The sequence below is a fragment of the Methylobacter tundripaludum SV96 genome, assembly GCF_000190755.2.
Taxonomy (GTDB): Bacteria; Pseudomonadota; Gammaproteobacteria; order Methylococcales; family Methylomonadaceae; genus Methylobacter_A; species Methylobacter_A tundripaludum.
Genome location: NZ_JH109152.1, coordinates 2,728,919 through 2,843,071, shown reverse-complemented (window position 1 = coordinate 2,843,071; position 114,153 = coordinate 2,728,919). Strand labels below are relative to the sequence as shown.

The following is a 114,153-nucleotide window of genomic DNA, read 5'->3' as shown; positions in this document are numbered from 1 at the left end:
CGCGCCAGCCGTAAATGGACTGATCATCATCACCTACGACAAAGATATTGTCCTTGCCCTCGGTCAGCAGCCGCAACCAGGCATATTGTATGGTATTGGTGTCCTGAAACTCATCGACATGAACCTGCCTGAAACGCTGCTGATAAAAATCCAGCACATCGGGGTTGTCGCGTAGCAATTCATGCGCCCGCAGCAGCAACTCGGCAAAATCCACCAAGCCGGAGCGGTCGCACAGCTGTTCATAAGCTTTATATATGATCAGCATTTGACGCTGGTAAGGATCGCCGGTCTCCATCATATGCCGCGCCCTGATGCCCTCGTCTTTTTGCGCATTGATATACCATTGCACTTGGCGCGGCGGCCATTTATCCGCGTCAAGATTAAGCGTAGCCAGCAGGCGTTTGATAAGCCTCAACTGGTCGCCTGAATCCATTACCTGAAAGGTTTCCGGCAATTTGGCCTGTTTGGCATGCCGTCTTAACAGCCGGTGCGCCACGCCGTGAAAAGTGCCTATCCACATGGATTGCGCGGACATATTGAGCAATTCCTCAATCCTGCCGCGCATTTCCTTGGCCGCTTTATTGGTAAACGTTACCGCCAGAATGCTGTGCGCCGACACGCCCAGCACCTGAATCTGCCAGGCGATGCGATGCACTAATACGCGAGTCTTGCCGCTGCCGGCGCCGGCCAAAACCAGCATGGCTTGGGAAGGCGCGGTAACTGCCTGACGTTGGGCATCATTGAGGGGATCTATTATTGAAGTGACATCCATTATTTTTTTCGCTTGCACATTTTTCGGAGCTGTGTATATTGCATGGGTTCGATAATGACAGACCGAACCGTTGCTTTGCTAAAGATAATAATAACTACACACAGAGGATTTTAAGATGAATTTTGATTTTAAACGTATGCTTAAATTTGAACACAATGTTGGCGAGAAGGAAAAGAAATACCGTCTATATGCGGGATCGGCACTTCTGGTTATTTCTCTTTTCGTCCCTGGCGGTGAGGTTCTTTTATTATTGGTGGGTCTGGTTCTTGTTGCAACAGGTTATTCAGGTTGGTGCCCGGTTTATTCAGGACTCAATAAAAACACCTGTGGAACAGCTGAAAGCGGCTCCACAGAAAACGATTCTACAGAAAGCTAAGTCATAAAGGCACAAGACAAAAACCGAAATTTAGTCTTGTGCCTTTTGCCTTGAATCTTTCGCTTTCCTACTCTTCTTTACTAAACTCGCCTTCCAACACATTATTTTCAGCCGCTTTTGCCTGCTGAAAATGCGCCCCGGCCTGAACAAGATAATGTTCAATCACATATTGGGCGATTTTCCTGCGCAACTGCGGAATTAAGCAGGCAAAGCCGATTATATCCGTAATAAATCCCGGCGTTAGCAATAATGCCCCCCCTACCAGAATAATAGGGCCTTCCACCATCTCATAAGCGGGAATCTCGCCTTGCGCCAAACTCTCCTGAAATCGCTGAAACGTTGCAAAACCTTGCTGTCTCAATAGCCAAGCGCCCAGCACTGCGGTAAACACCACCAGCAAAATGGTCGGGAATGCACCAATAATTCCACCTACCTGCAACAGCAAATAAATTTCTGCAAAAGGGATAATCAGGACGACCAGAAATAGCGTTTGAAAAGTTTTCATCTAAAGTACCCGTGTTGTAATCATCGTCGTTACAATATAAGGGCAATTCCGGTTAATTTCTAGGATAATATCCGACGCCCCAGCTTTTATGACCTGTAACATGCCTGCCAACCATCAAATAATCTTCTGCACTTGCCCTGATAAAGACACGGCTGAAAAAATAGCCCGACTGCTGGTCGCAAATAACGAGGCCGCCTGTGTAAACATTTTACCCGGCATGACCTCTATTTATACATGGAAGGAACAAATTGAATCCGCCCAGGAACATCTATTGCTGATCAAGGCGCATAAAGATCACTATCAGGCTATTGAAACGACCCTGCGCAACCATCATCCTTACGAACTGCCTGAAATAATTGCCGTCACCATTGAGCGCGGCTTACCCGAATACCTGAATTGGATAGATTCATGCCACTCTTTAAAATAATTGTTCTCTGTTTCCTGTCGCTTGTCAGCCAATCGACCTTTGCGCTGGGCGCTGACGAAATCCTGCCGCCCGACCAGGCCTTCAAGGTTTCGGCCAAAGCGATTGCCGCCGACCGGATTGAAATCTCCTGGGACATCGCCGAAGGTTATTATCTTTACCGCAATAAAATGCGTTTTGAATCAAAAACTGGGCAAATCCGGTTAGGCGAGCCTGCATTTCCGTCCGGGCAAACCCATCAGGATGAAAACTTCGGCGATGTGGTTATTTACCGCAATACCCTGAACGTTCCGGTTGCCTTAACCGTCGAAAACGGCGCATCGTCCCTGCAGCTGTTAGTGCAATATCAGGGCTGTGCCGACCGGGGCATTTGCTATCCGCCTCAGAAAACCACTTTCGATCTCAAGCTGCCCGCACCTTCTGCCAAAATCGATCCGGTCAAGCAACTGCTAAAAGGCGCTCAAAGCTTAAAACTTAACTTGTTTGAAGATGACCTGCTACAGCCGGATCAGGCTTTCGAGTTTTTTGCATCAGTCAAAGACGATCACACCGTGCATGTTAACTGGCGCATTGCCAACGGCTATTACCTGTACCGGGAAAAGGTCCAATTTGAGCTGATTAACGCTGACGGCGTAAAGCTTGGAACGTACGATATTCCCAGAGGTGCGCCTAAACAGGATGAAGCCTTCGGCCAGGTTGAAACCTTCCACGACGAACTCGACTTTGACCTGCCGCTTATCCGTTCCAACCAAGCGGCACAAACCATTACCCTGCTGGCAAAATATCAGGGTTGTGCCGACCGCGGCGTTTGCTATCCGCCGATGAGCAAAAAAATCGACCTGGCCCTGCCGATCGCCCAGCAACCGGCTGCGCCGGAACTTTCCGAACAGGATCAAATCGTACAATCCTTGCACAAGGACAGCTTACCGATAACCTTGCTCAGTTTTTTCGGCTTCGGCTTGTTGTTATCGCTGACCCCGTGCATTTTTCCGATGATTCCGATTTTATCGGGCATTATCGTCGGCCACGGCAACCGGATTACCACCGGCCGGGCCTTTTCACTGTCCTTAAGTTATGTGATTGCCTCGGCGCTGACCTACACGGTGTTCGGCATACTCGCCGCGTTATTCGGCAGCAACCTGCAAACCGCTTTTCAGCAACCCTGGATCATCGGCCTGTTCAGCGCCGTTTTTGTCGCGCTGTCCCTGTCGATGTTCGGCTTTTACCATCTGGAACTGCCCAAATCATTACAAGTCAAACTGCATAATTCCAGTGAAATACACCGTGACGGCTCGCTCTGGGGCGCCGCTATCATGGGTTCGCTATCCTCGCTGATCGTCGGCCCCTGCGTTGCCGCGCCATTGGCGGGTGCGCTGATTTATATCGGCCAAACCGGCGACGCAGTGTTGGGCGGCAGCGCCTTATTTGCCTTGGGTTTAGGCATGGGCGTACCGTTGCTGTTGCTGGGCGCGTCCGCCGGAAAACTGCTGCCCAAAGCCGGAGACTGGCTTAATTCCACCAAAGCGGTATTCGGCGTCATCATGCTGGCGGTCGCAGTGTGGATGCTCAGCCGGATTTTGCCGGGCAACGTGATCATGATGCTGTGGGCGATGCTGCTGATATTTCCGGCCATTTACCTCAGCGCCGTCGATCCGCTGCCCGAAAACAGTTCCGGCTGGCGCAAGCTGTGGAAAGGCTTAGGCTTGATGATGCTGGCTTACGGCCTGTTGTTGCTAATCGGCTTTAGCCTGGGCAACAGCAATCCGTTAAAGCCGCTGCAAGGACTCGGCGTGAGTAATGCGCAAGCCGCGGAACCGGGTATTGTTTTTGAACGAGTCGCGTCAATAGCGGCGCTGGAAGCCCGGATTAAGCAGGCCAATGCCAACCATCAACCGGTTATGCTGGATTTTTACGCCGATTGGTGCATCTCATGCAAGGAAATGGAAACTTATACTTTTGCCGACTCGCGCGTTAAACAGGCGCTCAAAGGCTATACATTGCTGCAAATTGATGTCACCAATAATTCGGATGACGATAAGGCGCTGTTAACGAAGTTCAACCTGATCGGGCCACCGGCCATCTTGTTTTTCGGTTTGGACCACCAGGAAAAAACCGCCTACCGGGTCATCGGCTACCAGGATGCCGAAACCTTTATTAAATCACTGCAACGTACCTCATTATGAAAAAAACAGCCCTGATTATTATTGCCGCGATTATTGCCCTGAGTCTTGGCGTAACCGCCCGGCATCTTTTTTCATCCGCTGAAAAAACCACTCCTAGCGCCTTACCCGCGTTCAACCTGCCCGATCTGTCCGGCCAGCAGCGCAACATTGCCGAATGGCAGGGCAAGGTATTGGTGATCAATTTCTGGGCGACATGGTGCCCGCCCTGTCTTAAAGAAATTCCCGGTTTTGTCGCCTTGCAGGAACAATATGCCGACCAAGGCGTACAGTTTATCGGCATCGCTTTGGAGGATAAGGAACCGGTCGCCAAGTACGCCGCCGAAAATAAAATCAATTATCCGATTTTATTGGGCGGCGATAATGGTGTCACCCTGGCTCATCAACTGGGCAACAGCGTTGATGCGGTTCCCTATACCCTCATTGTTGACCGGCAAGGGCAAATCATAAGTCGACATCCGGGGGAGTTTTCCAAAGAGCAAATACTGGAAATTATTACGCCGTTGCTGAACTAATATCACTGGTTTAAATCAAGCCAAGTGGAGTAACCCATGCTTTCCCACCCGACTGCCGCGCTAACGCATAAATAACTTTCAAAATCAGCAGATTTGTGCGTAACAACTCCAAACAGCCTGAATTCTGTCGCTAACTTTTGCTAAAAACAGAATATCTGGACAAAACCCCATAAATTGGGCAAAATTAACAGATAATAATGCTTTTTAACCCCTAAACTGACTGCAAAAATTGATGGCTACAATTACCGTTTTAAATGGGCCGAATTTAAACCTGTTAGGTATTCGGGAACCCGGTCTTTACGGAAATCAAACCCTCGGCGACATTAAGCATACTCTTGAACAAAAGACTGCCGAACTGGGTCATCAGTTTAACTTCCATCAAAGCAACGCAGAACACGAAATTGTAGAACTGATCCATGAGGCTTACCAAGCCCACGTTGATTTCATCATTATTAATCCGGCAGCCTTCACTCATACCAGCGTCGCCATTCGCGACGCGCTGCTGGCAACCAAGATCCCATTTATAGAGGTTCATTTATCAAACGTCCACGCACGTGAACCTTTTAGAAAACATTCCTATTTCTCGGATATTGCCATAGGCGTTATCTGCGGATTAGGCGCAACAGGGTACGAACTGGCCTTACTGGCCGCTCATCAGATATTAGCCGAGAGACATTAAAATTATGGATATTAGAAAAATAAAAAAACTCATCGAGATTATCGAAGAATCCGACATCGCCGAACTGGAAATCAAAGAAGGCGAAGAATCCATTCGCATCAGCCGTTATTCCGCCGCTCCCGCTGCTGTCGCCTATGCGCCCGCACCGGTTGCCGCAGCCCCTGCCGTAGCCGCTTCTGCAGCGGTGCCTGCCGAAGAAAAGATTACCGGACATGTGGTCAAGTCGCCGATGGTCGGTACCTTTTATCGCTCCGCTTCGCCCGGCACCAAGGTTTTCGCCGAAGTAGGCCAATCCGTTCAAGTCGGCGATACCTTGTGCATCATTGAGGCAATGAAAATCCTCAATCAGATCGAGTCGGATAAAAGCGGAACCATCACCAAAATTCTGGTTGAAAACGCCGAACCTGTCGAATATGGCCAGCCATTATTCATCATTGAATAACACAAGGAACGGGGAACTCATGTTCGATAAAATCGTTATCGCCAATCGCGGCGAAATAGCTCTGCGCATTTTACGCGCCTGCCGGGAACTGGGTGTCAAGGTTGTTGCCGTGCATTCCGAAGCGGATCGGGATCTAAAACACGTACGTCTCGCCGATGAATCCGTTTGCATCGGCCCTGCGTCATCCGCTGACAGCTACTTGAATATTCCGGCCATTATCAGCGCCGCCGAAGTGACCGACGCGGAAGCCATTCATCCCGGTTACGGCTTTTTGTCTGAAAATGCCGATTTCTCTGAAAAGGTAAAACAAAGCGGCTTTGTTTTTATCGGCCCGAATGCCGAAACCATCCGCATGATGGGCGACAAGATTTCCGCCAAGAAAGCCATGCTGGAAGCGGGAATTCCCTGCGTTCCCGGCAACAATGACCCCTTGTCGGATGACAATAAAAAGAACCTTAAGTTGGCTCATGAAATCGGCTATCCGGTCATCATCAAGGCCGCCGGCGGCGGCGGCGGCAGAGGCATGCGTACGGTGCATACCGAAGCGGCCTTATTAAACGCCATCGCGATGACCAAAGCCGAAGCGGGAACTGCGTTCGGCAATCCCACGGTGTACATGGAAAAGTTTCTGGAAGATCCCCGGCACATCGAGTTCCAGGTCATGGCCGATTCGCATGGCAACGCGATACATTTAGGCGAACGCGACTGCTCCATGCAACGCCGCCATCAAAAAGTGGTTGAAGAAGCCCCGGCGCCGGGCATCACCGAAGCACAACGCAAAGCCATCGGCGAGCGTTGCGCCAAAGCCTGTGTCGACATCGGCTATCTGGGCGCAGGCACTTTCGAGTTTTTGTATGAAAAAGGCGAGTTCTATTTCATTGAAATGAACACCCGCGTTCAAGTCGAGCATCCCGTTACCGAAATGGTGACCGGTTTTGACATCGTCAAGGAACAACTGCGCATTGCTGCGGGCCAACGACTGTCCATTACCCAGGACCAGGTAAAAATTCAGGGCCATGCCATCGAATGCCGGTTAAATGCCGAAGATCCCAGAACCTTCATGCCCTGCCCCGGCACCATAGACCAGTTCCATATGCCCGGCGGCCCCGGCATCCGTTGCGAGACTCATATCTACAACGGCTATAAAGTGCCGCCTTATTACGATTCGATGATCGGCAAACTGATTGCCCACGGCGAAGACCGCAAGAGCGCCATTGCCCGGATGAACACCGCGTTAAGCGAAATCATCATCGACGGGATTAAAACCAATATCCCGCTACAGCACGACATCATGAATGACAGTGCGTTTGCAGTCGGCGGGCAAAACATCCATTACCTGGAAAAAAAGCTGGGGATTTATTAAAAATTCACCACGAAGGCACGAAGATTTTAAGTTTATAGGTTGAGCTATCGGTAATTGCTCCATGCAGTCGCGTAAAGCACGCTGTGCGTACCCTACGCAATTCTAAAACTTCGCGTCCTTCGTGCCTTCGTGGTGAATAACTAACCCACTATCCGCCCCTACACATACATTTCCAAATCATGGCCTGGCACCAAATTACCGTTATCACCAATGAAGACATCGCGCCCCGGCTTGCCGACTTTTTCGACAATCTCGGCGCTGTGTCCGTTACTTATATGGACGCTGAGGACGAACCGGTTTACGAACCGGCTATCGGCGAAACCAAAATATGGAGCAACACCGAAGTCATTGCGCTTTATGAACTGGATGCCGAACCCGAACTGATCAAGACGCTGGTTTACGCCCAGTTTAAAGCAGAGCAATTGCGCAACTGGAAATATGAAGAAGTTGCCGACCAGGAATGGGAACGCGCCTGGATGGAATATTATAAGCCGATGAAGTTTGCCGAGAAGCTCTGGGTTTGCCCGACCGATCAGGAACAGTATGAGGCAGGCACGGTTTGCCTGACCCTCGATCCGGGTCTTGCTTTCGGCACCGGCACGCATCCGACCACCGCTTTATGCCTGGAATGGCTGGCGAGCCATGACTTAACCGGCAAAACCGTCATCGATTACGGCTGCGGTTCCGGAATACTGGCTGTTGCGGCGATATTGCTAGATGCCAAGGAAGCTCACGCGGTGGATATTGATCCGCAAGCAATCACCGCAACGCAAAGCAATGCGCTAAAAAACCAGGTGCAAGATAAAATAGCTTGCTATCTGCCCGAGCAATTTACGCCGTTTCAGGCGGACATCGTGCTGGCCAACATACTGGCAAAGCCCTTAATCGACATGGCGGAACAGATTTGCAATCTGGTCGCCCCCGGCGGCCAACTGGTTTTGTCCGGCATTTTGCATGAACAGGCCGAGTCGGTGATGAACGCTTATCAGCAATACATAGCGTTCAACGCGCCGGTGCAACAGGAAGACTGGATCAGGCTTGACGGCATCAAGCGCTAATCAGCCCCGCTTACCCTGGGACCGAGAAATCGTACCCGGTAGTACTTATTGGGGCGCAGGACTGATTAGCGCTGTACTGCTGCTGGCCGGGCAAATAGTGTATTTTGAAGGCACGGCGCTCAGCCGGAACCCGACCTTTCGGCCCGGACTGGAAAAAATATGTCGACAACTGAATTGCCAACTGCCCGCCTATAAAAATCCGGGCGAGTTCGCAGTATTGCAGGGCTCATGGTCCGCTTTACCGGATCATAGCCGGTTATTCAGAGCGGTGATCCGCAACCGGGCCGCTTTTGCGCAGCCTTACCCGAACCTGGATCTGGCCTTGCTCGACTACGCTGAAAATCCGTTCGCCCGACGCGTTTTTCGAGCGCAAGACTATTTGCTCAAAACCCAGGCTGCAACGTCAGTCATGTCCCCTGATGCGACTGCCGCAATCAGCCTGAACATCGCCGCACCAAAAACCAATGTCGGCGGTTATACTTTTAAACTCATTGATTAATATGGCTCATCCGGAAATTTATTTAAAAAAGAACGAAGACAAACGTCTGCGCAAAGGCCATCTCTGGGTTTTCAGCAACGAGGTCGACACCAAGCGCTCGCCGCTTGAGCAGTTCAGCGCCGGCGACCTGGTTCAGGTAAAAAGCGACGACGGCAAGGTGCTGGGCACCGCCTACATCAATCCTCAAGCCCTGATCTGCGCGAGACTTCTGTCCAGAAAACCCAACTTGAAATGCGGTGCCAACTTCTTCAAAGAACGATTGACTACCGCACTGGCTTTGCGCGAAAAACTGTTCGACAAACCTTTCTACCGCCTGGTTTTCGGTGAAAGCGACGGCTTGCCCGGACTGGTCGTCGACCGTTTCGGCCCGGTGTTGTCGGTGCAAATAACCACCGCCGGGATAGAACAGCGCAAGGAATCGCTATTTGCCGCGCTGATTGAATTGCTGAGTCCCGAAGCCATTATCCTGAAAAACGATAACAGCCAGCGGCAACAGGAAGGTTTAAGCCTGGAATCCGAGCTGGCTTACGGCAAGCTCCCCGAGCCGCTGATCATTGAAGAAAATGGCGCGCAATTTAAAATCGACATTCTGGGCGGACAAAAAACCGGCTGGTTTTACGATCACCGCAGCAGCCGCGCGCAATTGGCGGGCATTGCCAAAAACCAGCGGGTGCTCGATTTGTTTTCCTATACCGGAGCCTGGGGCATTCCTGCCGCGTTGGCCGGAGCCTTGGAGGTCACCTGCGTAGATGCCTCGGAAAGCGCGCTGGCATTGGCAGCGGATAATGCCGCGCTAAACGGGGTTCAGGATAAAATGCACTTTGTGCGTAGCGATGTATTTGAGTTCCTGAAGCAGGCTCGTTTGGAAAACCAGCTCTATGACATTATCGTACTGGATCCGCCCGCTTTAATTAAACGCAAAAAAGATTTCAAACAAGGCTACGAAGCTTATCGACGCCTGAATCACCTGGCCCTGCAAGTGCTGTCCAAAAACGGCATACTGGTCTCGGCATCCTGCTCTCACCACCTGAGCCGTGAAAACCTGCATGAGATTTTACGCTCGTCAGGACGACACATAGATCGTCATCTGGTGTTTTTTGCCGGAGGCGGACAGGGACCCGATCACCCCATCGACCCGGCAGCGCCCGAGACCGAATATTTGAAAACTTTTTTTTGTTCTGTCTCTTCAAGCTTGTAAAATGTAAGGGCAATTTATGGTCAATGCAAAAGATAAGGAACCCTGCGTACTCTGCGGTCAACCGGTAGAAATCACCGGATTTTCCCTGACCACCAGTGACGGCCTGCAAAAGTTTTGCTGTGCCGGGTGTCTGAGCATTTATCAGTTACTTAATGAGGATAATACCAAACCGACTATAACCCCCCTACTAACAACAAAAAAATGAGGATATAAAAATAATGAAAGCTTGTGAGTCCTGTTCCGGTCGCGTTGAAATCGGCAAAAACCATCAGAAAATCCCGGTATTGCAAAGAGCCATTGGCATGGTCCTGGTCTACATGCCCATCTTTACCCTTCCCTTTGTGTTTGCCAGCGCCTATATGACTTACTGGCACTTGCTGATGATGGGCGCCAAAAACCTCAAGACCTACTCGGATTTCCTGCCTGACCGGGCCAGCCATCGTTATACCTTAAAAAACCAAATTACCATGGACGCCTCATTCAAGGCCAGCACCTCCCAGTCAAAACTGTTCTGGATACTGAACTGCACCTGGTACTGCCCGTGCAGTGTCGCCCTGTTCGAATGGCATGCCTATATGGTCAAGATTGTTGAGAACTGGTGGTGCCCGTTCGCCCATGATAAAAAAGAAGGCTATAACAACGCCAAAATCGATAAGTCTTTCTGGCATATCTATGCGGAAGACGCTGCTAAACTGGAACCGGAAGACCGCGACAATCCGATTTGGAACGAGGACGGAGATAAGTGAGTTAGACGAAGGGCTAAAGGCGAAAGGCGAAAAAAACCTCCCTTGTGCCTTTAGCCCTTCGCCCTTAGCCTTCCCCATGCACATCGGCCCTTACCAACTTAAAAACAACCTGATTCTTGCGCCTATGGCCGGTATCAGCGACCGTCCGTTCAGGGAATTGTGCAAGCAATTCGGCGCAGGCTTGGCCGTGTCCGAAATGGTGGCATCCAATCCGGCGTTACGTCAGCATAAAAGAACGCTGTTAAAAGCCGATCATGACGGTGAAACCGGCATACGTTCCGTACAGATTCTGGGCACCAACCCGCAACTTATGGCTGACGCGGCAAAACTTAATGCCCAACGAGGCGCCCAGATTATCGACATTAACATGGGCTGTCCGGCAAAAAAGGTGTGTTCGGTTGCCGCAGGCTCCGCGCTATTACGAGATGAAGCGCTGGTAAAACGAATACTCGATGCGGTCGTCAATGCCGTCGATATTCCGGTCACGTTAAAAATCCGTACCGGCTGGGATTTACACAGCCGCAATGCCGTTGAAATAGCCCGCATAGCCGAAAATGCGGGCATTGCCGCGTTGACGATTCACGGGCGAACCCGTGCCTGCAAATTTGAAGGCCGAGCCGAACATGAAACCCTTAAAAAAGTGAAACGAGCTATCAGTATTCCGGTTATCGCCAATGGCGATATTGATTCTCCCGAACAGGCCCGATTTGTGCTTGAGTCAACCGGTGCGGATGCCATTATGATCGGTCGGGCCGCTCAAGGAAATCCATGGTTATTTAGTCAAATAAGTCACTTTATCAACCATGGCAAACACCTTGAAAAACCAACAGTTACGGACATACACAACACAATATCAAGCCATTTGGACAAACTATATAGCTTCTACGGCAATGCGAGCGGTGTTAGAATAGCGCGCAAACATATAGCCTGGTATTTTAAGCATCTTGAGTCCGTAGCCCAGGATGCCCAAAGCAACATCAACCGGGCGCAATGTCCATCCCAACAAATAGCGCTGATTAATTCGGCATTTAATCTTTTAACCTCCGACAGTGCTGCATAATATGAACGCATCCCAAAAAAGTGCCGAAATCATCAACATAGACAGCAAAAAAATCGCAACCATTCCCTTATCCGCACATGTTAAACAGACCGTGGAGCAATATTTCCTGCATCTGAACGGTCATGATGCGGTGGGTTTACATGCGATGGTCATCGGCGAAGTTGAAAAGCCTTTATTGCAGGCAACGCTGGAACATTCAGGCTACAACCAAACCAAAGCGGCCAAAGCATTGGGCTTGAGTCGCAGCACCTTGCGCAAAAAACTGGAATTCTACGGCCTGTCCTAATACCCAAACAAGGCTGGTTTTACCCCCTCTTTCATTCTGAGATCTACATGAACAAAAAAGTAACTCGCGCGTTGGTCAGCGTATCCGACAAATCCGGTATCGTGGATTTTTGTCGGGAACTCAATCAATTAGGCATCGAAATCCTGTCCACCGGCGGCACCGCCAAGACATTGGCTGAGCATAACATTCCGGCAACTGAAGTTTCCGATTACACCGGTTTCCCGGAAATGATGGACGGCCGGGTTAAAACCTTGCACCCCAAAGTCCACGGCGGCATTTTGGCGCGTCGAGGCATCGATGACGCGGTGATGGCCGCAAACGGCATTAAGCCGATCGATATGGTAGTGGTCAACCTGTACCCCTTCGAACAGACTATCGCCAATCCGGACTGCGACTTGGACACGGCCATTGAAAACATCGACATCGGCGGCCCGACCATGATCCGCGCCGCCGCCAAGAATCATGCCGATGTCGCCGTCATCGTCGATCCGGCCGATTACGCATCGGTTATTGCCGAGCTGAAAAACAACAGCAGCCTTTCGCAGCAAACTCGCTTCAATCTGGCGCTGAAAAGCTTCGAACACACGGCCCGTTATGACACTGCGATTTCGGCCTACCTGGGCAACATTCACCGCGCCTGTTCCCGACAGGCTAGCGGCATACACACCATCCCTGGCGATAACGGAGTCCAGTTTCCCGACACGCTGAATTTGCAGTTTTACCATAACCAGACCATGCGTTACGGCGAAAACCCGCATCAAAACGCGGCGTTTTACCGGGAAAAAACACCGGCCGCCGGCACGATTGCCGCCGCCAAGCAATTGCAAGGCAAGGAACTCTCCTACAACAATATTGCCGATGCCGATGCCGCGCTGGAATGCGTTAAATCATTCGGCGACCAGCCCACCTGCGTTATCGTCAAACATGCCAACCCCTGCGGCGTAGCCCAGGCAGACAGCCTGCTTGACGCTTACGACAAAGCTTATGCCACCGACCCGACCTCGGCATTCGGCGGCATTATCGCGTTTAACCGCGAACTGGACGAACAAACCGCCGCTGAAATCGCCAAGCGTCAATTTGTCGAAGTCATTATTGCGCCGTCCATCAGCGCAGCCGCGCAAACCGTTTTGGCGGCAAAACAAAATGTGCGCGTGCTGGAATGCGGCACCTGGAACAGCGATAACCAAGCGTCACTTGATTTCAAGCGCGTTGCAGGCGGCTTGTTGGTTCAAGACAAGGATCTTGGTGAAATCAGTGCATCCGACCTCAAAATAGTCAGCAAACGCGCCCCGACCGAACAGGAACTGGCCGATTTGCTATTTGCCTGGAAAGTCGCCAAATTCGTCAAATCCAATGCGATTGTGTACTGCAAAAATGGCCAGACTATCGGCGTAGGCGCGGGACAAATGAGCCGGGTTTATTCAGCCAGAATCGCCGGTATCAAAGCCTCCGATGCGGGCTTGGATGTTCCGGGTTCCGCGATGGCTTCCGACGCCTTTTTCCCGTTCCGGGACGGCATCGATTCCGCCGCCGAAGCGGGCATCACCGCCGTCATCCAGCCCGGCGGCTCGATGCGCGATAATGAAGTCATTGCCGCAGCCGATGAGCATAATATCGCCATGGTCTTTACCGGCATGCGTCATTTCAGACACTAATATTTTAAAAGCATTAACCACGAAGACACGAAGAGCACGAAGTTTTACCCTTTTTTTCTTCGTGTCCTTCGTGTCTTCGTGGTGAATTAATCAATCTACTTACGCTTTATTGATTAAATATACGAACTTTCTGTTTCAATCAATTGTTATGGGTGACCGCCCGGTCGTTCTTGCAACTAACGAGTATCATTATGAAAATCCTCATCGTCGGCAGCGGCGGCCGTGAACACGCCCTCGCCTGGAAAGCCAAGCAATCAGCCAAAGTCGAAAAAGTGTTTGTCGCGCCCGGCAATGCCGGTACTGCGTTGGAACCGTCGGTTGAAAACATCGCCATTGCCGTCGACGATATTGCCGCGCTGTTGGCATTCGCCCAACAACAAGCGATCGACCTGACTATCATCGGCCCCGAAGTGCCTTTGGTTCTGGGCATCGTTGATCGTTTCCAGGAAGCGGGTCTCAAATGCTTCGGTCCTACCGCAAAAGCCGCGCAACTGGAAGGCTCGAAAACTTTTTGCAAAGACTTCATGATCCGCCACAACATCCCGACGGCGAAATACCAGTCCTTCACCGACAAGCAGCAAGCCATCGATTACATAAAGCAGCAAGGCGCGCCGATCGTGGTCAAGGCCGACGGTTTGGCAGCAGGCAAAGGCGTGATCGTCGCCCAGACCGAACAGGAAGCGATAGCAGCTGTTGAGGACATGTTATCCGGCAATGTGTTCGGCGAAGCGGGCAACCGGGTCGTCGTCGAAGAATTCCTGACCGGCGAGGAAGCCAGCTTTATCGTCATAGCCGACGGCAAACACGCCTTGCCAATGGCGACCTCGCAGGATCATAAAGCCCGCGACAATGGCGATCAAGGCCCCAATACCGGCGGCATGGGCGCTTACTCCCCTGCTCCCGTCGTCACCCCGGAAATACACGACAAGGTCATGCGCGATGTGATCGAACCGACCTTAAAAGGCATGGCGGAAGACGGTTTGCCGTATACCGGTTTTCTGTACGCCGGTTTGATGATTAGTGCCGACGGTTCCGTTAAAGTGCTGGAATACAACTGCCGCTTCGGCGACCCTGAAACGCAGCCGATCATGATGCGCTTGAAAAGCGATCTGGTAGAACTTTGCGAAGCCGCGCTGGCTGGAAATCTCGATAATACCACTAGCGACTGGGACGAACGCGCCGCATTAGGCGTGGTTCTGGCCGCGGGCGGTTATCCTGACGCCTATCAAAGCGGCGCGGTCATTTCCGGCTTGCCTGCCGAGGAACACGAAGACAGCAAAGTGTTTCATGCGGCCACCAAACAAGTCGGCAACGATCTGGTTACAACAGGCGGACGGGTATTATGCGCTTGCGCCTTGGGTCATGATATTAAGGAAGCTCAAAGCAAAGCCTATAAGTTAGCTAACGGCATCCACTGGGATAATGTTTATTACCGGACTGATATTGGTTTTAAGGCTATAAAATCCTCGTAGGGTACGCTGTGCGTACCCTACTTGACTCGCATGGGAGTCCATCAATGCCCGCAAACGACAGTGTTCAATTTTTCTTAAGATTAGTTAAAGAGAAACATCAGCGCCTTATTGAAACATCGGAACCATTACTTAAAGCATTAGCTAGTGAAGACCCAGACAATAAAATGGCTTGTGCAACAGCTATGCTTGGGGCAGCAAAAGATCTACAGGTGCTTTGTTCCTCCAACGATGTACCCTCATGGCTAATGCAAGTAATCAAATTCGTAACGGCCTACACAGCGGGGCAATGGTCAGCATATGATCTATTAAAGAATTTCATCTCGATTAAAACTTCTTTAGAGAATTATCAATGGGTCTTCGATGTAAACCCCGAGACTGCATTCGATTTCGACTTAATTTTTGAGCATTTCAAAAAGGAGAGCCGATTACCTGAATTATTTGATTTGATAATTCAGATTCTTGAGGAAATCAAATTAAGTGGAGAAATCGATAGCGTTATTATGCTTCGATCACTTGAAAAAGTAATCGCCACTATCAAAAAAAGCAAGGATGGATCGTACTTCTCAGTCAACAGCGCATGGGAATTCCTTCTGAATTTCTTAAAGAACTACATGTGGGGAGAGCTTTTTAATATCCCTGTGCTTGGAACCGCTCTAGAGGCATTGGAGAAGACCATAAACGAAACAAACGAGGAAATGTTCAAGTTACACCAACTGGTTCAGGAAGAAATGAGCAAAACTGTTGAAAACGAGATAAAGGTCTTAAAAGATAAGTCCAAATTCCCGTTTATTGCCTATGATAAGAGTGGCCATTTACTGGAAAATCCAGCTAGCCCTCGGCTGCCCAATGCCACAGCGTAGCTATAGCTCTGTAGGCCGCAATAAGCCTGTTTGAGCGGCAGCGAAAACAGGTGTTTCCGGCACCACCTCACGAATCTGCCGGAAACGCCACCTCGCGCTACGCTTGGGTGGTCTTATTCCGGCCTACATAACTGCACACCACCGGGGAGAACAAAAAGCGTTCCACTTACCGGACATAAGCAATTTGCAACACCACGTTTCGGGTGTCGTTGCTCCAGGTGAGCTCATGGATGTCAAACTCGTTTGCGCGCTGCCCGCTATCGCCGTCCTCTAATTTAATACCCAGTTTGCTGAGCTTAAAATGGGTTTTATCAATACTCAACAGCTTGTCAGGGGCTTCGATATAGCCAAGCAATGCGTCCAGATAAACATCCGGGTTGGCCAGACTCTTGACTTTCGACTCGTAAGATTCATCGCTCGTATTGAACGGCTGATGAGTTGCCATGCGAGACACCATCTCCCGTTTGACAAGCTCCACTACGCAACCGAACAAATACTCTTTTAGCGCGGAGCTTAGCTCTGCACCGCCGGAGCAAGGCGCGTGGATTTTGTGCAAAGAAAAATTGACCGCTTGTTGGGGTACTTCGCGAATGAGCATTTCTCCGTGCATGTCCATGCCCAGCATTCGCTTTTCACTCTTGACGGCAGTTAACAGCGCATACAGCACCGGGGCTTGATTTTTACTCTGGGAACGTAAATAGACCTTCGCGTCGGGATCGGTTGCAAATAGCTTCTCGATGTCTTTGCTATTGACGAACAGGGCGTTGACAAGTGGATCCGACTCAAATGCATCCCTATTCAAGTCGACGGGGGGCGGAATCTGATCCGCGACTTGGAGCACATGTCTATGCAACGCCCGCACATGTTCGCTTAGCTTATCGGAGTAGCCCTGTACGGCTCGCATCTTGGTGTTTGATGCATCGACGAAACTTTCGACAATCTGCCTGTCTTCATTCGCCTGTAGTTCAGCGTCGTGAATATGGCTACCCAGATTACTGACAAGCTGATGCAGGTGCTGTAATTGGTCGTCGAAAAATGCTCTAAGAATAGAGGCTTCGTGCGATCGTCTATCGTCGTTCATGACCGGCTTTTCCCGTATGGGTTTGAGGTGGAGTGGTTTAATAGCATATTTGCCGGTTCCGCATGAGCCGATGGCGCTGTTTGATCACGACTGCATGGAGCAGTTGCCAAGGCCGCCCTAATTGTCCGAAAGGTCAAATTGATCCGTGGCGTTTTCAATTTTTTGGTTTTCGGCACCGAATGCATCCAGTGATGTTGCAAGGTTCCGGCCATCACCAGCAAATCGCCGTGACCTAAAACAATATCCAGTTTTTCTTTGGTTTCTTTATGATGCAGCCTGAATAAGCGCTCATCGCCCAAGCTCAATGACGCAATCACCGGATTTGGCCCCAGTTCTTTTTCATCATCGGCGTGGCAGCCCATAGAGTCGTTACCGTCCCGGTACAAATTGGCTAATACGCTGTTAAAGGTGCATTGGCATTGCCGCTCCACTTTCTTCCTGATGGCCTGTAACACCGGAGTCCACGGCAGCGGCTGATGGTTAACGCCCGAATAGCGATACCAGGCATCGGGATCGCCGTACCAGCACATCAAACGGAGCACTTTTACCCATCTGCCGTAGATAAAAATGGCCTCTTCCTGCCAAGCCAAATCGGCTTGCAGCTGTGCAAACAGCCGGTCGGACTCCGGCAAGCTGTAAAACTGTTTGATTAAGTAAAGCTCGCCGTCAAAGGGGACTAGGTTGGGCGTCAACATGCTTTTTTAACTCCCTCACCCTGCCCTCTCCCACTGGCATAGGTATCTACATAAGTACCGGCCCCTTCTCCCTTGAGGGAGAAGGTTGGGATGACGACTTGCATGGATGCAGGAGGTAGAGCAATGCAGGAGCAATTGCCGAGGGGATATAAATGGTTGTTTTTAATCTCCTCACCCCAACCCTCTCCAGCAGGAGAGGGAGCCAAGCTGCTTTGTAACTCATTGTATTTATAATGCAAAAAAAGTTGTGTAGATAGCTATACCCACTAGAGAGGGATGTTGGGCTTTCGCGCTGCATAGTTACAATTTTTCTTCGTGCTCTTCGTGTCTTCGTGGTTTTATGCCTTATGCAGCAAAAAACCGTTTCATCACCCTGATCATGTAATCGTGATCCAGCACCCCGGCGCTTTCCCTGAGGCTGTGCATCGCCCACATCGGGTTGCCGACATCGATTGAGCGGATGCCCAGTTTTGCGGAGGTAATCGGTCCGATGGTGCTGCCGCAGGGCAGATCGCAGCGATGCGAATAGGTCTGGTACGGCACTCCGGCCTGTTCGCACCAGTCTACAAACATCGCCGCCGAGACGCTTTCCGAGCTGTAGTTGTGATTGGCGTTGACTTTGATCACCGGGCCTTTGTTGACGATGACTTTATGGCCGGGGTCGTAAGCATTGGGAAAATTAGGCTGATAGGCATGCGCCATGTCCGCGCTGATCATGAAGCTTTTCGCCAGCGCCCTGGCATAATCCTCGCCGTCGGTGGCGGTCGCCAAAGCGATGCGCCCAAGCACGTCGGGCAGAAAACTGCCGTCAGCGCCTTTGTTGCTTTGACTGCCGATTTCTTCATGGTCGAACAACGCGCACACTCGCGTGGCATCCATGCCGTCGGCATTCAACAAAGCCTGTAATGCGGCATGACACGAAGCCAAATTATCCAGCTGGCTGTCCGCATAAAACTCGCTTTCCGCTCCCCAAAAAGCGCCTTTCTGCGTGTCGTACACGGCCAAATCCCAGGACAAAATACGCTCAGCGGCTATGCCTGATTGCTGTTGCAGCAACGCGGAAAAATAGGCAGGCGGCAGTTGTTCTTCAGTTGAAGTCGCCAGGATCAACGGCAATTCGGTCTGCTTTTGCAGTTTCAGGCCTTCTTCGTTAACCGCCCTGTTCATGTGTATTGCCAGATTAGGCAAACGCAGCAGCGGCTGATCGAATTTGACCGGCATGCTGGCGATCTGATCCTGATCGTTTTTATAAGCGATTCTTCCTGCAAGGCTCAAATCCCTGTCGGTAAAGGTCGCCAGTATCGGGCCTCCGTAAACCTCGACACCCAGCCTTACCAAACCGTCCGCGCCGCTGGCCGCATTCGGCTTGATTCTCAAGCCGGGAGAATCGGTATGTGCGCCGATAATTTTAAACCCGGTTTCAGCCAGCGGTTTTTGCCCCTGTACAAACAGGACGATAGACGAATCGTCGCGCACCACGTAATAACGCCCGCCCGGCTGCAATGTCCACTTGGCGGTTTCGTCGAGACGTTGCCACGGCGGTGTTTGTGTCGCAAGCTGAGCTTCAATGGTTTTTACGACATGCCAGGGACTGGGACTGGCATCGATAAAATCCAGTAAGTTTTGGACCAGCTCCTTACCACTCATGATCTTTCTTTCAAATCTAATGCCGCTGAATTAATGCAATAGCGCAGTCCTGTCGGTTGCGGGCCGTCCTCGAAAACATGGCCTAAATGCGCATCGCAGGACTTGCAGGTCACTTCAACCCTGCGCATGCCGTGACTGACGTCAGCATGTTCCGCCACGCTCTGTTCAGACAACACATCCCAAAAACTCGGCCAGCCGGAGCCTGAATCGTACTTGGTCGCCGAATCGAACAACGGATTGCCGCAGCAAATGCAATGATAAATGCCGTCCTTTTTACAGTCGGCGTATTTGCCGGTAAAAGGCGGCTCGGTGGCTTTCAAACGGCAAATGTTAAATTGCTCGGGGGTTAATTTCTGTTGCCATTGTTCATCTTTGTCTGTCATATTTTCACTCCATAACAACCGTTTATAATGCTTGGTATTGTACGCGTTCAAAGCCGCATAGCCAAAAGACTGCACGTCGAAATCGATATGAAAAAAAACATCGATTAGTTATGATTTTTGCCTATGATACAATGCAATAGTTAAGAAATTTAATAAGTGATCAACTATGACAGAACAAATGACTAGCGGGATCGAATTAATGTTTACCGGGATGGGCATCGTATTCCTGTTCTTGATCATGCTGGTAATCGCTATAAACATCATGTCTGCACTGGTGCAACGCTATTTCCCGGACATACCGGCATCAAAAACGGTTCCCGGCATTACCGCCGACATTGATAAAAGCGTTGTTGCCGCAATAACTGCCGCCGTACACCAGTACCGCAAGAAGCATAACTAACGACACCCAATTAATGACCGCTGGGTCAATGACTAAAAATTTACAAAGGTTTCAGGAGAAACAACAAGCATGGCCACCGTTAAAAAGCAGCCCTTAGGTATCACCGAAGTCGTTCTGCGTGATGCTCATCAATCCATTTTGGCAACCCGGTTGCGCATCGAAGACATGCTGCCGATTTGCGAAAAGCTCGACAAGATCGGTTATTGGTCTATTGAGTCCTGGGGCGGCGCGACCTTTGATGCCTGTATCCGCTATCTGGGCGAAGATCCCTGGGAAAGACTGCGCCTGTTGAAAGCCGCCATGCCTAACACGCCCCAGCAAATGCTGTTTCGCGGCCAGAACATCCTGGGCTACCGGCATTATGCCGATGACGTAGTGGATAAGTTTGTCGAGCGTTGCGCGATCAACGGTATCGATGTGTTCCGCGTCTTTGATGCGATGAACGACATGCGCAACATCGAGCACGCCATCAAAGCCGTACTCCGCACCGATGCGCATGCGCAAGGCACCATCTCCTACACCACCAGCCCCGTACACACCATGGATTTATGGGTGGATCTCGGCAAACAGATTGAAGATATGGGCGCGCATTCCATTTGCATCAAAGACATGGCCGGATTGCTCAAGCCTTACGATGCCTTTGAACTGGTCAAACGCCTGAAAAAAAGCACCAAAATCCCGATTCATCTGCATTGCCATGCAACCACCGGTTTGAGTGTCGGCACGCTGATCAAGGCCGCCGAAGCCGGCGTGGACAATGTCGACACCGCGATTTCATCGCTGAGCATGACTTACGGGCACAGTCCCACCGAAACCATCGTCGCCAGCCTGGAAGGCACTGAGCGCGATACCAAACTGGATCTGGTTGAACTGGAACACATCGCCACCTATTTCAGGGACATACGCAAAAAATATGCGCAATACGAAGGCAGCTTAAAAGGCGTCGATAGCCGCATCCTGATTTCCCAAGTGCCGGGCGGCATGCTGACCAATATGGAAAGCCAGCTGAAAGAACAAGGCGCCGCCGACAAGTTCGATGAAGTCATGCTGGAAATCCCCCGTGTCCGCGAAGACTTGGGTTTTATTCCGCTGGTCACGCCGACCTCACAAATCGTCGGCACCCAAGCCGTGATCAACGTGATGACCGGCGAGCGCTACAAAAACATCACTAAAGAAACCGCCGGTGTTTTAAAAGGCGAATACGGCGCAACGCCCGCGCCGGTCAACAAAGCCCTGCAAGACAAAGTGCTGAACGGCACACCAGCGATTACCTGTCGCCCGGCCGATCTGATCGCGCCGGAAATGGACAAGCTGATTGCCGAAGTACGGGAAAAAGCCCAAGCCGAAGGCGTGACGCTCGCCGCCAACATCGAAGAAGATGCTTTGATCAACGGTTTGTTTGCGCAAGTCGGCTGGAAGTTTCTGGCTAACCGGGGCAACCCGGCCGCCTTTGAAGCGGCCCCCGATGCGCAAGCCTTTGCCGCCAACAACACAGCTCAGGCAAAATCGGTCACTGCCGACAGCGCACCCATCCAGCCGCAAACGGAAACCTATACCGTCAACGTCGATGGCAGAAATTTCAGCGTCATCGTCGGCGCCAACAACGCCGCCTTGACGATTCAGCCCGCCGCCAGCATAACCCATGCCGCGCTAATCGCCAGCAGCGGTGCCGTGGTTGAATCGCCAATGGCCGGTAATATTCTGAAAGTTCTTGTCGATGTAGGCAGCATCGTTGCCGAAGGCGATGTCGTAGTCGTCATGGAAGCCATGAAAATGGAGACCGAAGTACGTTCCAAAACGGCCGGTATTGTCAGTACTATCAATATCAAAGAAGGAAGCGCCGTTGCCGGTGGCGATGTGTTGATTTTTTTATAATCGAGATAAAAAGCGATAAACCATCGAAAAAATCTTCTTGAACGTACCCTGCTTTATTCATTCAGCATTGGACTAGCTCATCGCTTTTTTCGTGTTCTTTGTGCGCTAAGTGGTTTAAAAAATTTAAAATAGAAGGGTCATCCCATGGAAAATCTCATTTCACTCTGGCACAGCACCGGTATTTACAACTTTACCGGTGGTCAGGCCTTTATGATGCTGGTCGGCTTTTTGCTGCTGTTCCTGGCTATCAAAAAAGGCTTCGAACCCTTGCTGTTATTGCCGATAGGCTTTGGCGCCATCCTCAGCAATATCCCGGTTGCCGGTATCGCCGAGGAAGGCGGTATTTTGTACTACCTGTATTACGGCATTAAAACCGGCCTGTTTCCGTTGCTGATATTTATGGGCGTAGGCGCAATGACCGATTTCGGTCCGATGTTGGCTAACCCTAAAACATTGCTGCTGGGCGCTGCGGCGCAGTTCGGTATTTTTGCCTCACTGCTGGGAGCGCTGGCGCTCAACGCCATACCGGGACTGGAGTTTACTTTAAAAGATGCCGCCGCAATCGGCATTATCGGCGGTGCCGACGGCCCGACCGCTATTTATGTGGCCTCAAAACTGTCGCCCGACTTGTTGGGTGCCATTGCGGTTGCGGCTTACTCCTACATGGCTCTGGTACCGCTGATACAGCCGCCGATCATGCGCGCCTTAACCACCGAAGATGAACGCAAAATCGAAATGCAACAGCTGCGCGTCGTGGGCAAGACCGAAAAAATCGTCTTCCCGTTAATGCTGCTGGTTATTTGCACCTTGTTGTTACCGTCAGCCGCGCCCTTAATCGGCATGTTCGCATTGGGTAATCTGATGAACGCCTGCGGCGTGGTCGAACGCTTGAGTCAAACCGCACAAAACGAACTGATCAACATCGTCACTATTTTCCTGGGTTTAGCGGTAGGTTCAAAGCTCAGCGCCGAAGCCTTTTTGCAGGTCAAAACGCTGGGTATCCTGGCTTTGGGGGCGATTGCCTTCAGCATCGGCACGGCGGCCGGCGTGATCATGGCGAAAATCATGAATAAATTCAGCAGTACCCCGATTAACCCCCTGATCGGCGCAGCCGGTGTTTCCGCAGTACCGATGGCGGCACGAGTAGTTAACAAACTCGGATTGGAGAGCAACCCGCATAACTTCCTGCTGATGCATGCCATGGGGCCTAATGTTGCCGGGGTGATTGGATCTGCGGTAGCGGCGGGAGTTTTATTGAGTTTGGTTAAATAATCTTGCCAATAGAGACAGGCGACCAACCCCGGTCGCCTCGTCGTTGTTAAATGCCTGAAAGACTGACTTGACCTAAGCCGCTTCCATCTTCCGCTTTCCATCCCAAAAGGATGATTTTTTTACGGCATCGACTGCATGCTCAAAACCCTGTTCTGCTCCGGATTTTAGCTGGTCAATCAATCGTTTCATTAATGCGCCTGCATTGACGCCAAGCTCCTTTCGAATAACGGGCAACGCTCCTATTTTCTGCATAGCGGGATCCGCCAACCACACTTGAAAAATCACCCGACTCTGCGTCGGTAGCGCCTGCGCAACTTCAACAACCTTGTCGTAGCACAGTTTGCCTGGATAGATGATTTTTTGCTCGACCAGATCCTGACCGTTTTTTACATTGTTGTCGATCAATCCAACCACTTCATTGACCGCTAGCCTGCCCGGCTCGACAAGCCATTTTTCAAAATACCTTATCGCTTGATCAGGGCATTGATGGACTCTATTTGAAGTCGTTTGAATATTTTCGTGAATCAGCATTTTTTTCTTGCTGATGAGGTCCTTGGCTTCACAGACAATGTCCTGAATGACCTCAATCTGCTGTTGAATTTGCGCTAAAGCAGGGTTGATTATTTTTTCGTCAATTCCGTTTTTGATTTGATCCCTGCATTGATGAATTGTAAATACCGTTTTTTTCAACAACGATTGTTGAGCGTATATCAATTTCGATTCTAATTCATGAATCTTTAAATCGCGCTCCGTTAAAGATTTTTTCAGCAGAACAATAGTTTTCTTATTTGTTTTCAGCTGCTCGGAAAGCTTAGCCACCTCCGCTTCCAGCTGAGTTAATTTAGCCAGCTTGCCTGTTTTGGTGCTGTTATCAGATTTCATACCCGTCCCCCTCTTATGTAATTGTTTATTATTATTTTTTGCCGATAAAGGCAGGATCATTCATAACAAACAAGGGGCTTAAAGTCAATAAAATCAATCGAAAATGCTTAAGGCGACTTTTTCTGCAGAGGCGTTTTTTACATCCGCCGTCATCGCATAACACAGCGGGACGAACCGAAACAACGCCCGCAGGTTATTGCGTTCCCGCCTCTATCTTTTGACGCTGTTGCTCCGCAGCATCCTGAACCTGTTGCTCAACCTGCTTGGCTTGCTCCAAAGTTTCCAGCTGAGTTTTTAACAGCCCTGTTTCGGCGGCTTTAACCTGCTTATCGTCTTTATCGCAACCGGAGATTGAAACCAGCACCAGGATCGCCGCCACGCTAATTAATAATTTCATCTATATTTCCATTCTGCGGTTCAAATTCAGGGCAATTGACTCATTTCCGAGACCTTACCGTAATCAACGCCAACGCTGATGATAAAACTGCTGGCCTCTTCGATATTCATGGCTGATTTAATTATCTTCGATTTATCGACAATCACCGTATAACCGGAAGTCGGGTTAGGCGATGTAGGGATAAACAACACGTATTTATCTTCGTGCCGGTTCGTAACATAAGCGGTCATCCACATGTTATCTTTTGGATACTCGACATAAACCACTTCCTTAGCGATAGTCCGGTCATGGGATGAAAACATATTGATCACTTTTTTAAGCACCCGGTAAAGCGTATTGATCAATGGGATTCGCTCAATAACATGATCAAACGCGCCAATAACCCAGGAACGGCCTTCCTGGACTAATTTTCGACCGATGTAGACCAGGATAAAAAAACTGACCGCGAAAACCAGAATCGTATAGAGATAATTATCCGCATAGCCGTAAACCATTTGAAACAAATCGGAAACCCGGTCTTTTACAAAAATCATGATTTGTAAAATAACCACAATGGGAATCACCGCAAGAACACCGATCAGGAAATAATTCAACAGCCTTTTAATTAACTCTTTCATTTTTCTCTCCAGTTTTATAAGGATTTCGCTATTAACAGGATGCCGGACGCAAACAAAAACATTGCAAAAATCTTGCTGTATTTTTCATTATCGATCCCGTTATAAAGCATTTCTTCAGTCAATAAAAACATCACCACAGCAACCTGAATAAAGCTGATCTTGTCTGCAAATGACACCGTAAACTCACTGCCGATAAACAACAACGTTGCCAACTGACATAAGGCAACCGTCGCATAGCTGGCCGCAGCGGTCACTCGTGTTTTGTTTTTGGGATAGTGCTTGCTGTAAATTATCACGGTCAACATCGAACCGCCCAAGTTGCTCATCCCATGAACCAGGCCCATTGCCATCAGGTAAATTCTTTCATACTTGACGACGGATTGTAGTGCCCTATCAATAACCGTTGAAAAGTTTTTTAACGCGACAAAAATCAGTAACGGGCCAATGACCAGGCTGATATTGATTTTGACCGTAGTGACCACCACTAAAAACAGCACCACCAATGGAATGCTGTAAATCAGTACATTTTTATAAAACCCGGTATCAACATCTTCATAATGCCTTAGAAATTGTAAAGCGCTTATGGCAATGGAAACCGGCAGCAACACACCCAGTGCATCGACAAAATCATAACCGAGCAAAAGCAACAGGGGCGTGCCAAATAACAACACGCCTACCCCAAAAATAGACTGAATAACGGATGTTGCAACAACTGTAAGTAAAATATCGACCGGCATTATGTTCCTCTTAGATTGATGTTATTCCAGCCCGTCATTATACCCGAGGCCGAAACTAAGCGAATTGATGATTCCCGATTTCCGTTAGGGCAAAGCATCACCCTTTCTCCTTTTACCGCATTAGCGTTTGCCTGATTTGCCGTGCTCGCGCTTTTCAAGAAACCGTAAAATGGCAAAAGTAAGCCAGCCGACAACCACCAATCCAATGGTAAAAATACTGTAAGAGACGGGCCAGGCAATTCCTTGCGTCATCATTGAGAATTCGGACATACCGCCAATACCGGCCAATACATTGAGCGGCATAAACACAACGCTAACGACGGTCAATCGCTTGACGACCTTATTCTGGTTGATATTGATGAAACCCACGGAAGCATCCATCAGAAAGTTGATCTTGTCGAAAAGAAATGCCGTGTGGCCGTCCAGCGATTCAATATCGCGCAGGATCTGTTGGGAATCCTCCAGTTGGTTTTTTGCAAGAATCTTGCTGCGCATCAGAAACGAAACCGCGCGACGCGTATCCATCACGTTCCTGCGGATCCGGCCATTCAGATCCTCTTCATTGGCAATATTAATCAATATCTTAGCGGCGTCCTCATCGCTAATCTGCTTACTAAGCACCTGATTGCCAACCACTTCCAAAGCAAGATAAACCTCCTCCAGTGCGTCAGCCGAATACTCGGCATTGGCGGCGTAAAGATCCAGCAACATGTCCCTTGAGTCGGAAACATAATTGGGTTGGCTAAGCGCGCGTAAACGCTGAAGCCGGAAGATCGGCAACTCTTCTTTACGAATCGAGAACAAAATATCCCGATACAGGATAAAAGCGACGGCGACGTTGCGTGACACGTCATCCTTGTCCAGCAGGAAATCCGAATGCAAGTGAATTTCACCGTTTTCTTCCACATAAAACCGGGCGCTTGATTCCAGGTCGCTCAATTTATCCGGGTCAGGAATCTCTATGCCGAAAATATCGCCAACCCATATTCGATCCTCAAACGTCGGCGCAACCAGATCTATCCAGATAGGCTTGGCCTCAAGCAAATCCTGGGGCGTATTAATCGAAATCTCGTGCAGGCGGCCTTCGTGCAAATTAAACGCTTTGACTCTGGATTTTTCAGTCTTGTAGTCTTGTTTGCCCAGAATTTGCAGCACGGAAATCGGAGCTTCCAGCAAAATGGGTTGCTTATGGTCATCATCCAGATGTTCCCAGATCAGCAATTGATCTTCCGGCGGCAATTCTTCCAGAATATGGGCGATTTCCGAAGGCGGCAAATGATTAAGTATCTGCTGCAATTGCGCCATGTTCTCTTTGCGAACCAGCGCTTCCACCAAGCCATGATGCGGCATGTCCTGTTTATGCACCAAGTCTGCGATAAGCTTGTGCTTTTGCAAAAGATCAAGCACAGCTTGATGGCTATTGTAATATTTGGCGGCTGGTTCTTTTTGCATGTCAGAATAATGGCTTAGCGCAGTAGGTGGGCTGACGATAAGAATCAGGGCAATTGAAATCAAGGTAATTCTATCAAAGCGCTGTGATTTGTCGCGGTTTTTATGCCCGGTAATACAAGCCCCTGCAAATTACGCCTTACCGCGTTTCTTTATGCGTTTTACAAAGACTCCGCCAGCCGGATAAGTTCAGTCGTTTGTTGTCGTATTTGCTCGGGCACCTGCTGATCCAATTGCTTTAACCAACGCTCCGGAATCTGTCCAACGCCGTATTTTGCGCCTGCCAGCATACCGACCAACGCGCCGGTGGTATCGGCATCGCCGCCCTGGTTAATGGTGGCAATCAGGCAGGCTTCAAAACTGTCCGTGCTGAAAAAATAATGCAAAACCGTCTGCACGGTATCGACAATATAGCCCGAGGCTTTGCCCGGATAAGGGCTGTAAGCGAATTCGCCATGTTGACCGATCAACCGTTCGGCTTCCTGTTTGCAAGCGTCCGTATCCAGCCCGTTAATCAAATGGTTGACGATCCGTCCCAGCGTTAAGGTGGCCGCATTGGACAACGGGTGGTTATGGGTAATATGACTTTGTTGCAAACTCCATTCGCTGAAACAGTCCGGCCGGTTTAAGGTCGCCAGCACAACCGGCAGGTTGCGCATGCATGCGCCGTTTCCCGCATCGCCATCGCGAGGCAAACCGTATAGTTCGCCGCTATCCCGATAGCGCATGATGCCGCGCCGGCAGGTATCGCCTATATCCGGCGGACCGCTTTCCAGCCAGACGACAAAATTATCGGCGACGGCCTGAATGTTCCAGCCCTGGTGATCGATAATGGCCTGTCCTAGTGCAAGCGACATTTGCGTGTCGTCGGTGACTTGGCCCACTTCCAGGCCCAGCCAACCGCCACCGATAATATCCCGATGCACGCCGTAGCGTTTCTGGATTTGTTTCGGCGACATAAACTCGACCGTCGCCCCGAGCGCATCGCCGCAGGCAAAGCCCAAATAGGCTCCCAACGCCCTGTTCAATAGTTGCTCTGTCGACATCTTTCTCCCCCTTAACGCTGCACTTTGACCCGATAATCGCCGCCAATCACCAAGTATTCTGCTTCGCCGTGCAAGGCATGATGCGGCAACAGTTCATTAAAAAAAATCAGTTTAACCATCGGCACTTCAACTTCCAGAATATACGCACCGAATTCGCTGGCAATGCTACGGCGGTCGGTAAAGGAAACAATATTATTGAATCGCACGATTTTATGGGTTTTATCCTCATCCAGAACCAGCCAATCATCGTCCAGTGAATTGACGCCGCGATAAAGGGTTTTATGCGTCGCCGCCGGAAACTGAAAACGTTCGATAACCCACTGGCAATATTCGTAAAGAAGATCCAGCTGCATGTAAATGCAGTTGTTGTGATAACGACTGTTCATCTTTTCTTCGATATACATGATCCAGTCCTTGCTGATGAAACTGGCTATCTGCTGTTTATGATAAGTAGGAAACAGCCCGAAGCGGCTTTCGACCCAGCCTTTAAAAACCGCGCCCTGGGCATTGTTCGAATCCAGCCCCCAATCCTGGATTAACCTGAGGTAACTGTTACGGTAACGTCTCCTTCCCGAATGATCGTTGCATAATCGTTGTTCCGTTTCAAAGCCGAAAACAATACACATATAGTCTTGAAATATCCGGCCGCAGTCATCGCGTGTCGGCTGCCTGAGCAATTGCTCAAACAAGCCTGAAGCCGATTCGCGGGTGCCTGCAATATGCAAGGGTTTGGGATTTTCGTTAAAGGCATGGCTGGCCATGCAAGCCGTCGCCAAACCGATTAAGTTGGTGCTGTGACCATGTTGGGAAATATCGGGCATTGGTTGATCAGGAAAGTCTTCAGGCAATGAGTGAATAAAACAATCTTTACATTAAATTGTCCGTTTAGCCAGAGACTGCGTGCCGACATATCCCGAATCGATTTAATACCCACCACCAACAATAACAACACTACTCCGCCCCCCGCCCTGCTTTTCAACTACCACCTTGGCACCAATCCGTTCAACCAAAATAGGCACATGCGAGATAACGCCGACTTTTCTGCCCAAGGCTTGCAGGGTGTCCAGGCTGGCGATGGCTATGTCCAGCGTTTCCGGGTCCAGGCTGCCGAAGCCTTCGTCGATAAACAGCGATTCAACCTGGGTTTTGTTGGATGACAAGGACGCCAAACCCAAGGCCAACGCCAGCGACACCAGAAAGCTTTCGCCGCCGGACAGGCTGTGTACGCTGCGCACGTCGTCGGCCATGTCGCGGTCTATAATTTGCAGCTCCAGATCGCTGCCCGGTACGCGCTGCAGGGCATAGCGTTTGGCGAAGTCTTCAAGATGCTGATTGCTGTGCGCCAGCAATGCTTCCAAAGTCAGGCTTTGGGCGAAAGTACGAAACTTTGCGCCGTTTCTCGAACCGATGGTGTCATTAAGGCTTTCCCATTGCACCCAACGGTCTTGTTGGCTGTCCAGCTCTGCTTTCAAGGCACGCCCGGCTGCAATTTTTTTATCGTCTTCCCGCAGCAGTATGACCTGCTCTTCTTTTTGGGTATGGGTGGCCTGTCTTTGCTGCTGTAATTCGGCCGACAGTTTATGGGCGTCTTCTTCGGGTATTTCGACAGGATGGCTTTGTTGTTTCAAACAATCGTCGGCTTTAACTTTTAACAAGGCCGCAGACTCTTGCAGGCCTCGCTCCAGAGTCGCCATTTGGGTTTTCCATATGGCCAGCCAGTGCTCGTCTTTTTCCAGCAACCGGCTTAACTGCTCAAGATCGATAGCTTGCTTTTCCAGCGACTGGTTCAGCGCGCTTAGGGCTTTTTCCAGGTTGTCGTAGCGTCTGCCGGTCTCGGTTTGCCAATGCTGCTGATTCTGTTTATGGGTCGCCAGCGCCGTTTCCGCCTGACTGACGGTATGACCGGCCTGCTGGTGAGCAGTTCTTGCAGTCTGTACGTTTTGGTTAACGGTTTGCTCATAACTGTCGGCGGTAACCCTTGGCAACACCGCGTCGCGTTCGACTGACAGTTTTTGCTGTTCTTCGGTTTGTGTCTTCAACTCTGCCTGTTTAAGCCGGTGTTGTTGCTGACATTGTTTCAGTGCCTGCTCGGCGAGCTTTTCATCATGGTTGATTTTTTCCAAGGCTTTGGCAGCGGTTTCAATCTGCTGTTCGGTACCCTGGAATTGCTGCGCTTTTACGGCGCAATCTTGCCTGAATGCTGCGGTGGAATCCTGCAAACGAGATGGCCAGTTTTCCAACTGCCGGAACGGTGTCGCCAACAAATCGACAATCGCTTGCAGTTGTTGTTCCTGCTCCTGAATTCCGGCTGTGACATATTCTAGGTCGGCTTTATTTTTGGCGTACTGCTTATCCATCGTGGCGTATTCTGCAGACAGTTTTTCCTTATTCCGCTGATTCGCATCGAATAAATCCTGTGCCGCTTTAAGCTGTCTTTGTAATTCGAGAGCCGCTTTTTCCTGTTGCTTGGTTAGCTCCAACGCAGAATTGATTTGCTCGTTTTGAATTTTAAGTGCAGGCAAAAGCTGAATATCGGTGATGGAAAAATCAGGCGACTGCCAAGGATGGTGGAAGTGTCGCAATCGGTCGGGAACCGATGCGACCTTATTGTGCATAGCTAATACGGCCCAATCATTGCCGCATTGAGCCAGCTTGGTCTGCGCCTCGGCCAGCTTTTCGGCCAGCGCTGTTTTTTGCTCTTGCCCTTGGCTGATGCTTTTGGTCAATTCGACGATAGCTTTAATCAGTGTTTCATTCAGATTTTCCAGCTCCCCGACTCGAGCTGACTGCGCTACCGCATGTTCATTGCCTATGCAGACCTGATCTTTCCAGGGATGCTCAAGCGCTCCGCAAACCGGACAGGGCTGATCCTTCTGCAACAAGGAACGGAACTGTTCGGCGTTTTTATGCGTTGTCGCCTGTATCAGATCCAAGGCTTTTTTTGCCTCGCTCAGAGCAACACTATTAGTCATCTGTTGCTGGTTTAATGTTTGCAGTTGTAACGCGCCTTCATTAATCGTCTGCTCGGTAGCTTCCAGTTTGGTCGCATCCTGCTTGATAGCCTGTTGCAGCTCCTGTGCATTATTCGCCAGACTCAGTGCTTGGGCGACCTGTCCGCGCTTGATTTCAAGTTCATCTTTTATTTGATGCAGGTCTTCGAGAGATTGCTTACTGTCCTGTGTTTTCAGTTGCGCCAGCGCCTGTTGATGCAGTTCCAGTTTTTTGTGACTATCCTCAATCGCAAGCTTTAGCTCTGCCAGACTGCGCTCATCCTTGGCCACCGCCAGCCTTAACTGCTCCGCTTTAAGTGCGTCATCTGTTTTCCGGGCGTTCAAGGTTTGATAGCGTTCCAGCTCGGCATCCCATCGGCTCCATTCGGCAGCAACAGGCTTAATTGCCTGATTTTGTTCCAGCCAGAGATTAAGCTGTTGCAGTGCGGCAGTTTGTTCGGCCTGCCTCCTCAATAAGGTTTGATATTCTTTTTCGGCACCGTCCAACGCTTGAAGCAATTGATTTTCTTCTACGGACAACGTGCCGACAGCTTTCCGGATAACATCGATACGGGTATCCAAGGCCCGCACTTTAATTAATACCGGTTGCGCCTGCTGTTGTTGCTGTTCGGCTTCGGCTAATGCACCTGCCAGAGTGCTAAGCTGTTTCTTTGCCGTTTGCAGTTTTATATCAGCGGCGACTTGCTGATCGACGCTGTCTTTGAGTTTTTGTTGGGCATCAAGGTGCTCGGCATTTGCCGTTTGGTACTGAGCTAACAGAGGCCTTAAAGGCTGCGCGGCTTCGACTTTTTGCATGAGTTGCCGCTCGACTTCTGCCGCATCCCATGCCTGTTGACTACCTGCAAAATTGTCACGGGCAACTCGCTCGGCTTCTTGCAGTTTTTTCAGTTCGGCATACCAATCGATGATTTTTTGGTTGCTTGCGATTTGTTGATCCAGATCGGCCAACTGGCTGGTGAATTGATCCCGTTGCTGTTCCAGCAGTTGCCGGGCTTCTTCATCCAGCGGGATTTGATCCTGCATTCGGCTTGTAATCAGGTTTAGCGCGTCTTTTTCCTGCCTGGCCCGATCGAATGCGGCGATGGACAGTTCGGAATAAAGTTCGGTGCCGGTGATGCGCTCCAGCAAACTGGAACGCTCGTCTTTTTTGGCTTTTAAAAACGCGGCAAAATCGCCCTGAGCCAATAACACCGAACGACGGAACTGGTCGAAATTAAGATCGATCAGTTCGCAGATCTTCTCCAGCGTGTTTTTCTTGCCCTGACCGATGCGCTGGCCGTCGTCAATTTTACTTAACGTGATTTCTTGCGCCTGCAAGCGCCCGTCCGCTTTGCCTCTAGCTTTGCTGACTTCCCAGCGCGCGCGGTAGTGGTGCTTGTCCTTGCCGATAAAATCCACTTCGGCGTAAGCGTTGCTGGTGCCCCGGCGTAATATCGAGCGCACGTCAGTACTGACCACGCGCAGGTTTTCATCCTCGTCTTTATGGCCTACCGCAAAACCGTGACCGTCCGGCAGGCGCGGGATTTTGTCATAAAGCGCCAAACACAAGGCGTCCAGGATCGTGCTTTTACCGGCGCCGGTTTGTCCGGTAATAGCGAATAATCCGGCTTGCTCCAGTGGCCCCGAATTCAGCAAAATCTCAAACGGTTCGGCCAAGCTTGCCAGGTTTTTTCCGCGTATCGCTAGAATGCGCATTATTCTGTTCCTTGCAGGCTTTCAACCAATTCGTTAAATAGCGCATTCATGGCTTCGGGCGCGTCCTTGTCATATTTGTTTTGATAGCAGCGCTGGAAAACATCCAGCGGTTGCAATTCCTCCAGGCGTTCTTCGATTTTTAAATCGGCCAGACTTTTTTCGCTGCCGCTGTAAGCGGTGGATATTTTCAATAAGCGCACCGGCAGTTTGGCGATCACTTCTTCAATCTGCTGCCGCAATCCGGGCTCCGGCTTTTCCAGCCTGATACGCAATTCAAGCAGAGGTCTTTGTGCTATCGGCAGATCGTCGAGAGTCAGTTTTTCCAACTGCCCGATCACATCCGACAACACGGCAAAATCTTTGCCGTTGGGAATCCTTAATAATTGGACACTGCGGGGGATTTTAACGGCGACGATTTCAACCGGCTGACCGGCCTTCACATCGACCTGAACAACCTGATGCGAATAATCGGTTTCATCAAACGACAGCGGAATCGGCGAACCGCTGTAGCGAATGCGCTCATTCGAACCGACTTTTTGCGCCAGATGTAAATGGCCTAATGCCACGTAAGCAATATCGTCGGGAAATAATTCGACGGGTAGTGCATGCTGGTTGCCGCCCAGTATTTTGCGCTCGCTTAATTCGGACACTGCGCCGTTGACCATATAACAATGCCCGGTCAGGATCAGGCTTTCGGCATTACTCGCCTTTTGTTGCAGCTGCGCAAACAACTCGGCATACAACGTTTTCATACCGGAGATTAACGGATCGGTGTCTTGCTCGCTTCCGGGTAAATCGGCATTGCGTAAAAACGGCATGGCGCCGCACCAGGCTTTAACCTCGCCCGCCGCATTGGTCAGCGGCACCAATAAGCGATCCCAATCGATATTGCCCTGAGCGTCGCGCGACAAGCCGCCGACCACGGTAACGCCCAGCGCATTGAGTATCGGCGATGGAGCATCCAGCCGTGACGCAGAATCGTGGTTGCCGCCGATTAAAATAATATTCAAATTCGGCAGCCGGGTTCTGGCTTTGACCAGAAAGTCATAAAGCTGAGATTGCGCGGCGGAGGATGGATTTGCCGAATCGAAAATATCACCGGCAACAATCAACGCATCGGCCTGTTTGGTTTGCAATTCATCCAACAACCAGTCCAGAAACTGCTGATGTTCCAGTTGCCTTGATACGCCATGCAGATGATGCCCAAGATGCCAGTCTGCGGTGTGAAATATTCTTAACATTGGTTGCCTGTTTTAAAGGGTTTAATGGTAAGCAATATAACAAAGAAAAGCTGTCTGTAGCGGATCAATCTTTTTAACCGGCAAGATTGCTCCAATGTTCGGGAAGCCTTATCGTGAGAAACCTTGACGATGGCCGGTTATTTAAGCTGCAAAGCAAGCGTTGAACTCCGGCATCAATGTTTTTTGGAGTACAAAACTTGCGTTGTCCGTTCAGACCCAAATCTACAATGCCAGGATATATTTCTTATGCTGGAGCAGATCAAGCTTATGAATAACGGGAAATATTGGATTAACAGCGAAAAGGCAATGGCATTATTGTCTGAGAAGTAACATATAACCATATAGCCTCGAATAAAGCATGTTGTCGGGTAGCTATGAAGATCGGACTGCTATTTATGCCGGACATTTTTCTCTTCGATATGTCGGGTTACGCTACGCTAACCCGACCTACGACTACGACCGATCTTTGATCTTTAGGAAAGCCCCAAAACATCCTGCATGTCATACAAACCACTGTCCTTATCAGCCAACCAAACCGCCGCCCTGACCGCTCCATTGGCAAAGGTCATGCGGCTGGTGGCTTTGTGGGTGATTTCCACGCGCTCGCCGTCATCGGCAAACATGACGGTGTGCTCGCCGACAATATCCCCGGCTCTAATGGTTGAAAAACCGATGGTTTTTCTGTCCCGCTCGCCGGTATTGCCTTCCCTGCCGTAAATCGCGCAGTCTTTTAAATCCCGGCCTAAGGCATCGGCTATCACTTCGCCCATGCGCAATGCGGTGCCGGACGGCGCATCGACTTTATGCCGGTGATGGGCTTCGATCACTTCAATATCGGTGTAATCGCCCATGACTTTGGCGGTCATCTCCAGCAATTTAAGCGACAGGTTGACGCCGACGCTCATGTTGGGCGCCATCACGATCGCTACGTCTTTAGCCGCCTCAGAAATAAGGGCTTTTTGCGCATCGCTGTAACCGGTGGTGCCGATGACCAGCTTTTTTCCGGCCTGCCGACAGGTCTCGATAAAGGCCATTGAGGCATCGGGGCGGGTAAAATCGATCAATACGTCGAATTGATCGACAACGGACGCCAAGTCATCGACGACTTTAACGCCGACCACGCTGATACCGGCCAATTCACCCGCGTCGCGGCCTATGGCGAGACTTTCGGGACGGGAGACGGCAACGGCCAATTCGGCCTTTTTATCCAGCGCCGCCGCTTTAATCAAGCAAAGGCCCATGCGGCCGGACGCACCTACTACAGCAATACGCATCATGACTTATCCTGTTAGTTTATCGAAAAAGCTTTTTACGCCGTCAGTCCATGAAGACTCTTGCGGACTGTGGTGTTTACCGCCGCCGGATAGGGATTCGCTGAGCTGCTCAACCAAGGCTTTTTGTTCTTTGGTCAGATGCACGGGTGTTTCAACCTGCACTTTACACAGTAAATCGCCAACCGGACCGCCTCTGACCGGCTTGACGCCTTTTCCGCGCAGCCTGAATAATTTTCCGGTTTGCGTTTCGGCAGGGATTTTCAACAGCACTTTGCCATTCAAGGTCGGCACTTCCAACTCGCCGCCCAAACAGGCGGTAGGAAAACTGATCGGCACTTCGCAATATAAATTCGCGCCGTCGCGGGTAAAAATCTGATGATCTTTTACCTGAACCTGAACGTAAAGATCGCCTGCCGGGCCGCCGAACTCTCCGGCTTCGCCTTCTCCGGCCAGACGTATGCGATCGCCGGTATCGACACCCGCCGGGATTTTTGCCGACAGAGTTTTATTTTCCTGGACTCGCCCCTGACCGTAACACGCGCCGCAAGGGTCTTTGATCTGTTTGCCCGTACCGCGGCAGGTTGGACAGGTTTGTTGAACCGAAAAGAATCCCTGTTGCATCCTGACTTGGCCGTGACCGTGACACGTTGAACAGATAACGGGACTTGAACCTTTTTTGGCGCCGGAACCGCTACACTCGCCGCAGGCGACCAGCACCGGCACGCGGATTTTGGCATCGGTGCCGAATACGGCTTCTTCAAGCGTTAATTCCAGGTTGTAACGCAGGTCCGAGCCGCGCTGAACGTTGCTTCGCTGTTGTTGTCTTCCTCCGCCAAAAATATCGCCGAAAATATCGCTGAAACTTTCAGCTCCGCCGAAACCGCTGGAACGTCCGCCGCCCATCGAAGGATCAATTCCGGCATGGCCGAACTGGTCATAAGCGGAACGCTTTTTAGGATCTGATAACACTTCGTAAGCTTCTTTAATCTGCTTAAACTTGGCCTCAGCTTCCACCGGATTGTCTTTATTCCTATCCGGATGATGCTTCATCGCCTTGCTGCGATAGCTTTTCTTAATTTCTGCATCACTGGCGTTTCTGTCTACACCGAGAAGCTTGTAAAAATCTTCTTTTGCCATGGTTCAATAGTCTATTGTTGGATTTTGGTGATTATCATCTGATTTTGTCCGAGATACTCGTAAAGAGGATAAGAGACAGGTTACTAAACCGCAAAAAGAACACGAAGGGACACGAAGTTTTTTTCTTCGCGAGCTTCGTGTTCTTCGTGGTTTTATGCCTTAAGTTAATGCATAGGGGGTAAGCTACCCCCGACCTACATTTTACTTCTTATCGTCATCTTTAACTTCTTCAAACTCGGCATCGACAACACCGTCATCCGCCGCAGCATGATGCTCTGAAGAAGCATGAGCGCCGGACGCTTCACCTTCAGACGCCGATTTTTGTGCATAAACGCGTTCGGCCAGCTTACCGGACAACTCGGTTAAGTCATTCGTTTTGGCTTCAATTTCCGCTTTATCATCACCTTTAACTGCGGCTTTCAGTGCCTCAATCGCATGCTCAATGCTGGTTTTTTCATCAGCGCCGACTTGATCACCCAATTCTTTCAGTGATTTTTCAGTCGCGTGAATCATGCCGTCCGCATGGTTGCGAGCGTGAACCAATTCTGTCAGTTTACGGTCCTCATCAGCATGTGCTTCGGCATCTTTAATCATGCGTTCAACTTCATCATCCGATAAACCGCTGGAGGCTTTGATAACAATCGATTGTTTTTTGCCGGTCGCCTTGTCTTTGGCCGACACGTTCAAAATACCGTTGGCATCAATGTCGAATGCAACTTCAATTTGCGGAATGCCGCGCGGTGCTGGCGGAATATCGGCCAGATCAAAACGTCCCAGCGATTTATTCGCCGCCGCTTTTTCGCGCTCACCTTGCAATACATGAACTGTCACTGCCGTTTGATTGTCGTCCGCGGTAGAGAACACTTGCGATGCATTGGTCGGGATCGTGGTGTTTTTCTCGATCAGCTTGGTCATGATACCGCCCATTGTCTCGATACCCAGCGATAACGGGATAACATCCAGCAACAACACGTCTTTAACGTCGCCCGCCAAAACACCCGCCTGGATCGCCGCGCCTAAAGCGACCGCTTCGTCAGGGTTAACGTCTTTACGCGGTTCTTTGCCGAAAATGGCTTTTACCATTTCCTGTACTTTCGGCATACGGGTTTGACCGCCTACCAAAATCACGTCATTAATATCCGATGCCTTTAACTTCGCGTCTTTCAGCGCCATTTCGCAAGGGCCTTTAGTGCGGTTAATCAGCTCTTCAACCAGCGATTCCAGTTTGGCGCGGGTCAATTTAACGTTTAAATGCTTGGGACCTGAGGCATCTGCGGTAATGTAAGGCAGATTCACGTCGGTTTGCTGGCTTGAAGACAATTCGATCTTGGCTTTTTCCGCCGCTTCTTTCAAACGCTGCAAGGCCAACGGATCGTTATGAACGTCAACGCCGCTTTCCTTTTTGAATTCTGAGGCCAAAAATTCAATGATTCTTGAGTCGAAATCTTCGCCGCCCAGGAAGGTATCGCCGTTGGTCGATAACACTTCGAACTGATGCTCGCCTTCTATTTCGGCAATTTCAATAATGGAAATATCGAAGGTACCGCCACCCAGGTCATAGACTGCAATTTTGGTGTCGCCTTTAGGCTTATCCATGCCGAAAGCCAATGCTGACGCCGTCGGCTCATTGATAATACGTTTAACTTCAAGTCCGGCAATACGACCGGCGTCTTTGGTCGCTTGGCGTTGCGAGTCGTTAAAATAAGCCGGTACGGTAATGACCGCTTCGGTGACTTCTTCGCCTAAATAGGCTTCGGCGTCTTTTTTCAACTTCATCAAAATACGTGCTGAAATTTCGGGAGCCGCCATTTTTTTGCCATGAACTTCAACCCAGGCATCGCCGTTTTCAGCTTCGACGATTTTATAAGGCACCATTTTGATGTCTTTTTGTACGACATCGTCTTTAAAACGGCGACCGATCAAACGTTTGATCGCAAATACGGTATTTTTTGGGTTAGTAACGGCCTGACGTTTCGCCGATTGACCTACCAACACTTCATCGTCGCTGGTAAAAGCGATAATGGAAGGCGTAGTGCGCGCACCTTCGCTGTTTTCAATTACTCTTGCGACGCCGTTTTCCAATACCGCAACACACGAGTTTGTGGTTCCTAAATCTATGCCGATTATTTTAGCCATTGAATTCTCCAGACCTGAATTTATTTAAAAAAGTAAAAGTTGTTACAAATATGAGGCTGCTTTGTTTAATTTCAAGCCTGTTCATCGATGCTAGGAGTATCTGTCGGCTTTTTTTCGGCTGCTTTGGCAACCAAAACCATGGCGGGACGGAGTAAGCGTCCGTTCAACATATAACCTTTTTGGAAAACGTTAACCACCGTATTCGGCTCTACGCCGTCTACGGCCTGCATGGCCATGGCCTGATGCTGTTCGGCATTAAACGGCTGGCCGATCGGATCAATCGTTTCAATTTTGAATTTTGCAAATACTGATTCGAACTGTTTAATCGTTAATTCGCTGCCTTCACGGAATTTTTTCACTTCCTCGCTATCGCCTGTCGCAGCCTGCAAACCTAACACCAGACTGTCTAATACCGGCAATAATTCTTTCGCAAAGCCTGTCAGCGCAAATTTGTGCGCATCTTCCAGATCTTTTTGCGTTCTTCTTTTCAGGTTTTCCATTTCCGCCTGTGCGCGAACCGCTTTGTCCCAGTTCTCCTGAGCTTTGTGCTCAGCTTGGGCCAAGGCCTGCTGTAACTCCTCAATCGTAAGCTCGTGCTCGGCTAACTCGGTATGCGGCTGTTCATTAGCCGTTCCGTTTTCAGCTTTAACCTGAGATTCAGGCGCTTCCTGATCAGTACTCATTATTTATAGCTCCTTAATATTTAAAATTAATGTGACTCAGCACCCAATACAATAGAACGCCGATGCCAAAAGTAGGCGTTCCATTTTTCAAAACTGCTGAATAGTTGCGTTATTTTATAGTGGGGTCGTTGATTTTGGATTCAAGGCGGCGCCCAACAATTTTGCCGTAACGTCGACAAAAGGAATAATTTTTTCATAGGCCATGCGCGTCGGCCCGATGACGCCCAATACCCCAACCACTTCGTCGCTAACCGAGTACGATGAGGTCACCAGGCTGCAATGATCGAAAGCCCGGTAACCGGACTCTTCGCCGATGAATATCTGCACGCCGTCGGCTTTCATGCATTGATCCAGCAAATGAATAACGCCCTGCTTTTGGCTGAACGCTTCAAACAGGTTTTTTAGCCGTTCCATATCCGACAACTCGGAAAAACCCATTAAATTGGTTTCTCCGGTCAGCACGTAATCATCTTTTTTATTGTCCTGATCGAACGCCAGTTGCGCCATTTTTACCGCATCCAGCATGCCTTGGTTCATGTCGGGCTTTCCTGCCCGACACCCTTCGGGTAAATGCAAATCTGTTCCAGACAGATTTGTCATGCGTTCCTGATCTTCCTGCAATTCTTTTAAAACGGCTTTTCGCACCGCATCAAGACTGCGGCCGGAATAAATTGAATTCAAGTAATTGGCCGCCTGCTGTAACTCGGCGGGACTGAATACTTTGGAGGTATGGATGATTTTGTTATGGACTTCCTGCTCATTGGTAACAAAAATGACCAATACGCGGGTGTGAGATAAAGACAGAAATTCGATATGCCGTAAACAGACCAGCTCTCTTTTGGGCAAGGTCACTACCCCGGCCATTTGCGTTAATTCCGACAGCAGGCGCGAGGCAGCGCCGATCATATCGCTGCTGTCCTCGTTCAACGACAAGCCTTGGTGCAGCCGGGTTAAGTCTTTCGACTCCATCGGCTTAACCGTCAACAAGGTATCGACAAACAAGCGATAGCCGCTAACCGTAGGCACCCGCCCTGCCGAAGTATGCGGTGAATGTACCAGCCCCAGGTCTTCCAGGTCAGCCATGACATTGCGAATAGTGGCCGGACTTAAATTTAAATCCGAATCTTTTGATAAAGCCCGCGAACCCACCGGCTGACCATCACTGATATAACGCTCGACCAGCGTTTTCAATAGCTGTAACGACCGCTCATTTAAAAACTGCGTATTACCCACACCAACCTCTGCAACCAAATTTAGCACTCCATTAAGACGAGTGCCAGCGAGGCAAAGTATCAGCTCATCGGGCTATTGTCAACAAACCTAAAAGCCCGGGTAATGTTTATTCTTCCTCATATATGTAAGCCTTATCCTTGCAAAAACTTACTGCCGTCTTTTCCAGACGATTTTATTTTTTACCTCATCGAAACCGTCGCTATGATTCCAACAAAGCCTTCCAGGGCGTAAGTAGACTATTGAACGACCTGTTAAACATTTTGTTTCAAGTACTCCCCTACAAAATCAATTGATGAGACGATGCCTTTTATTATTTTATTTTCTGTTATGACGATGTGGTTGATTTTATGCTTTAACATTAACTTAGCCGTTTCGCTGGCAGATGTCTCCGGGCTTACTTCAATAACCTTATGCGTACACAACTCCCATGCCCGCTCGGTTTTTGGATTTTTTCCCCTTTCATGGAAATGTACAATATCTGGATAACTGATTACACCGAAACAACTCTGATCCGAACCGATAACCAACGCACACGTTGATTTGTGCGAATCCATTATCTTTTCAACCTGGTCGATAGTATCGTTAATATCTACGGTCGTAATGTGCTTATTCATTAGCAATGATATTGGTTTATCCATAGCATTAACGCCTAACGTAAAACCAGGAAGATGTGGGCATTGACCTTGCCACACCGTTATCCGCCGCACTCTTGTTGAGCGCAATCTCTAGTAAGTAAAAATAGGCGCCAAAAGAGGCGTTTTTGGCTGCACTTCCTAGTGCATACAGCCTTGTCTAAAGCCCGGACTGATTACACCAGCCTATGCTTTAGCCCATGAACAACACGAATACAACCAGCTGTAAAAACACCAACCCCCAGAAATAAAGCCCGAAAAGCACGGCCTTGACTGGTATCGGTTGCTGAGGAGAATTGCGTCTGACAATAACGATACCGCCCAGAGTCGCCATCAGCCCGATGGCGACTCCGATTAACGCAATGTTCATCGTTAATCTCTTACCGGTGGCGGCGCCAGCACGACTCTTGAACCATTGCTTTCCGCAGAGCTGACAACGCCAGCCGCCTCCATGTCTTCAATCATCGTTGCGGCGCGGTTGTAGCCGACCTTAAAGCGTCTTTGTACGCTGGATATTGAGGCCTTACGGGTTTCAGTGACAAATTGCACGGCTTCGTCGTACAAGGCATCCGTTTCGGAATCGCCATTACCGCCACCGCCGCTCATGCTGTAGCCATCACCGGAATCGGAAAGCTCACGGGTAATGTCTTCAAGATAATTTGGCGGCGCGGTTTGTTTTAAAAATTCAACCACGCGATGCACTTCATGGTCATCAACAAAAGCGCCGTGAGCACGAATGGGAATACTGGTGCCTGAAGGCAAAAACAGCATATCGCCGTTGCCTAACAGGGTTTCTGCCCCGCCTTGATCAAGGATGGTGCGCGAGTCGATGCGCGACGACACCTGGAATGAAATCCGGGTTGGCACGTTGGCTTTGATCAGGCCGGTCAATACATCAACCGATGGGCGTTGCGTGGCCAGAATCAAATGAATGCCGGCCGCACGGGCTTTTTGCGCCAGTCGGGCGATCAGTTCTTCAACCTTTTTGCCGACGATCATCATCATGTCGGCTAATTCGTCGATGACGATGACAATACTGGGCAGGGTGCTTAAGGTGGGATACTCTTCGCCTTCTTCCAGAGGATTGATCATTTGAAACATCGGGTCCCTGATGGTCTCGCCTCTTGCGGTCGCGTCTTCTATCAACTGGTTAAATCCGGCAAGATTTCTGACGCCCATTTTGGACATTAACTTGTAACGTCTTTCCATTTCGGCAACCGCCCAGCGTAACGCGTTGCTGGCTTCCTTCATATCGGTTACTACGGGGGTCAATAAATGCGGAATGCCTTCATAAACCGATAACTCCAGCATCTTCGGGTCGATCATGATCAAGCGCACCTGTTCCGGCGTCGCTTTATAAAGCAGACTGAGAATCATGGTGTTGATGGCGACCGATTTACCGGAACCGGTGGTACCTGCGACCAGCGCATGGGGCATTTTGCCCAGATCGGCAACCATCGGCGTACCGGAAATATCCTTGCCCATCGCCAGGGTCAGCATGGATTTGGATTTTTCAAACGGCGCAGAGATCAATAACTCGCGCAAAGTCACCATTTCCCGTTCCCGGTTGGGAATTTCAAGGCCGACTACGGATTTGCCGGGGATGATTTCAACGATACGAACGCTGGTAACCGACAATGCCCGGGCCAAATCTTTGGACAGGGTGCTGATGCGGCTGACTTTAACGCCAGCCGCAGGTTGCAATTCAAAACGGGTGATAACGGGACCCGGGTGAAAGCCGACAACAGTGACAGCAACATTAAAATCGGCCAGAATTTCTTCCACCAAGCGCGACATGTCTTCCAATTCGCTTTGCGAATAACCGATTACGCGGGTATCGCGGTGATCCAGCAACTCCAGGGAAGGCAACACGCCTTTGCTGGCGTCATATTTAATGACCGGCTGTTTTTTGGGTGGAAGCGTGTTTTTTGCTATTTTTTCTACAGGCTTTTCGATAGCCGGTGTGACCTTAGCGCTAATTTTTCTCTTAAGTTCCGATTTTCCTGGGTTGTTAACCAGCGTCTGGACGCGATTAACCGAACGTCCCTGCAACAAGCCCAGGACGCTGCTACAAAGAATCCGGCATATAAACACGGTATATTTACCGATAACATCTATCAGCGCGACCCATGACAGCCCGGTAACCAAGGTAACTCCTGCCAATAAAATCACCAATAAAAATAACGTCGCCCCCGAATTACCAAACACCACCAGCAATGCATTGCCGGTTTCCTGGCCTAAAATACCGCCGGTGTTGCTGGGCAGTTCGATCCCTATTCTTAATAGATACAAGTTCAATAATGCCGCGCCTGAAATAATGGTCGCTATCGACCCTATCCATTGCAGCGCGATAATCATTTTTTCTCGGCCTTGTCTGCCCTGCGTGTAAACTAGATAACCTTGCCAAAAGATAATGACCGGAAACAGGTAAGCGACCAAACCGAAACAGCTGAGCATGAAATCAGCAATCCACGCCCCAAAGACACCGCAAGCGTTAGAGACTGTCTGCACTGATCCGCTGTGCGTCCAGCCCGCATCCTCGTTACTAAAAGTGATCAGCGAAATTAAAAAGAATAATGCGCCTGCAATAAAGCCTAATAAAGCAACTTCACGCAAACCGCGAAAGGTTTTTTCTTCCATTACAGCAGCCATATTTAACAACTCGTCACATAAATTACCAATAAAACATAATTATAGATCAATAATGAGATGTTTTACATTAGTAATGTCCGCAATAAACGCCGGTTGGCATTTCCATCATCATCCGTCGACCATGCTGATAAAACAGTTTACGAAACACGCTTTCCTCTTCATAATTAATTTTTTTTCCTGTCTTTCCCTGCAAAGGATTTTTAATGAGTGATTCCAAACATTGCCGCCTTTTGATTCTAGGCTCCGGCCCCGCCGGTTATACGGCCGCAATCTATGCCGCACGCGCCAACATGAATCCGGTCATCATTACGGGCATGCAACAAGGCGGCCAACTAACCACAACGACCGAAGTGGATAACTGGCCCGGCGATGTTGAAGGATTGCAAGGACCGGCACTGATGGACAGAATGCATAAACACGCCGAACGCTTCGCTACCGAGATAATTTTCGACCACATCCACACGGCTGATTTATCCGCTCGCCCTTTCACATTAACCGGCGATTCAGGCACTTACACCTGTGATGCACTGATCATTGCAACCGGTGCTTCAGCGCGTTATTTGGGCATGGAATCCGAAGAAGCTTTCAAAGGCAAAGGTGTGTCGGCTTGCGCCACCTGCGACGGATTTTTCTACAGAAATAAACCCGTTGCAGTCATTGGCGGCGGCAATACGGCTGTTGAAGAAGCGCTTTATTTATCCAACATCGCATCGAAGGTCATTGTCGTGCATCGCCGCGACAAGTTTCGCTCCGAAAAAATCCTCTCCGACAAGCTGATTGAAAAATCGCAAAACGGCAATGTCATCATCGAATGGAATCACCAACTGGATGAAGTCCTGGGGGACGACATGGGCGTTACCGGCCTTAGAATTAAGAACACGCTGGATGGTTCGACCAAAGAACTGGATGTACATGGCGTATTTATAGCCATCGGCCACACCCCCAACACCGGCATTTTCGAGGGCCAGCTGGATATGGATCACGGCTATATTAAAGTCAAAAGCGGCATTCACGGAAACGCCACTGCAACCAGCGTTGAAGGCGTATTTGCTGCGGGCGATGTCATGGACTCCGTCTATAAACAAGCCATTACTTCGGCAGGCGCAGGCTGTATGGCGGCGCTGGATGCAGAAAAATTTCTTGATGAATTAGTCGGTTGAGCTGCAATTTGGGTTTAATGACCAATCTGGTTTTTCAGCGCCATACCTTAAGCTAAGCTATGCGGCTGACTGTTCTTGACCCCAAAAATCCGGAGCAAGATTTCCCCTTGACGAACAAAGCCCTCCGCGAACCGGACGGCTTACTTGCGGTCGGGGGGTGCCTGTCCCAAAATCGACTGTTAAACGCTTATCGGCACGGAATATTTCCCTGGTATAACCGCGGTGAACCTATCTTGTGGTGGTCGCCGGATCCCCGCTTGGTTTTATTCCCCGATAATCTGGTTATTTCCCGTAGCTTGCGCAAAACCCTGCGAAAAAATATTTTTTCAGTAACCTTTGACCAGGCTTTTAATGAAGTCATTACCGCCTGTGCAGATCCCCGCAAAGACACCGCGGGCACCTGGATAACAGCAGAAATCAACGCGGCTTATAACCAACTGCACCAAGCCGGATTTGCCCATTCGGTTGAAACCTGGCTTGGCGATGAGCTGGTTGGCGGATTATACGGTGTTGCACTGGGACAGGTTTTTTTTGGCGAATCCATGTTTCACACCAGAACCGATGCCTCCAAGGTAGCTTTCGCTACCCTGGTTCAGCAGCTTAACGCCTGGGGCTACCGACTGATAGACTGCCAAGTACATACAAGCCACCTGGAAAGCTTCGGCGCCCAGGAAATTGCTCGGGATTATTTTACAAAGCTACTCGATCAATATTGCGACATCCCTGCCAAGCCGTCCGCCTGGCAAGCTCAATAGCCGCCGCTCTGGTCAATGCCGCTATCTTTTTTTCCATTCACGGCACGTTGCATACGATAAATTGTAAGACCTATGTTTGCCTGTTGGGAAAAATATTTAAAGGCATTAAAATCTTCCTCAGTTAGCCGCTGGCTGCTAATCCCGCGATCGGTATAAATTAAACCGATCGGTATTTTGTTGGAAAAAACCGGCATAATAAAACATTCGTTTTTGCCAACCACATTAATATCCCGGAGCGTATACAACTTGCCATTATCCAAAGGCTTAGGCCAAAAAGCTTGAGTACCGGACAGCGCATGAAAAAAAAGATTGGCCGGTGTTTCCGAGATATTGAAAATGACCTTGTGCTCATACGATTCTTTACGCCACCCCAAAGACAACCGTTCTTTAAGGGACTGTTTATCGGGAGCCAATAGGGAAAAAATAGTTCGATCCATACCGATACCCCGATGAATTCCCTCAAGGACTGTTTCCAGCAACAGATTAATGTCAAACTGGTCGCTTATTATTGACGCTATATCCTGTGAAATCTGAAGTTGCAATTGTGTTTTATCAATAACCGGCGCTGGCTCGCCCATGACGACGACTTGATTTAGACGACTTTGAAGCAGCAAAGCAGCGTCAGTAGCTCCAAATTGACAGGCAATATCGGACGCAGTATCGGTATTACTTTGAAGTTTTTCATTGATAGCTTTTTTGGATTGCTTGGTAAGCGCCTCAATTTTCCTGACACAAACTTCATATTTTTCTGAATAGGCCCCCTCTTTTAACGCCTCGGTGATTTCATACCCCAAGTGAACCAAGTCAACTCTGGGATTTTTAGACAGGATCTTCGGCTTGATCGATTCTTCAACCAAACTGCCTAATTTCCAGGCTTTACTTAAAGAAGCACCCAGCTCTGTCAATGTAAAGCCCAGCACTTTTTTCTCCGCTTCTTCGCTACTGTATTTCCCTCTCTTTATCAGGTCTTGAATTTGCTCTCCCTGTTCACCGCAAAAGCACCAAAAAGAAATACTGCCAATATGATTAAGCAACGTGGCAATAAAAACCTCTTCCGGCGATTTATCGTTCATCGCAATGGCTATGGACTTGGCGTGTACCGCTGCATGAATGGCTTGGGCTATTTCTTCGTTGGCCTGTTGTTTGTTGACCGCGGATAGAATGGATTCAAAAAAAGAACAAACCAGTGTTAATTCACGGATAACATCGGAACCAATCATGATAATGGCCCGCGACACAGTCACCATTTTCTGGCGAGAAGGATTGTAATGGGGAGTGTTGCTGATTTTTAATAACTTAACCGTCAGATTCGGGTCCTGCAAAATAACAGATGCCAATTCCATGGCGCCTTTCCTGTCATCACTCAAAATATCATGAATACTTAGCGCAGTATTGGAAAATATCGGCATTTCTTCATTACACAATACATGCGTCCATCCATGAAGAGTAAGGGGTTCCGCTATAATTTTGGGGGGTACTACCTCCATGCTCATGTCTATTAAATTGAGACTTAGAGGATCGTTCGTCGGTGTCATTTGTTTTTTTACCTGTAATACCTTAACCTTAAGCCCTGCCAAAACAAGCAAAGACACAATGTGTTACTGCCGCTATTGATTGCGGTCATTACGCCAATCATGTTTCATAACAGGGCACTTATAGTTTTCGGGGATTGTTGTTTTAAATAGTGTATTAAGAAATCTTTCCAGGTAACGATACCCAGAATAACCTTGTCATCGCCGACGACAGGCAGACAGGATATATCCGCATCCAACATTTTTTGTACGGCGATGTTGCAATCGGTTGTGGGTGTCACGGTATCGATCTGGCGTGACATGATTTGATGAGCACGTTTTTGTAAAGTTTCTATATCGCGTAATGTTTCAGAAGCTGTATGAATATAAGGGCTTAAAGCACTCAATAAATCACAATCCGAAATAACGCCGGCAATCGTTTTGTCCGATTCATTTTCAACCAGCAGATGATGAAAATAGACATGATCGAAAATGTCCTTGATAACCAATAGCTCGGTATCCATGTTAACCGTAACCGGATTAGCGGTCATAATATCAGCGACAATCATAATCTGAACCTCCTGCTTTCAATCGAATATTTTACAATAGCATATCAGTAAATGTAGCTGTTTTTACGACATTTTAGTTGAATTATATATAGCTAAATTTTTATTCATACACTTTTACGCAGCACTCTTCGATCACAGCTTATGAACGGACACGACAACCGGATTCGACCACTTTTATCTTATGACATTATTTATAAAAAATAATATCCAATGCCTACCCTTGCCGATCAACAAATCTTCCTCTCCGGCTCGCGCCCTTACCTACATTCATGCAGGCGATGCCAGAAACCATCAGGACTATTACTAAAAATATATAGTCATTACACAGCCCGTCTTTATGCCTCTAAAAACGCTTGGGACTGTACCATCAAGGTTCCAAGGTTGTCCTTAGTCAATATCCTGACATCAAATGACTAAATAGATTCAGCCATTTTAATGTGGCTACAACATAACACATGGGTTTTCTATGTTTTTATAAAGTTTTTAGGTTAAAATGGTAGGCTTTCGAAGCTGGACGAGTGAGCAGCGATGGTGACTCAAATAAATGCACCTCACTCGGCTTTGAGCTACCCGCATGTACCCGACGCATTTCATCCACTCCGATGGCTACCCGCCACCGCGGTCTTAGGTTGTGTGACTGCGGTTATGATATGTAGCCCACCGCCCCGGTACGAGTCCTCAGTAAGCGTTCATAGTTTGAACACTGACTGAGAGCGGTCACCAAAAAAGTTTTTTATGCCCAACTTTAGAGTAAAAACATGACAGATTTAGCGCATTACAGAAACATCGGCATCTTCGCTCACGTCGATGCCGGTAAAACAACGACTACCGAGCGGATTTTAAAACTTACCGGTAAAATCCACAAAATCGGTGAAGTACACGATGGCGCGGCAACCACAGACTTCATGGAACAGGAGCAAGAACGCGGCATCACCATCCAGTCTGCTGCGACGACCTGTTTCTGGAAAGACTACCGTTTTAATATCATCGACACCCCTGGGCACGTTGACTTTACTATTGAAGTTTATCGTTCACTGAAAGTTCTTGACGGCGGTATCGGCGTTTTCTGCGGTTCAGGCGGCGTAGAACCCCAATCGGAAACCAACTGGCGTTATGCCAACGATTCCGAAGTAGCGCGCGTTATCTATATCAACAAACTGGATCGCATCGGCGCTGACTTCTATCGCGTGGTTAAGCAGGTTGAAGAAGTGCTTGGCGCCGTGCCGTTGGTGATGACTTTGCCTATCGGTACCGAAGATCAATTCTCAGGCGTAGTCGATATCTTAACGCGCAAAGCCTGGATATGGGATGATTCCGGCGATCCAATGAACTACGAAATCAAAGACATTCCTGCCGACATGGTGGCTGATACTGAAAAATGGCGCGAAAAAATGATCGATCAGGTTGCCGATCAATTCGATGATGTCATGGAAAAATATCTTGAAGGCGAAGAGCCCGATATTGACACTATCAAACGTTGTATCCGCAAAGGCACGATCAATCTGGATTTCTTCCCGACTTTCTGCGGTTCGTCTTTCAAAAACAAGGGCGTACAGTTGGTTCTTGACGGCGTTATCGATTACCTGCCTTGCCCAACAGAAGTTAAGCCGCAGCCTGAAGTCGATCTGGAAGGCAACCCAACCGGTACCTTTGCTATCGTCGATGAAAACAAACCCCTGCGCGCACTGGCATTCAAAATCATGGATGACCGTTTTGGTGCGCTAACATTCCTGCGTATTTACTCCGGCAAACTGGAAAAAGGCACTTCAGTACTGAACACCTTCACCGGCAAAACCGAGCGTATCGGTCGTATCGTGGAAATGCACGCCGATACCCGTAATGAACTTGATTCTGCTCAAGCAGGTGATATTGTTGCGGTATTGGGCATGAAGAACGTACAAACCGGCCATACATTGTGTGACCCGAAATACCCGGCTACATTGGAGCCTATGGTCTTCCCTGATCCCGTTATCTCATTAGCGATTTCACCGAAAGACAAAGCAGCTTCCGAAAAAATGGGTATCGCGCTGGGCAAAATGATCCAGGAAGATCCATCTTTCCACGTTGAGACCGATGAAGACAGTGGCGAAACCATTCTTAAAGGCATGGGTGAGCTGCATCTTGACATTAAAGTCGACATCTTAAGACGTACCCACGGCGTTGACGTTATCGTCGGCAAGCCTCAGGTAGCCTACCGCGAAACCATTACCAAAGCGGTTGAAGACGAATACACCCATAAGAAACAATCGGGCGGCTCAGGCCAATACGGCAAGATCAACTACATCATCGAGCCTGGCGAGCCCGGCACTGGTTTTGTATTTGAATCAGCGGTTACCGGCGGTAACGTACCGCGTGAATACTGGCCGGCAGTTGAAAAAGGCTTTAAAAGTATGCTGGATAAAGGCGTACTAGCCGGATTCCCTTGCTTGGACTTTAAAGTTATCTTAACCGACGGTGGCTTCCACGCAGTTGACTCCTCTGCGATTGCATTTGAAATTGCTGCGAAAGCGGCGTTCCGTCAATCGATTCCGAAAGCAGGGCCGCAACTGATCGAACCGATCATGAAAGTTGATACTTTCACTCCATCGGATCACGTTGGTGATGTTATCGGCGACCTTAACCGTCGTCGCGGCATGATCAAGTCTCAGGACGCGGGTGCAACTGGGGTTCGTATCAAATCTGATGTACCGCTGAGCGAAATGTTCGGTTACATCGGTGACTTACGTACCATGACCTCTGGTCGCGGTCAATTCTCCATGGAATTCTCGCACTATTTACCGTGCCCGAAGAACGTGTCGGAAGAAGTCATTAAAGAAGTGAACGAACGCAACAAAAAGAAATAAGCTAGAAAGGTACGCCGGGCAGTCCGCTGCCCGGCTACACACCTCTATACTCCGCACCATCCCCCGTATATTTACCCAGCAAATCATCTACATTTTGTTTATCGCCGGCCCGCGATCAGCAATCCTGAAAAAATCAATTGCTCACAAAGCTCACAACCCTCCCTAATAAGGCAAACTATGACTTTTGGGTTAATGGATTTTGATATTGAATTTTATCTAGTTCCAGCTGAATACTGCCAATTTGATCGTGGGGAACGCCTATTTTAATGGCTTTATTAATATAGGACTGAACAAGCATGGTTTTTTTTGGATCGGGTTTAGATATTTTAAGATCGTGGATAATGATTTTCAGCAGACTTAAAGTGATTGCCTGGTTATTAGGCATTTTTTCGACGGCATCTTCAAAAATTGCGAGAGCATCTTTAATTCTGCCTTCTTTAAATAAATTGACCCCTTCATTATTAATATCAACTAACTCCTGTTTTATCCGACTAATCAAATCGTTCGCATAATTATCACCGATAAATGCGTTGCACATTTTGTCAATCTCACCGATAAAGTATTTGTCATCAATGTTGGTTTTAATTAAATCCGCAAGAATTTCATCAGTCATTTCACTGGCTCCGCTCAGATGACTGATTTTTGCCAAAGGACTAAACCGCTCACGCGGTATTGAGGCTGCGATCATAAGCTTGAGGGTGGTTGAAAGAGTGTGACTGTTTCCTATGTTAAGGAATGAGGCAATCCGCCTTGTTTCAAGATAGGAGCAGTGTCATGACTTCGACAAGTAAACCCATTACCCCGTTGCGCCAACGTATGATCGACGACATGCGGATGCGCAAACTTTCCCCCAAAACCCAGGCCAGTTATATCCGTGTTGTGAAACGATTCGCGGGTTTCCTGGGACGTTCGCCTGATACAGCCAGCGTCGAAGATTTACGCCGTTATCAATTGCACTTGGTTGATCACGGTATTTCGCCGATTTCATTGAATGCGACCCTCACCGGGCTCAAGTTTCTCTTTGAAACGACGCTAGACCGCCCTGAGTTGTTGACTAAGATGCACCCGGTGCATGTACCTCACAAACTGCCGGTGGTATTGAGTCGTGAAGAGGTGGCTCGCCTGATCGCCGCCGTTGACAATCTCAAGCACCAGACAGCGTTATCGGTGGCTTACGGCGCCGGCTTACGTGCCAGCGAGGTGGTGTCGCTGAAGGTCGGTGATATCGACAGCCAGCGTATGACGCTGCGCATCGAACAGGGTAAAGGCAGCAAGGATCGTTATGCCATGCTGTCGCCGGTGCTGTTGGAACGGTTGCGCGCCTGGTGGAAGTTTGCCCATGCACAAGGCAAAATGCTCCAAGGTGGCTGGCTATTTCCTGGCTTGGACCCCATCGATCCACTCAGCACCCGTCAACTCAACCGGGCCATCCATGCCGCTGCTGAGGCGGCGCGAATTGACAAGCGGGTATCGATGCATACGCTGAGGCACAGCTTTGCCACTCATTTGCTGGAACAGAAGGTGGATATTCGGGTGATCCAGGTGTTACTCGGTCACAAGAAGCTGGAGACCACGGCGCTCTATGCCCAGGTAGCCACCGATATCCTGCGTGAGGTGGTCAGTCCACTGGAGACATTGCAACCGGTGTAGACTAAGGTCATGGTGCGTCCCGCACTGGAGGTGGCGGATATCTTCCGCACCCACGGACCCGCTTGGCGACAAGCTCAGCAAACCCACTTAAGTCTGGGGCAACTGAAAGTCATGTCCGCCATCGAACAGTGTCGTACCTCGACCTTGGGTGGGCATGTGTTGCACTGCTCCGCCTGTGAGCATGACGAAATTGCCTACAACTCTTGCCGTAACCGGCACTGCCCAAAATGCCAGGCCAGTGCGGCTAAACGGTGGCTCGAAGCCCGGCAGGCCGATCTGTTACCGGTGGACTATTACCATCTGGTGTTCACCTTGCCCGCGCCGATCAGCGCCATCGCTTACACCAACAAGTCAGTGATCTATGGCTTGCTGTTTGAGGTTGCCGCCGAGACGCTGCGCACCATCGCCGCAGACCCTAAACATCTGGGCGCACGGATCGGAGCCACCTTGATTCTGCATACCTGGGGCTCGGCGTTAACTCATCATCCGCATGTGCACGGCATCGTTCCCGGCGGCGGCTTATCCGTAGACGGCAAGCGATGGGTGGCTTGCAAACCGGGCTTCTTTTTATCGGTACGCGTGCTGTCACGGCTGTTTCGACGGCGTTTTCTGGAAGAACTCAGCAAAGCGCAGGCGGCAGGACAATTGCAGTTCTTCGGTGAGCATGCCCATCTGGCTGACGCCTCGGCCTTTGCTGATTGGCTCGTGCCACTTAAAAAGTGCGAATGGGTGGTCTACGCCAAACGCCCGTTTGCAGGGCCTTCGGCGGTATTGGCTTATCTGTCGCGTTATACCCACCGGGTGGCAATCGCCAACTCACGCCTGATTGCCCTGGACGAGCGCGGCGTCACGTTCCGCTGGAAAGACTACCGAGCCAAGGGCAAGACGCGGCATAAAACCATGACGCTCACTACCGACGAGTTTATCCGCCGCTTCCTGTTGCATGTGTTGCCCAGTGGCTTCCATCGCATTCGTCATTATGGCTTGCTCGCCAATTGCGGCCGCCGTGAACAGCTTGCGCAGGTACGTAAACTACTGCAGGTTATGCCGACCGACAGTGAACTCAACGGTGGGGATACCGATGCGGTAGGACAATCGGCCCAGCCGACTTTCACCTGTCCCGACTGCGGTGCGGCCATGATCATCGTCGAAATCTTAGCGCGCAAACAGCCGATTCGAGCGCCACCTTGGCAACGAGGTACGGCATGAAAACAAGTGCCTGCCAAACGCCAAATCACCTGCCACTGGTTTATCGGCGGTTAGAGCCGATACGGGAAGGCTTGGCCTGGTGGCGTAAAATCCCTATTTTTTGCTCGCCACCGCCACGAAAAATCAGGCGCATAGACTGTGAGATGGACCTACTGGGCTATATCGGGCCTCGGCTGACCAACATGAGAGCCAGGTTAACCCGTACAGCCACCTGTTAAATCTCCATAGTCCATCCCCTGTTCTAGTCCACTGCTGCGTAGCCCGCGGTTTCCTCCCTCGAGGCTTGTCCGACGCCTGCCCACCCAGTTCTGTCGCGTCTTGCAGTCTTGCGCAGGAGGGCAGGCATCTGACAACCCTTAACATTTCCAGACGCAGTTCTCTGGCTATTTGCTTACCGAATTGCTCGTTTAATTTAAATGCCTTTTCATAAGGTTTCTGCGCCACTACACCATTATTTTTTGCTTTTTGGATCTCGATTTCCAATATTGCAGCTCTAAGCCTTGAATCCGGGTCATTGAAAAAACATTTATTCATATCATTCAATATCTTTAATGCATCACCGGCTGAATTGGATTTTAAGTGGGCTTTAGCCAAACCCGAAAAATCACTGGATGATCCATATACAGAATGCTTGCCCAGGTTAACTGCTGCTTTATAGGCTTTTTTTGCAACGTCAATGTTTTCAGTTTTGTCAGCCAACAAGGCCAGTCGTTGCTGCCTTAAAATAGTTTGAGGTGAAAGATCAATCGCCAAGTTAAGCGTGATTAACGCCTCTTCATTGTTACCCAAGGCTTCGTACGACTTTGCCAACCAGTCATAAGCTTCCAACATCATAGGATATTGACCGATAAACTGCTGAAGAGACTCAACAGCCTGCTCATAATTGCCGTCAAAAAAAACGATCACAATCATACCCAACTTAGCCCAGGGAATATCTCTTTCTTGCAGTATCTACTGATAAATTCTTTCGGCCGCCTTGAAATCCCTGATGACAAGAGCTAAATCGGCGCGTATCTTCAATACATGTAAGCGGTTTTTTCTATTGCCCTGCTGAAGCAGCTTTTCACAGTTTTGTATCGCCTGATAAATATTGCCTATATCTATTTCACGTTCAATACTGGCAAGATATTCCTTGCGGACAATACATCGTTCGATCCGGGTTGAAAGTTGCAACCGGTTAAAAGGCTTTATCAAGTAATCATCTGGCTTGCAGTCGAGGGCGCTAAGCACCATGTTCTTACTCTGCTCAACGGTAATCATTATAAAAACAGCATTAAACGACAGTAGCTTAAAATGTTTTGCTTCTTCCAGAACCTGCTGGCCATTTTTCCCATCGCCAAGATTATAATCGCAGAGGACAATATCGAATTGACTGCGCCTCATCTCCACTATGCCATTAACGCCGGTTCCCGCTTCAACGATGTGCCGCACACCCAATGAATACAGTATGTGTTTAATGGTTTCTCGTATGATCACTTGATCCTCGATTACCAAAATCTTTTTTGAGTCAAAGTTCATTTTCATAAGAACCGATCTTAACCTTAAATCGGCGCACAGAAAATTCTATAATTGATTACTTTCTCTCAAAAATAACACGCCAATCACCGTTAATGACTTCAATAAAAGAGAAATGATAACCAGGACACGAATTAATGCAGACTTTTATGTTGTTGATCAGTATTCCTCGCATTCAATAGACAAGACTGTTGATTTTTTTAGGGTAATTCGCGACAAAAGACATACCGTAGAATAGGCAGGGGGATTCCCTACCCAAAAGAGACACAAAACACCGCGTTCCGCACAATAGCGGCAATGACAAAAGCCTTTGTAAGGCATTGGAAAAACATCGCCCAAAATCCGCACAGCTCAAACCGGATTTTTTTGCTGTGAAGGTTAACTTGTAGTCACGACAATGCTGTCACCGAACATCCCACAAAACCGAGCCTTATAGGGCTGGGGTGGGCATGGTCGCCATCACATTCGTTAGTGCCGAAAAAAATGAAGATGCTGCAAAAGGTTATGTCATGCATTTATTGAAAAATGTTTATTTCCTTCCAGATAAAAAAGGCACAAAAACAACCGGCTCCAATCTCTCAACTTCATAGCCGCCTTCTGTGCGCGTGACTCTCTGTAGCTGCTGGCTGCTGCCTTTGCCAATGGGAATAACCATCACTCCGCCGACAGCCATTTGTTGCAACAGCATTTCCGGTATTTCAGGCGGTGCGGCAGCAACCAGAATACCATCATACGGCGCATGATCCTGCCACCCCCAGCCGCCATCGCTGTGCAAGTAACTGACATTCTTGAGCTTTAAACCCCATAACCGATCTTTGGCTTTTTTCTGTAACGGCGCGATTCTTTCAACGGAGTAGACATGATTGACCAGTTGCGCCAGGATTGCCGTTTGGTAGCCGCAGCCAGTGCCTATTTCCAAGACTTTTTCTAATCGGCCTGATGAGGCCAGCAGCAACTCTGTCATTTTTGCGACGATATAAGGCTGGGAAATCGTCTGGTTGTAACCAATCGGCAGTGCGGTATCTTCATAAGCGCGGCTGGCCAAGGCCTCGTCCATAAAAATATGTCGGGGCGTATTGCGTATGACATCCAAAATTTTATTGCTTCGGATGCCTTGCTCCATTAACCGATTGATCATGCGCTCACGGGTGCGCGAAGAGGTCATGCCTATTCCTTGCAGGCTTTGAATCATAAATCATGCTCCTTGGGCAGCCATGTCTTTAAATCATTGATTCGCTCATACCAGGTCAAATCCAGCTGTAACGGGGTAACCGACACGAAACCTGCATTAATGGCATAAAAATCAGTTCCGGGGCCTGCATCCTGTTCCGCTCCCGGCGGGCCTACCCAATAAATAACACGGCCGCGAGGATCTTCACTCTTGATGACCGGCTCCGATTTATGCCGCTGCCCCAACCGGGTTGCCTGATAGCCTTTTAAGTCTTTAATCGCGACATCCGGCACATTGACATTAAGAATGGTGTCTTGCGGTAAGGGATGATTAATCAATTGTTGCAACAGCGTTACCGCAACATGTGCGGCAGTTTCAAAATGAATTGGGTTAGCGCCCGCCAACGAAATGGCGACAGCGGGCAAACCTAAAAAACGCCCTTCGGTTGCCGCCGCAACAGTCCCCGAGTAAAGTACATCATCACCCAAATTGGAGCCATGGTTAATCCCGGCAAAGACCATGTCCGGTTCATTTTCCAGCAAACCGGTTATTGCCAAATGCACGCAGTCGGTGGGTGTACCGTCAACTTTAATAAAGCCGTTATCCATTGTATAAGCGCGTAACGGCATTTCCAGCGTTAACGAATTACTCGCCGCACTGCGGTTTCTATCCGGAGCTACTACCGATATTTCGGCATGTCCACCTAATGCATTGGCTAATGCAATAAGTCCTTCAGCCAAGTAGCCATCATCATTACTTAACAAAATATGCATTATCAATCGCCCTGAAGCCGATTAAGCTATAAAATCGACCATATTAGCAACAATACACAACAAAATCAGCTTTCGTGGCAAAAAAAAACCTTACTCCAGAAGACAGCGATTTATTTCGTATCACTATCGGTAAAGTACTCGCTGTAAAAAGCGATAAAGTGCTGTTAACGGAAGATAATAAACCCAAGCCATTCCCCAAATCGCAGGCCGTTGACGTGGAGGAACACTTAGACGGTGCGACCGGATTTGATGTTGAAAAAGTGGGACTCGAAGACTCGCTGAGTTTTACAGCTCCGGGACTACAGCATAATGTCTTAAAAAAACTGCGCAAAGGACAGTTTGGCCTGGATGCGGAAATTGACCTGCACGGACTGAACAGCAATGAGGCAAAACGGCAACTGCTGCATTTTCTGCATACCTGTGTAGAAGACGGCTGCCGTTGCGTACATATCGTCCATGGTAAAGGCTATCGTTCGGCCGACAACCACCCCGTACTCAAAAACAACCTCAACGTATGGCTGAGGCAACACCAAGACGTTCAGGCCTTTTGCTCCGCGCCGCCTAAAGACGGTGGGACGGGGGCGGTTTTTGTGTTATTGCAATTGTCTAAAAAATACGACACGTAGGACCGCCTCTGCGGCGCTTTCGCCGTGAGGGTTAAAACTCGCTCAACGACTAATAATGCGGCGGCACTTCCTCAATACTTTCCCCGCCGCTACCCTCAGCAGACAGGCTTTTAATCCGATCGTTGAGCATTCTGCAAGTGGCTTCCAAGCGCCCTATCTGTTGCTGATGCCCGGCGACTATCTTATTCAACGCCTGCAGTAAATCTTCCTGATAGGCAGCTTTTATTTCCAATTCGATTAATCGATCTTCATTCATAAGGCGACTTAAATAACTTTTGAAAACTGCTGTTGTTTTTGCGCCAGATACTTGTCGAATACCATGCAGATATTGCGGATCAATAGACGACCTGAAGATAACACCTTGATGCCTTCCCCGGATACAAACAGCAAACCGTCAGCCTGCATCGGCGCTAATGCCTCAAGTTCCTGGGCAAAATAATCGGTAAAGTGAATGGTGAACTGCTGCTCGATAGCGGCAAAGCTTAAATCGAAATGGCAGATCAGCTGGGTAATCACGGCGCGGCGCAGTTTGTCGTCATCATCCAGCTCGACACCTTTAAATACCGGCAATTGTCCCTGACTGATCAATTGATCGTACTCCTCCAGTTCTTTGACATTCTGGATATAGGCATCCCCTACCCTGCCGATCGAAGTAATCCCCAAACCCACCAGATCACAATCCGAATGCGTGGAATAGCCCTGGAAGTTGCGATACAAATGCCCCTCGCGCTGAGCCACGGCCAATTCGTCATCGGGTTTGGCGAAGTGATCCATGCCGATATAAACGTAACCGGCGTCGGTGAGCCTTTGCCCGACCATCTGCAAAATAGCCAGCTTCACGTCGGGGCTCGGCATATCGGCGTCGTTGATCTGGCGCTGGATTTTAAACCGTGTCGGCATGTGCGCGTAGTTGAAGATCGAAAAACGATCCGGCGACACAGCCAGGATTTTGTCCAGCGTAAGGGCGAAGGTCTCGACCGTTTGCAGCGGCAGGCCATAGATCAAGTCGATATTGGTCGAGCGAAAACCCTCGGCGCGGGCCGCCTCCAAAACGCTGAACGTCTGCTCTTCACTTTGCAGGCGATTGACAGCTTTTTGCACGGCCGGGTCGAAATCCTGCAAGCCCAAACTGACCCGGTTAAAGCCCAGTTCGCGCAGTTGCTTCATGGTCTGGTCGTTGGTTTCACGGGGATCGACTTCAATCGAATATTCGCCCTTGTCGTCAGCCCTTAAGTGAAAATGCTCACGGGTGACCGCCATCAGCGTTGTCATCTGCTCGTAGCTTAAAAAAGTCGGCGTTCCCCCGCCCCAGTGCAATTGATTCACGACTCGGTTGGAGTCGAACAAATCGCCCTGCAACGCAATTTCTTTACACAGATTCGCCAAATACGGTTCCGCATGTTTGCGGTTTTTGGTGACGATTTTATTACAGGCGCAATAAAAGCAGACGGTGTCGCAAAAAGGAATATGAAAATACAGCGAAAGCGGCCCGCCGGCGGCATTGGATTTTGCTATGTGCTGGCGATATTCCTTGTTGCCGAAGCCTTCGTGCAGCTCCAATGCGGTCGGATAAGAGGTATAACGGGGACCGGCCTTATCGTAACGATTGATAAGGCCTAAATCGAATTTTATAGATTGATCCATCATTTTATTGAACTGTTGATGACTATTTTTTTAAGGCTTTTATCAGTCAACGCTACCTGTTCGATGATGCCGATCAAGTCGCCGGGCTGTTGCATCGCATCGCCGGATTTGGAGATGCGCGCCAGCAGTTTGACTTGCTCGAAATTCGATAACTTCATGGTCGGCATCATCGCCATCGCATCAGTCAAGTTGACGGTTAACGGCAATTCGGAAACCTGTTTACGCACGATAGCCAGCGGCATTTTGGGGCCGGATAATGCCTGAGCGTAAATAAAGACGGTATCGCCGGGATTGGCCGATTTTTGCAACTCGGGCGCCAAGCTCACCTGAACATCAACACTCGCGACTGCCGGGGATGGCGGAAGTGTCGCAACCGGTTGCACAGGTTTTGCTTCCGCTTGAATAGCGCCTTCCGGCATCTGCGTTGCAAGCTTTGCCAACAGCACCTGTATCTCCCGTTGGGCTTCCGAATCCTGAGGCAGCTGCGCTTCCAATTTTGTCCACAAATCCATTGCCGCTGCAAAATCGCCTGTTTGCGCTTTTGCCATGCCGCCCAGCCACAGGCCGGTCACGTTATTGGGCTCCATCGCCAAGGCTTTAAACACCAGTTCTGACGGTTTTCCGGCCAGCTGCTCATTGTTGGAAAAGGCCAGGGCATCGGCGTAAAGCAGCATGATTTCCGGCTGCTCGCCTATTAACTTGTAGGCGTGTTCAAACGCTTCGGCGGCTTGAGGATATTGCTGCAAATACTTGTAGGACCGGCCTAACATCGTCCAGCCCATCGCATCGTCCGGCTGTTCTTTCAGGCGCTCCGCAAGCCCGGCAACCATGCTTTTCATTTTCTCCAGCTCGGGTACTGCCTGATTTGCCGCCGCTGTTTGATTTTCCTGCGTTAATGACTGATAGTTGCCCAGTATCCAATAAAGCGAACCCGCCACAAAAGGGATTGCCAAAACCAGTACCAGCGCTATCCACCGGCCTTGCGACGGTGCTTCGTTGACATGGCTATCTATATCGAGATCATCGCTCAAGGCCTGTTCAAGTTCGACCAGCTGCTCGTCATAAAGTGCCTGAGTTAATGCGCCTGCTTGCAGTTGTTCCTTAAGTTCAGCCAATCGTTGCCGGGCAATGGCGATATTACGCTGATCCTGGTCCGCAAATCCCCCCCAGCCCCCCTTTGCTAAAGGGGGGAGTGGATCCTTTTCTCCCTTCTTTGAAAAAGGGGGGGCGGGGGGGATTCTCCACAACGGCGGCAGCACAATCAGAAAAGCGATTAAGACCAGTACGCTGACGATAAGCAAAAATAGCATATTCAAGACTGATCACCTTTCTCTAACAAATTACGGATTTTTGCCAATTTCTCAGCGTTCTCGTTCCCTGTGTTGGAATGCAGGACGGAGGCGGTTTTTTTACGCCGCGCAAACAAAAACACGGCAATCAAACCGATTAGCAAAAACACCACCGGCCCCATCCACAACAGACCGGTCTTGAGCTTAAAGGGCGGATTGTACAAAACGAAATCGCCGTATCGATCGGTCATAAATTGGGCTATGTCCTGCTTTGATTTGCCTTGTTGCAGCATTTCGTAGACTTGTCGGCGCAAATCCGCGGCCAGCTCCGCATTGGAATCGGCGATGGTCTGGTTTTGACAGACCAGACAGCGCAGTTCCGAGGTCAGCGTTTCATAAGCCTCTTGCTGTTCAGGATTGGCAAACTGCCGGAATTCGACACCGGCGCAAGCTATGCCGGACAGTATTAACAGAAAAATGATAGATAAATGCTTCATTAATTTTCGGCTTGTAACTTGGCGATCAAAGGCAGGAATACTTGCTGCACATCTTCAGGTGTAACGGGACCGGTATGCTTATATCGAACCACGCCCTGTTTATCGATCACGAAGGTTTCCGGCACACCGTAAACGCCCCAGTCTATGCCGATGCGGCCATCCTGATCCATGATGCTGACATCGTAAGGATTGCCTAATTGCGCCAACCAACCTAAGGCGGCTTCAGGCTCATCCTTGTAATTCAAGCCGACGATAACGGCGGCTTTGGCTTGGGCCAATTGGTTGAGTACCGGATGCTCGGAACGGCATGATACACACCAGGATGCCCAGACATTAAACAGCCAGACTTTGCCTTTCAAATCGGCGGGCGTTAATTTTTCTTCGGGCGCTTGAAGCTTGGACGCAGAAAACTCCGGAGCCGGTTTGTTAATCAGCGGCGAAGGAATCTCACTGGGATGAAGGTTTAATCCCAGTGCCAGAAATACCGCTAGAACGATAAATAATATTAAGGGGAGGATGTATTTAAGCATTGATTTATTTAATATATTTTTCTTCTAATAACGATTCACTATCGGGAGTTTTATCCAGCAACGTTAAAATATCATAAAGTGATATGGCTTCATTTCAGTTTCAATCATTAGAATCTTTAAATCGAATATAAGTATTCGATCCGCTCTCAACAGTTTTTTGTTGTACTTCTACATAATCAAGCGATCTGATTAACTTTCCAAGTTTGTCAAAACCATAATTTCTAGAATCGAATGAACTATCCACACGCGGAATATAAGAGCCTACCCCACCTAAATTCGCCCACCCATCTTCTTCAGATGCTGACTCAATAGCCTCTTTAATCAGCTTTTTTAAGTTCTTATCTTTTGATGGGTCTACAATTTTGACTGATTTCTCGTTTTTGTCATTTGGAGATGCACGCGAAGTAGTGTTTTTACTATTTTGTGAATCAATAGCACTTGTTGCTACAGACTTTGTATTTTTCTTGATTTCATCTGCAGAGTTCTCATCATCCATAATGGTTTCGGTAAAAATAAACTTATTACACGCAGCACGAAAAGCTTCGGGCGTTAACCGCTTACCAATTCCAATAACCTCAAGTCCTGCTTCTCTGAGACGAGTAGCCAATTTAGTGAAGTCGCTGTCACTGGAAACCAGAAAAAAACCATTAAATTTACCGGTATAAAGCAAATCCATAGCATCAATGATTAATGCAGAATCAGTGGCATTTTTACCTGAGGTATACGCAAACTGCTGCATAGGCTGAATTGCATGTTTATTAAGGACACTTTTCCAGCTACCGAGTCGAGTATGAGTCCAGTCACCATAACAACGCCGTGAAGTTACATCCCCATATCGAGCCGCTTCGGTTAAGATCGCATCTATTGCTTTCGCTTGAGCGTTATCGGCATCTATCAATAAAGCAAATCGCTTGTTTTCATTGATGTTCATTATTCGTCCGTTGGTATTTTGGCAACTTTATACCGCCTATCACATGCCGCGATCAATCCGCCCGCCGCCATAAACAGTGCGCCCAGCCAAATCCACCGGATAAATGACTTGTAATAAATCCTCATGCTCCATGCGCCCTTGTCGCCCAGCGGTTCGCCTATCGCAACGAATAAATCTCGAAACAATCCGGCATCGATAGCCGCTTCGGTCATCGGCATTTTTTGCACTTGGTAAACCCGTTTTTGCGGCTCCAGTTTGGCGACCTGCCTGCCTTCGTAACTGACTGTTACAAAAGCCTGCTCGGCAATATAGTTAGGTCCCTTGGTCTGTTTTACACCATGAAATTCAAAGATATAGCCGGACATATCCAGCGTATCGTCAGGCGCCATACGGACATCTTTTTCGACACTGTAAACGGACGTCAGGGTAATGCCTATCACAAATACGGCAATGCCCAGATGCGCCACGGTCATGCCATAAAAGCCGGCCGGTACGGTTTGCAGCCGTTGCCATGAGAATCCCTGCGGCCCCATGCGATCAACAAAAGACATCACGGTAATGGCAACCGTCCATAACGCCAACGTTAAGCCCAATACCGCGCCCCAGGAATAAAATGGCATGCCCAACGGAATCAGCAATCCGCCGGCAACACAGGCCAAAACGATCCAGCGCACCCGCAAGGCAATCACGTTGATATTGTCTCTTTTCCAGCGCAACAACATGCCCAAGCCCACGGCAATCGCCAGCGGCGCCATTAACGGAATGAATACGGCATTAAAGTACGGAGGGCCGACCGAAATCTTGCCCAAGCCCAACGCGTCAATCACCAACGGATACAAGGTGCCCAACAAAATACTGGAAGCGGTCACCACGAGCAGTACATTGTTCAGCAATATCGCCGATTCTTTTGAAACCAATTCGAAGGTCGCGCTGCTCTTGACGTAGGGCGCTCTTATCGCATACAGCAATAATGACCCACCTACCACGACAGCCAGAAATATCAGGATAAACAGGCCTCTTGCCGGATCGCTGGCAAACGCATGTACTGAGGTTAATACGCCGGACCGGACCAGAAATGTACCCAGCAAGCTTAAGGAAAACGCAAAAATCGCCAGCAATACCGTCCATGTTTTAAACGCGCCGCGTTTCTCAGTGGCCGCTAACGAATGGATCAACGCCGTGCCGACCAACCAAGGCATGAATGAGGCGTTTTCGACAGGATCCCAAAACCACCAGCCGCCCCAGCCCAGCTCGTAATAAGCCCACCAGCTGCCCAAGGCGATGCCGATAGTTAAAAACATCCACGCGATGTTGGTCCAAGGTCTTGACCAGCGCGCCCAGGCCGCATCCAGCCGACCTTCAAGCAAGGCGGCAATGGCAAAAGCAAAAGCCACCGAAAAACCGACATAACCCATATAAAGCATCGGCGGATGTATCGCCAAGCCCGGATCCTGCAACAAGGGATTTAAGTCTCGTCCTTCCAAAGGCGCAGGAAACAGCCGTTCAAACGGATTGGACGTCAGCAATAAAAACAGGATAAAACCGATAGAGACCAGCCCCATCACCCCTAAAACGCGGGCAACGGTGGCGTCAGGAATGGCGCGACTGAACATCGCAACCAAGCCCGTCCAGCCGGATAAAACCAACGCCCAAAGTAATAACGAGCCTTCATGCGCGCCCCAGACACCGGAAACCAGATACAAAACCGGTAATGCGGTATTGGAATTAGTCGCAATGTATTTGACCGAAAAATCATGGGTCAAGAACCCATAAGTCAGACAGCCGTAGGAAACGACCATGAACAACAGTTGCCCAAATGCGGCAGGCCTTGCTACGGCGATCCAGCCGGATATGGATCGGGAAGCGCCGATGATCGGCAATATCCCCAAAATAACAGCCATGCATAAGGCCAGAATCAGTGAAAAATGTCCCAACTCTGCAATCATGATTTTTGGCCTGTAACTGGCGCTGATTTGTTTTTTAAACTGTCTTTTACTTCCGGTGGCATGTAATTTTCATCATGCTTGGCCAGCACTTCTTCGGCGATAAAAACGCCCTGTGCATTTAACTTGCCGTGAGCAACAATGCCCTGTCCTTCCCTGAACAAGTCCGGCAGGATGCCCGTGTACTCGACGGTCACATCCTTGCTGAAATCGGTCAATTTAAAGCGCACCATCAATCCGTCATTCGGCCTTTCCACAGAGCCTTTAATGACCATGCCCCCCAAACGAAACAAGGTGTCTTTTGGGGCCTTGCCTTCCACGACATCGGTGGTGGAAAAAAAGTACATCAAATTTTCATTAAAGGACTTAAGCGCGAAGCCGGTGGCAAGCCCCGCTCCGATGACCATCAGGCCGATAAGCATTAAACGCTGTTTTCTGGCTGGTTTCATGATTTACTGCCGTTTTTGCTTGAGCGCCAAGGAACGTAAGAACTGTCTGCGTTGCGCCACCGGAATAATAATATTGGCAAGCAGCACGATTAAGGTCAGGCCGTAAGAGGTCCAGACATAAAAGGCGTAACCGCCCATTGCGAAAAATTCCTGCATCGTCATTATTTTGACTCCGAGATCATGTTCTTAACCCACTGCGCATTGCGTTCACGCAGCAACAATTCGGTACGCGCCCGCTGCAACATCGCGATCAGGTAATAAAATTTGAACGCTACCGCCATCAGCAACAACGGTATCAGCATGCTGACATGAATGGACGGCTTATCCATTTTTGTTACCGTAGGGCCTTGATGCAACGTATTCCACCACTCGACGGAATAATGAATAATCGGGATATTGACCACGCCGACCAGCGCCAAAATAGCCACGGCTCTGGACGCGGTACGCTTGTCGTCTATTGCACCGTAAAGCCCGATGACCCCGAGATACAAAAACAGCAATATCAATTCGGACGTTAACCGCGCATCCCAGACCCACCAGGTTCCCCACATCGGCTTGCCCCACAAGGAACCGGTCACCAGCGCGATAAAGGTGAAGCTGGCCCCGACCGGCGCGCTGCTGATCGCCACAATCTCCGCCAGTTTGATGCGCCAGACCAGGCCTATTGCCCCTGCAACCGCCATGACCATATAAATGAATAACGACATCCAGGCGCTGGGTACATGAATATAGATAATACGATAGCTGTCGCCCTGCTGGTAATCCGCCGGTGCAAGATACAATCCGCCGTAAAGACCTGCGGCGGTTAGCAGCAGGAAAATAACCACCAACCACGGCATTAATCGTTCGGTGAACGCGTAAAAATGCGGCGGGGACGCCATGCGGTGAAAAAAACGAACTACGGGATCAGGAATTAAAAACATAGGGAGTCTAGCGAAAGGTTCAAGGACAGTCTGTTTTTTAAGCTTTGCAGTATGAAGGAATCCAACTGCGTTCAATCATATACTCAGGTAATTCATTAAAATCAAATGCGACGCCGTCTTTAATCATCTGCTCAACGTCAAACAATTGCCCGACTTCAGGAATATCATTAAAGAACATCGTATAAAAAGGTTTAACCAGCCATTTTGAGACTTTGATGCCTATCGGCCCGACAAAATTTCTTCGTTGTCCGACATGCGCCACTTCATCAATGGTAATTTCATCCAGCAATTCTTTTAAACGGTCGCGTACTTCCGGTTCATCGGCCAGTACTTCATCAAACAAATGATATAAATGACAATAGAACGTCACCCCCATCAACTCGGTGACGAAAGCCGGAGTGTCCATTAAAAAGCCGGGCAATTTGGGGAACTGCTCGTAGATCTTTTCTTTGATCGGCCCTAAAGGAACCCACTCCACTTTATCCAAACCGCAAGTGCGGAGCATTTCATCAAACAAGCGCACATGGCAAAATTCCTCGGCCAAATGCACGCGACTGATTTTATCTTCCACGGTATGCGAATGAGCCATATCGGGCACGGCGTCCCATGCGCCTTTAATGCCCACCCATTCATGCCGGGCAAACTTGTATATGCCTGTCAGCATCAGCGTCATGCGATCCAGTGACTTGGGGTCGTCCTGCATATCAACGTAATTGCGATAAAACGCCTCAGGATCCGCCAGTGGCTGGCGCAATTTAACCGGGTTATCCTGAAAATGCTTCAATCGATCACGTTTTTTAGCCAAATCCTTATCGTCTTCAAACAGCTCCCCGCCATGCTGTTGGGAAAACTCCCAGTACTTGTCGAAATTTTCTTTTCTTTGTTGCTGGGTAGCCGGTGCAAAAACAGACAAATATTTAGCTGATGCCATCATCATTCAGTCCTGGTCGATAATATGTTCGATTATTCTACGAGATATTATCAATTAATACTCATTTTTAATGCTGCAGCTACCGGCAAAGGCGCTAAAACCAAGGCCATCAATAAAATGGCAATCAAAATATTAATTTGTGCATCGACGGGCAGTCCACTTCCGGCCATTTGCACGGCGTTACCGGCAAAAATCAACACCGGAACATACAACGGTAAAACCAGCAGCGACAAAATCATGCCGCCCCGACGCAACCCTACGGTTAGCGCCACACCGATGGCCCCTATCAGACTTAACACCGGCGTTCCCAGCAACAAGGTTAGCAACAGGATGCCCAGAGCATGATTGGGCATGCCTAAAAAAACTGCCAGCAACGGCGCGACAATCAACAACGGCAAACCCGTCACCAGCCAATGCGCGATGATTTTACCTAACACCAGTACCGACGTTGGATGAGGGCTTAATAGAATCTGCTCCAGCGAGCCGTCGTCAAAATCCGAACGGAACAAGCTGTCCAGCGACAGCATCGCCGCCAGCAAGGCGGAAACCCAGATAATCCCCGGCGCAATGGCTTGCAATAAATGCGGCTGCGCACCGATGCCCAACGGGAACAGGGTTATCACCAGGATAAAAAACAGCAGCGGATTGGCTATTTCCGAACGACGTCGCAGAGCCAAAACCAGGTCGCGCCGAATAACGGCAAAAAATGCACGGGATAAAGACATCAGGATAAATTAATACGCTGGACATCGACATCAGGCAGGTCTATGTCATGATGCGAGGTAAGAACAATCATTCCGCCGTTAGCGCAATGTTCGGTCATTAAGGTTTCGATAAGGGCAATGCCCTGCTTGTCCAATGAGGTGAAAGGCTCATCCAGAATCCACAACACATTTTCGGTAATCAGCAATCTTGCCAGGGATAACCGTCTTTTCTGGCCTGCGGATAAAGCCTGCACGAGAATGTCGTCATAGCCCGCCAAATGCACTTTGGCTAAAGCTTCATGAATGGAATATTGGCCGGCACTGCTTAAAGCCACAGACATCTTTAAGTTTTCCAAGACCGTCAGTTCTTTTTTAATGCCGTCCAAGTGGCCGACATAAGCCATCTGCGCATAAAACCGGCTGTCTTTTACCGCGTCGCCGCACCAGTTAATTTCACCTGTATCAGGTTCACGGAATCCGCATAAAATGCGTAATAACGAGGTCTTGCCGCTGCCGTTTTTGCCTTCCAGTAATAGAACCTGGCCTGAAACCAATTCAAAAGCCAGTTTTTCAAATAACACCCGGTCATCGCGAATACAGCTTAAGCCCGTGCCTTCAAGAGAGTGTGTTGAATGTGTTTGCATTACTAAATTGAGGATTGCGCTATCATTTAAAATAATTTACCACGAAGGCACGAAGAGCGCGAAGATATTGGATGATTTCTAATCGTCTCAGTCTTAGGTCATTGTGAAATGACAGAGAGATGCCCTCTAAGTATTTTCAGTTGCGGCATTACAGCTTTCCGCTCTTTAAACCTTCTTGTTCTCGGCAATTGCTCCTGCATTGCTCTACCTCCTGCCTCCATGCAGTCGTTCGTGCCTTCGTGGTAAATATTTATAACTTAACTGGCAAGTAACCGCTGCCGCACCGTTTCATACAGCAACACGCCGGTCGCAACCGACAGATTAAGGCTTTCTACCTGACCCCGCATCGGCAACTTGACCAATATATCGCATTGCTCCTTGGTCAACCGTCTTAAGCCTTTACCCTCGGCGCCCACGACCAAAGCCAACGGCACGGTGAAATCGGTTTGATAGGCAGTCTGCGTTGCTTCGCCTGCCGCGCCCATAACCCAAATGCCCTGTTCTTTCAGCCAGCGCAAGGTTCTGGACAAATTAGTCACCTGATAAACCGGCACCGTTTCTGCGGCTCCGCTAGCCACTTTACAGACCGTCGGAGTAATCCCCGTGGCATTATCTTTGGTGATGATCACGCCATGCACGCCGGTAGCGTCGGCGGTTCTAAGACAAGCGCCGAAATTATGCGGGTCCTGAACATTATCCAGAACCAGGAATAAAGGTGTTCCCGACAGCGTTAATACCGCGTCCTTCAGGTCGCTTTCCGATAACTCGCCGGGCATTTCGACTTCGATAACGATGCCCTGATGATTGTTGCCTTCCGCAAAACGATCCAGTTTTTTCCGGTCAACTTTTTCCGGTTCTATGCCCAAATCCAATAAATCATCGATTAGCTGCGTCAAGCGTTTGTCTTGTCTTTGGCTATCAATCCAAGCTTTACCGATTTTTTTAGGGGAATAATCTAAAGCCGACTGTACCGAATGTATGCCGTATATTTTGCTTAACTTCATTTTTTACGGCGTCTCTTTTTAGGTTTGGTATCCATCGCGGCTTGTTTTTGCGCCAACTCAAAATCGATCTTCTTTTCGTCCAGGTCGACGCGGGCGACCCTGACCTTGACGCTATCGCCCAGACGGTAATTAATGCCGGTGCGCTCGCCTCTTAACTGGTGACTGGTTGCATCGAAATGAAAATAATCCTGCGCCAGATTACTGATATGAACCAAGCCTTCAACATAGATTTCGGCCAGCTCAACAAAAAAACCGAACGAAGTGACCGCTGAAATAATGCCGGGGAATTCCTCGCCGACCTTGTCCATCATGTATTCGCATTTGAGCCAGCTCACGACATCGCGCGTGGCGTCGTCGGCGCGCCGCTCATGGGCGGAGCATTGTTCGCCCAAAACGACCATATCGGGAACCCCGTAGAAAAAGCTTTCCACCGGCTTGCCCTGCAAACAATGCCTGATCGCGCGATGCACCAGCAAGTCGGGATAACGGCGGATAGGCGAGGTAAAATGCGCGTAAGCGTCCAATGCCAGACCGAAATGGCCTTTTAATTCGGGACTGTAGACGGCTTGCGACATCGACCGCAACAAGACAGTCTGGATCAAATGCGCATCGGGCCTGTCTTTGATTGACTCCATCAGATGCATATAATCCAACGGCGTTGGTTTAGCACCGCCGCCTAAGCTCAAGCCCAGTTCGCCAATAAAGGTTTTCAGGTTAAGTAGCTTATCGGCGCTTGGGCCTTCGTGTATCCGCAACAGCTTGGGCATTTTTTTACTATTTAAAAAACGCGCCGCGGCCATGTTCGCGGTGATCATAAACTCTTCAATCAATTTGTGCGCATCGTTACGCACTACCGGCACTATCTTTTCGATTTTACGCTCTGCACCGAAAACAATCCGGGTTTCCTGAGTGTCGAAATCCATCGCGCCGCGTTGTTCGCGACTCACCCGCATCACCTTGTAAAGCGCGTATAACTCCTGTAAGTGCGGCATCAAGGCTTTATATTTCTCGGCTAATGCCTTATCGCCATCGACCAGCATTTTTGCGACTTCATTGTAGGTCAGTCTGGCGTGAGAACTCATCACCGCATCAAAAAACCGTGACCGGGTAACCTGCCCTTCCTCGTTAATATACAGCTCGCACACCATACACAAGCGATCTACATGAGGATTAAGCGAACACAGGCCATTGGACAAAATCTCCGGCAACATCGGTATGACTTGCTCAGGGAAATATACGGATGTGCTGCGTTTTTGAGCTTCTTTGTCCAACGCCGAGTTAATCTGCACATAATGCGAAACATCGGCAATCGCAACCAACAGTTTCCAGCCTTTGGGGGTTTTCTGGCAATAAACGGCATCGTCAAAATCGCGGGCATCTTCGCCGTCAATGGTGACTAATGGAATTTTCCGCAAATCGACCCGGTCCTGTTTTGCCGACTCCGGCACTTCTTTTTTAAGCGGCTTGATCTCTTCCAGCAGCTCATCGGGCCATTGATTAGGCAACTCATAGGAACGGATCGCCATATCGATTTCCATTCCCGGAGCCATATGCTCGCCCATGACCTCGATGATCCGGCCAATGGGCTGATGAAGCTTGGTCGGTTGTTCGACAATTTCCGCAACAACAATCTGCCCTTGTTTTGCTTTGCCCACACCGCCTTTTTCAACCAGAACGGTTTGCGCTATATTTTTGTTATCCGGCACCACATAGGTAAAGCCGTCTTCCTTATAAAGCCGCCCTACAACCTGATGAGTGTTTCTCTGTAGAATCTCAACAACCGCCCCTTCCCTGCGACCTTTTTTATCAACCCCGGCAATACGCACCAGCGCCCGGTCATTGTGCAGCAACGGATTCATTTCCCGCGGCGATAAGAACAGGTCATCCGACCCATCATCCGGCTTAAGAAAACCGAAACCGTCCGCATGGCCGATAATGCGCCCGGCAATTAAATCTTCGTTATTAACCAGACAATATTTTTTGCCCCGATTAAATAATAATTGCCCATCCCTTTCCATTGCCCGTAAACGGCGGCGCAATGCCTCCAACTGGTCTTCGGCTTCAAGAGAAAACGCCTCGGCGATTTCTTCACGACGCAGAGGTTTTCCAGCATGCTCGATCAATTGGAGAATTAATTCGCGGCTGGGAATAGGGTTCTCATATTTCTCAGCTTCGCGCTGAGCATATGGATCTTTTGTTGAATTAAAATCAACGTCTTTTTTAGACTTCAATGTCATTTAAATAATCAAATAAAGGAGAGTGGATACAATAAACATATCTTAAATATATGGGCTTAGTATATCGATTAGGATTGAAAGAGAAAAGTTTTTGGGTCTTATGTAAAGAAACTATTCTCCGTTAGCTCCAGGTAACGTCATTACGTTTAACCCGAAATAATTTAAGTTTAGGTAAAAACTCCACGCTTAATTGACAAAATCAAAGCGGCTAGGTATAGTGCGCGCTCACTTTAGCTTTTACAGCTAGCCTCTGCCGAGGTGGTGAAATTGGTAGACACGCCAGCTTCAGGTGCTGGTGGGGGCAACCCCGTGGAGGTTCAAGTCCTCTCCTCGGCACCATCAAACAATCGTAAAAATGTAGCGGTTTTTGCTACACCCCCTTGATTCATCAGCAAATTCCAACACATCTGTCCGCATTTTACATGAAAAGCGCTGTTTCGTTATCATTATTATGACCGCCAATCTAGTCGGTTACGCTTACAGAGCGTAAAAAACAGAATTCAAACCAGCCATTACTTTATCCTCAAACTTCTCACACCAAAATCCAAATCGCCATTACCCATTATTGCCCGGCAATCGAATGAGGCATGACGGCAGCAAAACAACCGTTTAAGCCGCACCACCGGCAATCCCTTGCCACTTTGCAGCGTCAACTTTATGACGACACTCAAATGAAAATCAAAATACATTCATCAATATATTGATTATTATTGATATTTTAAAAAATGGCACATCCTTCGCTTTAGTTATTGCAACGTAATAATTCCAATCTACGAGGAAGCGTCCATGAACCATAAATCAGCAAACCTAGCAATTATCAGTAATAACACTTTTGAAGCAACAAAAGCGGTTAACCTCGATAATTACGACATCAGTAGCGCCTTACAAACGACGTTGGAATTTAATGAACTGATCGCAATTTTCAGCAGCAAAATCGCACACAAGATTCCTCATAGCGCCTTTATTTATACAAATACGGAATTTGCTCTGGAAGTAAAAAGTGGGGTTTTTACACGACACTCCTGCAACTACGCCCTTAAAGTTGAACAGCAACAACTGGGCGAATTAAAACTGATGCGTAATCATAGATTCAGCGATGGAGACCTCCAGTTACTGGAAACGCTACTTTGCTGTTTAATTTATCCGTTGAAAAATGCGACCTTATTTCATCAAGCCTTGAAAATGGCTTATACGGACCCACTCACTCAAACCCATAACAGGGCTTCGTTTAATGACACTATTAAACGGGAAATGAGCCTCGCCACACGCAATGTCAAAAATTTATCGCTGATCTTCTTTGACATCGACCATTTCAAAACCATCAATGATACATACGGCCACGACTGCGGCGACATCACGCTGGCTTTGGGTGCAAAATGGATTAAAGAAAGCCTAAGAGATAGCGATATTATTTTCCGTTATGGCGGAGAAGAATTCGTAATTTTATTAAGCGACACGGATGCCAACGGCGCAGGACTGCTTGCAGAACGCATTCGCACTTCAATTGAAAACCATACAATAGCCTACGGCATGGAAACCATCAAGATCACCGCAAGTTTGGGCGTCAGTACCTTACGTGCCAATGATACGATCGAGTCGTTCATCCTCCGCGCGGATAAGGCCATGTATGCCGCCAAAAACAAAGGCAGAAACCAAGTCGTCTTGGCTAAATAAATCAACGGCAGCTATCGGATTACACCCAACTCTCGCGCCTTTAGGGCAATCCGACCCGCGCCGTTATCGCTTTCCTGATTTATGCGCTTTAACTTCGGGCTTGGTTATGTGTACTGGCTTTTCACCTGCCATGCCTGCAAATTCAAACAGCAATTCCAGCTCTTTATCGGTCAACTCATAAAACGAATGAGTTTTCAAACGCTCCGGCAATACCACCGGCCCATAGCGTACCCGCATTAAGCGACTGACGATGAGCTCCTGCGACTCCCACAATCGCCTTACCAGCCGGTTGCGACCCTCGGCAACGATAACGTTGTACCATTTATTGGCGCCTTCGCCGCCGAAAAATATAATATCGTCAAATTTGGCTTTGCCGTCTTCAAGCTCCACGCCCTGCTTGAGTTTTGCCAGAGTAGCATCTGAAACCTCACCCAAAATACGCACCGCGTATTCACGCTCCACTTGCGTTGACGGATGCATTAATCGATTGGCCAGTTCGCCATTATTGGTAACCAATAATAATCCTGACGTGTTGATGTCCAAGCGGCCAACCGCTATCCAGCGACTGATAGCCAATTTCGGCAGCTGCGTAAACACCACCGGCCGACCTTCAGGGTCGCGACGGGTCACCACCTCGCCGACCGGTTTATGATAAAGCAGCACTCGGGTAGGCTGTTCGACAAATTTTTCCCAATGAACAACCCGGTCATTAATCAACAGATGATCCCCTGCTTTCAATCGATCGCCCAAGCCAACAGGCTTGCCGTTAATCTTCAACCGCCCTTCGTCTATCCAGCGCTCAATTTCCCGCCTGGAACCGACGCCGCCGCGCGCCAACACTTTTTGGATACGCTCTCCGTCGACTGACTGATTAGCGTCAGCCCCCCCCCGCCCCTTTTGCAAAGAGGGGGATTGCTTCGGAGGATTATTCGGTTGTTGTACTGAGCCTTGCGATGGTTTTAGCGGCCTGCCCGATGGTTTCGGTGATCTGCTCGGCTGTTTCGCTGAACTGCTCGACGGCTGTTTGGGGGATCTGTTCGGTTGTTTCTTGCTCTTCACTCTTTACCTGCATGGGTTGTTGCGTAGTATCTAACGACAAGTCAAGCTCCTGAATCTCTTGCAATGTCGGCAGCTCATTTAATGACGTAATATTAAAATAATCCAGAAATTGTTTGGTCGTACCGTATAAGGCCGGTCTGCCCGGCACTTCTTTGTGCGCCACCACTCGAATCCACTCCCGCTCAAGCAGGGTATGAATGATGCTTGAACTGACACCGACGCCGCGAATATCCTCGATATCTCCGCGTGTTGCCGGTTGACGATAGGCGATAATGGCCAGAGTCTCCAATAATGCACGGGAATATTTTGGCGGCTTTTCTTCAAACAACCGCGATACCCAGCGCGACAACTCCTTCCTGACCTGAAAACGATAACCGCTGGCCACCTGTTTTAATTCAACCGGCCTGAACCTGTAATCCTCTTTGATCGCCTCGCAAGCCGCCTGTATTTCCTGTATTTCCGGTTGTTCAATCTCAGGAAAAACCTGCTGCACCTGCTTGCAGGTCATGGGGCGATTTGCAGCAAATAAAATTGCTTCAACTACACGTTTAATTTCCACATTAATTTCACGTTGTTCAGTTATAAAAGACCTATCCTGATCCCTTCGACTGCACTCAGGACAGGCGCTATCGAGGGGCGGCGATGAAGGCCTGGACTTAGGTACACGCTTAGCTACCGGCGGTGCCGGCGGTTCTGACGCGGATTTCGGCAAAGGGTTCTGACTGGATAATATCGATGAGTCGTTCTTTACTGAGCTCGAGGATTGCCAGAAACGAGACAACGACTCCGTGTCGACCTTCTTTTCGGATAAATAATTGCGAGAAAAGGAGACTATCCGCTCCTTTAAGGTTTTCCAGAATGGTTGACATGCGTTCACGGACAGATAAGGGCTCTTTGGTAATTTGATGATGGCTGAGCTGCTCAACTCTTTTAAGTACATCCTGAAATGCCAACAGCATTTCTTTTAGCTGGATGTCCGGCAAATTTTGTTCGACATTTTTTAGTGTCGAAACATCGACGCCGACTTCAAATATATCACGTTCAATTCTCGGCAATTGATCAATTTCTTCAGCCGCATTTTTAATCAGCTCATATTCCTGCAACCTGCGAATCAATGTTGCCCTCGGATCTTCCTCGTCTTCTTCGGCATCGGGCTGTCTGGGCAACAGCATTCTCGACTTGATTTCCGCCAACAACGCGGCCATCACCAGATATTCCGCCGCCAGCTCCAGATTTAATTCGCCCATGATCTGAATATAGGCGATGTATTGATGGGTAATCTGCGCGATCGGTATATTAACAATATCGAGATTCTGCCTGCGTATCAAATACAGCAATAAGTCCAGCGGCCCTTCAAAGGTATCCAGCAGCACTTCCAGCGCATCAGGCGGAATATAAAGATCGTCCGGCAGTTTGTTAAACGGTGCGCCGTTAACCATCGCGAACGACTGCATGGCCGCACCTGCTCCCGGCAGTCTTGCGGCATTTCCTCCATCCATGGAGGTCAGATCAGGAGGTAGAGCAACGCATGGAGCAGTTGCCGACGACGGCATGACCGAGGCTGGCGGCTGCTCTAAAGCATCAGCCGTATTTTGATCCCTATTCTCGCTCATGCTCAAGCTTCGAAATGCGGCAAAAGGAACTGGAACCTGGAAAGCAGGGTAAAAATCAATCTACAATCCGGCAATTGAAAAAAACACTTTCTGCGCAACAAACATCGGATAAGCCAAAATCGAACCCAGAACATTCGTGTATAACAGCACCAATAAAATAATAAATCCGAAGCGTTCCAGGCGGTTATATTGCCACGCCCAATAACTCGGCAAAATGCCCGTCAAAATGCGGCTACCGTCCAACGGCGGAATAGGCAATAAATTAATCAACGCCAACACCAGGTTAATTGAAATGCCGGCAATCCCGGTATAAATCAGCGGCAATGAGATAGCTTCGGTTTGCGCGCCTATCGTCACCCCTACCCGGGCAATTAACGCCCAACCGACCGCCATCAACAAATTGGCAACAGGACCGGCCAGAGCGACTATCGCCATATCGCGCCGTGGATTTTTAAAATTCCGCGCATCGACAGGAACCGGTTTTGCCCAGCCAAAAATAAATCCGGTAAAGGAGAGCAATAACAAACCGGGGATGATAATGGTGCCGAGCAAATCAATATGCTTAATCGGGTTTAAGGTTAACCGGCCCAATGCCGAAGCCGTGTTATCGCCGTATTTTTTTGCCACCCAGCCATGCGCTACTTCATGCACGGTAATCGCAAAAACCACCGGCAAGATCCAAACCACTATGCGTTGTAAAAGTGTCAATTCGTCCATCATGCCCGCATCCTCACCCGACCAGCATCGGAGCAAGGCCCTTGCCCTGCCTGATGATCTCAACGCCGCTACTGGAAAACTCGATAATAGTCGTTTGCTCAAACTCAATAATTCCGGCGTCAATTATCAGGTCCAACTCATGCTCAAGTTTGTTCCTGATCTCGTAAGGATCGGTCAATGCCTCATCTTCCCCCGGCAACATCAAGGTAGAGCTAAACAAGGGTTCGCCCAGCTCCTGAACCAGCAATTGAGCGACAGGGTGATCGGGAACCCGTATGCCTACCGTTTTTTTCTTGGGATGCTGTAAGCGGCGAGGCACTTCGCGCGTCGCTTCCAAAATAAAAGTAAAGGCTCCCGGCGTTAACGCCTTAATCAGCCGATAGGCATCATTGCTGATTTTGGTGAACATGGATACCTGGGTTAAATCTTTGCAAACCAGAGTAAAATTGTGTTTATCGTCCAACTGTCTGATACGACGGATTTTATCCAGCGCCTGCTTATCGCCTATCTGGCAGGCAATCGCATAAGATGAATCCGTCGGGTAAACGATGACGCCACCTTTACGGATTATGTCCACGGCACGATGTATCAAGCGCAGCTGCGGACTCTCCGGGTGTATTTCAAAAAATTGGGCCATTTATGTAAGTGCTGAGTTGTTGTATATCAAATAATTATACCGTACATCCACATAAGCTTGCAGTTGAAAACCATGTAGCTTTCAAGCAGCATCAAAAATATCATGTTAATCGGGGCGCTTACTATCCGGAAAAAACAAACCCCAAGCTACTGATTCTAGATGGGTGATTAAACCCAGCCATCATGTTCGATTATTTTTAATGATCGACTCTTACCTTGGGCATCCGCAATGCCGGTAATCAGTTTACGCGCCCGGAATTGATGGTCATCCTTCGTTCAAAAATTGTAAAATGTAACTTTTAACCTTGCGTGTGCTGACAAAATGAATAAAAACGACGACGTGAATGTACTTAGCGAAGATGAATTGGAATTGGAGCGTTTTGCCAAGCAAGGAAATAAACTTAAATGGACCTGGATAATCGGAACTCTGGTGATGATCATCTGCATAATGTATGGAGATGCCGCCCAGTGGTTATTAGTCGTTTTTATAGCAATTTATATCTTCATTACAACAGCGAACTATTTGAGGTCGATTTCTTCCAAAAATTCCTGAACCGTTGCTCGGGATATTTTTGACAGACCATTTTGCAGCTTCTAACCGGGATCGTGAACGGCGTCCAATATCCACCTCGTTTTGCCGACCCATGCATAAAACAACGATATAAACATTTTCATGGTCAAACTTGACGCTGAATATACATAGCTCGGATTAGCGTCGTAACTCGGCAAAGCAACGCGTACTCATGGCTATCTTTACAGCCCTGACATCACATAAAAGACATGCCCGCCAATCTGCCTAACGACCTCTCCGGCCCGTCTTGGCTTGGTGCCTGTGTTCCAGCTATCAGAGTTTCGCACTATAGAATCCTTACCGCCCATAACTGATTTAGCTAACGCCGTGTAATGGGCCATCAGATTGCGTGGCGGAGTTAATCGTGAAACCCCCGTTAGCTTACATATTGCCTTGCCGGTACGTTTGGCTCGGTTAACCGTAGCCTGCCCTACAGCAATAGCGCCCTCGATAGACTCGCCTCTCGATTCCGCGAAAATGATTTTAGCCAGACATCTCTCTTCACTGACTTGAGTCGGCATAGGCAACAGGAATGCTATTGTTAAAATTAAGTTAGTCATGGGGCAATTCCTTTGGGTTAGTTTCATTTATCCCACGCCAATCTCCTCAATGTCGGGTTCGCTTGGGCATTTTTCGACTCATTGGATGCTAGACTTTTTACAACAAAAATAAATAAGTGCGAATGCGTATGCATCCGGATGACCACCTCCCTACTGGCAGCGCATACTGCCGACAAGTACATCAGGAGCAGTAATCTATTTAAACAATCCCTCTTCTTGCCGTAATGGAATGCGGCAGAGTTAATCGCACCGGAATGATTTATCAGCGTTTAGGTATTTTGCGATATACCAATGATCAGTCATTTGACTTAATGTGTACCCGTTACCGATATGCGTTCAACTCAAAGATTTACGAAACAGGAATTGCCGTCATGACACCAACAGAATTGACCCAGCAAGCCTTCAGGCTCTACGACAGCATTAGAATGCAAAGCTATAAAACCCCAAAGCATTCAGACCATAGGAAGCGTTTACATTCCGTAGGACTGCGAGCCTTTTACAGATATAAACGACGCATGAAAAAAGCCGAACAAAGCCTGTTCGAAGTCTCCCGCTGGGGCTTTTAAAGATTCAGTCGCTAACCCGGCCAAGCAATGACCACACTGTCGCGCAACTTGTGGCTTCCGGATTTAACCTAGCGCTTACCCTAACGCTTAGTCGCCCTTGAGGAATCTCGTTATTCAGTGGTATTGGCTATGATCTTATGAATCCGTTTACTACTGATAGCGATAATGATCAAAATAAAAGGAATGGAAATGCCCTCAATAAGTTCCGGATTGACCTTCCAGCCAACCAAATGAAGCGCTTCGGCTATTTTGCCGATAAGACTGGTCGCATAATAAGTAATGGCAACCATCGAAATGCCTTCAACCATTTGTTGCATCCGCAGCTGCATCTTTGCGCGTAAGGCCATGGAAGTCAGCAAGCCCTGATTTTGTTTCTCAATAATGATGTCGACACGGGTACGCAGTAATTGACTTGCGTTACTGACCCGTTCGGAAAGCTGGGTGAAGCGTTGCGAGATCGATTCGCAGGTGTTGATCGCCGGTTCCAGTCGTCGTTTGATAAATTCGCCCAAGGTCTGAATGCCTTGAATCCGAACTTCGCGTAAATCGTTGACGCGTTGTTGCACCAATTGATAATAGGCGCTGGCTGCCGCAAAGCGGAAGTGATTGCTGGATATGTAATTTTCAACTTCCGCGGCCAGCGTGGTTAGCTCATCCAATAATTCGCTGTCATTATTATCGGGCAGCGTCATTGCGTTGGTGATGCTGTACAGCTGCCGGTCGGACTTATTTAATGCAGGCCGCAGCTTGCGCGCGATAGGGAAAGCCAGCAACGCCATAACCCGATACACTTCAATTTCAAACAGCCGTTGCAACAAGCGCCCGGCCTGTTCCGTTCTCAAGTCATGGTTAATAATCAAAAAACGACTAAAGCCATCAACATGAATGCGAAAATCCGTGAATACCGACGCTGCGCCGCCGGTTACCTTAGAACCGATGACCGGGTTGTCGGCAAAGTGAACCGAAAGGGCCGCTAAATCGGCATTTTCGTCATAATTAATATCGGCAGCGCAGACGATGGTTGTATGAGCCGCAACAATGACTTGCCCGGTTAACTGCGACATCCAGTCCACCGGCACTTTTTTTAGCGCCGAATCCGCAAAAGGCTCTTTAGGGGTGTCATGCACATAAAAACTGTAAGTACTAAACTCGCCGTGCTGCTCCCATCGTATTTGAAAGGAATTAAAGGTAGCGCTAAAGTGATCCGCTTCTTTTTCAGGCTTTGCGACACCGAATCTTTCGCAAAGCGTAGTCAAGTGCTTACGTTCCTGCATTTTTTCATCGCTGGACAGCAATAACGCAAGATGGCTCGCTCTAACCGGCAGACTCCCGATAGACGGCGCTCTGGCGTGGACTTCGTTGTGAAGAACGAAACGTTGAGGATGGTTTTCAGGAATGGGGAATAAAGTCGTCACAGGTGTTTTTAGAGTTTTTAAAGTAACAGTGGATGGAACCAATTTTACCTAAAAAACGCAGTTGAGCTTGGTTATTATCTCCACGAAGCACGGCCTTGACTGATAACAATGCGATGTTGACGCGCTTTTTTGGAAAATATGTGCCTTCCGCAGCACGTAAACCAAGGGACACAAAGGCATAGAAACGTCTGGTTAAGCCGGCTTGCCAGGTGTGATCCAGGACTGTTTAGGCATTTAAAGCCATGGCGTGCAAGCCTTACGGGATACCTGAGAAGCATTGTTGACTGAATTAAGAGTAAGACCACCGTTTAAGATTGCGGCCTCTGTCAGGACGTCCTGCTTTTCGATGATGCCTCGAAACGTCTCTGTTACCAATCCGGGTTTAGCAAAGCTCCGGAAATAACCCTGACAAGGAACCAAAAACCTTCGCGCATAAAAAAACCGACTCAATGGTCGGCCTTTTTAAAGCTATTCATGGTGCCCAGGGGCGGAATCGAACCGTCGACACGAGGATTTTCAGTCCTCTGCTCTACCGACTGAGCTACCTGGGCATTTTGAAGTATTGCTGATTTTTTGCAGTGGTGCCCAGGGGCGGAATCGAACCGTCGACACGAGGATTTTCAGTCCTCTGCTCTACCGACTGAGCTACCTGGGCGGAACTACAAAAGAGCGCCATTAGACTCGATTATGAGCCGTCAGTCAATAAATAATGTTTTCTATTGGGACGGATTTTGGCTGGTCGGGGTGTTTTCGCTCCTGAACAGGTTAATAATAGAACTAAAGACTTTTTTCACACCCGCCCATATCCGTGGCAGCAGCCAGATCATCAGCACGATAAAACCCGCCAGCGCTATTAAAAACAGTACCGGATGATTGATGCATGCCCAGACGCCGGTTATCACCACGACATCCTCACTGATCGAGGCAATCCAGTTACTGAACGGTTCCGGCGAGGTGTTGATTAATACCCGGCTTCCGGCTTTGGTCGCATGCGAACCTGCCGCCAATCCGCCGCCCACGATGGCGGCGGCCAATTCAACGGCAGGATTCAAATCGCCCACCGCTCCGGCCGCGAGCATGGCCCCTGCCGGGATACGGATAAAGGTGTGTATCGTGTCCCAGCCAGTGTCTACGCCCGGCATTTTATCGGCAAAAAACTCGATACAATACATAAGCCCCGCGGCTCCCATGACCATCGGGGTGGCGACTATTTGCAAATCCGGAGGCAGATCGATATTGCCGGTATTGGCAAGGTAACCCAGCGTGAACAGCGTCGCATACAAATTAATGCCGCTGGCCCACGCCAAGCCCATTGTTAAGGCCAAGGTTGTTGATATTTGATTCAGTGCGTCCATTAGAGCTCCCCCTTTTCTGACTGGTTTACTCAGCGTAGCATATTTTTCTGAACCTCTGCTAAACCGTATCCAGCACACTAATGTGATACTGCGCTCATTTTTTCGCACATTTAAATTCAGACCATGTAAAATTAAACTTACGTATTTGGTAATTTTGGGATATTTAAAGTGAGTTTTAGAGGAACAACGATACTTTCCGTTCGCCGGGGCGACAAAGTTGTGATCGGCGGCGATGGGCAGGTCACATTAGGCAACACGGTCATGAAAGGCAATGCCCGCAAGGTGCGCCGTTTATATCACGATAAAGTCATCGCCGGTTTTGCCGGAGCAACGGCGGATGCGTTCACCCTATTTGAGCATTTTGAAGGCAAGCTCGAAAAACATCGCGGCAATTTAACCCGTGCCGCTGTGGAAATGGCTAAAGACTGGCGCACCGACCGCGCCTTGCGCAAACTGGAAGCATTGCTGACTATTGCCGATGCGAGAACATCGCTGATTATTTCCGGCACCGGCGATGTGATCGAGCCTGAATTCGACTTGATGGCGATAGGCTCCGGCGGCGCTTTTGCCCAAGCTGCCGCGCGTGCATTACTGGAAAACACCAATCTTAGCGCCCGTGAAATTGTCGAACGGTCTTTAAATATAGCTGCCGATATTTGTATTTACACCAACCACAATTTGCGTATTGAAGAACTCGACGCCGAACCTAACGAGTAGACAAATGACCCAAATGACTCCCAAAGAAATCGTAAGCGAGCTGGACAAGCATATTGTCGGCCAAGCCAACGCCAAGCGCGCTGTCGCCATTGCGCTACGCGACCGCTGGCGCCGCCAGCAGGTCGACCCTGCCCTGCGCGAAGAAATCACCCCTAAAAACATTTTAATGATCGGCCCGACCGGCGTCGGTAAGACTGAAATTGCCCGTCGTCTGGCACGTCTGGCCAATGCGCCTTTTATTAAAATTGAAGCCACCAAATTTACCGAAGTCGGCTACGTCGGCCGTGATGTCGACTCCATTGTCCGCGATTTAGTCGATACCGCCGTCAAAATGACCCGCACGATCGAAATGGACAAGGTTGAAAACAAGGCTTTCGATGCCGCCGAAGACCGGATTCTGGATATTTTGCTGCCCCGAGCCAATGGCGGCATGCTATCCGACACCGAAGAATCGACCCGCCAAAAAATGCGCAAGAAATTACGCGAGGGTGATCTGGACGACAAGGAAATTGAAATTGACATGCATCTTGCACCGATGGGCGTTGAAATTATGGCGCCTCCCGGCATGGAAGAGATGACCAGCCAATTGCAAGGCATGTTCCAGAACCTAGGTTCGGGCAAAACCCGCTCCCGCAAAATGAAAATCAACAAAGCCCTGAAAGTCTTACAGGATGAAGAAGCGTCCAAACTGGTTAATGAAGATGATATCCGCTTGCGCGCGGTAGAATCCGTTGAACAAAACGGCATCGTGTTCCTGGACGAAATCGACAAAATCTGCAAACGTTCCGAGCTGGGCGGCGGCGAAGTTTCCCGCGAAGGCGTGCAGCGTGATTTATTGCCGTTGGTTGAAGGCACTACGGTCAGCACCAAGTACGGCTCGATCAAAACCGACCATATTCTGTTTATCGCCTCGGGTGCGTTCCATTTGACCAAACCGTCGGATCTGATCCCCGAACTGCAAGGCCGCTTCCCTATCCGCGTTGAACTGGATGCGCTTTCGGCCGATGATTTTGTGCGCATCCTGACCGAACCGGATGCTTCGCTAACCGAGCAATATACCGCGTTACTGGGTACCGAGGGCGTATCGCTGTCGTTTTCTGAAGATGGCATCAAGCGTATTGCCGAGTTCGGCTGGCAGGTGAATGAAACCACCGAAAATATTGGTGCCAGAAGGTTGCATACGGTTCTGGAACGGCTGCTGGAGGATATTTCTTATAACGCCCCTGAGCTGATTGGCAACAACATTGTTATCGATGCCGCTTATGTTAATGATCACTTAGCCGAGTTTGTTGAAGACGAGGATTTGAGTCGTTATATTTTGTAATTAAGGCTTTTGATACAAAAATGGAATACGTATTAATAATTCACGAAGTCGAAGACTATGCCGCGTGGAAAAAAATATTTGACGATGCTGCGCTAATTAGAAAAAGCGCAGGCGAACTGAGCTTTCAGGTTTTAAAACTGGATAACAATCCTAATAAAATCATCCACTTTTCCAAATGGTCATCCATTTCCAACGCCAAAGCATTCTTTGAATCGGAAAAATTGGTTGAAATAAGAAAACAAGCCGGCGTGAAAGCGCCCGAATTTATTTATTTGGAACAGTTGGAAGAAGATGTGTTGTAAGCACAGAATTGTATAGGATACGCTGTGCTTACTATATGAAAGCCGAGCATTACAAAGGGGGTATCACTATGCACGTTAAATATAAGTTAAACACCAATGATCTTGATGCCAATTTTTTGAAATCGGTCAAACTCATGTTTAAAGATAAGGATATTATTATTTCAATTGCCGATACAGAAAACGATGAAGATTTTGCATTGGGTAAGGCGATAGAAGAAGGGCTTTTAAGCGAATCCGCCTCTAGAGAAGAGCTTGATAAAGTTTTATATGCGGATTGAGATAAAGGCCAGCTTTGTTAAGGATTTAAAAACCGTACCTAAAGATTTCAGGGAAAAAATTACTACCGTTATTTGCACAATGGAACAAGCTTCTAATCTTTCGAACTTAACAGGCATCAAAAAACTGAAAGGTTATCAAAATTTTTATCGCATTCAAGTTGGGGCTTATCGATTAGGTTTTGTATTAGAAGAAAATACCATTGTGCTTGTTCGATTCTTGCACAGAAAAGAAATTTATCGATTTTTTCCATAACATTAGAGCTACGAACCTACATGCGCCTAACTGCCAAACCTGCCAATACCCACCCGACTGAAATCAAGCTGCATCAGGTTTCCAATATTGTTGAAATCAGCTTTGATGACGGCAGCGTGTTTCAACTGCCGAGTGAATATTTGCGCGTCTACACGCCTTCGGCGGAAGCGGTAGGTCACGCGCCCGGACAGGAAGTTCTACAGGTCGGCAAGGAAGACGTCACCATTAAAGAAATCAAGCCGGTAGGTAATTATGCAATCGCCCTGGTATTCAGCGACGGCCATGACAGCGGCATTTATACTTGGGATTTGTTATATAAACTGGGCGCCGAATATCAGGCTTTATGGGCTAATTATCTCCATAACCTGGAAGCTGCCGGATACAACCGCAAAGAACCGCTACAAAACTAACTCCAGCACTGCAGGATGTGTTCCCACGCCGGAGCGTGGGAACGATATTTAATGACATATAGGTACAACAATGACCACTAACACCACCCATTTCGGATTTAAACAAGTCGCCACAGAAGACAAAGTCAATCTGGTCCGCGGCGTATTCGATTCCGTTGCCGGACAATACGACATCATGAACGACCTGATGTCATTGGGCATCCACCGCATCTGGAAACGCGTTGCCGTGCAACTCAGCAATGTGCGCAAAGGCGAGCAAGTGCTCGATCTGGCCGGCGGCACCGGCGATTTGACCACACTGTTCGAAAAGCGCGTCGGCCCGGAAGGCCAAATCGTCCTGGCCGATATTAATTCCGAGATGCTGCGCACCGGACGCGACCGACTGATCGACAGAGGCTTGGTCGGCAATATCCGCTATGCGCAAGTCAATGCCGAATGCCTGCCCTTTGAGGACAACACTTTCGATTGCGTCTGCATCGCTTTCGGCTTGCGTAACGTCACCGACAAGGATGCCGCGTTGCGTTCCATGCACCGCGTCCTGAAACCCGGCGGCCGCGTTATCGTGCTGGAATTTTCGCATCCGGTCGATAAAATCACCGAAAAGGTCTACGATTTTTATTCATTCAAACTGTTACCCAAAATTGGCAAAATTGTTGCAAAGGATGAAGACAGTTATCGCTATCTTGCCGAGTCTATCCGCATGCATCCCAAACAGGATGAGCTGAAAAAGATGATGGAAAACGCAGGCCTCGAACGCTGCGAATACTTCAACATGACGCAAGGCATCGTCGCCGTTCATAGAGGTTATAAAATCTAGCATGTCCATCAAACCCTTGCTGATTGGCGTACTGGAAGCCACGCTCAATCAATATCTTGCGTTGGATCAGGACAGCGGCTATTTTTTAACACCGCTGGCCGGTAAAGTCATTGCCGTTACCGTTCAGCCGTTTGATGAAACCATTTACCTGTGCCCGACTACCGATTCCATTCAATGCCTGGATCAGTTTCCCGACCAGGCCGACACCCGCCTGACCGGCTCGATTTGGGCGCTGGGTTTAATGGGGCTGAGCTCAACACCGATGCGCTCAGTGTTCTCCGGCGAGGTAAAGATTGAAGGCGACATGCAAACCGGCCGCAAATTTCAGGAGCTGTTCGCCAAGCTGGACATCGATCTGGAAGAAAAACTGTCGCAGTTCACCGGCGATATAATCGCGCATAAGGTGGCAGGCTTTTTTCGTGCCGGTCAAAGCTGGGGCAAAGATTCGCTTGAAACCTTCAGGCTGAATGCTAAAGAATTTTTGCAGGAAGAAACCCGTGATTTACCGGCAGCACCCGAAGCGGATATTTATTACGCCCAAGTTGATGAATTGCGTACCGATTTTGACCGACTGCAAAGCAGGATTGATCGTCTGAAAAGTACGTTGCAAAATAAATCTTAATTATTCACCACGAAGGACACGAAGTTTTACCTTATTTTTCTTCGTGAACTTCGTGTCTTCGTGGTGAATTTAAGACTTAAAAACACAGCCCGCCCTACAAACATAAGGTAACTCGTGATCCGCCCTAAATTATTATTGCGTCTAATCCATATCAACTGGGTTCTGGTTTTTCACGGCCTGGACGAAATCGTTTTAAAAACTCATTTATTCCGACCTGTCCGTTATTTAGCCGTTTTCTCCCCCCATTTTTGGCTTAGAAACTCATCAGACTCTCGCGGTGCCAGGATTCGGCGCGCACTGGAGGATTTGGGGCCGATTTACGTCAAATTCGGCCAGGCCTTGTCTACCCGAAGAGACCTGTTGCCCGATGACATCGCCGATGAACTAATCAAACTACAGGACCGAGTCCCACCTTTTGCCAACGAACTTGCGCGCAGCATTATCGAAAAAGAACTGGGCATGTCGATCAGCGACGCGTTTGCCGAGTTTGATGCCGAACCGCTAGCCTCGGCGTCAGTCGCACAGGTTCATACCGCCGTCTTGCACAGCGGCGAAAGCGTTGTGGTTAAAGTGCTGCGTCCCGACATAGAAGGTCGCATACGCTCAGACATAGGACTGCTCTACGAACTGGCCCGTTTTGCCGAACGCTTCTGGGCTGACGCAAGAAGATTGCGCCCTATGGATGTCGTTGCCGAATTTGAAAGAACCACGCTGGATGAACTCGATCTGGTCAGGGAAGCCGCCAATGCCGCCAAATTGCGCCGCAACTTCGAAAACTCCGACGTCATCTATATACCGGAAATTCACTGGCCGCTAACGCGCCGGAAAGTGCTGGTCATGGAAAGGATTCACGGCATCCCGGTAGGTAACATCGACCAGCTTCGAGAAGGCGGTGCCAATTTTAAATTACTCGCCGAACGCGGCGTGGAAATCTTTTTCACCCAAGTATTCAGGGATAATTTTTTCCATGCCGACATGCATCCCGGCAATATTTTTGTCGATCTGCCGGCCAAATATATCGCCGTTGATTTTGGTATCGTCGGCACCCTGTCATTGTCCGACCAGCACTACCTGGCGGAAAACTTCCTGGCTTTTTTCAATCGCGACTACCGCAAAGTGGCCGAAATGCATGTTGAATCGGGCTGGGTTTCCGAATCGACCCGGATAGAAGAGTTTGAATCGGCGATACGTAGCGTTTGCGAACCGATCTTTGAAAAACCGCTGAAAGACATTTCATTCGGCCAATTGTTGCTGCGTTTATTCCAGACTGCGCGCCGTTTCGATATGCACGTTCAACCTCAACTGGTACTGCTGCAAAAAACCCTGCTCAATATCGAGGGCTTGGGGCGACAGCTTTACCCTGACCTGGATTTATGGCAAACCGCCAAACCTTTTCTTGAAAAATGGTTTCACGAGCGCATCGGCCCTAAAGCCAAAATCGACAAACTGATCAAACAGTTTCCCGACTTTGCCGAGCAATTTCCCGAAATCCCCTCGTTGATTTATAAAGCGCTGGACAATGCCGCTCACGCAAAGCAGCATGCAGAAATACAAAATAGGGAATTAATGCTGCTGCGTCAACAAATGGACAGCAATCACCGCAGAACGGTCTGGGCTATGCTGATCAGTGCAGTGGTCATCAGTGCGGCGGTATTGTTTCAATAATTAAATTCTGTAGGCCGGAATAAGCCAGTTCGAGCGGGAGCGAGAATCGGCGTTGCCTACATGGATGTAGGTAAGGGGGCGTGAGCACGACTGTCATGGATGCAGGAGGTAGAGCCATGCAGGAGCAATTACCGAGGAGCGGAAGCTTTTCCGGCAATCCCCCCTGCAAGCCGGAAACGCCACCTTGCGGTACGCGCTTGGATGGTCTTATTCCGGCCTACGCCTATCGTGGTGAATAATTCCTACGTTTTTTCATACTAAAAAAGTAGAGGTGCGAAAATGGTAACACTGGAAACGCCGATCTGTGATTTCGGCAAGAAAGCGATCGATTTTGAATTGCCCGGCGTTGACGGGCGCACTTGGTCTCTACAACAGTGCATGGGTAAAAATGGCCTGTTGGTGATGTTTATCTGCAATCATTGTCCGTATGTCAAAGCCGTGCAAGACCGGATTGTCAGGGATACGCGCGAACTTAAAGCGCTTGGCGTCGAATCGGTAGCGATCATGTCCAACGACACGGTTGAATACCCCGCCGATTCATTCGACAACATGAAAAAGCTGTCCGACCAATTGGGTTTCAGTTTCCCTTATTTGCTGGATGAAACCCAGCAAGTCGCCAAGGCTTACGGCGCTATCTGTACGCCGGACTTTTTTGGCTATAATGCCGACTATGAATTGCAATACCGCGGACGTCTGGATGCCAGTCGCAAGGAAACCGCACCGGAAGGCACCAAGCGGGAATTATTCGAGGCGATGAAACTGGTTGCCGAAACCGGCCACGGCCCCAAAGAGCAAATCAATAGCATCGGCTGCTCGATCAAATGGAAGCAGGATTAACTAAGTTTAAAAATGCGACTGCATGGATGCAGGAGGTAGAGCAACGCAGGAGCAGTTGCCGAGAACGCAGATGCCAAAAGTAGGCGCCTCTAGGCGACGCCGATGAATATGATAAGCGCTGATAATTCAAAAAATCTTACTTAATCATAATAATCAGCGTCATCTGCGTTCTATTAAATAAAATCAACCCACAACAATGAGAGCGTAATATGTCAATTAAGAGAATGGTAGATCTGGACTTGTCGGGCAAACGGGTATTAATCCGTCAGGATCTGAACGTACCGGTAAAAAACGGCAAAGTGACCAGCGACATTCGTATCCAGGCCAGCGTACCCACCATTGAGAAAGCATTGGCTGCGGGCGCTGCGGTCATGGTGATGTCGCATCTGGGTCGCCCGACTGAAGGCCAATACGATGAAGAATCTTCGTTGAAACCGGTCGCCGAACGCTTATCCGAATTGCTCGGCAAGCCGGTCAGACTGGAAAAAGACTGGATCGACGGCATCACCATCCAGCCGGGCGAAGTCGTGCTATGCGAAAACGTGCGCTTTAATGCCGGTGAAGGCAAAAACGACGATACGCTAGGCAAGAAAATGGCGGCTCTTTGCGACGTGTTTGTGATGGATGCTTTCGGCACCGCACACAGAGCGCAAGCCTCAACCCACAGCGTAGCCAAATTCGCAGCGATTGCTTGCGCGGGTCCGTTGTTAGCCAGTGAACTGGACGCACTGGGCAAAGCCCTGGAAACACCGGCCAAGCCTCTGGTTGCGATTGTCGGCGGCTCCAAAGTATCGACCAAATTGACGGTGTTAGAATCCCTATCGGAAAAAGTCGACCAGTTAATCGTCGGCGGCGGTATTGCCAACACCTTTATTGCGGCAGCCGGTTTTCCAGTCGGCAAATCGCTCTATGAAGCCGATCTGATCGATGAAGCCAAACGACTGATTGCCGCGGCCAAAAGCAAAGGTTCCGACATTCCCATCCCTGTCGACGTAGTTTGCGCTAAGGAATTTTCGGAAACCGCCGTCGCCACCGTTAAAAAAGTCGCCGATGTCGAAGCGGATGACATGATTATGGATATAGGACCGGAAACCGCAAAACAGTATGCCGAGATATTAAAAACCGCCGGCACCATCGTCTGGAACGGCCCGGTCGGCGTATTTGAATTCGACCAGTTCGGCAACGGCACCAAAGCATTGGCGACAGCGATTGCCGAAAGCAAGGCTTTCTCGATTGCAGGCGGCGGCGATACCTTGGCGGCTATCGACAAATACGGGATTAACGATGACGTGTCTTACACATCGACTGGAGGCGGCGCCTTCCTTGAATTTCTTGAAGGTAAAGAACTTCCCGCCGTTTCTGTGTTAAAATCAAAACGATAGGCACAAGACGAAGGGCAAAAGGCGAAAAAACCTTTTGCCCTGAGCCTTTCGCCTTTAACCCACTACATCAGGATTAAAAATGGCCAGAGTCACAATCGAAGATTGTTTAGAAAATGTTGAAAATCGCTTCAAACTGGTTTTATTAGCCAGCACCAGAGCGCGCCAACTCAGCCACGGTGCGACTGAATTTGTGCCACGCGGTAAAGACAAGGATACGGTTGTCGCGTTACGCGAAATTGCGGCAGGTCATGTTACGCCTGAAAACGTCGCGCTGCTGCATCGTGTCGGCGAAGCGCACGATCACCAACATAACCCAATGTTCTAATTCGTAGAGCCTATGCTGGAAATAGCGGACACGATCGAGCTGGAACGCCCTCAGGACAAACTGATCCGGCGTTTATGCACGACCTTGTCCGGCTATCTGGATCAATCCCAAATCGACCAATGCGTCCGTGCTTATGAAGTCGGCGCTGATGCTCATGAAGGTCAATTTCGTAAAAGCGGCGAAGCCTATATTTGCCACCCTGTCTCTGTCGCGATCAGCCTTGCTGAAATGCGCATGGACGCCAACGGCATCATGGCCGCGATACTGCATGATGTTATAGAAGATACCCCGGTCAGTAAAAAAGAGCTGGCTGAGCAGTTCGGCACGGAAGTCGCGGAACTGGTTGACGGGGTTACCAAATTAAGCAAAATCGACAGTAAATCACATGCCGAAACGCAAGCGGAAAACGTCCGCAAAATGTTTCTGGCCATGGCCAAGGATTTACGCGTCATCATCGTCAAACTGGCGGACCGGCTGCACAACATGCAGACACTCGGCGTCATGCCGGCGGCAAAAAAACGCCGCATCGCCCGCGAAACCCTGGATATTTACGCCCCGATCGCCAATCGCCTGGGCATGAATAATATCCGGCAAAAACTCGAATCTCTGAGTTTTGAGGCGATGTACCCGATGCGGCACGCGGTGTTAAATAATGCGGTAAAAAAAGCGCGGGGCAACCGCCGCAAAATTGTCGACATCATAGAAAACACGATAAAAAATCGTTTGGAACAAGCGGGCCTGAACTGCGACGTGGCCGGACGGGAGAAAAATCTTTACAGCATTTATAAAAAAATGCTCAACAAAAAAATCTCCTTGGCCGACGTTTTTGATGTCTATGCGTTCAGGATTTTTTGCGATGATGTCGATACCTGTTACCGCGTTTTAGGCGTTATGCATAATCTGTACAAGCCGATTCCCGGACGCTTCAAGGATTACATCGCTTTACCCAAAGCCAATGGCTATCAATCGCTGCACTCCATCTTGATGGGACCTTACGGCGTGCCCATTGAAGTTCAGATCAGAACACATGAAATGCACCGCATGTCGGAATCGGGCATCGCCGCGCACTGGCTGTATAAATCCGATGACGATAATAAAATCGAAAAATTCCAGGATCGCGCCAACGAATGGCTGAGAGATTTGCTGGAAATCCAAAAATCCGCCGGCGACTCGCTGGAATTTATCGATAACCTGAAAGTGGACCTGTTCCCGCAGGAAGTCTTTGTGTTCACTCCGCAGGGCGCCATTATTAAACTGCCGCGCGGCGCGACCATCATCGACTTTGCCTACGCGGTACATACCGACCTGGGCAACGCCTGCGTTTCCGCCAGAATCGACAAACAGCTGGTACCGCTGCAAACCAAACTGGAAAACGGCGTCACCGTCGAAGTCATTACCGCATCGTGGGCCAGACCCAACCCGCTTTGGCTCAATTATGTGATCACCGCCAAAGCCCGCTCCGGCATTCGCAACTACCTGAAACATTTCAAACAGCAGGAAGCGATTAACCTGGGCCGCCGTTTACTGGAAAAAGAGCTGCTGGCCATGCATCTGCATCTGGAAAACATCGACAAAGACAAAATACAAGCCTTGCTCCAGGTCTTGTCCAAGCAATCGCTGGATGAATTGCTTGAAGACATAGGACTAGGCAATAAAATGCCGTTTTTGGTCGCCAAACGCATCGCCCAGGATGATATTAACGCCACCGTCAAACTGGATGACGGCGACCAGGGCCAAAAGAAACCGCTGGTCATAAAAGGCACGGAAGGCATGGTCATCACCCTGGCAAAATGTTGCAGGCCGATTCCGGGCGATTCGATCATCGGCTATTTCAACCCCGGCAAAGGCATCGTCGTGCATCATCACGAATGCCGCAACAGCAGTGTGGTCAGGAAAAAACAAACCAACTGGCTGGATGTTGAATGGAGCTCGGATGCCGCCGGCGACTTTCCGGTTGAACTCCGCATAGAAATACTCAATCAACGCGGCTCGCTGGCGACCATCGCCTCGACTATTTCCGAACTGAACTCCAACATTGAAAATGTCACCGTCGTCGATCAGGATGACCGCATTAGCGTCGATTTAATCACCTTAACCGTCAAAGACCGGGTGCATTTAGCCAAAATCATGCGTCGCTTGAAAGAGTTATCGATAGTGTTAAAAATTACTCGCGTTAAAGCATAAAGGATTAAAAAATGGCCAAACAAATCATCCAGACAGATAAAGCCCCGCAAGCCATCGGCACCTATTCGCAAGCAGTCAGGGTTGATCGCACGGTTTATCTTTCAGGACAAATACCGCTGGTGCCTGAAACGATGACCATCATCGAGGGCGATATAAGCGCGCAAATCACCCAGGTGTTTGATAACCTGCAAGCCGTTGCAGAAGCGGCGGGCGGCGACTTTTCGGACATCGTCAAGTTGAATGTTTTTTTGACCGATTTGGCGCACTTCCCGTTAGTCAACGAAATCATGGGGCGTTATTTCCAGGCCCCCTACCCCGCACGCGCCGCTATCGGCGTTGCCGCTTTGCCTAAAGCCGCCGATGTGGAAATGGATGCGATTATGATTTTAAAGCCCCAGGAATACCCGGCTTGTTGAATGACACTGCATTTACGGATTTAAACGGATGAAACAAGGCGAAAGGCAAAGGGCAAAAGGCGAACAAGCCATCTTTTGCCCTTTGCCTTTCGCCTTGTGCCTATAATATCTCTATGAAGAAGTTCAGTTTTATTAATATAGCCGTATGAAAACTCCGAACGCCCTGAATCAACCGGTCGGCATATTGACTGGGATAGGCGCTCAAACTGCAAACCGTTTGCAAAAACTCGGCCTTTGCACACTTCAGGACTTGATTTTCCACCTGCCCCTGCGCTACGAAGACCGCACCCGCGTTTATCCGATCTGTTCGCTAAAGCCCGGCATGTCGGTACTGATCAGCGGCAAAGTTGAATTTACCGACATTTTACCCCGAGGCCGAAAAAGTTTGATCTGTCGCATCAGCGACGGCACCGGCTTTATCAGCCTGAAGTTCTTCCACTTTTCCGCCAGCCAGCATAACGCGCTGAAACCCGGCACATCGATCAGCTGTTTTGCCGAAGTCCGCTACGGTTTTGCCGGGCTGGAAATGGTTCATCCTGAATACAAGGTCATCGCCAATCCCGACGGCTGCATCACCGAAACGCGCTTGACCCCGGTTTATCCGCTGACCGAAGGGCTCGGCCAGAATATCATCCGCAAAGCGGTCAGACAGGCTTTAGACCTGTGTCGCCAGGATCCCGAGCTGCTGACCGACTGGATACCCGAGTCGATCTTAAAGCAATACCATTATCCTAGCCTCGCCGATGCGATCCAGACCCTCCATGCGCCGGACGAATCGGTGTCGATTGAAGCGTTGCAAAACGGCAGCGTACCCGCGCTAAAACGGCTGGCCTTTGAAGAACTGCTGACGCATTTTTTAATCTTGAGAACAACCCGGAACAAGACCAAAGCCTGGCAAGCGCCGTCTTTCTCTGTCGGTGCGGCGGGAAAAACAGCCACAAATCATTTTATCCGTTCCCTGCCGTTTAAACTGACCGGCGCACAGCAACGGGTCATCGCGGAAATTGAAGCCGATTGCCGTCTGCAACACCCGATGATGCGCCTGGTACAGGGCGATGTCGGCTCAGGCAAAACCGTCGTTTCCGCCTACGCGGCATTACTGGCGCTAACCGCAGGTTATCAGGTTGCGGTGATGGCCCCGACCGAATTGCTGGCGGAACAACACAAGCGCAACTTCAGCATCTGGTTTGAAGGCTTCCAGACCCAAGTAGTGTACTTAACCGGGCAACTCAAAGGCAACGCCAGAAAAACCGTTTTACAAGCGCTGGAGGACGGCACTGCCGGGATTATCATCGGTACTCATGCCTTGTTTCAGGACAGCGTACACTTTCATCGCCTCGGCCTGATTATTATCGATGAACAACACCGCTTCGGCGTACACCAGCGGCTGGCGCTCAGGGAAAAAGGCCAGCAGGGCAACATCAGGCCGCACCAGTTAGTGATGACCGCCACGCCGATTCCCCGTACCCTGGCCATGCTGCAATATTCCGACCTGGACATATCCATCATCGACGAGCTGCCGCCGGGCAGAAAACCGATCGTCACCAGCGTGATTCCCGCCGAACGACGCGCCGACGTGATCGACCGGATTAACGGCTGGGTCGGTAAAAACAGACAAGTCTACTGGGTTTGTACGCTGATTGAAGAATCGGAGGTTTTACAGTGCGAGGCAGCGGAAAAAACCGCAGAAACACTGACTGAAGCCTTGCCGAATGTGCGCGTTGCCTTGATTCACGGACGCATGAAGTCGGCCGAAAAAGATGCCGTCATGCAGGACTTTAAAAACCACCGTATTGATTTATTGGTCGCCACGACCGTTATCGAAGTCGGCGTCGACGTGCCCAATGCCGGATTGATGATTATCGAAAACCCGGAACGCTTAGGCCTGTCGCAGCTGCATCAATTGCGCGGCCGGGTCGGTCGCGGCGGTGACGACAGTTATTGCCTGCTGATGTACCAAGCGCCATTGTCCGATACCGCCCGCCATCGTCTCGGGGTGTTACGGGACAGTAACGACGGCTTTGTCATTGCCGAAAAAGATCTTGAGTTGCGCGGTCCCGGCGAAGTCATGGGCACCCGGCAGACCGGGCAAATGCATTTTAAAATTGCCGATTTGGCCAGAGATGCCGATTTACTCGATACCGTTCAACAAATCGGCGACAGCTTTTTCACCCACTCGCCCCAGGCCATCCAACCCTTGTGTGATCGCTGGCTGGGTGCACCTACCGAATATTCCGAGGTTTAATCCAGTTGCCTACCAAGAGCTTTTTATTTAACCGGGAACCCTTATGGCTGGAAAACCGCTCAGGCACCCGTCACACCCTGCCTGAAAACGTCCAGTCATGGACCTATGAACCGGGATCGCTGACCCAGCGTCTGCGCGATTATTACGGCGATGCGATTGGCGTTAAGATTCTGTTGCAGCAATGGAATACGCCGTTTTTAACTGAACGCAGATCGCTTAAATTACACGAAAACAAATACAGTTTGATCCGTGAAGTTTTGCTCCACGCCGACGGCAAGCCGCTGATTTTAGCCAGAACCATCATCCCGGCAAAAACCATTAAAGTAGCTAAAAGCAACCTGGCCCATCTGGGCAGTCGCCCGTTGGGAGAAGTGATTTTTTCCTATCCGAAACTCGAACGCATCGAAATGGATGTCACCTTGGTTGACGTGCCGACCTGGACGCAGCCTGCGATAGAGGAAGGCCATATCCTCCAGCCGATATGGGGCAGAAGAACCGTCTATTCTATTGCACAGCGGCAAATGCTGGTCAGTGAGTTTTTTTTACCGGGGGGGTTGGAGGTTTTTTAGGTGGGCAATGGGGACGTGTCCATCGAGCTTTAACAGGAGTGCAAGCTTTGCTTGCGCAGCAGGCGAAGCCTGCACTCCAAAACGCGCTTCGTACATTAATACACCTTGCGAGCTGACTATGTTAAAACGCTATGAACATCGCCCCGCACATCTTCTGCTAAATAATGCCAGTTACTTTATAACCGGCAGTATTTATCTAAAACGCCACCTATTAAACGATCAACTTAAAGAACAGTTGACTGCCTTGTTGCAACAAACGTTTACTGAATTTTCCTGGACGCTGGAACATTGGGTGGTTTTGAATAATCACTACCATCTAATGGCATTTAGTCATAAAGGCGAGGATTTGCCGAAAATCATAGGTCGGGTGCATTATCAATCGGGACAGTTAATCAGAAAAGCCTATCCCTCTAATTTACCGGCGTGGTGGAATTACTGGGATTATTGTCCGCGTGATGAAAAAGACTATTTAATTCACCTTAACTATTTGCTGAACAATCCGGTAAAACATGGCTATACGAAAAATCTGGCTGATTATCCTTTTTCCAGCTTTCATCAGCATATAGAAAAAGTTGGTCGAGAAAACTTGCGGCGACAATTTAGCGACAACCCGAAATACCAATCTTTAATTCTGACCGAAGACGACTTTTAAATAAACGACGGGAGTGCAAGCTTTGCTTGCAAGGCAGGCGAAGCCTGCACTCCAACACTCTGCTTCTTATTCCGGTCTAAACCTCATTCGCAATAACAACAGCCCGTTTCGGAGCAGGCAGCCATGTAGGCCGGAATAAGCCGGTTCGAGCTACAGCAAGAACTGGCGTTTCCGGCCTACGCCGCATTCGCAATAACAATCGCCCGTTTCGGAGCAGGCAGGCCTTCGCAAGTCAGTTGCGGGTTTTCCGCATCCAGAAAATCTTTCAGCGAATGAAAAGACATCCACTCCGTAGTCCGCTGTTCTTCAATACTGGTTACGGTGACATCGACCAGCCGGATATTTTTAAAGCCGCAGCGCTTTAACCAGCCGATCAGGGTGTCGCAGCTGGGCAGGAACCAAACATTGCGCATTCTGGCGTAACGGTCTTCGGGCAACAAAACTTGGCCCAGGCCGCCGTCGATAACCAAGGTTTCCAGCACCAGTTCGCCGCCGGGTTTCAAGCAGTCTCTTAATTCCATTAGATGATCGATCGGCGAACGGCGATGGTACAGCACGCCCATCGAAAATACCGTGTCGAATGCCTTGAGGCCGTAAGGCATGTCTTCAATGCCCATCGGCAAGACGTAAACCGGAGCTTCGCCGTACAATTTCCTGACCAGCTGAAACTGCATTACATTGAGCATCATCGGGTCGATGCCGACCACTGTTTTTGCACCGGCTCCCAGCATGCGCCAACAATGATAGCCGTTGCCGCAGCCTACATCCAATACCAAGCGATGCTCTAACGGCGCGATATGGTTTTTCAGTCGGTTCCACTTCCAGTCTGATCGCCATTCGGTGTCGATGTTGATGCCGAACAAGTTGTAAGGGCCTTTACGCCAGGGATGCAGGGCTTTTAACTGGCTTTCAAGCTGAGTTTTTGCGGTTAGCACCAGGTCGTTAGCGCAACCTATTTGCACCGCATCGGCATCCAACACACGTTGTGCGGTAGGCAATTCCGGCACGCTATCGACCAATGCCTGCCACTCCGCTAAATTGCCATGTTTGGTTGGGTCAAAACCCCGTTCAAGCTGCTGCGGCAGTATCTCTGCCCAGGCTTCGGCTTTGGCATCAACCAGCGCATTATATAAGGGTTGGTAATCGATCATTTCAGTGCAATGATCGAGGCAAAGTTGAAGTATTGAAACCAGACTTCGGCGCTGCTGAAACCGACTTGCCGCAAACGGTTTTGATGCCGGGCAAAGGTTTCAGGAATCAGCACATTTTCCAGCGCAGTGCGTTTTTGGCTGATTTCAAGGTCGCTGTAGCCTTGCGCTTTTTTAAAGGCGTGATGCATTTCTGTCTGCAATTCCTGCTGCCGATCATCGTCGAATTTGAGTTTTTCCGACAGAATTAAAATACCGCCGGGCAAAAGTCCTTGGTAAATTTTTTGCAAAAGACCGATCCGGTCTTCAAGCGGGATAAACTGCAAGGTAAAGTTTAAAACCACCACCGAGGCATTTTCAATCGCAACCTCGCGGATGTCTGCGCACAACACCTCGACTGCAACCGGCGCTTGGTCTTTTTGTAAAATTTCCTGAAAGCGCGTCACCATCGCTTCGGAATTATCAACGGCAACGATGCGGCAATTTTCAGTTTCAATCTGGTGACGCATCGATAAGGTCGCAGCGCCCAGAGAGCTACCCAGATCGTAACAGACGCTATGCTCACGGGCAAAACGCCCGGCCAAAAGGCCTATCGCGGAAATAATGGCGCTATAGCCGGGAACGGATCGTTGAATCATGTCCGGGAAGACGCCGGTTACTGTTTCGTCAAATTTAAAAGCGCCGACTTCGCCAATGGGGCTGGCATAAATGGAGTCTTTCGGAAAAGTCATGGATTAAGAAACAAAAATCGTGCGGGGGGAAAGGCTAGGGAATGAGCAAGGGCGACAGTTCGCCCTTGCGGGAGTAACGTGTTTTCTCAATGAATCAGGAATTCGCTGCCGGTTTTGCTGCCAATGCTTCGGCATTCCGTTTAACCAATCCTTCAATAACTGCGTTTAATGAACCCTTGGTTTGAACTTCACTGGTAAAGGTGCTTCGATAGTTGGTCACCAGACTCACGCCTTCAATCATAATATCGTAGGCCTTCCATTCGCCGTTACTCAGCAACATCCGATAATTAACGCCGATAGGCTGTATGCCGGGTTGTAACACTTCGGTTTTTACAATAACTTTTTTCTCATCGCTACCCATTTCAAGAGGCAAAAAACGGACCGACCAATCATTAAATTCCACAAAAGCGCGAGAATAGGTTCTTACCAGCAACGTTTGGAATTCATGTTTAAAACGCTCGCGTTCATCAATAGTTGCTGTTTTCCAGATTTTTCCCAAAACCAGTTCTGAAATTCTGTCGAAATCAGTATGCGGATAAATGACTTCGTTAACGAATTGTGTGATCTTGGTAAAATCTTTGGTAAACGACTTATCCTGCAGTTTTTCCTGTAATTTTGCAGAAGCCACTTGAATCGCCTGCTGTGGAGGCAACAAATCGGCCGCGACACCCTTGGTAACCGGCATTAAACTGAGTAATACAGCCAATAAACCGAACATTGTAACTTGCTTAGCTTTCATAAAACCCTCTAAAATCAAACCGACGAATGTGTTCACTCTTCAGATGTCAGAGTGATGTTCCCTGATACAATAAATCCTCTGTGCTTAAATCTGGCTTAGAATAGAGATTTTTCACTGCAATGACTGCAACGCCTCTACAGAGATTTAAGACTTCCCCAACCCCTTAGAGCCAAGGATAAGATGACATATAATAACATCAATTTTCCTCAAACACGCATGAGAAGAATGCGTTATAACGATTTTTCCCGCCGTTTAATGCGCGAAAACCGCTTATCTGTTGATGATCTGATTTATCCGATGTTTGTCACTGAAGGCTCGAATCAACGAGAATCCATCTCGTCCATGCCCGGCATAGAAAGACTGTCCCTGGATTTACTGCTGGCGGAAGCGCATGAACTTTATAACCTGGGAATCCCGGCCATTGCGCTGTTTCCGGTGACTTCCGCAGACAAGAAGTCGGAACATGCGGCCGAGGCCTATAACCCCGAAGGGCTGGTTCAACGTAGCGTAAGAGCTTTAAAAAAAGCCGTTCCCGAATTGGGCATTATTACCGATGTCGCACTGGACCCCTTTACCACGCACGGACAGGACGGACTGGTCAATCCGGACGGCTACGTGATCAATGATGAAACCATCGACGTGTTAACCCGGCAGGCGCTGTCTCATGCCGAAGCCGGAGCCGATATTGTGGCGCCGTCGGACATGATGGACGGTCGTATCGGCGCGATAAGGCAGGCCTTGGAAGCGGAAAACCATATCAATACGCTGATACTCGCTTATTCCGCCAAATACGCCTCCAGCTTTTACGGCCCGTTCCGTGACGCGGTAGGTTCCGCAGGGATGCTGGGCAAAGGCAACAAATACAGCTATCAAATGGATCCGGCCAATTCCGACGAAGCCCTGCGCGAAATACAGCTGGATTTACAGGAAGGTGCGGATATGGTCATGGTCAAGCCCGGCATGCCTTATCTGGATATTATCCGCCGGGTAAAAGACCAGTACGGCGTACCGACGTTCGCCTATCAGGTCAGCGGCGAATACGCGATGCTCAAAGCCGCATCCATGAACGGCTGGCTGGATGAAAAACAAGTCGTGATGGAATCCCTGCTGGCCTTCAAACGGGCCGGTAGCGATGCCATCCTGACCTATTACGCCAAATCTGTAGCCCAATGGCTGCAAGAATAACGCGGATATTTTAAATCTAACAACCGAAGTGGAGCCTGTTCCATGTCAGAAGACATTCTAATTGCCGAAAAAAAAAGATTTCATATTGAAGAAGCCATTTTAATTTTATTGCTTATCCTGTCGCTGGTCGGTATCGGGATCATGGATTTTTCTCCTGCCGACGGCTATGGCTACTGGCTTATTATGATGCTGCTGTTTGGCCTGTTTGCGATGATTATCGGTTGGATACAATCCAAGCACCGTGCTGATGATTTCAAGATAATACTCCGTGAGCAATCCATGCACTGGGCCACATCATTATTGGTGGTTGGCGGCGCATTTTTAATACATCAATCCGGGCGGATAGCCGAAGAAGATGCAGGGCTGATCATCTTGTTGATTTTATCGCTTTCGACCATACTTGACGGCCTCCGCGTAGGCTGGCGCTTTAGCATGGTCGGACTTTTCCTGGGCGTTGCCGCTGTTGTTTCCGTCTATACGCCGCATTTTCTCTGGATAGAATTGGGCATCGCCATTTTGATTGTTGCGGTGACCATTGCATGGGAATTATGGATGGAGAAAAAAGCACAATCATGACTTTAATAGACCGCTACGCAGTGTTTGGTCACCCTATCAGACACAGTAAATCGCCACGCATTCATCGTCTTTTTGCCGAACAAACCGGGCAAGCGCTTGAATATACCGCAGTGGAAGTCCCTGCAGAGCTATTCCAGACAGCCGTTGCGATGTTTTTTGCCGAGGGCGGCAAAGGCTTAAATTGCACCGTTCCGCTAAAAGAGCTCGCCTGGCGCTATGCCGACCGGAAAACAGAACGCGCGCAACTGAGCAAGGCCGTCAACACGCTCGCACTTCAGCCGGACGGTTCCCTCTTAGGCGACAACACCGACGGCATAGGCCTGGTAACAGACTTGCTCGCTAACCATGCCATCGCCTTATCGGGCATCCGCATACTGATTCTGGGTGCCGGTGGCGCCAGTCGGGGCATCATCGCCCCGATTCTTGAGCAATCCCCGCAAACCCTTGTTATCGCCAACCGCACCGTTGATAAGGCCGTCAAGTTGGCCGCTGAATTTCACGGCAAAGGCCCTATCTCCGGCTGCGGCTATGATGCTTTAGAAAACCGGCAATTCGATTTGATTTTAAACGCGACATCAGCCAGCTTGAGCGGACAATTACCGCCGCTACCGGACGGTTTACTGGCGGCGGGCGGCAACTGTTATGACCTCGCCTACGGCAACGAACCGACGGCTTTTGTGCGTTGGGGACTGGAAAATCATGCGGTAAAAAGCCTGGATGGACTGGGCATGCTGGTTGAGCAGGCAGCGGAAGCTTTCTTTATCTGGCGTGGCGTTCGCCCCCAAACCCGGCCTGTTATTGAACTGCTGAATTCAGAGCGGCAAGCTTGAAAGGCAAAGGGCAAAGGGCAAAGGGCAAAGGGCAAAAATAGCTTGCATTGAGATTTAAGAAGCCGTCAAATTTTTCGCCTTTCGCCTTTCGCCTTTCGCCTTTCGCCTTTCGCCTTTCGCCTTTAGTCCTTCATCTTCAAATACTCATTTTTCAACTGAATATACTGCCGAGACGAGTATTCCAGAAACTCCTTTTCAGACTCCTTTAAAGGTCTGGCCTGTTTGGCCGGCGCGCCCACATAAAGATAACCGCTTTCCAGCCTTTTCCCCGGCGGGACCAGCGCCCCGGCACCCAGCATCACATAATCTTCAAGAACGGCGCCATCCATAATAACCGCACCTATTCCTATCAAACAATAATCGCCCACGGTACACGCATGAACCACTGCTCTATGCCCGATGGTAACACCCTTGCCTATCTTTAAAGGGTGGCCTTGCGCCGTATACTTGCCTGCGTGAGTGACATGCAACACGGAACCGTCTTGTACATTGGTGCCGTCGCCAATAGTAATGCTTTCAACATCGCCTCTGAGCACGGTCGTGGGCCATATGGACACATCATCGCCCAAAGTAACGTCGCCAATGACCACAGCGCTGTCATCTATAAACACCGACTCGCCGATTTTTGGCTGCTTATCCTTAAAACTTCTAATTGCCACGTTAACTCCCGCTTATATGCTTACATTATCGATTTTAACAGCCGTTTGCGTAGCGTCACGCTTGTACCCGACTCAACGCAAACAGCGCCAGGGCTAATACAGTCAAACTGGGCGTAACTGCCATTAGCGGCGGATTAAGATCGTAAATCAACCCGAGATGGCCGACAATTTTATCGATAATATTAAATCCCATGCCGATGACGACGCCTATCATCATCCTTCCACCAACGTTAATACCGCGTTTAACACCAATAACAAAGGGCGCAGACACCAGCAACATAACCAAAACAACCAAAGGATTTACCACGCGCCCCCAAAAAGCCAGTTCAAACTCGTGCGATTTTTGATGGTTATCTTTTAAAAAATCGACATACATTGCCAGATCGTACATGGATAGATCATGCGCGTTGACTACAACAATATCCAACAAATCGGGGGCAACGGTTGATTGCCATATTTGCTCATTTTGGTTACTTGCGGTCATCTGGTCTATTGAAATGCCTGATTGTTTGATGCCCTCTAATTTCCACTGCTGATTGCCTTGAAAAACAGCTTTCTCTGCATGTATTGAATAACGCAAACGGCGCTGATCATCCAGCTCATAAATACTGATGTCCGCCAGATTGCCGTCATCCTGCATTTTTCGTACATTGATGAATTTTTTGCCTTCACGCAGCCAAAGTCCATATTTGACATTCATAACCACCCGCCCTTCATCCACGGCGTTGACCTTAATCATCTGCGCCGCCCGCTCGGCTACCGGCGCGACAAATTCACCGACCAATATTGAAACCACGACCAAAATCAGGCCTGCCAGCATAACCGCCCTAATAATGCCCAAAATGGATAAACCGGCAGCTCGCATGGCAATAAGCTCGCGGTTATTACCCATCGCACCCAATATAAACAGACTGCCTAATAAGGCGGATGCAGGCATCAATTCATAAAAAACGGAAGGCGAAGTCAGCGCAAGATAATAAAAAATCTCTGTTAAGCCGTAGTGCCCTTTGCCCAGATCCTTTAGCTGATCGCTAAAGGTAAACAAATTGAATAAGGTCAATAATAATAAAGTAGCGACTAAAGAACCCTTTAATATTTCCCTGACTATGTAGCCTGTTAATACATTCACTTGCCCACCTTTTCCCTAACCTTCATAACCAGCCATTGCCATCCGTACAATCTTGCCAATAAAACTCCGCCTATCAACAACAACAAGGTATTGACGCCAAAAACACCCAGCCATGCGGGAATAGTTTGGTTCATTACCCAGCTCTGGCTGACACGAATAAAATTTCCATAGCTGAAATAGATTAAAAAGCCAACCAGCATGTTCCCGTAAACACCGCCTCGAGGCGACATTTGCGCCAAAGGCACGGCAATAAAACTAAGTAACACTATCCCCATCGGTATAGAAAACCGACGCTGTAATTCGGCAATATCGTTTATTTGACCGGAACTCGCCAAAGTACCACTGGCAACCGACTCCTTTCCGAAATTTGCGGCGGATTCTTTGGTCTCCATTCTCACTGCATATTCGGTGAACTGTTCAAGCACATAATTTACGGTTCCAGGCTGTCCCTGTATGCGCTCGCCGTTTTCCAATACGATATAGCGCCCGTCAGGCAAATCCCTCAACCTGCCCACTTCGGCATTAATAATCGCCAAGCGGTCTCCCTGCCGGTGCTGTACAAAGACCTCGTGCATGGTTTTATCGTCATCGATCTTTTCCACATAAAAAACCAGATCACCCTGACTGTATTCGCTAAATTTTCCGGCGGCAATACCTCTGAGATCGGCCGATTCCTTATCCTGATGCATCAGCTCCTCCATCATGGCTTCCGCCCAGGGCGAGACGTAAAACGACAAGCCTGCCGACAGCACGCTTAAAGGAAAAACCAGCAGAAATATAGATCGATAGACTGTCCCTGCACCGCCCCCGGCTGAAGCCACCGCCGACATTTCCTGATCCCTGTACATTCTGCCCAAGACCATCAACACCGCCATAAACAAGGCTGCCGGCAAAAAGGCGGCGCTGGCAATAATCGTTTTCAAGCCCAGCACGGTCATCAAGGTTTGATTGGATACCTGGCCTTCGACAGCCCTGTCAAGAATCCTGATGAACTGTCGACTAACAATAATGACGACAATCACCGACCAAACCGCCAATAACGTCCTTAACAAGTCCAAAGCAACCATTTTGTCCAGGACGGTAACTAACTTACGGCGCCCCATTTTATAGCCTTTAGTCCAATTCGCTTCCAAGCGTGTCTCCCCCATCAAAAACGTGTGTGCGTTGTTATACAACAAAAGTAAAAGGCGCAAAGTCGAAAGCGCATCGACCGCTACCTTGAGCCGGTAAATTATGAACTATTTTATAGAAACCGCGCTATTGGAAGTAGCTCATTATGGTTGAGCCACTCATTTCGCATATCTTAAAGAAATTACACACCCGCCAAAACAAAATCATAATACATTGATTGTTATTTGTTTTTTAATCAATTACCCTGATAAAAGATGTGTTGAATGCCGAATTGTATTATCATTGCCAGCATTTTACTAAGGCCAGTAATTCTAAAGGATCACCAAAAACATGACACCAGCATCTTTGCGTCAATGCCGGATAAATGGAGTATTAACAGTTGTTGCCGGATTTATATGGTTTTTTTTGCTGGGTTACCGTGACCTGATAGAGCCTGATGAGGGGCGCTACGCCGAAATTGCCAGGGAAATGTTGAACTCCGGCAATTGGATTACACCACGCCTCAACGGATTCAAGTATTTTGAAAAACCGCCTTTGCAGTATTGGGGCTCCGCGATCAGCATGGCCTTATTGGGTGAAACCAATGCGGCAGCTAGAGTATGGTGTTCAGGACTCGGCTTTATCGGCGCCTTATGGGTTGGATTTGTAGGTAGCCGACTTTATGGACGAAGTGCCGGTTATTTCGCATTCCTATTTTCAATCAGCACGGTCCTTTATGCGGGGATGGGACACGCCAACAGCCTGGATATGGGCGTCAGCGCACTGCTGATCATCGCTGTCGGCGCGCTGGCGCTGGCTCAGTCAGTGCGCCATCTGCCGGTACAGGAACGAAACTGGATGCTGTTGGCCTGGGCCGCGCTTGCCGGAGCCACACTCAGCAAAGGCCTGATCGGCCTGGTGCTGCCCGGCGGCGCGCTGGTTCTGTACACCCTCTGGCAGCGCGACTGGGCCTTGTGGCGTCATTTGCATCTGGGCAAAGGCTTACTGGTCTATTTATTGATAGCCGCACCGTGGTTTGTTGCCGTTAGTTATGCAAACCCCGAGTTCCCGCATTTCTTTTTCATTCATGAGCATTTCGAACGTTTTACCAGCGATGTTCACGGACGCACCAAGTCCAACTGGTATTTCTTCGCGGTCTTTGCAATAGGGGCGATGCCCTGGCTATTCTCGTCATTAAACGGCCTGATTAAACCGCCTTTTTCATGGCGGGCCGAAGCCGGAAAATTTGAAGCCTCAAGATTGCTTTGGGTTTATGCGATTTTTGTATTTTTCTTTTTTTCAATCTCCCACTCCAAGTTACCGGGCTATATTTTGCCGATGTTTCCGGCACTGGCGCTGTTGGTCGGCGAGAACATGGCTAAGCGCAAGCATTTTATTGCCGACGGCATTGTGGCTATAGTGCTTGCGAGCGTTATATTCATTTTCTTTATCTGGCAAGCCGATAATACCGCCAAGCTTGGCAGGTTAGCGGCACACCTCACACTGTTCCGGCCGTGGATTATTGCAACGGCTGTCTTGACAGGCGCGGCCGGTATTTCCACGCTGTTGCTAAGGCACCAAAAAAATCTGGCTATCTCCATTTTCGCCCTCTGCGCCCTGCTTGGCATACAAATGCTTTCATGGGGTTATCAAAGTATCAGCGAGTTACGTTCCAGCAGAGTGATGGCGGAAGCGATTCAAGCCTATATCAACAAGAGCGGCAAAGACACCGTGGAGATTTATGATGTTAAGCGCTATGATCAATCGTTGCCTTATTATTTGGGCAGAACCATTAACTTGGTTAGTTTTACCGGCGAACTTGAATTCGGGATCAACCAGGAACCGCAAAAATGGTTAAATGAGACGGATTTTCTGCCTTTATGGCTAAACTCAGAACAGGCAATAAGCGTACTGACTCAGACGACCTACGACCAATGGAAGCAACAGCAAATCCCCATGCAATTAATCTATGAAAATTCTCGTTATATCGCAGTGGCTCGCCGATGAATATTGTTAGTTTCTGTATTATCCTGACCGGCGTCCTGCTGAATGCGGTCGCGCAATTGGCGCTTAAAGCCAGCGTCAGGGAAATGGGCGCTATCGGCCTAAACTTTTCCTCATCCGCTACGGCGTTTTTGAGGCTGGCCTGCGAGCCTTTTCTCTGGGCAGGATTGGTTTGTTACGGCATCAGCGTCGTCGTCTGGATATTGGCGCTGTCCAGAGTCGATGTCAGCATCGCCTATCCGATGCTGTCCATGGGCTATGTCGTCAATGCGTTTTTCGCGTGGCAGTTGTTCGGCGAATCCATGAACCCTGCCCGCCTGATCGGGATGGGCATCGTCCTTCTCGGCGTTTACGTTTTAGCAAGGAGTTAAGATGCTGCCATTCACTCGCCCCACGCTCGATACAGAAGAATTTGAAGCCATCAAAGAAGTGCTGCAATCAGGATGGCTGGCAACCGGCCCCAAGGTTGCCGCTTTTGAAACCGCATTGGCCGATTATATCGGCGGCGATGTCCAGCTTCGGGTGTTCAATTCAGGCACCAGCGCGCTGGAAGCCGTGTTGCTGGCTTACGGAATTGGGCCGGGCGACGAAGTTATCGTCCCTGCGATGAGTTTTGTCGCCAGCGCCAATATCATCGTTCGCTGCGGCGCAACGCCCAAATTTGTCGATGTCGATTTGGTCTCCCGCAATATCGATGCTGCTGCGGTTGCGGCGGCAATTACGCCCAACACCAAGGCCGTTATACCGGTGCATTTTGCCGGTCGCGCTGTCGATATGGATCCGATTTATCAGCTGGCCGAACAGCATGATCTACTGGTGCTTGAAGACGCCGCCCAGGCAATCGGCACTCAATATAAGGGCCGCCAGATCGGCAGTTCGGGTAATCCGGTCTGTTTCAGCTTTCATCCCAATAAGAACATGACCACGATTGAAGGCGGCGCGCTTGCCATCAACGATCCCGTTTTACTGAAAAAAATCGAAGGCATTCGTTTTCACGGCATCGAAAGAGACGCGCAGGGCGGCATGGATGTGACTGCATGGGGCGGCAAAATGAATATGCCGGATGTGAGTGCGGCGCTGGGTTTGGTGCAATTGAACAAACTGGACGGCTTTAACCGAAAACGCCGGACGCTGGTTGAGCGCTATTTACAGCAGCTTCCTGCCCATGACGCATTGGTGTTGCCTGCCGATGCGGAAGGCCACAGCTGGCATATGTTCTGTATCCTGCTCGATTGGGAAAAGACAGGCCTGAACCGCAACCAGACTCTCGAAGTACTCAAGCAGCAATCCATCACTGCGGGCATCCATTACCCGGCTATGCATCTGTTCTCGCTTTATCGTCAATACGGCTACAAGCCCGGCGATTTTCCCAATGCCGAAAGAATCGGCGCGCAAACCTTAACGCTCCCGCTATTTCCCGGCATGGAGGAGAATGACGTTGACCGGGTCTGCTCGGCAGTGATTTCATTACTGAATGGCTCTTAATTAATGAAGAGCAGCGTAATTACAGCGCCCTTACCGATTTAAAACCATACTCCTAAATTTAAATGACGAATAATTTTGAAACCCCGGAAGTATCCATCGTTATCCCTGTCTATAACGAAGAAGCCGTTTTATCGCTACTGTTTGAAAGGCTCTACCCCGTACTGGAAAACCTTAAACACCGCTACGAAGTCATTTTTGTCGATGACGGTAGCCGCGACCAATCGGCCGCCTTACTCCGCAAGCAGTTTCAACTTTACCCCAATACCACCTGCGTAGTTTTTCTGCGCGCCAACGCCGGACAGCATGCGGCGCTGATTGCGGGTTTTGAACGCGCCAGAGGGAACTATATCCTGACCCTGGATGCCGACCTGCAAAATCCCCCTGAAGAAATTCCCAACCTGCTGCTGCAAATGGATGCCGGTTACGATTATGTCGGTACTATCCGGCGGCAGCGTAAAGATAGCCTCTGGCGGCATTGGGCCTCATTGGCGATGAATCGCTTACGCGAAAAAATCACCCGCATTCATATTACCGATCAGGGCTGTATGATGCGGGGTTATCACCGCGACATTATCGATGCGGTTTTGGCCACCACCGAAACCAATACCTTTATACCGGCACTGGCCTATCTTTATGCCGGAAATCCCACTGAAATCGTTATTGACCACGAAGAACGCGCGGCCGGGGAATCGAAATATTCGCTGTTCAAGCTGATCCATCTTAATTTCGACTTGATGACAGGATTCTCGATTGCCCCCTTGCAGGCATTTTCTTTGCTCGGCATCGGCGTCTCCATACTGTCGCTGCTCTTTGTATTTTATCTGGGCTGGCGCAGACTGACGGTTGGACCGGAAGCTGAGGGCGTTTTTACGCTGTTCGCCATTGTGTTCTTTTTGATCGGTCTTCTGTTGTTCGGTATCGGCCTGCTGGGCGAATACATCGGCCGGATATATTCCCAGACCCGGTCGCGCCCCCGTTATCTGATCAAGGCTGTGCTGGATAATGCCAAGAGCGACAAGTCTTGATGAAGACCTCAGCTGTCGTTTTTGCCTATCACAACATCGGCGTTACCGGCATCGAATGCCTATTGCAAGCCGGCGTTGAAATTAAACTGGTGATCACTCACCAGGATGATCCCGATGAAAATATCTGGTTCGGCAGCGTTGCCGAACTGGCAAACAGGCATCGGATTCCAGTGATAACGCCGGACAATCCCAATCAGGCGGAAGTAATCAACCGGATTGCCGACCTTCAACCGCAATGGTTATTCTCCTTTTATTACCGGCACATGTTAAGTCCCGAGCTGCTGGCGATCCCGCCCCGAGGCGCTTACAACCTGCACGGTTCGTTACTGCCGAAATACCGGGGCCGTGCGCCTGTCAATTGGGCGGTTTTGCATGGCGAAGCGACAACCGGCGTCAGCCTCCATCAAATGGTGGAAAAGCCCGATGCCGGTTCGCTGATCGACCAGCAAGCCGTCGCCATTTTGCCCAACGATACGGCGCACGATGTTTTTTTGAAGCTTACCCCGGCCGCAAAAACGCTGCTGGATCGCTGTTTGCCATTGCTGCTGACCGGAAACATAGAACCCAAACCGTTGGATCTTGCTCAAGGCAGTTATTTCGGCGGCCGCAAGCCGGAACACGGCCGCATCGACTGGAATCAATCGGCCTGGACGATCCATAATCTGGTCAGAGCTGTGGCGCCGCCTTATCCGGGCGCATTCTTCGACAGTAGCGGCAGGCGTTTTTTCCTGCTCGGCAGTCATTACAGCGGCGAAACCGCAGTGCATTCGGGCAAAGTTTGCATCTATTGGGCCGACTCCACGGATGGAGGAGGTAGAGCAATGCATGGAGCAATTGCCGAGGATGGTCATTTTTACGCCGACTGCGCCGATAACAAACGCTTCCGTATTGAACAACTTAGCTGTGACGGCATAGCGCTGGATCATTCCGCTTTCAAAGCCATGACCGGTGATGAACCGTTATCGCTAAACGACTAACAATTTTTAATCTAACCAACTAGGAACTTATGAACGTACTCATACTGGGTGTCAATGGCTTTATCGGCCATCATCTTTCGAAACGCATACTCGAAACCACCGATTGGCATGTCTACGGTATGGACATGCAATCCAACCGTGTTGAAGCATTCCGCGAGCATGAACGCTTCCATTTTTTTGAAGGCGACATCACCATTAATCATGAGTGGATGGAATATCACATTAAAAAATGCGACGTGATTCTGCCGCTGGTTGCCATCGCCACGCCTGCCACTTATGTGACCCACCCGCTGGCGGTATTCGAACTGGATTTCGAGGCGAACCTGCCGATTATCCGCGCCTGCGTTAAATACAGAAAACGCGTGCTGTTCCCTTCGACCTCGGAAGTTTACGGCATGTGCAAGGATGATGAATTCCATCCTTACGAGTCCGAACTGGTCCTGGGTCCGCTGAACAAACCGCGCTGGATTTACTCCTGCTCCAAGCAATTGCTGGATCGGGTTATCTGCGCTTACGGTCAGGAACAAGGTTTCGATTACACGCTGTTCAGACCTTTTAACTGGATAGGCCCAGGCCTCGACAGCATCCATACGCCAAAAGAAGGCAGCTCACGGGTAGTAACCCAGTTCCTGGGCCATATCGCCCGAGGCGAATCCATCAAGCTGGTCGATGGCGGACAGCAACGCCGCAGTTTTACCTTTGTCAGCGATGGTATCGACGCCTTGGTGCGCATCATCAAAAATGAAAACGGCAAGGCGACCGGCAATATATATAACATCGGCAATCCGGCCAACGACCTGTCAATCAGGGAACTTGCCGAACTGATGCTGAAAATCGCCAAGGAACATCCGGAATACAAGGATCTGGCCGCGAAAGTCGAACTGATCGACACCAGCGCCAACGATTACTACGGCAAAGGCTATCAGGACGTCAAAACCCGGGTGCCCTGGATCGGCAATACCATGGATGACCTGAGCTGGAAGCCTGAAGTCACCGTGGAAGATGCCTTGCGCAAAATTTTCGACGCTTACAGCCATGAGGTTGCAGCCGCAAGGGAACTGATCGATCAAGACCAAACCCTATGAAAATCGCACTGAAAGTCGATGTGGATACACTGCGCGGCACGCTGGAAGGCGTACCCGCGTTGCTGGATTTGTACCAACGCTACGGCGTAAAAGCCACATTTCTTTTCAGCCTCGGCCCCGACCACACCGGTCGGGCGCTGCGCCGGATATTCAGGCCCGGATTTTTCAGCAAGGTTCAGCGCACCTCGGTGCTCAGCCACTACGGACTGAAAACCCTGCTCTACGGCACCTTGCTCCCCGGCCCGCATATCGGCCGGAGGGGGCGCGACATCATGCGCCAAGTCGAGAAGGCCGGGCATGAAGTCGGTGTGCATTGCTACGACCACATCCACTGGCAGGATTTTGTCGCCAATCGCGATGCCGAGTGGACGCAAAAAGAAATGCAGGCGGCCATCGATTCATTTCAGGAAGTATTCGGCCACCAGCCTTCCGTACATGGCGCGGCCGGCTGGCAACTGAACAAACACACCTTACAACTGGAGCAGCAACTGGGCTTTCGTTATGCCAGCGACTGCCGCGGCCAGTCACCGTTTATCCCGCATATGGAAGGCGAAACGTTTCAATGCCCGCAAATCCCCACCACCCTGCCGACCTTGGACGAACTGCTCGGTTGCAACGGCATCACCGAAGCCAACGTGCATGAAGCGGTATTCGCCGCCAGCCGCAAGCCCGCGCCGGAAGGTCATGTGTATACCTTGCATGCGGAACTGGAAGGCATGAAATTGCTGCCGGTCATGGAAAAGCTGCTGCAACTGTGGCAAAAAGCCGAGGATGACATCGGTACGTTGGCAGAATATGTCGCCGACCTCAATACCGCTATACTGCCATGCCATGAATTGGTTATGTCGGAAATTGAGGGGCGTTCCGGCGTATTGGCCGTGCAAGGTTCGAAGATTGACGTAGGCCGGAATAAGGCTACCCAAGCGTAGCGCGAGGTAGCGTTGCCTACATGGATGTAGGTAAGGAGCGTGAGCAGGAGCGGAAGCTTTTCCGGCGCACGCCCTCCGAATCCGTTTTCGCTATTACCGACAGCCGGACGGGGTTGCAAACCCCGCCCCGCTTTTGGGATCTTAATGAATCCACAGGGGAAGATAGGATCAAAAACGTATGATTACTCCCATCAATCAGCAACTGCTCAAAAAGCTTAGCATGGAGGCCATAGCATCGCCTCGCCGTCGTAAGAACCACAATTTTCATGAAAATTGTGAAGCTCAAACGCACCGATTATTAAATGCTATAGAGCCAAATTCATATGTTATGCCACACAAGCATAACGACCCAAACAAAGGGGAAACTATAATTTGCCTTTCCGGCAAGCTGGGCTTAATAGTTTTCGACTCAACAGGCAACGTTGAGCAAAAGCTAACATTGGAAGCAGATAGTGAGACTGTTGGAGTTGACATTCCTTACGGTACTTTTCACACGGTATTCGCACTGAAAAATGGAACCGTGTTCTTTGAAGCTAAAGCCGGGCCATTTGTCCCACTTAAAGCTGAAGAGCAAGCGCCATGGGCCCCAGCCGAAGGTGATGATTCAGTTACAAATTATCTCGCAACGCTCTATGCTATGTTTGATTGATTTGAAAGCCCAAAGTTTATTATCCATATCTTTATTACACTTAAGAAGACGCCTTCATAAGCTGTTAATTGGTACTATGCCCAATCCCCGTTACCAACTCCGTAGGCCGGAATAAGCCTGTTTGAGCGATAGCGAAAACAGGTGTTTCCGGCAAACATCGTGCGAATCCGCCGGAAACGCCACCTAGCGCTACGCGCTTGGATGGCCTTATTCCGGCCTACTTGACTTAGCTTTACGTTATACGGACACGGAAAATAAGGAAAAGGAAAATGATATATCGATATTGCACACCTGCTGGGTTTGATATTCCACTTAATTTGAGGCTAAAAGCCTCTCAAATTTCTGAATTCAATGACCCATTTGAATTGGCTCTTGGTGTTCAAATAAAAACAGCCGAGGCGAATATTCAAAAAGACTTTGAAGAGCGGCCTGATCTTTTGGCCGATTGGAAAGTGACTATGAGGGAACAGAAAATCTCATTCCAAGAAGATTCTATTGAAGATATCATCCAAAAAGTTGCCGCTTTCCAAATATCAGACCTTAGAAGAGTCGCCGAACTTATTCGAAATGAATGGAATGATAAACTCGGCGTTGCTTGTTTTTCCAGAGATTTCGATATAATCCAAATGTGGGCTCATTACGCCGACGATCACAAGGGTATTATAATTGGGATTGACGAGAAAGTTTTAACCTCCAAATCAGAGGAACTCTTCGATATTGAATATAAAAATGAACTCACAAGAATCCCCGTATTTGCAAATCCTGAAAACATCCCTCTGTATGAGCCTTACATCAAGCAGGCCTTACATCGTAAAGAGGAGAAGTGGAGTTATGAAAAGGAGGTACGGGTTTATATAGATTTGGACAAGAAAAGCCCCGATGGCAGATTTTATATAGGCATTACGGCAGATGCGGTGAAAGAAATTTACTTAGGCTTGCGTGTTCATGAGACAAC

118 protein-coding genes and 3 tRNA genes (2 of these 121 only partly in view) are annotated in these 114,153 nt (G+C 49.3%); 60 read left to right on the top strand and 61 right to left on the bottom strand.

Features of this window, described 5'->3' with window-relative positions; translation table 11 throughout:
• A protein-coding gene (gene uvrD / locus METTU_RS12745; protein ID WP_006892085.1) for a DNA helicase II crosses the window boundary here: on the bottom strand, positions 1 to 772 show its start. It extends 1,406 nt beyond the left edge of the window; 772 of the gene's 2,178 nt are visible here — the first part of the coding sequence; the start codon lies at positions 770 to 772; the stop codon falls past the left edge of the window.
• Positions 773 to 887: 115 nt separating this feature from the next.
• On the opposite strand from uvrD, the gene METTU_RS12740 reads away from it, so the two are divergent.
• Positions 888 to 1,148, top strand: coding sequence for a YgaP family membrane protein (locus METTU_RS12740; RefSeq protein ID WP_006892084.1), 261 nt, complete (start codon positions 888 to 890; stop codon positions 1,146 to 1,148).
• A gap of 67 nt (positions 1,149 to 1,215) precedes the next feature.
• Here the strand turns inward: METTU_RS12740 and METTU_RS12735 are convergent, their stop codons facing one another.
• Complete coding sequence (locus METTU_RS12735) at positions 1,216 to 1,653, bottom strand: FxsA family protein (protein ID WP_006892083.1); 438 nt, start codon at positions 1,651 to 1,653, stop codon at positions 1,216 to 1,218.
• Positions 1,654 to 1,741: 88 nt separating this feature from the next.
• On the opposite strand from METTU_RS12735, the gene cutA reads away from it, so the two are divergent.
• The 16 genes from cutA to METTU_RS12660 all read left to right on the top strand — a co-directional run bounded on the left by cutA (position 1,742) and on the right by METTU_RS12660 (position 16,090).
• A complete protein-coding gene (cutA, locus tag METTU_RS12730) occupies positions 1,742 to 2,080 on the top strand; it encodes a divalent-cation tolerance protein CutA (RefSeq protein WP_006892082.1) in 339 nt (112 codons plus the stop codon).
• Positions 2,062 to 4,260 carry a protein-disulfide reductase DsbD gene (locus METTU_RS12725; protein ID WP_006892081.1) on the top strand — a complete coding sequence of 733 codons (2,199 nt, stop codon included), beginning with the start codon at positions 2,062 to 2,064 and terminating at the stop codon, positions 4,258 to 4,260. Before cutA ends, METTU_RS12725 begins: the two co-directional genes overlap by 19 nt.
• Complete coding sequence (locus tag METTU_RS12720; protein WP_006892080.1) at positions 4,257 to 4,772, top strand: TlpA family protein disulfide reductase; 516 nt, start codon at positions 4,257 to 4,259, stop codon at positions 4,770 to 4,772. The genes METTU_RS12725 and METTU_RS12720 overlap by 4 nt, the downstream gene beginning before the upstream one ends.
• A gap of 232 nt (positions 4,773 to 5,004) precedes the next feature.
• Positions 5,005 to 5,451, top strand: coding sequence for a type II 3-dehydroquinate dehydratase (gene aroQ / locus METTU_RS12715; RefSeq protein WP_006892079.1), 447 nt, complete (start codon positions 5,005 to 5,007; stop codon positions 5,449 to 5,451).
• A 4-nt stretch (positions 5,452 to 5,455) separates the two neighbouring features.
• Positions 5,456 to 5,893, top strand: coding sequence for an acetyl-CoA carboxylase biotin carboxyl carrier protein (gene accB / locus METTU_RS12710; protein WP_006892078.1), 438 nt, complete (start codon positions 5,456 to 5,458; stop codon positions 5,891 to 5,893).
• A gap of 19 nt (positions 5,894 to 5,912) precedes the next feature.
• Positions 5,913 to 7,256, top strand: coding sequence for an acetyl-CoA carboxylase biotin carboxylase subunit (accC, locus tag METTU_RS12705; protein WP_006892077.1), 1,344 nt, complete (start codon positions 5,913 to 5,915; stop codon positions 7,254 to 7,256).
• A 179-nt stretch (positions 7,257 to 7,435) separates the two neighbouring features.
• Positions 7,436 to 8,314, top strand: a complete 879-nt coding sequence (prmA, locus tag METTU_RS12700; RefSeq protein WP_006892076.1) for a 50S ribosomal protein L11 methyltransferase — start codon at positions 7,436 to 7,438, stop codon at positions 8,312 to 8,314.
• The gene (locus METTU_RS12695; protein WP_006892075.1) at positions 8,295 to 8,813 is read left to right on the top strand and encodes a DUF3426 domain-containing protein; all 519 of its coding nucleotides are present in this window, start codon (positions 8,295 to 8,297) and stop codon (positions 8,811 to 8,813) included. The genes prmA and METTU_RS12695 overlap by 20 nt, the downstream gene beginning before the upstream one ends.
• A gap of 1 nt (position 8,814) precedes the next feature.
• Positions 8,815 to 10,011: a class I SAM-dependent rRNA methyltransferase gene (locus METTU_RS12690; protein ID WP_006892074.1), complete on the top strand. Its 1,197-nt coding sequence runs from the start codon at positions 8,815 to 8,817 to the stop codon at positions 10,009 to 10,011.
• 16 nt (positions 10,012 to 10,027) lie between these two features.
• Positions 10,028 to 10,216 (top strand): heavy metal translocating P-type ATPase metal-binding domain-containing protein, encoded by a 189-nt coding sequence (locus METTU_RS22495; RefSeq protein WP_006892073.1) that lies wholly within the window; start codon positions 10,028 to 10,030, stop codon positions 10,214 to 10,216.
• Positions 10,217 to 10,229: 13 nt separating this feature from the next.
• Positions 10,230 to 10,757 carry a hypothetical protein gene (locus tag METTU_RS12685; protein ID WP_006892072.1) on the top strand — a complete coding sequence of 176 codons (528 nt, stop codon included), beginning with the start codon at positions 10,230 to 10,232 and terminating at the stop codon, positions 10,755 to 10,757.
• Positions 10,758 to 10,833: 76 nt separating this feature from the next.
• Positions 10,834 to 11,817, top strand: a complete 984-nt coding sequence (gene dusB, locus METTU_RS12680) for a tRNA dihydrouridine synthase DusB (RefSeq protein ID WP_006892071.1) — start codon at positions 10,834 to 10,836, stop codon at positions 11,815 to 11,817.
• A 1-nt stretch (position 11,818) separates the two neighbouring features.
• Positions 11,819 to 12,103 carry a helix-turn-helix domain-containing protein gene (locus METTU_RS12675; RefSeq protein ID WP_006892070.1) on the top strand — a complete coding sequence of 95 codons (285 nt, stop codon included), beginning with the start codon at positions 11,819 to 11,821 and terminating at the stop codon, positions 12,101 to 12,103.
• A 47-nt stretch (positions 12,104 to 12,150) separates the two neighbouring features.
• On the top strand, positions 12,151 to 13,758 hold the full coding sequence (purH, locus tag METTU_RS12670; protein WP_006892069.1) for a bifunctional phosphoribosylaminoimidazolecarboxamide formyltransferase/IMP cyclohydrolase: 1,608 nt from the start codon (positions 12,151 to 12,153) through the stop codon (positions 13,756 to 13,758).
• Between the two features lie 191 nt (positions 13,759 to 13,949).
• Positions 13,950 to 15,230 carry a phosphoribosylamine--glycine ligase gene (purD, locus tag METTU_RS12665; protein ID WP_006892068.1) on the top strand — a complete coding sequence of 427 codons (1,281 nt, stop codon included), beginning with the start codon at positions 13,950 to 13,952 and terminating at the stop codon, positions 15,228 to 15,230.
• 44 nt (positions 15,231 to 15,274) lie between these two features.
• Positions 15,275 to 16,090, top strand: a complete 816-nt coding sequence (locus METTU_RS12660; protein ID WP_006892067.1) for a hypothetical protein — start codon at positions 15,275 to 15,277, stop codon at positions 16,088 to 16,090.
• A 166-nt stretch (positions 16,091 to 16,256) separates the two neighbouring features.
• Here the strand turns inward: METTU_RS12660 and METTU_RS12655 are convergent, their stop codons facing one another.
• From METTU_RS12655 to msrB, 4 genes are all read right to left on the bottom strand, one after another.
• On the bottom strand, positions 16,257 to 17,171 hold the full coding sequence (locus METTU_RS12655; protein WP_006892066.1) for a hypothetical protein: 915 nt from the start codon (positions 17,169 to 17,171) through the stop codon (positions 16,257 to 16,259).
• Complete coding sequence (locus METTU_RS12650) at positions 17,168 to 17,866, bottom strand: alpha-ketoglutarate-dependent dioxygenase AlkB family protein (RefSeq protein WP_006892065.1); 699 nt, start codon at positions 17,864 to 17,866, stop codon at positions 17,168 to 17,170. Before METTU_RS12650 ends, METTU_RS12655 begins: the two co-directional genes overlap by 4 nt.
• Before the next feature lie 345 nt (positions 17,867 to 18,211).
• Positions 18,212 to 19,513, bottom strand: coding sequence for a M18 family aminopeptidase (locus METTU_RS12645; RefSeq protein ID WP_006892064.1), 1,302 nt, complete (start codon positions 19,511 to 19,513; stop codon positions 18,212 to 18,214).
• The gene (gene msrB, locus METTU_RS12640) at positions 19,510 to 19,896 is read right to left on the bottom strand and encodes a peptide-methionine (R)-S-oxide reductase MsrB (protein WP_006892063.1); all 387 of its coding nucleotides are present in this window, start codon (positions 19,894 to 19,896) and stop codon (positions 19,510 to 19,512) included. Before msrB ends, METTU_RS12645 begins: the two co-directional genes overlap by 4 nt.
• A 166-nt stretch (positions 19,897 to 20,062) precedes the next feature.
• Here msrB and METTU_RS12635 point away from each other — a divergent pair, with 166 nt between their 5' ends.
• The 3 genes from METTU_RS12635 to METTU_RS12625 all read left to right on the top strand — a co-directional run bounded on the left by METTU_RS12635 (position 20,063) and on the right by METTU_RS12625 (position 23,443).
• Positions 20,063 to 20,296, top strand: coding sequence for an OadG family protein (locus tag METTU_RS12635; RefSeq protein WP_006892062.1), 234 nt, complete (start codon positions 20,063 to 20,065; stop codon positions 20,294 to 20,296).
• A 69-nt stretch (positions 20,297 to 20,365) separates the two neighbouring features.
• On the top strand, positions 20,366 to 22,171 hold the full coding sequence (gene oadA / locus METTU_RS12630) for a sodium-extruding oxaloacetate decarboxylase subunit alpha (protein ID WP_006892061.1): 1,806 nt from the start codon (positions 20,366 to 20,368) through the stop codon (positions 22,169 to 22,171).
• A 144-nt stretch (positions 22,172 to 22,315) separates the two neighbouring features.
• Positions 22,316 to 23,443 (top strand): sodium ion-translocating decarboxylase subunit beta, encoded by a 1,128-nt coding sequence (locus METTU_RS12625; RefSeq protein ID WP_006892060.1) that lies wholly within the window; start codon positions 22,316 to 22,318, stop codon positions 23,441 to 23,443.
• 72 nt (positions 23,444 to 23,515) lie between these two features.
• Here METTU_RS12625 and METTU_RS12620 read toward each other — a convergent pair whose 3' ends face one another.
• The 17 genes from METTU_RS12620 to METTU_RS12545 form a co-directional block, all read right to left on the bottom strand.
• On the bottom strand, positions 23,516 to 24,325 hold the full coding sequence (locus METTU_RS12620) for a hypothetical protein (protein ID WP_006892059.1): 810 nt from the start codon (positions 24,323 to 24,325) through the stop codon (positions 23,516 to 23,518).
• Between the two features lie 193 nt (positions 24,326 to 24,518).
• Entirely contained in the window at positions 24,519 to 24,722 is a 204-nt protein-coding gene (locus tag METTU_RS12615; protein WP_006892058.1) for a hypothetical protein, read from the bottom strand.
• A 26-nt stretch (positions 24,723 to 24,748) separates the two neighbouring features.
• A complete protein-coding gene (locus tag METTU_RS12610) occupies positions 24,749 to 25,339 on the bottom strand; it encodes a DUF502 domain-containing protein (RefSeq protein ID WP_006892057.1) in 591 nt (196 codons plus the stop codon).
• A gap of 14 nt (positions 25,340 to 25,353) precedes the next feature.
• Positions 25,354 to 26,076 (bottom strand): TSUP family transporter, encoded by a 723-nt coding sequence (locus METTU_RS12605; protein ID WP_006892056.1) that lies wholly within the window; start codon positions 26,074 to 26,076, stop codon positions 25,354 to 25,356.
• A 120-nt stretch (positions 26,077 to 26,196) separates the two neighbouring features.
• Entirely contained in the window at positions 26,197 to 27,528 is a 1,332-nt protein-coding gene (locus METTU_RS12600; protein WP_006892055.1) for a magnesium and cobalt transport protein CorA, read from the bottom strand.
• A gap of 158 nt (positions 27,529 to 27,686) precedes the next feature.
• A complete protein-coding gene (gene draG, locus METTU_RS12595) occupies positions 27,687 to 28,571 on the bottom strand; it encodes an ADP-ribosyl-[dinitrogen reductase] hydrolase (protein WP_006892053.1) in 885 nt (294 codons plus the stop codon).
• An 11-nt stretch (positions 28,572 to 28,582) separates the two neighbouring features.
• Positions 28,583 to 29,392, bottom strand: a complete 810-nt coding sequence (locus METTU_RS12590) for an NAD(+)--dinitrogen-reductase ADP-D-ribosyltransferase (RefSeq protein ID WP_006892052.1) — start codon at positions 29,390 to 29,392, stop codon at positions 28,583 to 28,585.
• A gap of 102 nt (positions 29,393 to 29,494) precedes the next feature.
• Complete coding sequence (locus METTU_RS12585; protein WP_006892051.1) at positions 29,495 to 33,277, bottom strand: AAA family ATPase; 3,783 nt, start codon at positions 33,275 to 33,277, stop codon at positions 29,495 to 29,497.
• Positions 33,277 to 34,518, bottom strand: a complete 1,242-nt coding sequence (locus METTU_RS12580; protein ID WP_006892050.1) for an exonuclease SbcCD subunit D C-terminal domain-containing protein — start codon at positions 34,516 to 34,518, stop codon at positions 33,277 to 33,279. Before METTU_RS12580 ends, METTU_RS12585 begins: the two co-directional genes overlap by 1 nt.
• A gap of 473 nt (positions 34,519 to 34,991) precedes the next feature.
• Positions 34,992 to 35,795 carry a 4-hydroxy-tetrahydrodipicolinate reductase gene (dapB, locus tag METTU_RS12575; protein WP_006892049.1) on the bottom strand — a complete coding sequence of 268 codons (804 nt, stop codon included), beginning with the start codon at positions 35,793 to 35,795 and terminating at the stop codon, positions 34,992 to 34,994.
• A gap of 3 nt (positions 35,796 to 35,798) precedes the next feature.
• Complete coding sequence (gene dnaJ, locus METTU_RS12570; RefSeq protein WP_006892048.1) at positions 35,799 to 36,929, bottom strand: molecular chaperone DnaJ; 1,131 nt, start codon at positions 36,927 to 36,929, stop codon at positions 35,799 to 35,801.
• A gap of 201 nt (positions 36,930 to 37,130) precedes the next feature.
• Complete coding sequence (dnaK, locus tag METTU_RS12565; protein ID WP_006892047.1) at positions 37,131 to 39,065, bottom strand: molecular chaperone DnaK; 1,935 nt, start codon at positions 39,063 to 39,065, stop codon at positions 37,131 to 37,133.
• Between the two features lie 71 nt (positions 39,066 to 39,136).
• On the bottom strand, positions 39,137 to 39,748 hold the full coding sequence (gene grpE / locus METTU_RS12560; protein WP_006892046.1) for a nucleotide exchange factor GrpE: 612 nt from the start codon (positions 39,746 to 39,748) through the stop codon (positions 39,137 to 39,139).
• Between the two features lie 114 nt (positions 39,749 to 39,862).
• Positions 39,863 to 40,981 (bottom strand): heat-inducible transcriptional repressor HrcA, encoded by a 1,119-nt coding sequence (gene hrcA, locus METTU_RS12555; protein ID WP_006892044.1) that lies wholly within the window; start codon positions 40,979 to 40,981, stop codon positions 39,863 to 39,865.
• Positions 40,982 to 41,232: 251 nt separating this feature from the next.
• Positions 41,233 to 41,619 carry a CBS domain-containing protein gene (locus METTU_RS12550; protein ID WP_006892043.1) on the bottom strand — a complete coding sequence of 129 codons (387 nt, stop codon included), beginning with the start codon at positions 41,617 to 41,619 and terminating at the stop codon, positions 41,233 to 41,235.
• A gap of 187 nt (positions 41,620 to 41,806) precedes the next feature.
• On the bottom strand, positions 41,807 to 41,983 hold the full coding sequence (locus METTU_RS23675) for a hypothetical protein (protein ID WP_006892042.1): 177 nt from the start codon (positions 41,981 to 41,983) through the stop codon (positions 41,807 to 41,809).
• A 2-nt stretch (positions 41,984 to 41,985) separates the two neighbouring features.
• Positions 41,986 to 44,265: a DNA translocase FtsK gene (locus METTU_RS12545; protein WP_006892041.1), complete on the bottom strand. Its 2,280-nt coding sequence runs from the start codon at positions 44,263 to 44,265 to the stop codon at positions 41,986 to 41,988.
• A 203-nt stretch (positions 44,266 to 44,468) separates the two neighbouring features.
• On the opposite strand from METTU_RS12545, the gene trxB reads away from it, so the two are divergent.
• Positions 44,469 to 45,425 (top strand): thioredoxin-disulfide reductase, encoded by a 957-nt coding sequence (gene trxB / locus METTU_RS12540; protein WP_006892040.1) that lies wholly within the window; start codon positions 44,469 to 44,471, stop codon positions 45,423 to 45,425.
• 59 nt (positions 45,426 to 45,484) lie between these two features.
• Positions 45,485 to 46,180, top strand: a complete 696-nt coding sequence (aat, locus tag METTU_RS12535) for a leucyl/phenylalanyl-tRNA--protein transferase (protein WP_006892039.1) — start codon at positions 45,485 to 45,487, stop codon at positions 46,178 to 46,180.
• On the opposite strand, the gene METTU_RS12530 is transcribed toward aat, so the two are convergent.
• Positions 46,174 to 47,589 carry an HDOD domain-containing protein gene (locus tag METTU_RS12530; protein WP_254257957.1) on the bottom strand — a complete coding sequence of 472 codons (1,416 nt, stop codon included), beginning with the start codon at positions 47,587 to 47,589 and terminating at the stop codon, positions 46,174 to 46,176. The two genes, aat and METTU_RS12530, sit on opposite strands and share 7 nt — an antisense overlap.
• Positions 47,590 to 47,819: 230 nt before the next feature.
• Positions 47,820 to 48,260, bottom strand: coding sequence for a CBS domain-containing protein (locus METTU_RS12525; protein WP_006892037.1), 441 nt, complete (start codon positions 48,258 to 48,260; stop codon positions 47,820 to 47,822).
• Positions 48,261 to 49,018: 758 nt separating this feature from the next.
• Between METTU_RS12525 and fusA the strand changes: the two genes are divergently transcribed.
• On the top strand, positions 49,019 to 51,103 hold the full coding sequence (gene fusA / locus METTU_RS12520) for an elongation factor G (RefSeq protein WP_006892036.1): 2,085 nt from the start codon (positions 49,019 to 49,021) through the stop codon (positions 51,101 to 51,103).
• Positions 51,104 to 51,278: 175 nt separating this feature from the next.
• Here fusA and METTU_RS12515 read toward each other — a convergent pair whose 3' ends face one another.
• The gene (locus METTU_RS12515; protein WP_006892034.1) at positions 51,279 to 51,791 is read right to left on the bottom strand and encodes a hypothetical protein; all 513 of its coding nucleotides are present in this window, start codon (positions 51,789 to 51,791) and stop codon (positions 51,279 to 51,281) included.
• Between the two features lie 86 nt (positions 51,792 to 51,877).
• On the opposite strand from METTU_RS12515, the gene METTU_RS12510 reads away from it, so the two are divergent.
• Both METTU_RS12510 and METTU_RS12505 read left to right on the top strand, forming a co-directional pair.
• Entirely contained in the window at positions 51,878 to 52,753 is an 876-nt protein-coding gene (locus tag METTU_RS12510; protein WP_006889488.1) for a tyrosine-type recombinase/integrase, read from the top strand.
• 9 nt (positions 52,754 to 52,762) lie between these two features.
• Positions 52,763 to 53,962: an IS91 family transposase gene (locus tag METTU_RS12505; RefSeq protein WP_006891225.1), complete on the top strand. Its 1,200-nt coding sequence runs from the start codon at positions 52,763 to 52,765 to the stop codon at positions 53,960 to 53,962.
• A 123-nt stretch (positions 53,963 to 54,085) separates the two neighbouring features.
• Here METTU_RS12505 and METTU_RS21800 read toward each other — a convergent pair whose 3' ends face one another.
• From METTU_RS21800 to surE, 4 genes are all read right to left on the bottom strand, one after another.
• Positions 54,086 to 54,874 (bottom strand): tetratricopeptide repeat protein, encoded by a 789-nt coding sequence (locus METTU_RS21800; RefSeq protein WP_050897755.1) that lies wholly within the window; start codon positions 54,872 to 54,874, stop codon positions 54,086 to 54,088.
• Between the two features lie 39 nt (positions 54,875 to 54,913).
• Positions 54,914 to 55,480, bottom strand: coding sequence for a response regulator (locus METTU_RS21795; RefSeq protein ID WP_050897754.1), 567 nt, complete (start codon positions 55,478 to 55,480; stop codon positions 54,914 to 54,916).
• A 526-nt stretch (positions 55,481 to 56,006) separates the two neighbouring features.
• A complete protein-coding gene (locus METTU_RS12495; RefSeq protein WP_006892030.1) occupies positions 56,007 to 56,669 on the bottom strand; it encodes a protein-L-isoaspartate(D-aspartate) O-methyltransferase in 663 nt (220 codons plus the stop codon).
• Positions 56,666 to 57,421, bottom strand: a complete 756-nt coding sequence (gene surE, locus METTU_RS12490; protein WP_006892028.1) for a 5'/3'-nucleotidase SurE — start codon at positions 57,419 to 57,421, stop codon at positions 56,666 to 56,668. The genes METTU_RS12495 and surE overlap by 4 nt, the downstream gene beginning before the upstream one ends.
• A 74-nt stretch (positions 57,422 to 57,495) precedes the next feature.
• Between surE and METTU_RS12485 the strand changes: the two genes are divergently transcribed.
• On the top strand, positions 57,496 to 58,047 hold the full coding sequence (locus METTU_RS12485; protein WP_006892026.1) for a Smr/MutS family protein: 552 nt from the start codon (positions 57,496 to 57,498) through the stop codon (positions 58,045 to 58,047).
• Between the two features lie 49 nt (positions 58,048 to 58,096).
• Here the strand turns inward: METTU_RS12485 and METTU_RS12480 are convergent, their stop codons facing one another.
• From METTU_RS12480 to rnr, 15 genes are all read right to left on the bottom strand, one after another.
• A complete protein-coding gene (locus METTU_RS12480) occupies positions 58,097 to 58,303 on the bottom strand; it encodes a SlyX family protein (protein ID WP_006892024.1) in 207 nt (68 codons plus the stop codon).
• 8 nt (positions 58,304 to 58,311) lie between these two features.
• Complete coding sequence (hemN, locus tag METTU_RS12475) at positions 58,312 to 59,691, bottom strand: oxygen-independent coproporphyrinogen III oxidase (RefSeq protein WP_174269943.1); 1,380 nt, start codon at positions 59,689 to 59,691, stop codon at positions 58,312 to 58,314.
• Positions 59,691 to 61,007, bottom strand: a complete 1,317-nt coding sequence (ccmI, locus tag METTU_RS12470) for a c-type cytochrome biogenesis protein CcmI (protein ID WP_150107782.1) — start codon at positions 61,005 to 61,007, stop codon at positions 59,691 to 59,693. The genes hemN and ccmI overlap by 1 nt, the downstream gene beginning before the upstream one ends.
• On the bottom strand, positions 61,004 to 61,477 hold the full coding sequence (locus METTU_RS12465) for a cytochrome c-type biogenesis protein (RefSeq protein ID WP_006892014.1): 474 nt from the start codon (positions 61,475 to 61,477) through the stop codon (positions 61,004 to 61,006). Before METTU_RS12465 ends, ccmI begins: the two co-directional genes overlap by 4 nt.
• Positions 61,477 to 62,007 (bottom strand): DsbE family thiol:disulfide interchange protein, encoded by a 531-nt coding sequence (locus METTU_RS12460; protein WP_006892012.1) that lies wholly within the window; start codon positions 62,005 to 62,007, stop codon positions 61,477 to 61,479. The genes METTU_RS12465 and METTU_RS12460 overlap by 1 nt, the downstream gene beginning before the upstream one ends.
• A 100-nt stretch (positions 62,008 to 62,107) precedes the next feature.
• Positions 62,108 to 62,938: an NYN domain-containing protein gene (locus tag METTU_RS12455; protein ID WP_006892011.1), complete on the bottom strand. Its 831-nt coding sequence runs from the start codon at positions 62,936 to 62,938 to the stop codon at positions 62,108 to 62,110.
• Positions 62,938 to 64,884, bottom strand: coding sequence for a heme lyase CcmF/NrfE family subunit (locus tag METTU_RS12450; protein WP_006892009.1), 1,947 nt, complete (start codon positions 64,882 to 64,884; stop codon positions 62,938 to 62,940). Before METTU_RS12450 ends, METTU_RS12455 begins: the two co-directional genes overlap by 1 nt.
• Entirely contained in the window at positions 64,881 to 65,330 is a 450-nt protein-coding gene (gene ccmE / locus METTU_RS12445; RefSeq protein WP_006892007.1) for a cytochrome c maturation protein CcmE, read from the bottom strand. The genes METTU_RS12450 and ccmE overlap by 4 nt, the downstream gene beginning before the upstream one ends.
• A gap of 3 nt (positions 65,331 to 65,333) precedes the next feature.
• Positions 65,334 to 65,492 carry a heme exporter protein CcmD gene (gene ccmD / locus METTU_RS12440; RefSeq protein WP_006892006.1) on the bottom strand — a complete coding sequence of 53 codons (159 nt, stop codon included), beginning with the start codon at positions 65,490 to 65,492 and terminating at the stop codon, positions 65,334 to 65,336.
• Complete coding sequence (locus METTU_RS12435; protein WP_006892005.1) at positions 65,492 to 66,253, bottom strand: heme ABC transporter permease; 762 nt, start codon at positions 66,251 to 66,253, stop codon at positions 65,492 to 65,494. The genes ccmD and METTU_RS12435 overlap by 1 nt, the downstream gene beginning before the upstream one ends.
• Positions 66,254 to 66,290: 37 nt before the next feature.
• On the bottom strand, positions 66,291 to 67,184 hold the full coding sequence (locus tag METTU_RS12430; RefSeq protein WP_040580555.1) for a hypothetical protein: 894 nt from the start codon (positions 67,182 to 67,184) through the stop codon (positions 66,291 to 66,293).
• A 50-nt stretch (positions 67,185 to 67,234) separates the two neighbouring features.
• Entirely contained in the window at positions 67,235 to 67,909 is a 675-nt protein-coding gene (ccmB, locus tag METTU_RS12425; protein ID WP_006892003.1) for a heme exporter protein CcmB, read from the bottom strand.
• A complete protein-coding gene (gene ccmA / locus METTU_RS12420) occupies positions 67,909 to 68,532 on the bottom strand; it encodes a cytochrome c biogenesis heme-transporting ATPase CcmA (RefSeq protein ID WP_006892002.1) in 624 nt (207 codons plus the stop codon). The genes ccmB and ccmA overlap by 1 nt, the downstream gene beginning before the upstream one ends.
• Before the next feature lie 257 nt (positions 68,533 to 68,789).
• Positions 68,790 to 69,536 carry a 23S rRNA (guanosine(2251)-2'-O)-methyltransferase RlmB gene (rlmB, locus tag METTU_RS12415; RefSeq protein ID WP_006892000.1) on the bottom strand — a complete coding sequence of 249 codons (747 nt, stop codon included), beginning with the start codon at positions 69,534 to 69,536 and terminating at the stop codon, positions 68,790 to 68,792.
• Complete coding sequence (gene rnr / locus METTU_RS12410; protein ID WP_006891998.1) at positions 69,533 to 71,773, bottom strand: ribonuclease R; 2,241 nt, start codon at positions 71,771 to 71,773, stop codon at positions 69,533 to 69,535. The genes rlmB and rnr overlap by 4 nt, the downstream gene beginning before the upstream one ends.
• Before the next feature lie 252 nt (positions 71,774 to 72,025).
• Between rnr and METTU_RS12405 the strand changes: the two genes are divergently transcribed.
• Positions 72,026 to 72,112 (top strand) — tRNA-Leu (locus METTU_RS12405).
• 447 nt (positions 72,113 to 72,559) lie between these two features.
• The gene (locus METTU_RS12400) at positions 72,560 to 73,447 is read left to right on the top strand and encodes a GGDEF domain-containing protein (protein ID WP_006891997.1); all 888 of its coding nucleotides are present in this window, start codon (positions 72,560 to 72,562) and stop codon (positions 73,445 to 73,447) included.
• 63 nt (positions 73,448 to 73,510) lie between these two features.
• Here METTU_RS12400 and rluB read toward each other — a convergent pair whose 3' ends face one another.
• From rluB to METTU_RS12375, 5 genes are all read right to left on the bottom strand, one after another.
• Entirely contained in the window at positions 73,511 to 74,350 is an 840-nt protein-coding gene (gene rluB, locus METTU_RS12395; RefSeq protein ID WP_006891996.1) for a 23S rRNA pseudouridine(2605) synthase RluB, read from the bottom strand.
• Positions 74,351 to 74,372: 22 nt separating this feature from the next.
• Complete coding sequence (gene scpB / locus METTU_RS12390) at positions 74,373 to 75,065, bottom strand: SMC-Scp complex subunit ScpB (protein ID WP_040579769.1); 693 nt, start codon at positions 75,063 to 75,065, stop codon at positions 74,373 to 74,375.
• A 109-nt stretch (positions 75,066 to 75,174) separates the two neighbouring features.
• Positions 75,175 to 76,005 carry a segregation and condensation protein A gene (locus METTU_RS12385; RefSeq protein ID WP_006891994.1) on the bottom strand — a complete coding sequence of 277 codons (831 nt, stop codon included), beginning with the start codon at positions 76,003 to 76,005 and terminating at the stop codon, positions 75,175 to 75,177.
• A 174-nt stretch (positions 76,006 to 76,179) separates the two neighbouring features.
• A complete protein-coding gene (locus tag METTU_RS12380; protein ID WP_006891993.1) occupies positions 76,180 to 76,839 on the bottom strand; it encodes a site-2 protease family protein in 660 nt (219 codons plus the stop codon).
• A gap of 10 nt (positions 76,840 to 76,849) precedes the next feature.
• Positions 76,850 to 77,473, bottom strand: coding sequence for an L-threonylcarbamoyladenylate synthase (locus METTU_RS12375; RefSeq protein ID WP_006891991.1), 624 nt, complete (start codon positions 77,471 to 77,473; stop codon positions 76,850 to 76,852).
• Between the two features lie 321 nt (positions 77,474 to 77,794).
• On the opposite strand from METTU_RS12375, the gene METTU_RS12370 reads away from it, so the two are divergent.
• Positions 77,795 to 78,025, top strand: a complete 231-nt coding sequence (locus METTU_RS12370; RefSeq protein WP_006891989.1) for a hypothetical protein — start codon at positions 77,795 to 77,797, stop codon at positions 78,023 to 78,025.
• Between the two features lie 200 nt (positions 78,026 to 78,225).
• On the opposite strand, the gene METTU_RS12365 is transcribed toward METTU_RS12370, so the two are convergent.
• Positions 78,226 to 78,603 (bottom strand): hypothetical protein, encoded by a 378-nt coding sequence (locus METTU_RS12365; protein WP_006891988.1) that lies wholly within the window; start codon positions 78,601 to 78,603, stop codon positions 78,226 to 78,228.
• 371 nt (positions 78,604 to 78,974) lie between these two features.
• Here METTU_RS12365 and METTU_RS23235 point away from each other — a divergent pair, with 371 nt between their 5' ends.
• A complete protein-coding gene (locus tag METTU_RS23235; protein WP_150107781.1) occupies positions 78,975 to 79,169 on the top strand; it encodes a hypothetical protein in 195 nt (64 codons plus the stop codon).
• Between the two features lie 110 nt (positions 79,170 to 79,279).
• On the opposite strand, the gene METTU_RS12355 is transcribed toward METTU_RS23235, so the two are convergent.
• From METTU_RS12355 to METTU_RS12340, 4 genes are all read right to left on the bottom strand, one after another.
• Positions 79,280 to 80,584 (bottom strand): DUF3422 family protein, encoded by a 1,305-nt coding sequence (locus tag METTU_RS12355; protein WP_006891986.1) that lies wholly within the window; start codon positions 80,582 to 80,584, stop codon positions 79,280 to 79,282.
• A 475-nt stretch (positions 80,585 to 81,059) separates the two neighbouring features.
• Positions 81,060 to 81,135: transfer RNA gene (locus tag METTU_RS12350), tRNA-Phe, on the bottom strand.
• 28 nt (positions 81,136 to 81,163) lie between these two features.
• A tRNA-Phe gene (locus METTU_RS12345) sits at positions 81,164 to 81,239 on the bottom strand.
• 61 nt (positions 81,240 to 81,300) lie between these two features.
• A complete protein-coding gene (locus tag METTU_RS12340) occupies positions 81,301 to 81,939 on the bottom strand; it encodes a DUF4126 domain-containing protein (protein ID WP_006891985.1) in 639 nt (212 codons plus the stop codon).
• A gap of 168 nt (positions 81,940 to 82,107) precedes the next feature.
• Between METTU_RS12340 and hslV the strand changes: the two genes are divergently transcribed.
• The 18 genes from hslV (at position 82,108) to METTU_RS12255 (ending at position 96,937) form a co-directional block, all read left to right on the top strand.
• On the top strand, positions 82,108 to 82,656 hold the full coding sequence (hslV, locus tag METTU_RS12335; RefSeq protein ID WP_006891984.1) for an ATP-dependent protease subunit HslV: 549 nt from the start codon (positions 82,108 to 82,110) through the stop codon (positions 82,654 to 82,656).
• A 4-nt stretch (positions 82,657 to 82,660) separates the two neighbouring features.
• On the top strand, positions 82,661 to 83,980 hold the full coding sequence (gene hslU, locus METTU_RS12330) for an ATP-dependent protease ATPase subunit HslU (protein ID WP_006891983.1): 1,320 nt from the start codon (positions 82,661 to 82,663) through the stop codon (positions 83,978 to 83,980).
• Between the two features lie 20 nt (positions 83,981 to 84,000).
• Positions 84,001 to 84,282, top strand: coding sequence for a hypothetical protein (locus METTU_RS12325; protein WP_006891979.1), 282 nt, complete (start codon positions 84,001 to 84,003; stop codon positions 84,280 to 84,282).
• Between the two features lie 35 nt (positions 84,283 to 84,317).
• On the top strand, positions 84,318 to 84,560 hold the full coding sequence (locus tag METTU_RS12320; RefSeq protein WP_006891976.1) for a hypothetical protein: 243 nt from the start codon (positions 84,318 to 84,320) through the stop codon (positions 84,558 to 84,560).
• A complete protein-coding gene (locus METTU_RS12315; RefSeq protein ID WP_006891969.1) occupies positions 84,550 to 84,813 on the top strand; it encodes a type II toxin-antitoxin system RelE family toxin in 264 nt (87 codons plus the stop codon). Before METTU_RS12320 ends, METTU_RS12315 begins: the two co-directional genes overlap by 11 nt.
• Before the next feature lie 20 nt (positions 84,814 to 84,833).
• On the top strand, positions 84,834 to 85,223 hold the full coding sequence (locus METTU_RS12310; protein ID WP_006891967.1) for a gamma-butyrobetaine hydroxylase family protein: 390 nt from the start codon (positions 84,834 to 84,836) through the stop codon (positions 85,221 to 85,223).
• A 70-nt stretch (positions 85,224 to 85,293) separates the two neighbouring features.
• Complete coding sequence (gene ubiE, locus METTU_RS12305) at positions 85,294 to 86,040, top strand: bifunctional demethylmenaquinone methyltransferase/2-methoxy-6-polyprenyl-1,4-benzoquinol methylase UbiE (RefSeq protein ID WP_006891965.1); 747 nt, start codon at positions 85,294 to 85,296, stop codon at positions 86,038 to 86,040.
• Position 86,041: 1 nt separating this feature from the next.
• Entirely contained in the window at positions 86,042 to 86,662 is a 621-nt protein-coding gene (locus tag METTU_RS12300; RefSeq protein WP_006891963.1) for a ubiquinone biosynthesis accessory factor UbiJ, read from the top strand.
• A gap of 114 nt (positions 86,663 to 86,776) precedes the next feature.
• The gene (gene ubiB / locus METTU_RS12295; RefSeq protein ID WP_006891961.1) at positions 86,777 to 88,327 is read left to right on the top strand and encodes a ubiquinone biosynthesis regulatory protein kinase UbiB; all 1,551 of its coding nucleotides are present in this window, start codon (positions 86,777 to 86,779) and stop codon (positions 88,325 to 88,327) included.
• A gap of 80 nt (positions 88,328 to 88,407) precedes the next feature.
• A complete protein-coding gene (locus METTU_RS23670) occupies positions 88,408 to 88,566 on the top strand; it encodes a hypothetical protein (RefSeq protein ID WP_169624898.1) in 159 nt (52 codons plus the stop codon).
• Between the two features lie 40 nt (positions 88,567 to 88,606).
• Complete coding sequence (locus METTU_RS12290) at positions 88,607 to 89,164, top strand: thioredoxin family protein (RefSeq protein WP_006891959.1); 558 nt, start codon at positions 88,607 to 88,609, stop codon at positions 89,162 to 89,164.
• A 209-nt stretch (positions 89,165 to 89,373) separates the two neighbouring features.
• Positions 89,374 to 90,546, top strand: a complete 1,173-nt coding sequence (locus METTU_RS12285) for a phosphoglycerate kinase (RefSeq protein ID WP_006891957.1) — start codon at positions 89,374 to 89,376, stop codon at positions 90,544 to 90,546.
• A gap of 79 nt (positions 90,547 to 90,625) precedes the next feature.
• Entirely contained in the window at positions 90,626 to 90,871 is a 246-nt protein-coding gene (rpoZ, locus tag METTU_RS12280; RefSeq protein WP_006891956.1) for a DNA-directed RNA polymerase subunit omega, read from the top strand.
• A gap of 12 nt (positions 90,872 to 90,883) precedes the next feature.
• Complete coding sequence (locus METTU_RS12275; protein WP_006891954.1) at positions 90,884 to 93,055, top strand: RelA/SpoT family protein; 2,172 nt, start codon at positions 90,884 to 90,886, stop codon at positions 93,053 to 93,055.
• An 11-nt stretch (positions 93,056 to 93,066) separates the two neighbouring features.
• Entirely contained in the window at positions 93,067 to 93,471 is a 405-nt protein-coding gene (locus METTU_RS12270; RefSeq protein WP_006891952.1) for a RidA family protein, read from the top strand.
• A gap of 145 nt (positions 93,472 to 93,616) precedes the next feature.
• Complete coding sequence (gene recG / locus METTU_RS12265) at positions 93,617 to 95,716, top strand: ATP-dependent DNA helicase RecG (protein WP_006891951.1); 2,100 nt, start codon at positions 93,617 to 93,619, stop codon at positions 95,714 to 95,716.
• Between the two features lie 5 nt (positions 95,717 to 95,721).
• Positions 95,722 to 96,285 (top strand): chorismate--pyruvate lyase family protein, encoded by a 564-nt coding sequence (locus METTU_RS12260; RefSeq protein WP_006891949.1) that lies wholly within the window; start codon positions 95,722 to 95,724, stop codon positions 96,283 to 96,285.
• Between the two features lie 118 nt (positions 96,286 to 96,403).
• On the top strand, positions 96,404 to 96,937 hold the full coding sequence (locus METTU_RS12255) for an REP-associated tyrosine transposase (RefSeq protein WP_006891948.1): 534 nt from the start codon (positions 96,404 to 96,406) through the stop codon (positions 96,935 to 96,937).
• A gap of 176 nt (positions 96,938 to 97,113) precedes the next feature.
• Here the strand turns inward: METTU_RS12255 and cmoB are convergent, their stop codons facing one another.
• From cmoB to METTU_RS12240, 3 genes are all read right to left on the bottom strand, one after another.
• A complete protein-coding gene (cmoB, locus tag METTU_RS12250) occupies positions 97,114 to 98,088 on the bottom strand; it encodes a tRNA 5-methoxyuridine(34)/uridine 5-oxyacetic acid(34) synthase CmoB (RefSeq protein ID WP_006891944.1) in 975 nt (324 codons plus the stop codon).
• On the bottom strand, positions 98,085 to 98,816 hold the full coding sequence (gene cmoA, locus METTU_RS12245; RefSeq protein WP_006891942.1) for a carboxy-S-adenosyl-L-methionine synthase CmoA: 732 nt from the start codon (positions 98,814 to 98,816) through the stop codon (positions 98,085 to 98,087). The genes cmoB and cmoA overlap by 4 nt, the downstream gene beginning before the upstream one ends.
• Before the next feature lie 94 nt (positions 98,817 to 98,910).
• Positions 98,911 to 99,555, bottom strand: a complete 645-nt coding sequence (locus METTU_RS12240) for an MlaC/ttg2D family ABC transporter substrate-binding protein (RefSeq protein WP_006891940.1) — start codon at positions 99,553 to 99,555, stop codon at positions 98,911 to 98,913.
• A 180-nt stretch (positions 99,556 to 99,735) separates the two neighbouring features.
• Between METTU_RS12240 and hemB the strand changes: the two genes are divergently transcribed.
• The 3 genes from hemB to aroE are packed head-to-tail and all read left to right on the top strand — an operon-like array spanning position 99,736 to position 102,146.
• Positions 99,736 to 100,740 carry a porphobilinogen synthase gene (gene hemB / locus METTU_RS12235; RefSeq protein ID WP_006891938.1) on the top strand — a complete coding sequence of 335 codons (1,005 nt, stop codon included), beginning with the start codon at positions 99,736 to 99,738 and terminating at the stop codon, positions 100,738 to 100,740.
• A 42-nt stretch (positions 100,741 to 100,782) separates the two neighbouring features.
• Positions 100,783 to 101,316: a hypothetical protein gene (locus METTU_RS12230; protein ID WP_006891937.1), complete on the top strand. Its 534-nt coding sequence runs from the start codon at positions 100,783 to 100,785 to the stop codon at positions 101,314 to 101,316.
• Entirely contained in the window at positions 101,313 to 102,146 is an 834-nt protein-coding gene (gene aroE, locus METTU_RS12225; protein WP_006891935.1) for a shikimate dehydrogenase, read from the top strand. The genes METTU_RS12230 and aroE overlap by 4 nt, the downstream gene beginning before the upstream one ends.
• Before the next feature lie 122 nt (positions 102,147 to 102,268).
• Here aroE and METTU_RS12220 read toward each other — a convergent pair whose 3' ends face one another.
• From METTU_RS12220 to lptF, 3 genes are read right to left on the bottom strand one after another with little or no spacing between them, the layout of a single operon-like run.
• Positions 102,269 to 102,805, bottom strand: a complete 537-nt coding sequence (locus tag METTU_RS12220; RefSeq protein WP_006891933.1) for a gamma carbonic anhydrase family protein — start codon at positions 102,803 to 102,805, stop codon at positions 102,269 to 102,271.
• A gap of 55 nt (positions 102,806 to 102,860) precedes the next feature.
• A complete protein-coding gene (gene lptG / locus METTU_RS12215; protein ID WP_006891932.1) occupies positions 102,861 to 103,934 on the bottom strand; it encodes an LPS export ABC transporter permease LptG in 1,074 nt (357 codons plus the stop codon).
• Positions 103,931 to 105,001, bottom strand: coding sequence for an LPS export ABC transporter permease LptF (lptF, locus tag METTU_RS12210; RefSeq protein ID WP_150107841.1), 1,071 nt, complete (start codon positions 104,999 to 105,001; stop codon positions 103,931 to 103,933). Before lptF ends, lptG begins: the two co-directional genes overlap by 4 nt.
• A gap of 394 nt (positions 105,002 to 105,395) precedes the next feature.
• Between lptF and METTU_RS12205 the strand changes: the two genes are divergently transcribed.
• The 9 genes from METTU_RS12205 to METTU_RS12165 all read left to right on the top strand — a co-directional run.
• Positions 105,396 to 107,051, top strand: coding sequence for a glycosyltransferase family 39 protein (locus METTU_RS12205; RefSeq protein ID WP_006891930.1), 1,656 nt, complete (start codon positions 105,396 to 105,398; stop codon positions 107,049 to 107,051).
• A complete protein-coding gene (locus METTU_RS12200; RefSeq protein ID WP_006891929.1) occupies positions 107,048 to 107,419 on the top strand; it encodes an SMR family transporter in 372 nt (123 codons plus the stop codon). The genes METTU_RS12205 and METTU_RS12200 overlap by 4 nt, the downstream gene beginning before the upstream one ends.
• Position 107,420: 1 nt before the next feature.
• Positions 107,421 to 108,533: a DegT/DnrJ/EryC1/StrS family aminotransferase gene (locus tag METTU_RS12195; protein WP_006891928.1), complete on the top strand. Its 1,113-nt coding sequence runs from the start codon at positions 107,421 to 107,423 to the stop codon at positions 108,531 to 108,533.
• A gap of 62 nt (positions 108,534 to 108,595) precedes the next feature.
• The gene (locus METTU_RS12190) at positions 108,596 to 109,558 is read left to right on the top strand and encodes a glycosyltransferase (protein ID WP_006891927.1); all 963 of its coding nucleotides are present in this window, start codon (positions 108,596 to 108,598) and stop codon (positions 109,556 to 109,558) included.
• Entirely contained in the window at positions 109,558 to 110,535 is a 978-nt protein-coding gene (locus tag METTU_RS12185) for a formyltransferase (protein WP_006891926.1), read from the top strand. The genes METTU_RS12190 and METTU_RS12185 overlap by 1 nt, the downstream gene beginning before the upstream one ends.
• Before the next feature lie 29 nt (positions 110,536 to 110,564).
• Positions 110,565 to 111,620 (top strand): bifunctional UDP-4-keto-pentose/UDP-xylose synthase, encoded by a 1,056-nt coding sequence (locus METTU_RS12180; RefSeq protein ID WP_006891925.1) that lies wholly within the window; start codon positions 110,565 to 110,567, stop codon positions 111,618 to 111,620.
• Positions 111,617 to 112,549 carry a polysaccharide deacetylase family protein gene (locus METTU_RS12175; protein WP_006891924.1) on the top strand — a complete coding sequence of 311 codons (933 nt, stop codon included), beginning with the start codon at positions 111,617 to 111,619 and terminating at the stop codon, positions 112,547 to 112,549. The genes METTU_RS12180 and METTU_RS12175 overlap by 4 nt, the downstream gene beginning before the upstream one ends.
• Positions 112,550 to 112,727: 178 nt before the next feature.
• Positions 112,728 to 113,198, top strand: coding sequence for a WbuC family cupin fold metalloprotein (locus METTU_RS12170; RefSeq protein WP_006891923.1), 471 nt, complete (start codon positions 112,728 to 112,730; stop codon positions 113,196 to 113,198).
• A gap of 269 nt (positions 113,199 to 113,467) precedes the next feature.
• Positions 113,468 to 114,153 carry the 5' portion of a DUF2971 domain-containing protein gene (locus tag METTU_RS12165; RefSeq protein ID WP_006891922.1) on the top strand. Its footprint extends 115 nt past the window's final position, so 686 of the gene's 801 nt are visible here — the first part of the coding sequence; it begins with the start codon at positions 113,468 to 113,470; its stop codon lies off the right edge, out of view.

What these genes read in the sequence shown, in the direction of transcription:
- METTU_RS12740 (WP_006892084.1), top strand. Translation starts at nt 888, where the DNA reads ATGAATTTTGATTTTAAACGTATGCTTAAATTTGAACACAATGTTGGC.
- METTU_RS12735 (WP_006892083.1), bottom strand. Translation starts at nt 1,653, where the DNA reads ATGAAAACTTTTCAAACGCTATTTCTGGTCGTCCTGATTATCCCTTTT.
- cutA (WP_006892082.1), top strand. Translation starts at nt 1,742, where the DNA reads ATGACCTGTAACATGCCTGCCAACCATCAAATAATCTTCTGCACTTGC.
- METTU_RS12725 (WP_006892081.1), top strand. Translation starts at nt 2,062, where the DNA reads ATGCCACTCTTTAAAATAATTGTTCTCTGTTTCCTGTCGCTTGTCAGC.
- METTU_RS12720 (WP_006892080.1), top strand. Translation starts at nt 4,257, where the DNA reads ATGAAAAAAACAGCCCTGATTATTATTGCCGCGATTATTGCCCTGAGT.
- aroQ (WP_006892079.1), top strand. Translation starts at nt 5,005, where the DNA reads ATGGCTACAATTACCGTTTTAAATGGGCCGAATTTAAACCTGTTAGGT.
- accB (WP_006892078.1), top strand. Translation starts at nt 5,456, where the DNA reads ATGGATATTAGAAAAATAAAAAAACTCATCGAGATTATCGAAGAATCC.
- accC (WP_006892077.1), top strand. Translation starts at nt 5,913, where the DNA reads ATGTTCGATAAAATCGTTATCGCCAATCGCGGCGAAATAGCTCTGCGC.
- prmA (WP_006892076.1), top strand. Translation starts at nt 7,436, where the DNA reads ATGGCCTGGCACCAAATTACCGTTATCACCAATGAAGACATCGCGCCC.
- METTU_RS12690 (WP_006892074.1), top strand. Translation starts at nt 8,815, where the DNA reads ATGGCTCATCCGGAAATTTATTTAAAAAAGAACGAAGACAAACGTCTG.
- METTU_RS22495 (WP_006892073.1), top strand. Translation starts at nt 10,028, where the DNA reads ATGGTCAATGCAAAAGATAAGGAACCCTGCGTACTCTGCGGTCAACCG.
- METTU_RS12685 (WP_006892072.1), top strand. Translation starts at nt 10,230, where the DNA reads ATGAAAGCTTGTGAGTCCTGTTCCGGTCGCGTTGAAATCGGCAAAAAC.
- dusB (WP_006892071.1), top strand. Translation starts at nt 10,834, where the DNA reads ATGCACATCGGCCCTTACCAACTTAAAAACAACCTGATTCTTGCGCCT.
- METTU_RS12675 (WP_006892070.1), top strand. Translation starts at nt 11,819, where the DNA reads ATGAACGCATCCCAAAAAAGTGCCGAAATCATCAACATAGACAGCAAA.
- purH (WP_006892069.1), top strand. Translation starts at nt 12,151, where the DNA reads ATGAACAAAAAAGTAACTCGCGCGTTGGTCAGCGTATCCGACAAATCC.
- purD (WP_006892068.1), top strand. Translation starts at nt 13,950, where the DNA reads ATGAAAATCCTCATCGTCGGCAGCGGCGGCCGTGAACACGCCCTCGCC.
- METTU_RS12660 (WP_006892067.1), top strand. Translation starts at nt 15,275, where the DNA reads ATGCCCGCAAACGACAGTGTTCAATTTTTCTTAAGATTAGTTAAAGAG.
- METTU_RS12655 (WP_006892066.1), bottom strand. Translation starts at nt 17,171, where the DNA reads ATGAACGACGATAGACGATCGCACGAAGCCTCTATTCTTAGAGCATTT.
- METTU_RS12650 (WP_006892065.1), bottom strand. Translation starts at nt 17,866, where the DNA reads ATGTTGACGCCCAACCTAGTCCCCTTTGACGGCGAGCTTTACTTAATC.
- METTU_RS12645 (WP_006892064.1), bottom strand. Translation starts at nt 19,513, where the DNA reads ATGAGTGGTAAGGAGCTGGTCCAAAACTTACTGGATTTTATCGATGCC.
- msrB (WP_006892063.1), bottom strand. Translation starts at nt 19,896, where the DNA reads ATGACAGACAAAGATGAACAATGGCAACAGAAATTAACCCCCGAGCAA.
- METTU_RS12635 (WP_006892062.1), top strand. Translation starts at nt 20,063, where the DNA reads ATGACAGAACAAATGACTAGCGGGATCGAATTAATGTTTACCGGGATG.
- oadA (WP_006892061.1), top strand. Translation starts at nt 20,366, where the DNA reads ATGGCCACCGTTAAAAAGCAGCCCTTAGGTATCACCGAAGTCGTTCTG.
- METTU_RS12625 (WP_006892060.1), top strand. Translation starts at nt 22,316, where the DNA reads ATGGAAAATCTCATTTCACTCTGGCACAGCACCGGTATTTACAACTTT.
- METTU_RS12620 (WP_006892059.1), bottom strand. Translation starts at nt 24,325, where the DNA reads ATGAAATCTGATAACAGCACCAAAACAGGCAAGCTGGCTAAATTAACT.
- METTU_RS12615 (WP_006892058.1), bottom strand. Translation starts at nt 24,722, where the DNA reads ATGAAATTATTAATTAGCGTGGCGGCGATCCTGGTGCTGGTTTCAATC.
- METTU_RS12610 (WP_006892057.1), bottom strand. Translation starts at nt 25,339, where the DNA reads ATGAAAGAGTTAATTAAAAGGCTGTTGAATTATTTCCTGATCGGTGTT.
- METTU_RS12605 (WP_006892056.1), bottom strand. Translation starts at nt 26,076, where the DNA reads ATGCCGGTCGATATTTTACTTACAGTTGTTGCAACATCCGTTATTCAG.
- METTU_RS12600 (WP_006892055.1), bottom strand. Translation starts at nt 27,528, where the DNA reads ATGCAAAAAGAACCAGCCGCCAAATATTACAATAGCCATCAAGCTGTG.
- draG (WP_006892053.1), bottom strand. Translation starts at nt 28,571, where the DNA reads ATGTCGACAGAGCAACTATTGAACAGGGCGTTGGGAGCCTATTTGGGC.
- METTU_RS12590 (WP_006892052.1), bottom strand. Translation starts at nt 29,392, where the DNA reads ATGCCCGATATTTCCCAACATGGTCACAGCACCAACTTAATCGGTTTG.
- METTU_RS12585 (WP_006892051.1), bottom strand. Translation starts at nt 33,277, where the DNA reads ATGCGCATTCTAGCGATACGCGGAAAAAACCTGGCAAGCTTGGCCGAA.
- METTU_RS12580 (WP_006892050.1), bottom strand. Translation starts at nt 34,518, where the DNA reads ATGTTAAGAATATTTCACACCGCAGACTGGCATCTTGGGCATCATCTG.
- dapB (WP_006892049.1), bottom strand. Translation starts at nt 35,795, where the DNA reads ATGATGCGTATTGCTGTAGTAGGTGCGTCCGGCCGCATGGGCCTTTGC.
- dnaJ (WP_006892048.1), bottom strand. Translation starts at nt 36,929, where the DNA reads ATGGCAAAAGAAGATTTTTACAAGCTTCTCGGTGTAGACAGAAACGCC.
- dnaK (WP_006892047.1), bottom strand. Translation starts at nt 39,065, where the DNA reads ATGGCTAAAATAATCGGCATAGATTTAGGAACCACAAACTCGTGTGTT.
- grpE (WP_006892046.1), bottom strand. Translation starts at nt 39,748, where the DNA reads ATGAGTACTGATCAGGAAGCGCCTGAATCTCAGGTTAAAGCTGAAAAC.
- METTU_RS12550 (WP_006892043.1), bottom strand. Translation starts at nt 41,619, where the DNA reads ATGGATAAACCAATATCATTGCTAATGAATAAGCACATTACGACCGTA.
- METTU_RS23675 (WP_006892042.1), bottom strand. Translation starts at nt 41,983, where the DNA reads ATGAACATTGCGTTAATCGGAGTCGCCATCGGGCTGATGGCGACTCTG.
- METTU_RS12545 (WP_006892041.1), bottom strand. Translation starts at nt 44,265, where the DNA reads ATGGCTGCTGTAATGGAAGAAAAAACCTTTCGCGGTTTGCGTGAAGTT.
- trxB (WP_006892040.1), top strand. Translation starts at nt 44,469, where the DNA reads ATGAGTGATTCCAAACATTGCCGCCTTTTGATTCTAGGCTCCGGCCCC.
- aat (WP_006892039.1), top strand. Translation starts at nt 45,485, where the DNA reads ATGCGGCTGACTGTTCTTGACCCCAAAAATCCGGAGCAAGATTTCCCC.
- METTU_RS12530 (WP_254257957.1), bottom strand. Translation starts at nt 47,589, where the DNA reads ATGCCGATATTTTCCAATACTGCGCTAAGTATTCATGATATTTTGAGT.
- METTU_RS12525 (WP_006892037.1), bottom strand. Translation starts at nt 48,260, where the DNA reads ATGATTGTCGCTGATATTATGACCGCTAATCCGGTTACGGTTAACATG.
- fusA (WP_006892036.1), top strand. Translation starts at nt 49,019, where the DNA reads ATGACAGATTTAGCGCATTACAGAAACATCGGCATCTTCGCTCACGTC.
- METTU_RS12515 (WP_006892034.1), bottom strand. Translation starts at nt 51,791, where the DNA reads ATGATCGCAGCCTCAATACCGCGTGAGCGGTTTAGTCCTTTGGCAAAA.
- METTU_RS12510 (WP_006889488.1), top strand. Translation starts at nt 51,878, where the DNA reads ATGACTTCGACAAGTAAACCCATTACCCCGTTGCGCCAACGTATGATC.
- METTU_RS12505 (WP_006891225.1), top strand. Translation starts at nt 52,763, where the DNA reads ATGGTGCGTCCCGCACTGGAGGTGGCGGATATCTTCCGCACCCACGGA.
- METTU_RS21800 (WP_050897755.1), bottom strand. Translation starts at nt 54,874, where the DNA reads ATGATTGTGATCGTTTTTTTTGACGGCAATTATGAGCAGGCTGTTGAG.
- METTU_RS21795 (WP_050897754.1), bottom strand. Translation starts at nt 55,480, where the DNA reads ATGAACTTTGACTCAAAAAAGATTTTGGTAATCGAGGATCAAGTGATC.
- METTU_RS12495 (WP_006892030.1), bottom strand. Translation starts at nt 56,669, where the DNA reads ATGATTCAAAGCCTGCAAGGAATAGGCATGACCTCTTCGCGCACCCGT.
- surE (WP_006892028.1), bottom strand. Translation starts at nt 57,421, where the DNA reads ATGCATATTTTGTTAAGTAATGATGATGGCTACTTGGCTGAAGGACTT.
- METTU_RS12480 (WP_006892024.1), bottom strand. Translation starts at nt 58,303, where the DNA reads ATGAATGAAGATCGATTAATCGAATTGGAAATAAAAGCTGCCTATCAG.
- hemN (WP_174269943.1), bottom strand. Translation starts at nt 59,691, where the DNA reads ATGGATCAATCTATAAAATTCGATTTAGGCCTTATCAATCGTTACGAT.
- METTU_RS12465 (WP_006892014.1), bottom strand. Translation starts at nt 61,477, where the DNA reads ATGAAGCATTTATCTATCATTTTTCTGTTAATACTGTCCGGCATAGCT.
- METTU_RS12460 (WP_006892012.1), bottom strand. Translation starts at nt 62,007, where the DNA reads ATGCTTAAATACATCCTCCCCTTAATATTATTTATCGTTCTAGCGGTA.
- METTU_RS12455 (WP_006892011.1), bottom strand. Translation starts at nt 62,938, where the DNA reads ATGAACATCAATGAAAACAAGCGATTTGCTTTATTGATAGATGCCGAT.
- METTU_RS12450 (WP_006892009.1), bottom strand. Translation starts at nt 64,884, where the DNA reads ATGATTGCAGAGTTGGGACATTTTTCACTGATTCTGGCCTTATGCATG.
- ccmE (WP_006892007.1), bottom strand. Translation starts at nt 65,330, where the DNA reads ATGAAACCAGCCAGAAAACAGCGTTTAATGCTTATCGGCCTGATGGTC.
- ccmD (WP_006892006.1), bottom strand. Translation starts at nt 65,492, where the DNA reads ATGACGATGCAGGAATTTTTCGCAATGGGCGGTTACGCCTTTTATGTC.
- METTU_RS12435 (WP_006892005.1), bottom strand. Translation starts at nt 66,253, where the DNA reads ATGTTTTTAATTCCTGATCCCGTAGTTCGTTTTTTTCACCGCATGGCG.
- METTU_RS12430 (WP_040580555.1), bottom strand. Translation starts at nt 67,184, where the DNA reads ATGGCATCAGCTAAATATTTGTCTGTTTTTGCACCGGCTACCCAGCAA.
- ccmB (WP_006892003.1), bottom strand. Translation starts at nt 67,909, where the DNA reads ATGTCTTTATCCCGTGCATTTTTTGCCGTTATTCGGCGCGACCTGGTT.
- ccmA (WP_006892002.1), bottom strand. Translation starts at nt 68,532, where the DNA reads ATGCAAACACATTCAACACACTCTCTTGAAGGCACGGGCTTAAGCTGT.
- rlmB (WP_006892000.1), bottom strand. Translation starts at nt 69,536, where the DNA reads ATGAAGTTAAGCAAAATATACGGCATACATTCGGTACAGTCGGCTTTA.
- rnr (WP_006891998.1), bottom strand. Translation starts at nt 71,773, where the DNA reads ATGACATTGAAGTCTAAAAAAGACGTTGATTTTAATTCAACAAAAGAT.
- METTU_RS12400 (WP_006891997.1), top strand. Translation starts at nt 72,560, where the DNA reads ATGAACCATAAATCAGCAAACCTAGCAATTATCAGTAATAACACTTTT.
- METTU_RS12385 (WP_006891994.1), bottom strand. Translation starts at nt 76,005, where the DNA reads ATGGATGGAGGAAATGCCGCAAGACTGCCGGGAGCAGGTGCGGCCATG.
- METTU_RS12380 (WP_006891993.1), bottom strand. Translation starts at nt 76,839, where the DNA reads ATGATGGACGAATTGACACTTTTACAACGCATAGTGGTTTGGATCTTG.
- METTU_RS12375 (WP_006891991.1), bottom strand. Translation starts at nt 77,473, where the DNA reads ATGGCCCAATTTTTTGAAATACACCCGGAGAGTCCGCAGCTGCGCTTG.
- METTU_RS12370 (WP_006891989.1), top strand. Translation starts at nt 77,795, where the DNA reads ATGAATAAAAACGACGACGTGAATGTACTTAGCGAAGATGAATTGGAA.
- METTU_RS12365 (WP_006891988.1), bottom strand. Translation starts at nt 78,603, where the DNA reads ATGACTAACTTAATTTTAACAATAGCATTCCTGTTGCCTATGCCGACT.
- METTU_RS23235 (WP_150107781.1), top strand. Translation starts at nt 78,975, where the DNA reads ATGACACCAACAGAATTGACCCAGCAAGCCTTCAGGCTCTACGACAGC.
- METTU_RS12340 (WP_006891985.1), bottom strand. Translation starts at nt 81,939, where the DNA reads ATGGACGCACTGAATCAAATATCAACAACCTTGGCCTTAACAATGGGC.
- hslU (WP_006891983.1), top strand. Translation starts at nt 82,661, where the DNA reads ATGACCCAAATGACTCCCAAAGAAATCGTAAGCGAGCTGGACAAGCAT.
- METTU_RS12325 (WP_006891979.1), top strand. Translation starts at nt 84,001, where the DNA reads ATGGAATACGTATTAATAATTCACGAAGTCGAAGACTATGCCGCGTGG.
- METTU_RS12320 (WP_006891976.1), top strand. Translation starts at nt 84,318, where the DNA reads ATGAAAGCCGAGCATTACAAAGGGGGTATCACTATGCACGTTAAATAT.
- METTU_RS12315 (WP_006891969.1), top strand. Translation starts at nt 84,550, where the DNA reads ATGCGGATTGAGATAAAGGCCAGCTTTGTTAAGGATTTAAAAACCGTA.
- METTU_RS12310 (WP_006891967.1), top strand. Translation starts at nt 84,834, where the DNA reads ATGCGCCTAACTGCCAAACCTGCCAATACCCACCCGACTGAAATCAAG.
- ubiE (WP_006891965.1), top strand. Translation starts at nt 85,294, where the DNA reads ATGACCACTAACACCACCCATTTCGGATTTAAACAAGTCGCCACAGAA.
- METTU_RS12300 (WP_006891963.1), top strand. Translation starts at nt 86,042, where the DNA reads ATGTCCATCAAACCCTTGCTGATTGGCGTACTGGAAGCCACGCTCAAT.
- METTU_RS12290 (WP_006891959.1), top strand. Translation starts at nt 88,607, where the DNA reads ATGGTAACACTGGAAACGCCGATCTGTGATTTCGGCAAGAAAGCGATC.
- METTU_RS12285 (WP_006891957.1), top strand. Translation starts at nt 89,374, where the DNA reads ATGTCAATTAAGAGAATGGTAGATCTGGACTTGTCGGGCAAACGGGTA.
- rpoZ (WP_006891956.1), top strand. Translation starts at nt 90,626, where the DNA reads ATGGCCAGAGTCACAATCGAAGATTGTTTAGAAAATGTTGAAAATCGC.
- METTU_RS12275 (WP_006891954.1), top strand. Translation starts at nt 90,884, where the DNA reads ATGCTGGAAATAGCGGACACGATCGAGCTGGAACGCCCTCAGGACAAA.
- METTU_RS12270 (WP_006891952.1), top strand. Translation starts at nt 93,067, where the DNA reads ATGGCCAAACAAATCATCCAGACAGATAAAGCCCCGCAAGCCATCGGC.
- recG (WP_006891951.1), top strand. Translation starts at nt 93,617, where the DNA reads ATGAAAACTCCGAACGCCCTGAATCAACCGGTCGGCATATTGACTGGG.
- METTU_RS12255 (WP_006891948.1), top strand. Translation starts at nt 96,404, where the DNA reads ATGTTAAAACGCTATGAACATCGCCCCGCACATCTTCTGCTAAATAAT.
- cmoB (WP_006891944.1), bottom strand. Translation starts at nt 98,088, where the DNA reads ATGATCGATTACCAACCCTTATATAATGCGCTGGTTGATGCCAAAGCC.
- cmoA (WP_006891942.1), bottom strand. Translation starts at nt 98,816, where the DNA reads ATGACTTTTCCGAAAGACTCCATTTATGCCAGCCCCATTGGCGAAGTC.
- METTU_RS12240 (WP_006891940.1), bottom strand. Translation starts at nt 99,555, where the DNA reads ATGAAAGCTAAGCAAGTTACAATGTTCGGTTTATTGGCTGTATTACTC.
- hemB (WP_006891938.1), top strand. Translation starts at nt 99,736, where the DNA reads ATGACATATAATAACATCAATTTTCCTCAAACACGCATGAGAAGAATG.
- METTU_RS12230 (WP_006891937.1), top strand. Translation starts at nt 100,783, where the DNA reads ATGTCAGAAGACATTCTAATTGCCGAAAAAAAAAGATTTCATATTGAA.
- aroE (WP_006891935.1), top strand. Translation starts at nt 101,313, where the DNA reads ATGACTTTAATAGACCGCTACGCAGTGTTTGGTCACCCTATCAGACAC.
- lptF (WP_150107841.1), bottom strand. Translation starts at nt 105,001, where the DNA reads ATGGTTGCTTTGGACTTGTTAAGGACGTTATTGGCGGTTTGGTCGGTG.
- METTU_RS12205 (WP_006891930.1), top strand. Translation starts at nt 105,396, where the DNA reads ATGACACCAGCATCTTTGCGTCAATGCCGGATAAATGGAGTATTAACA.
- METTU_RS12200 (WP_006891929.1), top strand. Translation starts at nt 107,048, where the DNA reads ATGAATATTGTTAGTTTCTGTATTATCCTGACCGGCGTCCTGCTGAAT.
- METTU_RS12195 (WP_006891928.1), top strand. Translation starts at nt 107,421, where the DNA reads ATGCTGCCATTCACTCGCCCCACGCTCGATACAGAAGAATTTGAAGCC.
- METTU_RS12190 (WP_006891927.1), top strand. Translation starts at nt 108,596, where the DNA reads ATGACGAATAATTTTGAAACCCCGGAAGTATCCATCGTTATCCCTGTC.
- METTU_RS12185 (WP_006891926.1), top strand. Translation starts at nt 109,558, where the DNA reads ATGAAGACCTCAGCTGTCGTTTTTGCCTATCACAACATCGGCGTTACC.
- METTU_RS12180 (WP_006891925.1), top strand. Translation starts at nt 110,565, where the DNA reads ATGAACGTACTCATACTGGGTGTCAATGGCTTTATCGGCCATCATCTT.
- METTU_RS12175 (WP_006891924.1), top strand. Translation starts at nt 111,617, where the DNA reads ATGAAAATCGCACTGAAAGTCGATGTGGATACACTGCGCGGCACGCTG.
- METTU_RS12170 (WP_006891923.1), top strand. Translation starts at nt 112,728, where the DNA reads ATGATTACTCCCATCAATCAGCAACTGCTCAAAAAGCTTAGCATGGAG.